Raw genomic sequence first — 115,343 nt, 5'->3', positions numbered from 1 at the left:
GCGTCCACGCTGGTGTCGTCGGCGGAGATGTACAGGCCCGGTTCGATGGTGAAGACCATGCCCGGCTCCAGCAGGCGCGAGTCGCCGGCCAGCCGATAGTCGCCGACGTCGTGCACGTCCAGGCCAAGCCAGTGCCCGGTCTTGTGCCGATAGAAGCGCTTGTAGCTGCCATCGGCGATGCGCGCCTCCAGCTTGCCCTTGAGCAGGCCCAGCCGCAGCAGGCCTTCGGTGAGGGTTTCGACCGCCGCGTCATGGCCCGCTTCGTAGGCCACGCCCGGCCGCGCCTGCGCCATCGCCGCGGCCTGCGCGGCGCCGACCAGGTCGTGCAGCGCGCGTTGCGCCGGACTGAACCTGCCATCGACCGGGAAGGTCCTGGTGATGTCGGCCGCGTAGTTGCGGTATTCGGCGCCGGCGTCGATCAACACCAGGTCGCCAGCTCTGGCCTGGCCGTTGTTGGCCACGTAATGCAGGGTAATCGCGTTGGCCCCGGCACCGACGATGCTGCCGTAGGCCGGCCACGCATCGTGGCTGCGGAACACGCATTCCAGCATCGCCTGCAGCTGGTACTCGCGCATGCCCGCACGCACGCCGCGCATCGCGATCAGGTGCGCCTCGACGCTGATGTCGGCGGCGCGCTGCATCAGCTTCAGTTCGTCCTTGGACTTGAACAGCCGCTGTTCGTGCAGCAGGTGGCCCAGCTCGAGGAATTCATGCGGCGGCTGCGCACCGGCGCGCGCGTGGGCGCGGACCTGGTTCACCCAGCCGATCAGTTTGAGATCGAACTCGGTGTCGCGGCCGAAGTGGTAGTAGACGCGCGAACGCCCTTCCAGCATCCCGGGCAGGATCTCGTCCATGTCCTCGATCGGATAGGCGTCGTCCATGCCGTAGTCATCGACCGCGCCCTGCTGGCCGGCACGCGGGCCGTCGTAGACCTCGCGCGCGGGGTCGCGGTCGCGGTTGAACAGGATCACCTCGCCGTGGCGGCGGCCGGGGATCAGCACCAGCACCGCGTCCGGTTCCGGGAACCCGCTCAGGTACCAGAAGTCTGAATCCTGCCGGTACGGATAGTGCGTGTCGTTGCTGCGCACCCGCTCGGGCGCGGCGCGCAGCACCAGGATCGCGTCGTCGCCGACCATGCGCATCAGCTGCTTGCGCCGGCGTGCGAACTCGGCGGCGCTGATCCCGGCAGCCGATTTCATCAGTTCAGACTCTTGCGATGCCTGGGCGCCAGCACGCAGTCGCCGTGCAGCAGCAGGACCGCCACGCGCACGAACTCCTCGATCTCGGCCAGCGCGTCCTCGTCTTCCTCGCTCTCGCCCAGCTCGGGGCTGGCCTGGGCCAGCTTGCCCAGGTCGGCCAGCGCTTCGGCGCCGTCGTCGGACAGCGCCGCCTCGCCCACCGCGGCCAGGCCGAAGCCGCCCAGGAACGCCCGGCACCATTCGAACAGCGCCTGCGCGCGGTCCTCCAGGCCGGAGGCCGCCTCGGGCAGCAGCAGGTCGAAGCCGAAACCGCGGTCTTCCAGCTGTGCGGCCGTGGTGGTGCGCAGTTCGTCCAGCGGGCTGTCCGGCGCGGGCGCGGCCACGGCCGGATCGGCAAGCACGCGCGCCGGCCAGGCGATGACGTTCTCGCCGCCACCTGCCAGCCAGCCGCACAGGCCGCCGTGGAGTTCAAAGGGGGTCGCGCCAAGGCCCAGGCTGCGGGCAGCCTGGTCGATGGCTTCGGGGGTCGGCAAGGTCATCGCGTGGCGGCCTGCGGACGGTCAAAAGCATCGGATTGCATGGCCGAAATTGTAGAACGAAAGTCATGTAACCGCTTGTTGTGTGACGCATCGCACGCCTACACTCCGGGCATTCCCCACGCTGTCGGACGAGGCGGAGCCGTTCCCGAAGTCATGCCGACAATCCCCCCCCTCGCCCTGCTGGGCGCCGTGCAAGCCTCCACGACCACCCGCGTGGTGTGGATGGTCATCGCCGTGCTGGTGCTGGTGGCGGTCGTCGTGATCGGCAGCCGCGCATGGTGGCTGCCCTTGCTGCGCCGGCGTCTGCCGCAGGCCGCGCCCGTCCATGAGGGCGACGACCACCTGAAGCTGGCGCTGTGGGCCTCGGGCGAGGTGTTCTGGGACTACGACCTGGTCAAGCGCCGCCTGCACCGGATGCGCGCCGACGAGCATTCCCCTTCCAGCGGCCATGCCATCGCCATGCTCACCCGCGTGGGCGAAGTGCCACTGATCCATCCGCACGACATGCCGCTGGTCACCCAGCGCCTGCGCAGCCACCTGCGCGGCGAGGCGCCGCTGTTCACCTCCGAACACCGCATGGACATGACCGGGACCGGCAGCTGGATCTGGGTGCGCGCCCGCGGCCGGGTGGTCGAATCCGACACCGCAGGCCGTGCGCTGCGCCTGGCCGGCACCGCGCGCGACATCACCGCAAGCCGCAACGCCGAGTACGAGCACCGCGTGGCCAGCGAGGTCATGCGCAGCATGAGCGAGGCGGTCGCGGTGCTGGATGCCGAATACCGCTTCATCACGGTCAATCCGTCCTTCAGCCGCATGACCGGCTATGACGGCGCCGAAGTGGCCGGCCAGCCGCTCACGCTGCTGGACAGCCGCCAGAACGCCACCGACAGCACCTCGCGTATGAGCGGCCAGCTGCAGCGCGAGGGCCGCTGGTCCGGCGAGGCCTGGAAGGTGCGCAAGGACGGCGAGGAAATCCTCTGCCGGATCGAAACCAACGTCGTGCCCGACGCCAGCGGCCAGCGCCTGATGGTGGTGCTGGTGCTCAACGACATCACCGAGCAGAAGCGCGCCGAGCAGGAACTGCGCTACCTGGCCAACTACGACACCCTGACCAGCCTGCCCAACCGCTCGCTGCTGTCCGAGCGCCTGTCGCGCGCGGTGGTGCGGGCGCGGCGCGAGAAGAGCCGGGTCGCGGTGCTGTTCATCGACCTGGACCGCTTCAAGGACATCAACGATTCGCTCGGCCACGCCACCGGCGACCGGATCCTGCGCGCCGCCGCCGCGCGCGTGCAGGAGACCGTCGGTGCGCAACACACCGTGGCGCGCCTGAGCGGCGACGAATTCACCGTGGTGCTGGAAGCCATCTCCTCGACCACCGAGGCCGAGCGCGTGGCCGAACGCGTGATCCAGGCCTTCAGCCAGCCGCTGGCGTTCGGCGAGCGGCTGGAACTGGCGGTGTCGCCCTCGATCGGCATCAGCGTCTATCCCGACCACGCCCAGGTGCCGACCGAACTGCTCAAGCACGCCGACACGGCCATGTACCAGGCCAAGTCCGCCGGCCGCCACACTTGGGCGGTGTATTCCGAGGCCATGGACGAGAAGACCCGCCACCGCGCGATCCTGGCCAGCGCCCTGCGCCGCGCCTTGGAGCGCAACGAACTGCGCGTGGTCTACCAGCCGCGCCTGTCGCTGCACGACCAGCAGGTGATCGGCACCGAAGCCCTGCTGCGCTGGGAAAGCCGCGAGCTGGGCGAGATCTCGCCGGCGCAGTTCATCCCGCTGGCCGAGGAAAGCGGCCTGATCGTGGACATCGGCATCTGGACCCTGCGCCAGGCCTGCCAGACCCTGCGCGAGTGGCACGACGCCGGTCTGGACGAGCTGAGTGTGGCGGTCAACGTGTCTTCGCTGCAGCTGCAGCGTGGCGACCTGGCCGACGTGGTCGCCCGCGTCCTGGCCGAAACCGGCGTCAATGCGTCGTGCCTGGAGCTGGAGCTGACCGAAAGCGTGCTGATGGCCAACCCCGAGCAGAGCAGCAACGAGCTGCGCGCCTGCCGGGCGCTGGGCGTGTCGATCGCCATCGACGATTTCGGCACCGGTTATTCCTCACTGGCTTACCTCAAGCGCCTGCCGCTGACCACGCTGAAGATCGACCAGGAGTTCGTGCGCGACATCAACCACGACGTCGAGGATGAGGCGATCACCAGCGCGATCATCGCCATGGCACGCTCGCTGTCGCTGAACGTGGTTGCCGAGGGCGTGGAGACCGCCGCGCAGATGGCGTTCCTGCAGCAGCGCGGCTGCGACGAGGTGCAGGGCCACTATGTCAGCCGGGCGCTGGAGCGCGCGCAGTGCCTGGATTTCATCCGCGCCTACTACCCCGGCGCGGACGTGTTCGCCGACGCCTGAACCGCAACGCCTGCGCGGCTCGACCCGCGCGCTTGACCGCCCCCGCCACGCGTGCCTATCGTGCCGGCCATGGACCCCTTGCCCTCGATCGAACAGCTCCGCGCCCTGGCTGCACGTCTGCAGGAGCTGGGCGATCGCTGCCAGCGACTGACCGATGAAAACCGCAGCCTGCGCGCGCAACAGGAGCAGCTGGCCGGCGAACGCTCGCAGCTGCTGGCCAAGAACGAACTGGCGCGCTCGCGGGTGGAAGCCATGATCACGCGCCTGCGATCCCTGGAGCAGCACACGTGAGCAGCAACGAGCCGGTCAACGTCCATATCCTGGATCGCGAATACACCATCGGCGTCGAGCCGGGCGAACGCGGCAGCCTGATGGCCGCTGCCAAACTGCTGGATACGCGCATGCGCGAAGTGCGTGGCGCACACCGCCTGGCTTCCGCAGATCGCATCGCGGTGCTGGCCGCGCTCAACCTGGCGCACGAACTGCAGCAGCTGCGCGACCAGCAGGCCGCGCAAGACAGCGAGCTCACGCGCACGCTGGGCGATCTGCATCGCCGCCTCGACGGCTGGTTGGAACCGCGCTGATTCCCCATTGTTGTAGGAGCCGATTCATCGGCGATGAAGCCTGCGAAGTTGCGTCGCATCGCCGCCGAATCGGCTCCCATAAGATCCAATGCAACGTCAATGCGCGTTCGCAAATCCGCTACCTCCATCACCGTGCACTGAACCGCGCCGACAAACGGGCTAGGCAAAAAAGGATGCGGGGCTATACTGATCGCGCATCCTCTGCTGTGTGCGACAGCGTCAAAACATTCGCCTTGTCCCTTAATGACGACTACGGGGCATCAACGGAAGCCGGGAGCGCAAGTCCGCCTTAGCAGCGGGAAGCCCGATGGCCCCCAAGGTGTCCCACTTGGACCCCGGGTTCAAGGTCGTTTCGAAGCATCGCCATTGGCGGAGGATGTCTTCAATCTTCTAGAATGCCGCGCCCTGCACCAGGACGCGGCATTCTTTTTTCCATGAGCGAAAACGACGCCCGCACCGCCCTGCGCCGCAGCCTGCGCCAGCGCCGCCGTGAATTGCCCGCCGCCCAGCGCATCGCGGGTGCCGATGCACTGGCCAAGCAGCTATTCGCCCTGCCCTTTTTTCCTGAGCGCGGCTACGTCGCCGGCTACTGGGCGATGGATGGCGAGATCGGCCTGCATGTGTTCCAGCTCAAGCTGCCACCGGGTTTGGTGTACTGCCTGCCGGTGCTGCACGGCGAGGAGCTTCGTTTCGCGCCCTGGCGCGCGGGCGATGGCCTGGTGACCAACCGCTTCGGCATTCCCGAACCCGATGTCGCGCCGTCCTCGGCGCTGGAGCCGGAACAGATGGCACTGGTGGTGATGCCGCTGGTGGGCTTCGACGACCAGGCCAACCGGCTGGGCATGGGAGGCGGCTGGTACGATCGCAGCTTCGCGTTCCGGCATGGCACTGCCGCGCCGCCGTGGCTGGTGGGCGTGGGCTTCGAGGCCCAGCGCACGCCAAGCCTGGATGTCCAACCCTGGGACGTGCGCGCCGACGCGATCTGCACCGAATCTCACACCTTGCTGGCACACCCCTGATGAGCACGCGCACCCGCTACTGGCTGATGAAGTCCGAACCCGAGGACTTCTCCATCGATGACCTGGCCCGCGTGGGCACCGAACCGTGGACCGGCGTGCGCAATTACCAGGCGCGCAACTTCATGAAGGATGGCATGCAGGTCGGCGACGGCGTGCTGTTCTATCACTCCAACACCGAAGTGCCAGGCATCTACGGCATCGCGCGCGTGGCGAGCACCCCGTATCCGGACCCGACCCAGTTCCAGAAGAAGTCCAAATACTTCGATGAGAAGGCCACGGCCGAGCAGCCGCGCTGGTTCCTGGTGGACGTGGGCTTCGAGCGCAAGCTCAAGGACGGCATTTCACTGAACACCATCCGCGAGCACGCTGACGCGCTGGGCGAGGATTTCGCCCTGATCCGCAAGGGCACGCGCCTGTCGGTGCTGCCGGTCAGCGCGGCGCAATGGAAGCTGCTGCTGTCGCTGGAACCCAAGTAACTCCTTTCGCTTTTCCATTTCATTTCCGATCGAGCACACCATGTCCGAAGCCAAGCGCCTGGCCGCAGAGAAAGCCATCGAGTTCGTTGAGGACGGCATGACCGTCGGCGTGGGCACCGGTTCGACCGTTGCCTATTTCATCGATGCGCTGGGCCGCGACCCGGGCCGGATCAAGGCCGCGGTTTCCAGCTCCGAGCAGAGCACCGCGCGCCTGCGCGCGCACGGCATCGAGGTGATGGACCTCAACCACAGCGGCAACCTGTCGCTGTATGTCGACGGCGCCGATGAGTTCGATCCGAAGAAGTGCCTGATCAAGGGCGGCGGCGCGGCACTGACGCGCGAGAAGATCATCGCCCAGGCCAGCGCCAAGTTCGTGTGCATCGTCGATCCGAGCAAGCAGGTGCCGGTGCTGGGCAAGTTCCCGCTGCCGGTGGAAGTGATCCCGATGGCGCGCAGCCTGGTCGCGCGCGAAATCCTGAGCCTGACCGGTGGCCAGCCGGTGTGGCGCGATGGCGTGATCACCGACAACGGCAACGTGATCCTGGACGTGCACAACCTGGCCATCACCGATCCGGTGGCCATGGAAACCGCGCTGAACCAGATCCCCGGCGTGGTCGCCGTGGGCCTGTTCGCGCGCCGCCCGGCCGATGTGCTGATCATCGGCGGCGATACGGTGCAGGTGCTGTAAGCACCGCGCGCCTCTGATTTCACCACTTGCAGGAAGCTCCCATGCCAGTCCGCCTCGCCGTCCTTGCCGCCCTGCTGTTGACCGGCCTCACTGCCTGCGCACGCACCCCGTGGGTGGAACTGGACGGGCACCGGTATTCGATCGAGATCGCCGACGACAACACCGAGCGCGCGCGCGGCCTGATGTTCCGCGACGAGATGGCGGACGACCACGGCATGCTGTTCATCCACCAGAACGAGGAGCCGCTCGCCTACTGGATGAAGAACACGCACATCCCGTTGGACATCCTGTATTTCGACCACGACCTCAAGCTGGTCGGCGAGCAGCGCGACGTGCCGCCGTGCACTGCGGGCAACGCCTGCCCGTCCTATCCCAGCCACGCGCCCGCCCTGTACGTGCTGGAACTCAACGCCGGCCAGGCCGCCAAGATCGGCCTGAAGAAAGGCGATGCGCTGACCGTCGATCCCAAGGTCGAGCTGAAGGCCAAGGTCGAGTAACGCAGGGCTTGATCGCCCGCGCGAATCGCTGCAGTCTTGACCCATGGGGGATCGACTGACACTGCCGGAGTGGGGTTCGTTGGCCAGCCAGGCCGATGACACCTTGCCGTTGCTGGGCACCGCGCTGCTCATCGCGCGCGATGAGTATCCGCAGCTCGATGCCGAGCTCTACGACACCCTGGTCGAGAGCCACGCGGCGCACCTCAAGCACGAGATCGAGATGATCGATTCATGGCCGCTGAAGATGGCGGCGATCAACCGGCATCTGTTCGAGGAGCTCGGCTACGCCGGCGACCACGACGAGTATTACGACCCGCGCAACAGCTACATCAACGAAGTCTTCGAGCGCCGCCTGGGCAATCCGATCTCGCTGGCGGTGGTGCAGATCGAGGTCGCGCGCCGCCTCGGCGTGCCGCTGGACGGGGTGTCGTTTCCCGGGCATTTCCTGGTGCGCCTGCCGGTGGACGACGGCATCCTGGTAATGGACCCGTTCAACGGTGGCCGCCCGCTCGGCGCCGATGAACTGCGCGAACGCGCCAAGCCCCACCTGGGCGGCGACGTGCCCGACGACAATGCACTGCTGCAGATCCTGGACCCGGCCTCGCATCGCGCGATCCTGGTGCGCGTGCTGCGCAACCTGCATGGCGTCTACGCCGAGCGCAACGAGTGGGACCGCGCCGCGCGCAGCGCCGATCGCGTGCTCAAGCTGGTGCCCGATCAGCCCGACGCCCTGCGCGACCGCGGACTGGCCTATCTGAAGATGGACTACCGCAAGGGCGCGCTCGCCGACCTGGCGCGCTACCTGCACGTGGCGCCCAAGGCCAAGGATGCCGATGCGACGCGCGAGCAGCTGATCGAACTCAGCGCCGGGCGCTCGCACACCCACTGACGCCTGCGCGGCTCAGCTGACCGGGCGCAGGTCCCCGGCCACCATCGCCATCGTGCGGCCCAGCGCGCCGCGTCCACGCTCGACCAGCAGGCGACCTTCGGCGGCCATGTGTTCGCGGCGTGGCGCGTCGGCCAGCAGGGTTTCCAGCAGGTCGCCCACCTCGTCCGCGTTCTTGCCGATCTCCAGCGCGCCGGCTTCCTTCAGGCGGCGCGAAATCTCGACGAAATTGTGCAGGTGCGGGCCGGTGACCATCGCAGTGCCGACCGCCGCGGGTTCGAGTAGGTTGTGCCCGCCGATCGCCTGCAGGCTGCCGCCAACGAAGGCGACGTCGGCGCAGGCGTAGAACGCCATCAGTTCGCCCAGCGTATCCAGCACGAAGACCTGATCGCCCGCCTGCGGCCAGCGCGCGACGCTGCGACGCCCCACCTGCCAGCCCGCGGCCTGGGCCAGCTCCGCGGCGCGACCGAACCGCTCGGGATGGCGTGGCGCCCACAGCATCAACAGGTCGGGGAAGCGCGCCAGCAGGCGGCGATGCATCGCGACCACCAGCGCCTCTTCGTCCGGATGGGTGCTGGCCGCGATCCACACCGGACGCGTGCCGACGTGTTCGCGGAACTGCGCGACCAGCGCCTCCAGCCCGCTCGGCGCACCGATGTCGAACTTGAGGTTGCCGGTGTCGACGATCGCCTCCGACGCCGCGCCCAGGTGAACGAAGCGGCGGCCATCGGCCACCGATTGCGCGCCGATGCGATGCACGCTGGCCACCACGCGCCGGATCAGCGGCGCCAGCACGCGATAGCCGCGCAGCGAGCGCGCCGACAGCCGCGCGTTGAGGATGTAGGTGCGGATGCCGCGCGCCTTGCAGCCCAGCAGCAGGTTGGGCCACAGCTCGGTTTCCATCACCAGCGCCACGCCGGGACGGAAATGCTTGAGGAAGCGACCGACCGCGCCCGGCAGGTCGTAAGGCGCGTACACGTGCAGCAGCGAATCGCCCCACAGCGCGCGCACGCGGTCCGAACCGGTTGGGGTGATGGTGGTGATCAGTAGCTTGAGATGCGGATGGTCACGGCGCAGCGCATCGACCACCGGCGCGGCCGCGTTGACCTCGCCCACCGACACCGCATGCACCCACACATCCACGTCGTGCGGCGTGCCGCTCCAGGCGGCATAGCGCTCGCCCCAGCGCTGGAAATACCCCGGAACGCGGAAACCGCGCCAGATCAGGTGGTAGACCGTGGCCGGCGTCAGCACGTAGAGCACGGCCGAATACAGGGCACGCAACCAGGTTTCAGTCAGGTCACGACGCATTGGGCGCAAGGATACGGAAAAGGCGGCCGGCACGCGCAGCGCATCGGGTTGCGCATGGACGCAGCGCGCCTGCGGCGGCACGCGCTCCCGACGATTTGCCGGCACGCCCTACAATGGCCGGCATGACTGAACGCCCCGCCGAGGCCGCCCCGCGCCAGGCCACGCCCTTCGATCCCGGCCCGCCACCACTGCAGCCTTCGACCTGGCTGACCTGGCTGGGCGTGGGCTTTGCCGCGCTGATCGCGCGCCTGCCCTGGTCGCTGCAGCAGGCGCTGGGCAAGCCGCTGGGCGTGCTGCTGAAAGTCGCGCTCGGCTCGCGCCGCAAGGTGGCCGCGCGCAACCTGGAGCTGTGCTTCCCGGAGATGCCGGCCGGTGAGCGGGCGCAACTGCTGGATGACGCGTTCACCGCGCTGGGCCTGGCCATGTTCGAATTCGCCCGCGCCTGGTGGGGCGACGTGGCGCCGATGCGCAAGGGCTTGCGCGTGGAAGGCCTGGAGCATCTGAAGGCTGCGCAGGAAGGCGGCCGCGGCGTGATCGTGATCTCCGGCCACTTCACCACGCTGGAGCTCTCCGCACGGTTGATGTGCGACTACGCACCGCTGGCCGGCATGTATCGCCCGCACGCTACCGGCGCGATGGAATGGGCGGTCAAGCGCGGCCGTCTGCGCTACGCCACGGCGATGTTCGGCCGCGAGGAACTGCGCCCCGCCCTGAAGCACCTCAAACAGGGCGGCCTGCTGTGGTTCGCGCCGGACCAGGACACGCGACGCGGCGACAGCGTGTTCGTGCCGTTCTTCGGCCGGCCGGCCTACAGCCTGACCTCGACCCACCAGCTGGCGCGGTTGTCCGGAGCGGCGGTGATCGCGTTCGCCCATGAGCGCAGGCCCGATGGCGGCTACACGCTACGCCTGTCACCGGCGTTCGCGGATTTCCCCTCGAAGGACGCCACCGCCGATACGGCCAAGGTGATGGCCGCGATCGAAGCGATGATCCGCGCGGTGCCGGCGCAGTATCTGTGGATCCATCGGCGCTTCAAGCGCCAGCCGGATGGGCGCGGCGAGCTGTACAAATAATTCCGCTGTCTGTGGGAGTTGCTTCAGCAGCGATGGAGCTTTACCGGGAAGTCTTCATCGCCGCTAAAGCGGCTCCCACACGTCCATGAAGCATCAACGCGCGTACGGCGACGCCTCGCCTTCGGGCCGGGTCTTGAAGCGCCGGTGCCACCACAGGTACTGCGCCGGATGCTGGCGGATCACCGCTTCCAGCTCGCGCATGTAGCGTGCAGCAAAGGCCACGGGGTCTTCGCCGCTGGCCTCGTCCCAGGGCGCATCGACGCGCACGCGGTAGTGCCCGTCGGGCAGGCGCTGGCACCAGTAAGGCAACAGGGCCACGTTCGCGCGCCGGGCCAGGTCAGGCGTGGTGGTCAACGTGGCCGCCGGCACGCCGAAGAACGGCACGAAGGCACTGTTGTAGGTGAAGTTCTGGTCGGCCAGATACGCGACCAGTCCGCCGCGCGACAAAGTGCGCAGCAGGCCGCGCACGTCCTTCTTGCCGATCACGCTGGCGAACGCGCGCCGGCGCCCGGCTTCCATCACCTGCTCGCCGCAGGAACCGCCGACCCGGCGCACCATGCACGACAGCGGTTCGCCCAGCGCCTCGCCCAGCAGGCGCGCGCCCAGATCAAGATGCGGGAAATGGGCAGTCAGCAGCAGCACGCCACGGCCTTGTGCGCGGGCCGCTTCGAGATGTTCAAGCCCTTCGACCTCGGCCATCCCGCGCAACAGCGAGGACGGCGCATACCAGGCGCGGGCCATTTCCAGCAAGCCAATGAGGCTGTCGCGGGTGTTGGCGCGCACCAGCGCCTCGCGCGCGCCCGTATCCAGCTCAGGAAAACACAGCGCCAGGTTGATCCGCGCGATGCGGCGGCGCCCGGTCAGCAGCGGCGTCAGCACCCAGGCCAGCGCACCGCCCAGTTGCAGCAACCGCGCCTGCGGTAGCCGCGCGATGCGGCGGCAGGCCCAGCGCAGCGGTGCGGCGAACCAGCAGCCGCGCTCAGTGCGTGGCGGCATCGTGCCGGGCCAGCAGGCTGCCCGAATAGAGGGCAGCCAGCAGCAGGGCCAGGCCGCCCCAGAAGGTCGAGTAGAACGCCAGGTGGGTGTTGAACGGGAACACCGTCACCGCCAGCGCCAGCATCGCCGGACGCGCACGATCGCGCGCGTCCATCGTGGCGTAACGCCACGCACGCCAGGCCAGCGCCGCGCCGGCCAGCCACAGCAGCAGGCCGATCACGCCGGTTTCGGCCAGGATCTCCAGCACGATCTGGTGCGCATGCAGCGCCGGGCCGTGGCCCCAGGCCGGGGCGACGGTCGGGGTGGGATCGCACTGCGGGAAGACATCGCGGAAGTTGCGCACGCCCACGCCGTTGATCGGGTGCTCGCCGATCATGCAGCCGGCGGCCTGCCAGATTCGCGCACGCCCGGACAGGGCCACGTCCACGCCGGCCTCGTCGGCGGTCATCGCCGCGGTGGTCAGCTGCACGCGCTTGGCCAGCTGCGGCGAGACCAGCGCCATGCCGACCAGCAGCACGACCGCCGCGGCGAACACGCCGGCCAGCTTCTTCCAACCCAGCAGGCGCCAGCCGGAAAACAGCAGCACCAGTGCGTAGGTGATCCAGGCCGCGCGTGCGCCGGCCAGCAGGATCACCACGCCCATCGCCGCGGCCGCCAGCAGCCAGCCGAACAGGCCGAAGCGGCGCCCGGCCGCGAACAGGCCGAACGGCGACAGGCTGGCCAGCACCAGGCCCAGCTTGAGATTGCACGGCCCCAAGAAGCCGCTGAGCCGGTCGACCGTGGCGGCTTCTTCCGCCGAGCACATGGGATGGCCGCTCATCGCCTGCTTGAGCGCATCGATGCCGAAGAACAGCGGGCTGGTGCCGGACACGACCTGGGCCAATGCATCGATCGTCCAGATCGCCACGATGATCGCCAGGCCGCCGAAGGTGATCTTGCGGCCGCGCTCGTTGGCCACGGCCGAGGCCACCAGCCACAGGAACGGCAGGTAGCGCAGGTCGGTCGCCGCCTCGCCCCAGGCGCGGCCGTGATCGATCGCGTCGAAGGCCGAGATCAGTTCCGGCGTCCAGTAGGCGAAGAACATCACGCTGGTCAGCGCCCAGGCTTCGTTGCTGAGCAGCTGGTTGCCGCCGCGGAAGCGCCGCAGGACCAACTGGAACAGCGCCGCCAGCGCGCCCAGCGCCAGCACCGCTTCGGCATAACCCGGGGCCGGCCACAGCGCCACGAACAGCAGGATCCACGCCGGCGCCCAGCGCCAGCCATCGGCGCGGGGAGCAAGGCGGTGTTCGGCGACGGGCGTGGTCATGGAGCGACGAGTTCCTGGTAGAGCGACAGCGTGGCGTCCTGCATGGCCGACAGCGTATAGGGCATCGCCGCTGGGGGCGATGGTGGCGCGGCCAGCAGCGCACGTGCCGCCGCAGCCAAGGCCTGCGCATCGAAGGGCGCGACCGCGCCGGACGGCTGCAGTTGCGCCAGCAGCTCACCGACGCCGCCGTGCGCCCAGCCCAGCACCGGGCGACCGACCGACAACGCTTCGATCACGGTACGGCCGAAGGATTCAGGCTTGCGCGAGAGCTGCAGGACCAGGTCGCTGGCCGCATAGGCTTGGGCGATCTGCGCGGTCGGCGGGGTGAACGCGACCGCGCCGGTGAGGCCCAGCTGCGCGGCCAGCGCTTCGAGTTCGGCGATGTAGGCCGCGCGGCCGGGCTCACGCGCACCGGGCAGCCACAGGCGTGCGTCCAGCCCGCCCGCACGCAGGTCGGCCAGCAGCTGCAGGCCGTCGGCGTGCCCTTTCAGGCGCGTGCCGCGGCCCGGCAGCAGCAGTAGCGGGCCGGCGCCATCGAGTTCTGGGAATTGTCCGGCCACCTGCGCGCGCATGGCGCCATCAGGCCACGGCGCGCGTGGGAATTGCGTGGGATCGATGCCGCGCGGGATCACCCGCAGGCGCGCCGGATCGGTATTGGGGTAATGCGCGAGCACGTAGCGGCGCACGGTCTCGGAGACACAAAGCACGCGCTGCCCGCGGGTCATGATCGCGCTGTAGCGGCCGGGCGAATTGAGCCCGTGCACGGTGGTGACGAAGTGCGGCCGCACCTGCGCCGGCATGCCGCGCAGCGCGCCCCAGCCCAGCCAGGCCGGCAGCCGTGAGCGCGCATGGACGATGTCCGGGCGTTCGCGTTCCAACAGGCGCCGCAGCGGCAGGAGCTGGGCCAACGTGCGCAGCGACTTGCGGCCGATGTCCAGGGTGACGTGCTGCGCGCCGACCGCTTCCAGCGACGGCACCAGCCGCCCGCCGGCGGACACGACGATGGCGCGATGGCCCGCGTGGACCAGCGCGCTGGCGATTTCCAGGGTGGAGCGTTCAACCCCGCCGGACTGCAGCGCCGGCAGCAGCTGCACCACCGTCAGGCGGCGGTGCGCAGGCGTGGGGATTTCAGTCGGCAAGGACGAAATGCGAACCGCAGTACGGGCAATCGGCCTCGCCGTTGGGCTCGTCTTCGATCGGCAGGTAGACGCGCGGATGCGAGTTCCACAGCGCCATCGACGGCAGCGGGCAGCTCAGCGGCAGGTCGGCGCGGGAAACGGTGTAGCGCTTTTCGGCGTTGGCCGGCGCGGTGGCGGTTTGGCTCATGGCGATGGGTTCTGACGCGGACCGTGAAGACTGTGGATTCTAGCAGCCGGGCCAGTGATCACATCGAATCAAAGGTGTGGGAGCCACTTCAGCGGCGAAGTGGCTTTACCAGGAAGGCCTCATCGCAGCTCAGGCGGCGCCCACAAAATCAGCTGCAGCCTTTCAGTTGACTCAGCGCGCGGCCAGCCAGGCGCGCACGGCCTGCTCCAGACGCGACAGGCCTTCGGCCAGCTCTTCGCCGGTGATGTTCAGCGCCGGCACGAAGCGCAGCACGTCCGGGCCGGCCTGCAGCAGCAGCAGGCCGTGCGCGGCGCACTGGTCCAGGATCGCGGCGGCCTGGCCGGCGTATTCCGGGCGCAGCACCGCGCCGACCATCAGGCCACGGCCACGCACTTCCGAAAACAGGCCGAATTCGGCATCCAGCCGGGCCAGCGCCGCGCGCAGGGCCACAGCCTGGTGCTCGACGTTCTCGGCGATGGCATCGGAGCCCAACTTGGCCAGCGCCACGCGCGCGACGGCGCTGGCCAGCGGATTGCCGCCGAAGGTGGTGCCATGCGCGCCGAACTGCATTACTTCGGCCACGCGCGGACCGGCCAGCATCGCGCCGATCGGCATGCCGCCGCCCAGCGACTTGGCCAGGGTCACGATGTCGGGCGTCACGCCATCTTCCCAGTGCGCGAACAGCGCGCCGGTGCGGCCCATGCCGCACTGGATTTCATCCAGCACCAGCAGCGCGTCATGCTGTTTGCACAGCGTTTCGATCGCCTTGAGATAGCCCGGCGCGGCCGGCACTACGCCGCCCTCGCCCTGCACGGGCTCGATCATCACCGCAGCGACATCGCCCTGCGCCATCGCGGCTTCAAGCTGGGCCAGATCGTTGAAATCCACGTAGCGGAAGCCGCCAGGCAACGGCTCGTAGCCTTCCTGGTACTTGGGCTGCGCAGTGGCGGTGACCGTGGCCAGGGTGCGGCCGTGGAAGCTGCCGCGGAAAGTCACGATCACGCGCTTGTCCGCGCTGCGGCCCTGCTCGCTCGCCCACTTGCGCACCAGCTTGATCGCGGCCTCGTTGGCCTCGGCGCCGGAGTTGCACAGGAAAGCACGCGTGGCGAAGCGCGAGGACTCCACCAGCTCCTGCGACAGACGCAGCGGCGGCTCGCTGTAGAAGATGTTGCTGGTGTGCCAGAGCTTGCCGGCCTGTTCGACCAGCGCGCTGACCAGGTCCGGGTCGTTGTGGCCCAGGCCGCACACGGCGATGCCGGCGGACAGATCGACGTACTCGCGCCCCTCGCTGTCCCACACGCGCACGCCCTGGCCTCGCTCCAGCACCAGTTCGCGCTGGCGATACACGCTGAGCGTGTACTGCTTGGCGGAGGCGATGAGATCGGAAGCGGCGGTCATGACGGCAAACCTTGTGTGGGAGGGAAGCCGTGCATTGTCGCGCATCGGCGCGGCCTGCGTGTGGCGTCAGTGCGGTGCAGGCGTGGAACAGCCCGGCGCATCGGGATCTGGGCGGATGTCGTCGCCGGCGCGCATCGGCAGGTCGCAGCTCACCCGTGGCGCGATCACCTGCTCCTGGCGCGGCGCGTCGCCCTTGTAGGAAAAGCGCTGCATCAGGAAGGTATCGGCCGCTGCCGCGCCATGCGCCGGGCCGAGCAGGGTCACCACATAGCGGTCGCCGAGCACGCCGTCCGGCAGCTTCACCAGCGCGCCCGGATCGGTCGCTGGCGCACCGGGCGCGGCCGGCGGCAGCGCGTAGAAGACGAAGCCGTCCGGGATCATCCGCCAGCGCGTGGACGCCCGGCGCCCGCGCAGGAAGGTCTGCACCGCGATCCGGCGCGGCGCGATGCCCGGCGCGCGGGCCAGGTCCTGGGCCAGGGTCAGCGCGCTATCGCCGTCCAGGTCGTGCACGCCCCAGAGCAGCAGCGTGCAACCGCCGGCCTGCGCGTTGGCGGCGCGCTCGGCCAATTGCGCGGACAACGCGGAAATGCGATGCCGGCCGACCAGCTCCGACGGCATCCAGGCCTGGATCTGCGTGTGCGCAGCGGCGTAATGGCCGTAGAAATCCCGCGCCGCCAGTTCACGGTAAGCCGGCGTGGACGGGCCGAATTTGTACGGCTGCATGACCGCCACCGGCGCGCCGGCGCAGCCCGGCATCTGCGCGACGAACTGTGCGGTGTTGCGCCAGGCCTCGTTGCGCTCGATGAAGCGGCCCGACAGCAGCGACAGGTTGCCGGCCACCAGAAGCACCAACAGCGCGGCCATCGCCTGGCTGCCGCGCGTGGCCAGGCGCGGACCGGCCGCGTCGTAGCACCAGGCCAGCAGCACCCACGCGAACGGCGCCGCGGTGAGCAGGTTGCGCGACGAATACGAGGGCGCAATCGCATAGCTGACCACGATCCCGCTGGCGATCACGCCCAGCAGCACACACAGCGCCAGCTGCAGCGCGGTGCGGCCGCCGTCGGGCACGCGCGACTGCAGTGCGCCGCGTCCGTGTTTCCAGCGTCGCCACACCGCCGCGAGTACCAGCAGCGTCGTCGCCGCGCCGGCACCGGCGACCACCAGATCGCGCTTGGCCATGCGCGTCTGGCCCCAGAAGAACTTCGCCCCGGTGTCGAACCAGAGGCCGCCATGCACGTCCTGCGTGGTGGCATGCAGCAGCACCCACACATAGGCCACGTTGGCGGCCAGGATCAACAGCCCGGCCAGCACCACGGCTGCGCGCACGCGCAGGTCCGGGATCACCCACAGTAGCCACGCCAACACCATGCCGGCGGTGAGCAGCACGTAGGAATGGGTCAGCCCGCCGGCCGTGCCCAGCGCGAACACCAGCAGCAGATGCCACCGCGGGAATTCACTGCGCGCGCGCCAGCGCTCGTGCAACGCCAGCGCGCTCGATAACAGGCCCGCGGAGAGCAGCATCGACAGCGTGTAGCTGCGCGCGTTCTGCGATTGCTCGAACCAGAACATCGACACCGACGAGGCCGCCAGCGCAAACCCGATCGCCGCCGGGCTGAAGCGTCGCCACAGCGCGCGCGCGGTCACCAGCAGCGCCAGCACCGCGAACACCGCGCTGGGCAGGCGCAGCCACGCTTCGCCCGTGCCGCCCAGCCGGCTCCAGCCATACAGGCCGAAGTAGTACAGCGGCGGATGCGTATCGGTGAGCGCGCGACGCCAGACTTCGGCCAGGCCGCCGTCGTGGCCGATCACATGCAGCGTGAACAGCTCATCGGTCCAGAAGTTGCTGCGGTCCAGGCCAACGAAGGCAAACCCACAGGCCAGCAGCGCGATCAGGCCATATGCATAGGCAGGCCAGCGCACGGCGCCAGCACTGCGGACCTTGGACAGGAAGGGCTGCATCGCCTTCGGCTCAGGCATCGTGGCGCGCCGGGGCAGCGGTGGATTCAACGATGGACACCGCCTCTTTAGCTTCGGCAGACGCGCCCCAGGCCGCGCGCTTGGCCAGGTGATAGTTCCACACGCCGGCCAGCAAGGCGCCACCGATGCCGGCGACGAACCACGGCGCACCGGCCCAGGCGCTGACCACGCCGAGCACTTCGCTCAGGATCGCGCCGCTCAGGCAGGCCGCGTAGAACACCACCAGCCCGCGCAGCGCGGCCACGCCATGCAAGCGGCGATCGCGGAAGGTCAGCAGGTTATTGAGCGCGAAGTTCCAGCTCATCGCCAGCCAGATCGCCAGCAGCTGCGCCAGCCAGAATGGCCGACCCGCCCAGGTGCCCAACGATAGCGCCGCCAGGTGGACACCCAGCCCGCTGATGCCCACGCCGAAGAACAGCGCCATGCGCGCCGGCACTAGGCCCTGCGTGGCCTTTTCCAGCAGCTGCGCGCCCAGCTCCAGCACCACGCGCAGATCCAGCTTGGAGCTGCCACCCGCGCGCTCGCGCAGCCGGGTCGGCACCTGCGACACGCGTGGCCGGCGTGCATCGGCGGCCAGCACGTCGATCAGGATCTTGAAGCCCAGCGCGGTCAAGCCGGGGCGCACCTGCTGGTACCACGCGCGCGTCATCAGGAAGCATCCGCTCATGGGATCGGCGACCTTCAAGCCAAGCAACAAACGCGACACCTGCGTGGTGATGCGACTGCCGAGATGGCGGATCGCACCGAGGCCGGAGGCAGACGATTCCAGGTAACGGCTGGCGATCACCACCTCGCTATCCAGCACCGCCGCGTCGTCCAGCATCCGCGCGATCAGCTGCGGATCGTGCTGGCCATCGCCGTCCATCAGCGCCAGCGTGCGTCCGCGCGCTGCATCCCAGCCGGCCACCGCGGCCGAAGCAAGCCCACGTCCGCCACGTCGGCGCAGCAGGCGTACCCACGGATGGGCGCGCGCATAGTCCTGCACCGCGCGCGCGGTGCGCTCGTCGCTGGAGTCATCGACCACGATCACCTCGTGCCGGCAGTGCAGCAGCGCCGCGTCCAGTTCGCGCAGCACGCCGCCGATGGCTTCATGCTCGTTGAGGGTGCAGATGACGACGGAGACGTCGGGAGTCGGGTCACGCTGGGGGCTGCGCGGATCGAACGCCATGGGAGGTCCTGGTGAAGGCGCGCCCTGCCCGTTCGCCAGGCAAGGCTTCGCCGTTGGCGTGCATCGCCCGATGCGCACCACGAAGGTCGAGAAAGAACCGGATGCTCCCTGCGCTCCGGAGCGGCCAGCTGCAGCGCTGGACCGTGCAGGAAGGCTAGTGCGCGCCAGTGCCGGACGTTTGAATTTGGCCTAAATTCGGCCGGAAAAACACCAAGAAATTTGTGCCGCGCGCGCCATCGACATGGCAATAGCAACACGCCGCATCGACGCCCGACATGGAAGCGAATTCATGTTGCGCAAGGCGCCGTCGCGCCGATGCGGCGCACGACATCGGCACGCGACGGTCACGCGCAGATCGCACCTGAAGTGCGTGTTTCGAAGCTCGGCGTTGGCAGCGAATCCGCTGCGTCGAGTGGATCAGTTGGCGCTGATGACGGGCGCCTTCTTCGGCGCGCAGCCCGGCTGCGTCGGTGACGGCCGGATGCCATCGTTGGCCCGCATCGGCGGATCACAGGCCAGCCTCGGAGCGGAGGTGACCGCTTCGCTGCGCAGGTGGCCGTCGTTGGACCAGGACTCGGTGGCGAAGTGATCGCGGCCGTCGTCCACCGCCCCTGAAGCCTGCAAGCCCACCACCAACCTGCGACCCAGCGTGCCGGCCGGCATCTGTACCAGCGGGCCGGGATCAGCCGCGGGCGTACCCACGGCACGCGCAGGGATCACGTAGAAGACGAAGCCATCCTCGGTCGGCCTCCAGTTCATCGAGCGACGCTTGGCGCGCAGGAAACTCTGCATCACCACCCGCCGCGGCGCGATGCCCGGTGCGCGCGCCAGATCTTCCGCCAGCAGCGGTGCGTCTTTCTTGTCCAGATCGTGCACAGCCCAGGCCAGCAGCGCGCAATGGCCGGTGCCGGCCTGTTCGGCACGCGAAGACAGCAACGCCTGCAGCGCTGGCGTGGGATGACGGCCGACGAGCTCGGACGGCATCCAGGCCTGGATCCGCATCCCGGGCGGGGCGTAATGGCCGAAAAACTGCCGCTGCGCGAAGGCGCGGAAGTCCGCCGTCGGCGGGCCGAACTTGTACGGATGCATCACCGGGATCGGCTCGCCCGCGCAGCCGGGCATGCGCGCGACGAAGTCGGCCGTGGTGCGCCACGGCTCATTGCGCTGGACCAGCCGACCGCGTTGCAGCCACAGGTTCGCCGCCACAGCGATCACCAACAGCGCGGCGAGGACATGACTGCCACGCGTGGCCAGCCGCGGGCCTGCTGCGTCGTAGAGCCAGGCCATCAGCGCGCAGATGAAGGGCAGCGCGACCAGCACGTTGCGCGCCGAATACGACGGTGCCACCACGCAGCTCACCAGCACGCCGCTGCCGATCAATCCCACCAGCACGAACAGCGACAGCTGCGCCGCCGCGCGACCGGCCTCGGGCACGCGCGCGGCCAGACTGCCGCGGCCATCGCGCCAACGACGCCACACCGCGACCAGGCACAGCGCGGTCAAGGCCCAGCCAGAAGCCCCGGCGGCCAGGTGCTTCCAGCCGATCCGCGTCTGGGTCCAGAAGAACTTGAAATCGGCGCGATACCAGGTCTTGTCCACGTCCTGCGCGGTGGCATGCAGCAGCAGCCAGGTGTAGAGCGCGACCGCAGCCAGCACCGACAGGCCGCTGGCGATTACCGCCACGCGCAGCCGCGGCACGGCCAACAGCCAGGCCATGACCATACCGGTCAGCAGGAACAGGTAGAAGTGCACGAAGCTGCCGGCCAACCCCAGGAGCCACAGCGCCGCCACGGCTTTCCACGGGAAGCGCACCGACGCCGCGGCGTGTTCGCGCAGCCACAGGGTCACGCCCAACAGCGCGGCCGAGATCAGGAGCGACAGGCCGTAACTGCGCGCGTTCTGCGCCTGCTCGAAAAAGAAGAACGACACCGCCGCCACCGCGATCGCATAGCCCAGCGCCGCGGGGCTGAAACGCCGCAACAGCACGCGCGCAGTAACCAGCAGCGCCAGCACCGCACAGACCGCGCTGGGCAGGCGCAGCCAGATCTCGGACAGGTCACCGAGCAGGCTCCAGCCGTGCAGCAGCGCGTAGTACAGCGGCGGATGCACGTCGGTCAGCGCCCGCTGCCACAGCCCGGCCAGGCCGCCGTCGCCGCCCATCACGAAGACGGTGAACAGCTCATCGGCCCAGTAGTTGCTGTTGCCCAGCCCCACGAAGGCGCAGCCGCAGGCCACCAGCGCGATCGCGGTAAACGCCCATGCGGGCCAACGCAGGGCGGGAACTTCGGGACGAATTGGCGGCATGGAGGACAAGACAACCTGAAGAAAGCGGACGGGCGGCAGCCGCGTGCCCTCCGGTGGCGGCGCGTGCCGGCGCGCATCATACGGCGCCACACGGGCAGCGCGTGGGCCGGCTTCAGCCCCGATGCAGGCCCGCGTAACGGCCACTGCGCGGCGCGCGTGATGTGACGGTCACAGATGCCCTTGCCACAATGGCCCGATGCGACTGCTCTCCAATCCCCAGCTCAACCCGGCCCGCGAGACCGGCTGGCGCAAACGCTGGTTCGACATCATCTACCGGCACGACGACGTGCCCTCGCGCAACTTCGACCTGCTGTTGGTGGTGGCGATCATCGCCAGCGTGGTGGTGATCATGGTCGACAGCGTGCAGCACATCCACCAGCGCTACGCGAACTGGTTCTACGTGGTGGAGTGGGCGTTCACCGTGGTATTCACCGCCGAATACCTGCTGCGGCTGATGGTGGTGCGCAGGCCGCTGCGCTATGCGCTGAGCATCTGGGGCGTGATCGACCTGCTCTCGATCCTGCCCAGCTACCTGTCGCTGCTGATCCCCGGCGCGCAGAGCCTGCTGGTGGTGCGCGTGCTGCGCATCCTGCGGCTGTTCCGCATCCTCAAGCTGACCCAGTACGTGGAGGAAAGCGGCGTGCTGATGGGCGCGCTGTGGCGCAGCCGACGCAAGGTGCTGGTGTTCGTCAGCACGGTGCTGACCCTGGTGGTGATCTTCGGCGCGCTGATGTATGTGGTCGAAGGCCCGGAAAACGGCTTCACCAGCATTCCGACCAGCATGTACTGGGCGATCGTCACGATGGCCACGGTCGGCTTTGGCGACATCGCGCCGCAGACCACGCTGGGCCGGGCGATCACCTCGCTGCTGATCCTGATCGGCTACAGCATCATCGCCGTGCCCACCGGCATCTACACGGCCGAACTGGCCGCCGGCCTGCGCGATGCCAGCCCGCAGCACGATCGCCGCGGCTGCCCGGAGTGCGGGCTGGAAGGCCACGAGCCGACCGCCCTGCACTGCCGCCATTGCGGCCACGCGCTGCCCGCGCCGATGCCGTGACGGCAACGGCGCGGCATTGCGCTTACCAGACGCCGGTATTGGGCATCGACGCCCACGGCTCGGCCGGCGGCAGCGCGCCGCCCTTCTGCAGTAGTTCGATCGAGATCAGGTCCGGGCTGCGGACGAAGGCCATGTGACCATCGCGTGGCGGCCGGTTGATGGTGATGCCCATCGCCTGCAGGTGCGCGCAGGTGGCGTAGATGTCGTCCACTTCGAAGGCCAGGTGGCCGAAGTTGCGGGCGCTGCCGTAGTCCTCGACGCTGCCGTCCTCGGCCGGCCAGTTGTAGGTCAGCTCGACCTCGGCCTCGGGGTTTTCCGGTGCGCCGAAATACACCAGCGTGAAGCGGCCGGCCTGGCTGTCCTTGCGGTGGGTTTCTTTCAGGCCCAGGCCTTCGGTGAAGAACTTCGAGGTCGCATCCAGGTCGTGGACGCGGATCATGGCGTGCAGGTATTTCATCGTGGCGTTGGCTCCGATCTTGAGGCGGCGTGGGGGCGCCGGGAACCGCGCATTGTAGAAGCCCGCGCGCCGCGGCTCAGTCGAGGAACAAATCCGGCAGCAGCGGCTGCGACGGATCGACCGCATAGCCGGACAGGTCGGTGATGCCGGCCGCGGCCAACACCTCGTCATCGATCAGGAACTGGCCACTGAAACCGGCCGCTTCACGCACCAGCACCGCATGCGCCGCATCGGCCATCACCTCGGGCCTGCGGCCATTGGCGGTGGACACGCCGGGGATCATGTTCAGCGCATCGGTGCCGATCAGGGTGCGCGGCCACAGGGCGTTGACCGCCACGCCCTGCGGACCGAACTCGGCCGCCAGGCCCAGCGTGACCAGGCTCATGCCCATCTTGGCCAGGGTGTAACCGGTGTGCGGCCCCCACCACTTGGGGTCCAGCGACGGCGGCGGGCACAGGGTGAGGATGTGCGGGTTGGGCGCGTTCAACAGATGCGGCAGGCAGGCCTGCGCGCACAGGAAGCTGCCGCGCGCATTGACCTGCTGCATCAGGTCGAAGCGCTTCATCGGCGTGTCCAGCGTGCCGCGCAGCCAGATTGCGCTGGCGTTGTTGACCAGGATGTCGAGGCTGCCGAAGGTCTCGATCGTCGCGGCCACCGCCGCGCGCACCTGGTCTTCTTCACGGATATCGCACTGCAGGGCCAGGCCCTTGCCGCCGGCGTCGTTCACCGCCTGCGCGGCGGTGTGGATGGTGCCGGGAAGCTTGGGATTGGGCACGGCCGACTTAGCGGCGATGGCCACGTTGGCCCCGTCGCGTGCCGCGCGCAGGGCGATGGCCAGGCCGATGCCGCGCGAGGCGCCGGTGATGAAGAGGGTCTTGCCTGACAATGAGGTCATGGACGCACACCAGGTAAGGCAGGCACGGCCAGCGCACCCGCGGGGGACTGAAGTCTAACGGGCCGGACAGGGCTGACTTCCTATAATGCGGCCGATGGATTCCTGGTTCGATGGACTGCTGGACTGGATCACCGCACATCCGGTCGCTGCCGGCGCGGTGGTGTTTCTCATTGCGCTGTCCGATTCGCTGATCATCCTCGGTGCGATCGTGCCGGCACTGCCGCTGCTGATCGGCGTGGGCGTGCTGATCGGGCTGGGCGAACTGTCCGGTCCGTACGCGGTGGTCTGCGCGGCGCTGGGCGCGTTCGTCGGCGATGGCTTGAGCTTCTGGGTGGGCCGGCGCTGGGGCCCGCAGTTGCGCGGGCATTGGCCGTTCAACAAGTACCCGCAGTTTTTGGAACGCGGCGAGCGGCTGCTCCGGCGCAACAGCGTCAAGGCGATCCTGATCGCGCGCTATGTCGGGCCGATCCGTCCGTTCGTGCCGGCCGTGGCCGGGATGCTGCACATGCCGCTGCGCCGCTACCTGCCGGTCAGCGCCATCGCCGGACTGTCGTGGGGCTTCCTGTTCCTGCTGCCGGGTTGGGCGCTGGGCCATGCCTACGACGCGGTGGCGGCGGTCGCCGGACGCCTGGCGGTGGTGGTCGCCCTGCTGCTAGTGGTGCTGGCGCTGATCTGGGCGGTGGTGTTGTACACCTACCGCTGGTTCGCCGCGCACGCCGATGCGCTGCTGGCGCGCGGCCTGGCCTGGTCGCGCGCGCATCCGGTGCTGGGCCGCTATTCGGTGGCGGTGTTCGACCCGAACCGGCGCGAGACCGTGTCGCTGGCCGTGCTGGCCGTGGTCCTGCTGCTGGTGGCCTGGGTACTGTTCGGCTTCCTGGCGCTGGTGGTCGGGCACGGCAAGCCGCTGGCGCTGGACCTGTGGCTGTTCGAGCTGATGCACAGCCTGCGCAATCCACTGGCCGACCGGCCGCTGGCGGCCATCGCCGCGATCGGCGATGCCGACGTGCTCACGCCCGCCAGCCTAGCCGTGCTGGGCTACCTGGCCTGGCGCAAGCGCTGGCTGGCCGCCGGCCACTGGCTGGCCGCGATCGCCTTCGGCCTGGCGCTGACGGCGTGGCTGGGTGCGGTGATCGATATCCCCAAGCCGCCGACGGTGGCCAGCGGGTTTGGTTTTCCCTCGATCGCGGTGACGATGACCACGATCATCTTCGGCTTCTTTGCGGTGCTGATCGCACGCGAACTGCCGGGGCGCGATCGCATGTGGCCGTACGTGGTCGCCGGCGTGGTGGTCAGCACGATCGGGTTTGCCCGCGTGTATCTGGGCGCGCACTGGCTCAGCGATGTGGTCGGCGGCGTGCTGCTGGGCGTGGTCTGGCTGCTGATCCTGGGCGTGGCCTACCGGCGCCGGACCAAGCGCTCGCTGTGGGTCAAGCCGCTGGCGTGGATCTTCTACGGCGTGTTCGCCGCGGCCGCGCTGTGGCACGGCCCGCGCGCGGTGGACGGCATGCTGAACCGCTTCGATGCCACGCCGGTGAGCGTCGCGCGACCGCTGGAAGACTGGTGGCGCGATGCTTGGCGCGTGCTGCCGGCCACGCGCAATGAATTCGACGACGAACAGCGCTGGCCGCTGGACGTACAGGTCGCCGGCCCGCTGCTGCCGCTGGTCCATCGCCTGGAATCCGACGGCTGGCGCCTGCAGCCGCAGGCCGGCTGGGAGCGCGCCCTGCAGCTGCTCAAGGCCGGCGTGCCGCCGCGCGAGCACCCGGTGCTGCCGGCCACGCTCGACACCCATGCCGAAAGCCTGCTGATGCTCAAGCCCGGCCCGCGCCCGGACCAGCAATACGCGCTGCGCCTATGGGCCACGCCGCTGATGCTGCAGCCGAACCAGACGCCGCTGTGGATCGGCGGCGCGCAGACCCTGCGCCACCAGACGCTGTTCGGCCTGGTCGGCCTGTGGCGACCGCTGCCCGATGCCGATGCCTCGCTGAGCGTGCTGACCCAGGCCGTGCAGGATCTGCCGCAAGCGAGTTCACCGCATCCGTCCACTGGACTGCCGGTCTTGCGCCTGCGCACCGATGAAGTCGGGCCGGAGCCCGTGGCGCCGCTGAAACCTTGAGCGTGGCGGCATCGCGCCGCGCCCAGGCCGGGCACGCGCGTGCGGATGAATCCGTGGCTTAGGCCATCAGCGCCAGCAGGCGATCCAGCCGCGCATGTGGATCGTCTTCCTGCAGGACAGCCAGGCGCTGGGCATCGGTGAGCGGCAGCAGTTCGGCGAGCCGCCAGCCCACCCACGCGGCGCTGTCCAGGTCGCTGCTGCGCATGTTCGGCGGCGTGGCGCCGGCCTTCTCGAAGATCTTTTCCAGCACCGTGGCCAGCAGGCCGTGCTCGGGCCGCAGCTCGTCATCGTCCTCGGGCGCGCACCAGTCCACTTCGCCCACCACCACGCCGTTGTCGCGCACCCGCGTGCGCTGCACGTGGAAGCGCCGGCCGCCACGTAGGCGCAGGTTCAACAGCCCGTCGGCGCCGGTGGAGAAATCCTCGATGGTCGCCTCGGTGCCATAGGCCGCCGGCGTGGCCGGCCTGCCGGCTTCCTCGCCCTCCAGGATCAGGCACACGCCGAAGCCGCGCCCGCTGCGGCCGCACTCGCGGATCAGGTCCAGGTAGCGGCGTTCGAACACGCGCAGGCCCAGGCCCGCACCGGGCAACAGCACGGTGTGCAGGGGGAACAGCGGCAGGCTTTCGGTGGACGGCATGGGGTCGAGTGTAAACATGGCGCGGCAGGCAGGCCTGCACGTCGCCTATACGAAAGGCTCAGTCCTGCAGCGCCGCCAGGAAGCGTCGCGGCGCGCCGTCGAAGCCGCCATTGGACATGAAGACCACCTGGTCGCCCGGCTGCACAAGCGCGCGCAAGGCCGCAATCAGCGCATCGGTATCGGGCACCGCGCGCGCATCACCGCGCACGTCGGCGATCACCTTGCCTGCATCCCAGGCCAGCTCGGGGCGATGCAGGAACACCACCGCGTCGGCGCCATCGAGCGAAGGCGCCAGCGCATCGGCATGCGCGCCCAGGCGCATCGAATTGCTGCGCGGCTCCATCGCCACCACGATGCGCGCGTCGCCCACCTTCGCGCGCAGGCCATCGAGCGTAGTGGCAATCGCCGTGGGGTGATGGGCGAAGTCGTCGTACACCGTGATGCCGTCATGCGTCCCGATCACTTCCAGCCGGCGCTTGACGCTGCGAAAACGGGCCAACGCCGGGATCACGGTGGCGACCTCCACGCCAACGGCGTTCACCGCGGCCAGTGCGGCCAGGCCGTTGAGCACGTTGTGCTTGCCGACCAGGGGCCAATGCACTTCGCCGACTTCCACGCCGTTCTTCAGCACCGCGAACGCGCTGCCGTCGGCAGCGATCAGGCGCGCGCTCCAGTCCAGCGCCGCGTCGAAACCGAAGCGTTCCACCGGGGTCCAGCAGCCCATCGCCAGCACCTCGTCCAGGCGCGCATCGTCACCGTTGACGATCAGCCGGCCGTGGCCCGGCACGGTGCGCACCAGATGGTGGAACTGGCGCTGGATCGCCGCCACGTCCGGGAAGATATCGGCGTGGTCGTATTCCAGGTTGTTGAGGATCGCCACGGTCGGGCGGTAGTGCACGAACTTGCTGCGCTTGTCGAAGAACGCGGTGTCGTATTCGTCGGCTTCCACCACGAATTCGGCACCCTGCCCCAGCCGCGCCGACACGCCGAAATCCTCGGCCACGCCACCGATCAGGAAACCCGGCGTGCGTCCGGCCGCCTCCAGCAGGTAGGTGAGGATCGTGGTCGTCGTGGTCTTGCCGTGGGTGCCGGCCACTGCCAGCGTGGTGCGGCCGGGCAGTACCGCCTCGCTCAACCACTGCGCGCCGGAGGTATAGCGGCGGCCGTCATTGAGCACCGCTTCCACCGCGGCGTTGCCGCGCGAGAGCGCATTGCCGACGATCACCGCATCGCAGTCGGGCGAGATGTTGCCCGGCAGGTAGCCCTGCGCCAGTTCGATCCCCAGCTGCTCCAGCTGCGTGGACATCGGCGGGTAGATGGCCTGGTCGCTGCCTTCGACGGTGTGGCCCAGCTCGCGGGCCAGCGCGGCCACGCCGCCCATGAAGGTGCCGGCGATGCCCAGGATATGCAGTTTGCTCATGGCTTCGATTGTCGCCGATCACGCCGCGGGGCACGACCCAGGCGCAAGGAAAAACGGCGGGGCAGGCGTTTTTCACCGCGCAGCCGCGCGAAGGGTGGCGCACAGGGAAGTGCGCCATGAAAAAAGGCGCCGTTCAAGGCGCCTTCTTTCTCGCAGCTGAAGCCTGGGTTCAGGCCTTGGCCGGCGCCAGTGCGTCGGTCAGGCGCTGGGTGACTTCGTCCAGCTCGCCCACGCCATCGACCACGGTCAGGCGGCCCTGATCCTTGTAGAAGCCGATCACCGGCGCGGTGCTGTCGGTGTAGACCTGCAGGCGCTTGCGGACCGATTCCGGATTGTCATCGGCGCGACCTTCGGCCTGGGCGCGGCCGGCGATGCGCTCGACCAGCAGCTCGCTCGGCACTTCCAGCTGCACGGCGGCGTCGAACGGCTGGCCGATGCGTTCCAGCAGCTTGCCCAGCGCGTCGGCCTGGGCCAGGTTGCGCGGGTAGCCGTCCAGGATGAAGCCGTTGGCCACATCTCCTTGCGCCAGGCGCGATTCCAGCATGCCCAGCAGGATGTCGTCGGACACCAGGTTGCCGGCATCCATCACCGCCTTGGCCTGCTTGCCCAGCTCCGTGCCGGCCGCCACTTCGCCACGCAGCAGGTCGCCGGTGGAGATGTGCGGGACCTTGAGGAAGTCCTTCAGGCGCGTGGCCTGCGTGCCCTTGCCCGAGCCGGGCGGTCCCAAAAGAACCAGTCGCATCGTGTCACTCCAAACATTTCAATGGGGAAATCGGGGGAGCGGAACCGGGCTGCCAGCCTGCGGGCGGCGCCAACACGGTTCTCGCATCGATATGGGAAGCTTACCCCATCCGGTCCAGACCCCAAGGCGAGACGATGGTGGAATCCACTCTTCTATATGCCCAGTCCGGCGGCGTCACCGCCGTCATCAATGCCACCGCTTCCGGCGTGATCACCGAAGCCCGGCGCCGCAAGATCAAGGTCCTGGCGGCCCGCAACGGCATCCTGGGCGCGCTGCGCGAGGAGCTGATCGACACCTCGAAGGAGTCGGTGGCTGCCATCGCCGCCCTGGCGCATACGCCCGGCGGCGCGTTCGGCTCCTGCCGGGTCAAGCTCAAGTCGCTGGAAGCCGATCGCGCCCGTTATGAACGCCTGCTCGACGTGCTCAAGGCGCACCACGTGCGCTGGTTCCTCTACAACGGCGGCAACGATTCGGCCGACACCGCCTGGAAGGTCTCGCAGCTGGCCCAGGCCTTCGGCTATCCGCTGACCTGCGTGGGCGTGCCCAAGACCATCGACAACGACCTGGCGGTCACTGACACCTGCCCGGGCTTCGGTTCGGCCGCCAAGTACACCGCCGTGTCGGTGCGCGAAGCCGCGCTGGACGTGGCTGCGATGGCCGAGACCTCCACCAAGGTCTTCGTTTACGAAGCCATGGGCCGCCACGCCGGCTGGCTGGCCGCCGCGGCCGGCCTGGCGGGCGCCACGCCCGATGAAGCCCCGCACATCATTCTGTTCCCCGAGCGCGCCTACGACGAAGCCGTCTTCCTGGCCCAGGTCGACAAGGTCGTGAAAAGAGTCGGCTATTGCGTGGTCGTCGCCAGCGAAGGCATCCGCAGCGCCGATGGCCGCTTCGTCGCCGATGCCGGCGGCGGCACCGATGCGTTCGGCCACGCGCAGCTGGGTGGCGTGGCCTCGTATCTGGCTGGCAAGGTCAAGGACGCACTGGGCTACAAGGTGCACTGGGCGCTGCCGGATTACCTGCAGCGTTCGGCCCGGCATATCGCCTCGAAGAACGACTGGGCCCAGGCCCAGGCCGTGGGCAAGGCCGCGGTGCAGTACGCATTGAAAGGCATGAATGCGGTGATGCCGGTGATCGTGCGCAGCGCCGATGCCCCGTATCGCTGGAAAATCGAACCGGCGCCGCTGTCCAAGGTCGCCAATCACGAGAAAACCATGCCGCCCAGCTTCATCCGCAAGGACGGCTTCGGCATCACCGCCAAGGCACGCACCTACCTGGCGCCGCTGATCAAGGGCGAGGCGCCCCTGCCCTACGGCAGCGACGGTCTGCCCAAGTACGTGACGCTGAAGAACGTGGCGATCAAGAAGAAGCTGCCGGCCTGGGAAGGCTGAGTTTCACGCCTTAGATGGCGAGGCCTGCATGCGCCTCGCCATCACCTGCACGCCTTAGCGGCAGGCCTTGCCTTCGATTTCCAGCTGCGCCGCATACGCCGGCAGCGCCGCCAGCTTGCCGGCGGCGGCCTGGGCCTTGGCGTCTTCCAGGTAGATGCGGGCGCGGTCCTGGCCGTCGAGCTTCAGCTCCTGACCGGCCGGCTTCCGCCAGACATGGACCACCGCCTGCTGGCTGCTGCAGCTGGCCGAGGGTACCTTGATGATGTCGTTGAGCTTCCAGCCCTTGGCGACGCTGGGCTGGACCTTTCCGTAGTCCATGAACACCGCCCGCGCCTGGCAGCTGGGGCTGGTCCGCACCAGTTTCATGTCGTAGGGCTTGGCCGCATCGCCGGTGAAGGTGCCCTCCAACCGGGTGCAGGCCTCGGGGATCTGGCGCAGCGTGTGCAGCACACCGTTTGCCTGGGCGGCGCCAACCGGGCGCTGAATCTCCGGCGTGTCCTGGGCCAGGGCCGCCAACGGCAGCACGGCAAGCGATAGGGCGACTGATCGGACGAGGAAGCTGGGCATCGGACGATTCCAGGAAAGGGGAAGACCGCCGGAGGCTGCCACGCAGTAGCTGAACAGGTCATCGCGCGCGCCGCCGTCGCCTGTGCGCCCTCACGCGCCACCCACGCCGATTTAACCGCGCGATGTGACCGGCATCCCGGCGAGCCTGCGTTCTTTGGAGAGACCCCGGTCGCCGGCGCCACGAATGTGAAAGCGCGGCGCGCTGCCCGGACGTCATTCCCCCAAGCGTCGCAGGAACATCGCCCATGAAGATCGTCATGCTCACCGTCCACGAGGCCACGTCCGCCCGCAAGGTGGATTTCCACTTCTGGAGCGATGTGCTGGCGCGCCGCGGCGACCAGGTCGAGTTCGTCACCATCGGCATGAGTCCGCTGACCAAGCTCAAGCGCCAGGGCCGCCAGTTCCAGGGCCCGTTCAATGCGTGGAAGGACGTCGCCCCGCGCGTGCGCAAATTCCTGTGGCGGCCGCTGTTCCATCCTATGTCGCTGGGCAAGGCCGCGCTGGACGCGCTGACCAAGCCGCTGTTCGCGCTGTATCCGCAGCTGCTGTCGCGCGACTTGCTGGACGGGATCAGCGACGCCGATGTGTTCATCGTGGAGAACGGCGCCGGCCTGTGCCTGGTGCCGACCCTGGCGCGCAAGTTCCCCAAGGCGAGCTTCGTCTACAGCGTCTGCGACCGCATTGCCACGCTCCACTACCACCCGATCATCCTGGAAGCCGAGCGCGCCGCGCTGCCGTATTTCAGCCTGGTGCGCGTGCCGGCCGAGGTGATGGTGGCCGACTATCCGACCGCGCGGAATGTGCAGTACATCCCGCACGGGCTGGACAAGCTGGCGTTCGATGCGCCGAGCGCTTCGCCCTACCCGGCGGGCACGCGCAACGTGGTCAGCGTGGGCGACATGCTGTTCGATGCCGACGCGATCACGACCATGGCCAAGGCCGAGCCGTCGGTGAACTTTCACCTGTTCGGCAAGCAGGCGCGCCTGGATGAAGTGCTGCCCAACGTGGTCACGCATGGCGAACTACCCTTCGCCACCATCACGCCCTACATCCAGCACGCCGATGCTGGCATCGCGCCGTATCGCCCCGCGCCCAATGCCGACTATTTGAGCCAGTCGAGCATGAAGATGATCCAGTACACCTACTGCAGGCTGCCGATCATCGCGCCAGATTTCGCCGCGCGCAGTGCGCACATGGCCGCCTATGTCCCGGGCTCGGAGGACAGCATCGTGGCCGCGCTGCGCAACGCGCTGTCGCACGATCGCGACAGCATCGACAACAGCCAGGTGCTGGATTGGGAAGGCGTCACCCTGCACATGCTGGCCCACGCCATCGCCACGCCCACCAGCCAGCTCGACAGCGATCTCGCGACGCCGCAGCCGGATGAAGCCTCTGTGGTGCTGGGCGACCCCAGGATCTCCGTCGCCGCCTGATTCTCCGGCCGCAAGGCCTGCGCGTGCCGACGCCACGGCACGCACCCCACGCCTGCGTTGCGCAGCCATCGCGGCAGTGCGTCATGACCCCATCCGCCGGCGGCCTACACTCAGGCCCGGCCCGCTGCGCATTGCAAGCACACGCGGCCAGACGCGGCATCGCCCAGCTCGGTCGAAGGCCGCCATCCATCAGCCTTGGGAGGGGTCATGCTGGAACATTACGGACTTGAGCTGGCACTGGTGTGCGCAGCGGTTGCCATCGTGTACGGCATCGTGTCTTCGCGCTGGGTGCTGTCGCGCCCCGCGGGCAATGCACGCATGCAGGAAATCGCCGCCGCGATCCAGGAAGGCGCACGCGCCTATCTCAACCGGCAATACCTGACCATCGCGGTCGCTGGCGCAGTGCTGTTCGTGCTGGTGGGTGTATTCCTCAACTGGCCGACGGCGATCGGATTTGCCTTGGGCGCCGTGCTGTCCGGCGCCGCCGGCTACATCGGCATGAATGTCTCGGTCCGCGCCAACGTGCGCACGGCCGAAGCCGCACGCCACGGCATCAGCGCGGCAATGGATGTCGCCTTCCGCGGCGGTGCGATCACCGGGATGCTGGTGGTTGGCCTGGGCTTGTTCGGCGTGGCCGGCTACTGGGCGTTGCTGACCCATCACATGGGCCTGAGTGGCGAGGCCGCGCTGCATGCGCTGGTCGGCCTGGCCTTCGGCTCATCGCTGATTTCGATCTTCGCGCGCCTGGGCGGCGGCATCTTCACCAAGGGCGCGGATGTCGGCGCCGACCTGGTCGGCAAGGTCGAAGCGGGCATTCCCGAAGATGATCCGCGCAACCCGGCGGTGATCGCCGATAACGTCGGCGACAACGTCGGCGACTGCGCGGGCATGGCCGCGGACCTGTTCGAAACCTATGCGGTCACGGTGATCGCCACGATGCTGCTCGGTGGCTTGATGGCCAGTGAGGCCGGACCGAACGCCATCCTCTATCCGCTGGTGCTGGGCGGCGTGTCGATCATCGCCTCGATCATCGGCGCGCTGTTCGTGCGGGTGAAGCCAGGCGGCTCGATCATGGGCGCGCTCTACAAAGGCGTGATCGTTTCGGCCGTGCTCGCGGCGATTGCCTTCTATCCGGTGACCACGGCACTCATGCGCGATGCCGCCGTCGGCGCGATGCCGCTCTACGGGTGCGCATTGATCGGCCTGGCGCTGACCGGCGTGATCGTGTGGATCACCGAGTACTACACCGGCACCCAGTACAAGCCGGTGCAGCACGTGGCTTCGGCCTCGACCACCGGCCACGGCACCAACATCATCGCCGGGCTGGGGGTGTCGATGAAATCCACCGCGATGCCGGTGATCGCCGTGTGCGCGGCGATCTGGGGCGCACATGCGCTGGGCGGCCTGTATGGCATCGCGATCGCCGCCACGGCGATGCTGTCGATGGCCGGCATGATCGTCGCGCTCGATGCCTACGGCCCGATCACCGACAACGCCGGCGGCATCGCCGAAATGGCCGAACTGCCCTCTGAGGTGCGTGCGGTGACCGACCCGCTCGATGCCGTCGGCAACACCACCAAGGCGGTGACCAAGGGCTATGCGATCGGCTCGGCCGCATTGGCGGCGCTGGTGCTGTTCGCCGACTACACGCACAACCTGGCCACCGCGCACCCGGGCTCGGTCTACACCTTCGATCTGTCCGACCATCGGGTGATCATCGGCCTGTTGATCGGCGGCCTGATTCCCTATCTGTTCGGCGCGATGGCGATGGAAGCCGTGGGCCGCGCCGCCGGCAGCGTGGTCGAGGAAGTGCGTCGCCAGTTCCGCGAAATCCCCGGGATCATGGACGGCAGCGGCAAGCCGCAGTACCACACCGCCGTGGACCTGCTGACCCGCGCCGCCATCCGCGAAATGATCGTGCCCTCGCTGTTGCCGGTGGCCGTGCCGGTGGTGGTCGGCCTGCTGCTGGGCGCGCAGGCGCTGGGTGGCCTGCTGATCGGCACGATCGTGACCGGGCTGTTCGTGGCGATCTCGATGACCACCGGCGGCGGCGCCTGGGACAACGCCAAGAAGTACATCGAGGACGGCCATTTCGGCGGCAAGGGCAGCGAGGCGCACAAGGCTGCGGTGACCGGCGACACGGTCGGCGATCCCTACAAGGACACGGCCGGCCCGGCGATCAATCCGCTGATCAAGATCATCAACATCGTCGCGCTGTTGATCATTCCCTTGCTTGGCCCCTGAGCGGGCTCCGCCCCGCCTTGCGCGCGCCAACGCCCGCGGCCTTGCCGCGGGCTCGACCGCCTCCGGCAAGCGCCTTGCCTGAACGCGAGCGCCGGCAGAAACCGCTTCCCTGAGCGGTTCCCGCCGACGTTCACTGCTGCGTCGCAACAGCCCTGCGCTAGAATGCGGCCCACTTTCGACCAAACCTCACACTGGAGCAGTACATGGGCCTTGGCAGCGTCCCCACCGGCAAGAACCCGCCGGAAGAGATCAACGTCATCATCGAAATCCCCAAGGATTCCGAGCCGGTGAAGTACGAGGTGGACAAGGAGTCCGGCGCGATTTTCGTCGACCGCATCCTGTCCACGCCCATGCGCTATCCCTGCAACTACGGCTACGTGCCGCACACCCTGTGCGGCGACGGCGACCCGGCCGACGTGCTGGTCGTGCTGCCGCTGCCGCTGGTGCCGGGCTCGGTCATCCGCTGCCGCCCGGTCGGCGTGCTGCGCATGAGCGACGAAGCCGGTAGCGACGAGAAGCTGCTGGCCGTGCCGGTGGACAAGGTGTTCAGCGGCTACTCGCACATCAATGACATCGCCCAGGTCAGCGGCCACTGGCTGGAGCGCATCGGCCACTTCTTCGAGCACTACAAGGACCTGGAGAAGGGCAAGTGGGTCAAGCTCGACGGGTGGGGCGGCGCCGACGAGGCCAAGAAGATCCTGCTCGAAGCCATCGAACGCGACGCGCAGCAGAGCCCGAAGTAAGGCTCGGCTTCACGGGTTCAAACAAGAAAGGCGCCTCCGGGCGCCTTTCTTGTTCCTCAACCGTGCAGCGACGCCTGCCAGGCGCGCGCAACCAGCTCGGGGTGCGCTTCGGCGATGCGTGCTCCGCGCTGGCGGGCCGAGGCCACGGCACTGGCGCTGAAGGGCCTGTCGCGGCGCGGCAGGACAATGCCCAGTTCCCGATCCCAGGCCAGGCCGGCAAAGCGGACCAGGCGCTCAACTTCCCCCTGCGGATCGGCCAGCAGGCGATCGAAGTCGACGCCGATCCAGCGCTCGCCCGGCAGCTCGGCCAGGTCGCCCAGCATGCAGTCGGCGATCGCGCTCCACTGCCCCGCCACGATGTCCTCCAGCGAGCGCCCGGACAGGCGCTGCCAGTCCGGGGTCAGCGCGAACGACCAAGGCAGCCCTTCCCACTGCGGCAGCGCCTGGTAGGTGATGCAGCGACCCGATTTCCAACTGTTGAGCATGCTGCCCAGCGCCTCGTGTGGCTCGCGATGCAGGTAGATGAAGCGCGCGTCCGGGTACAGCTGGGCCAGGAACGGGATCCGCAGCGCCTGCTTGCTGCCGGCCTGGATCAGGCGGACATCCGGCCCCTGCGCACGGCGGCCGTCGCGATCGCGCAGGCCCTTGGTGAAGCGCTGGCGCAGGCGCCGGGTGACTTCGCCCAGCGCGTCTTCGGCCAGCAGGCGGTTGTCGTACTGGTCGCGCTGCTTGGGCGACAGGCGACGCACGCCTTCGATCACCCGCTGCGTGTCGCCTTCGGCGGTGACCAGGTCCGGCGATTGCGCCAGCGTGCTGAGCAGCAGCTGCGCGCCGGAGCGCGGCACCCCGACGATGAAGAGTGGCTGGCGGACCTGCAGCGCGGGCGCGACCACGCCTGCGGGGCGGGGCGCGTCGAGCGCATCGCCCGCCCTGAGCAGGGTTGTTTCCAGTTCGGGCGTGGCGCGCTTGCGGCGGCTGGCCGCCTTGGCCTTGCCCACCGGCTTGCGCGCGCCTTCGCCCAGCGCGACCTCGAAGACCTGTTCGCCCAGGGTCGGCCACAAGTCCAGTCCGTTGCGCAGCGTCATGCCGTCCAGGTCCAACGCCAGGCATTCGGCACGCACCGAATCCAGCAGCGCGCGATAAGACACATCGCCGGCAGCGTCGGTGCCGTAGGCGGCCCATAGCGCCTGCCAGTGCCGCGAGAACCGCAGCAGGATGCTTTGCAGCGCAGGCAGGCGATGATCCTGGACGGCTTCGGCCAGCAGGAACATCAGGTGCTCGCGCAACTCCCAGGGCGTCATCACGGACGGCACATTGGCGGTCTCGAAACGCAGCGCGACCCGATGCGCGGTCTCCGGTTCGATGCGCTCGGGCGCCCAGGCCACGACCTTGCGCCGCCCGGGCGAGCGCGCCCGCACCAGCAGGTCCCACAGATGCGCGCCACCGACGGTATCGGCGAGCAGATGGATGCAGGTTGCTTCTGTCGAACCAATCAGCCGGTGCGGCCGCCACGTATCGATGACCCAAGCGCTGCCGGCCAACATCTGGACCGCATCACCATCCAGGTCCATGACGACGTCGTCCGCAGTCTCTACTGGGATGTGCAGGCGCATGCGTTCGCGGTGGTAGTACGCCGATTCGACCCTCGCCGCAGGCTGCACACCGGCCGGCACGCGCAGCAGCCACACGCGACCCCAGGTGGCGCCAAGCGCGGCCAGTACTTCCTGCACGTAAGGCAGAGCGTGCAGCCAGGGCGTGGCCTGCATCGTGCCCGAAGCAGCCTCCAGCGCGGGGTCGCCATGCTTGCTGACCAGGCGCAGCAACGCGCTGCCATCGGCCTGCTCCAGCCAGGCTGAAGGCGTCAGCGCTGCGACTTCCGCACGCAAGACCTCCGCGTCGAGCTGGACGGGAAGCTGGAAGAACGGCGATTGCAATTTCATGCGCAAGGACGGCAGCGGATCCGACCACGATGGTATCGCGCCGCGCCGGCGGCCATCGACGGCGCCAGTCCAAACCCGAAACCAGGTCCGAGCGCTGCCGTGGCGCGTGCGTTATGTCAGGCCGCTCGCGTCCGGAAGCGAGCGGTAAAGCAGAAGCCGACCTGCCCGCACAAGGCCCATGCGCCCACGCCTGACATTTGTGTCATGCGCCATCGCACTGCGCTAATCTTCGCGACGGGGATTGACCTGACAGGGGACAACACAATGCATGCATGGACGCGGGCCATCCTGGCCGCGCTGATGGGCAGCGCCTGCCTGGGCGCTTTGGCCGCGGAAAAGGTGCCGGTGGAGGCATTTGCCAAGTTCAGCAAACTCAGCGCGCCGCGGCTCTCGCCGGACGGCAAATACCTATCGGTGTCGATGGACCTGGACAAGGGCGCTTCGGCGCTGGCGGTCTACCGCATCGCGGACATGACGCAGACCGCGCTGCTCAAGTTCCCGCGGTTCGAAATGGCCTACCAGGTGGAATGGGTCAGCAACCAGCGCCTGGTGATCGCCAAGGGCCGCAAGGTCGGCACGCTGGAGCAGCCGCGCCCCATGGGCGAGATCATCGCCAGCAACTTCGATGGCACCAACCAGAAGTACGTCTACGGTTACGAGCAGCGCGCGCGCATGGCCTCGTTGGACCGTGGCTTCGGCTATATCGAAGGCGTGCCGGAGGTGCCCAACGGGCACTTCTACCTGCGCCAGCTCTCGTGGGAGACACGTCGCTCGATGGTCTACGACGTGGACAGCGAGAAGCTCTCCTTCCACCTGGTCGCCGACATCGACAAGCCCGACCTGGATTTCGTGCTCGACCATGCCGGCAAGGCGCGCTTTGCCATCGGCACCGACGTCGACGACAACCCACTGATTTATCGGGCGGTCGGCAACGGCTGGCAGCCGATCGCCACCTCAGGCCATGACCTGTGGAGCCCGTTCGCATTCTCGCCCGATGACACCCAGGTCTATGGCTGGCGCACCCATGACGACGGCCCGGCCCAGTTGATCCGCAGCGACGTGCAGGGCGGCAACATCCAGGTGCTGGCCAAGGATGATTTCGCCAGCGTCGGCAGCCTGCAATGGACGCATGTGCCCGGCGTGCCCTTCGCCGCCAGGACCGGGCGCGGCGCGGTGAAATTCACCTACTTCGACAGCAGTTCGCCCGACGCGCAGCTGCACCAGCAGCTGACCCAGGCCTTGCCCGGCAAGCGCGTGGAGTTCATCAACCAGAGCCAGGACGGCCAGGTCATCCTGATCGCCATCACCAGCGACAAGGATCCCGGCGCCTGGTACCTGCTCAACCGTGCCGACAACAAGCTGCGCCGCCTGCTGACCGAACGCGAGGGCATCGATCCGGCGCAGATGGGTGAGCGCCGATCGATGCGCTTCACCACCAGTGACGGCAAGCAGCTCGAAGCCCTCCTCACCCTGCCCGCCGGCATCACCGATCCACGCACGCTGCCGATGGTGCTGGTACCGCATGGCGGCCCGCACGGCGTGCAGGACGACTGGGATTTCGACACCGATGCGCAGTTCCTGGCCAGCCGCGGCTACCTGGTGCTGCAGGTCAACTATCGCGGCGGCAGCGGGCGCGGGCCTGCCTTCGAACAGGCCGGCTACCTGAAATGGGGCACGCGCATCCAGGACGACCTGCTGGACGGCGTGCGCTGGACGATCGACCAGGGCATGAGCGATCCCAAGCGGATCTGCGTCTACGGCGGCAGCTTCGGCGGCTACTCGGCCATGATGACCGTCACGCGCGCCCCGGAGCTGTTCCAGTGCGCCGTGGGCATGGCCGGCGTCTACGACCTGGACATGATGTACAGCAAGGGCGACATCAAGACGACCGAATCGGGCCGCCGCTACCTGCAACGCGTGATCGGCCGCAGCGAGAGCGAGCTGGATGCCAACTCCCCGGTCACTTTGGCCGCGAAGATCAAGGTGCCGGTGCTGCTGGCCCACGGCGAAGACGACCAGCGCGCGCCGTTTGCCCAGGCCAAGGCGATGCGCGCAGCACTGACCCAGGCCGGCAATCCGCCGCAGTGGCTGGCAGTGCCCAACGAAGGCCACGGCTTCTACGGCGAGGACAACAACATCGCCTGGTTCAAGACGCTGGAAACCTTCCTAGACGCCCACATCGGTACGCACGCGCCCTGAGTGATGCGATGTCTCGTGGCCGTCGGTGCGTCCCGCACCGGCGGCCAACCGGCCGCCCGCAAGCCGTCATCCTGTTCAGAAAATCCGCACTCGCCGGCTTCAACCGACGCACCGCGCACTTGCCTGGTGTACCAGCGCGCTGTCACATTGACGTGGTTGCCGAAGAAACAAAAATCAGCGCTTGACAGGCCCCTCGCGGGCATGGTTTTCTGCCGACCTCATGAAGCACACCCGTCCCACGCCCAAGACCCTGCAGACCGCGCCCAACGCGGCCGCCGTGCTTGTGCTCGTACTTATTCCCTCGCCAACTGCGGGACGTACGGACGTGTAAGCAACAAAGACACGCAAATCCTACGAAACCCCGCACTGCGAAGTGCGGGGTTTCGTGCTTTCAGCCCCTGAGAAAGTTTCACCACCAACCTTCGAACACCCACAGGAACGCCCGACATGACCGCTTCGACCTCCAATCTTCCCCAGCCCACCATCGCCGTCGTCGGTTACGGCAGCCAGGGTCGCGCCCATGCGATGAACCTGCGTGAGTCGGGCTTCGATGTGACGGTCGGCCTGCGTCCGGGCGGCCCGACCGAAGCCAAGGCCAAGGCCGATGGTTTCCTGGTCAAGTCGCCGGCCGAAGCGGTCAAGGACGCCGACCTGGTCGCCGTGCTGACCCCGGACATGGTCCAGAAGACCCTGTACTACGACGTGCTGGCCCCGAACATGAAGCAGGGCGCGGTATTGCTGTTCGCCCACGGCCTGAACGTGCATTTCGGCATGGTCGAGCCGCGCGAAGACCTGGACGTGGTCCTGGTCGCGCCGAAGGGCCCGGGCGCGCTGGTCCGTCGCGAATATGAAATCGGTCGCGGCGTGCCGTGCATCTACGCCGTGTACCAGGACAAGTCGGGCAAGGCCGAGCAGTTCGCCCTGTCCTACGCCGCTGGCCTGGGCGGCGCGCGCGCCAACATCATCAAGACCACCTTCAAGGAAGAGACCGAGACCGATCTGTTCGGCGAGCAGGCCGTGCTGTGCGGCGGCGCCTCGTCGCTGGTGCAGGCTGGCTTCGAAACCCTGGTGGAAGCCGGCTACCAGCCGGAAATCGCCTACTACGAAGTGCTGCACGAGCTGAAGCTGATCGTGGACCTGTTCTACGAAGGCGGCATTACCCGCATGCTGGAGTTCATCTCCGAGACCGCGCAATACGGTGACTACGTCAGCGGCCCGCGCGTGATCGACGCCTCGACCAAGGCGCGCATGAAGGACGTGCTGACCGACATCCAGGACGGCACCTTCACCAAGAACTGGGTCGCCGAATACGAAGCGGGCCTGCCGAACTACAAGAAGTTCAAGCAGGCCGACCTGGATCACCCGATCGAAGTGGTGGGCAAGCAGCTGCGCGCCAAGATGGTGTGGCTGGCCGAGAATGCACCCACATCCCAGGCCGCAGCCGCATGAACGCGACTGTCGCCACTGCACCCCGCAATGGCGCCCGCTGGATCGCCCACGCCCTGGAAACCGAGGGCGTGGAGACGATCTTCGGCTACCCGGGCGGCACCATCATGCCGTTCTACGACGCGCTGGTGGATTCAAACCTGAAGCACATCCTGGTCCGCCATGAGCAGGGTGCCGCACTGGCCGCCAACGGTTATGCGCGCGCCTCCGGCAAGGTCGGCGTGTGCGTGGCCACCTCGGGCCCGGGCGCGTCGAACCTGGTCACCGGCATCGCCGATGCGATGCTGGATTCGGTGCCCATGGTGTGCCTGACCGGCCAGGTCGCCACGCCGCTGATCGGCACCGATGCGTTCCAGGAACTGGACGTGTTCGGCATGACCATGCCGATCGTCAAGCACAGCTTCCTGGTGCGGAAGGTCGAGGAGCTGCCGCATGTGTTCGCCGAAGCGTTCCGCATCGCGCGCGAAGGTCGTCCGGGCCCGGTCCTGATCGACCTGCCCAAGGACGTGCAGGTCACCGATGCCTCGCATCTGGCCGACCACGTGCCGGCCACCGTCGATGCGGTGCCGGCGCCAGCCGATGCCGCGATCGCCGAAGCCCTGGCGGCCATTGCCGGCGCGGAGAAGCCGGTGGTCTACGGCGGCGGCGGGATCGCCCTGGGCAACGCGGTGGAGGCGTTCCGCCACTTCGTCGAAACCAGCGGTATCCCGACCGTGCTCACCTTGCGCGGCCTGGGCGCCCTGCCCGCCAACCATCCCAATTACCTGGGCATGCTGGGCATGCATGGCACCCGCGCGGCCAACATGGCGGTGCAGGACAGCGATCTGCTGATCGTGGTCGGGGCGCGGTTCGATGACCGCGCCACCGGCAAGCTGGCCGAGTTCGCCCCGTTCGCCCGCGTCATCCACCTGGATGCCGATGCGTACGAGATCTCCAAGCTGCGCACGGCCAACATCGCCATTCCCGGCGACGTGGCCAGCGGCCTGCGCGCCCTGAGCGGTGCACGCAGCAGCTGCTATGCGTGGAAGGCCAAGTGCGCATCCAACCGCGAGCGTTTCGGTTTCCGCTACGACGCACCGGGCACGGACATCTATGCCCCGGCGCTGCTGAAGCGGCTGAGCGAAGTGGCCCCGGCCGACACGATCATCACCAGCGACGTCGGCCAGCACCAGATGTGGGTCGCCCAGCACTGCAAGTTCAACCATCCGCGCAACCACCTGACCAGCGGCGCACTGGGCACGATGGGCTTCGGCCTGCCGGCGGCGATGGGCGCGCAGTTTGCGTGTCCCGATCGCACCGTGGTGCTGGTCAACGGCGATGGCGGCTTCATGATGAACGTGCAGGAGCTGACCACCATCGCCCGCTGCAAGCTGCCGGTGAAGATCGTGCTGCTGGACAACTCCGCGCTGGGCATGGTCCGCCAGTGGCAGGAGCTGTTCTTCGCCGAGCGTTACAGCGAGATCGACCTGTCTGACAACCCGGATTTCGCCGCGCTGGCGAAGGTGTTCGGCATTCCTTCGCGCCGGATCGAACTGCGCGAAGACGTCGACGACGCGCTGGCCGAACTGCTGGCCACCCCCGGTCCAGCCCTGCTGCACGTGGCGATCGACATCAAGGCCAATGTCTGGCCGCTGGTGCCGCCCAACCACGCCAACAGCTCGATGCTGGAGAGCAACCCTGCCAAGGCCGCCACGGAGCCCACGTCCCATGCAATACCGGCTTGACCTGATCGTGAAACCGGCCGAAGGCGCCCTGGTGCGCGTGATCGGCATGGTCGAACGCCGTGGCTTCGTCCTGCGCGACGTGCAGGCCACGCCGCATGCCGATGGACGCTGGCGCCTGCAGATGCAGGTGGACAGTACGCGTCCGGGCGAGACCCTGCGCCACCAGCTGGAAAAGGTGTACGACTGCGAGTCGGTCACCGTCAGCGCGGTGGCCGCGGTCGCGGCCGACGCCGGAGTGGCGGCATGAAGACCGTCGCCACTTCAATGGACCCCGCCGTACGGAGGGGTCTTCTCCCAGGCCGCCGGGGTATCCGCGGCAATGCCTGAAGTAAAACGCCTGCGCTGCAGCAGCGCGCCGATGGCGCTGGACCGCGTGCCCCGCGGCCGGCGCGCTTGGCGTGCATTGGACGAAAGGGTCATCGCCGGCCCACGGGACTTGCACGACACTGTCGCGCGCCTGCGGCCTGACGGCCCACCGCCCGGATGCAGTCGCGCGGCACCGCGACCGCACCGGCCCGCAAGCCGCCCGAGGCGGCGCACCGGCCTGCAGCATGCCCCCGAAGACGCCCCCCTTCCTCCCACCGCGCCAACGCCCCAGACAACACGCCGCCCCATCGCCGTCAGGACGGCCGAAGCCGTAGAGGAATCCATCGCATGAATACCAACGCCATTACCACCGACAACGTACGAATTTTCGACACCACCCTGCGCGACGGCGAGCAGTCTCCCGGCTGCAGCATGTCGCCGCAGCAGAAGCTGGTCATGGCCCGCGGCCTGGCCGAGCTGGGCGTGGACATCATCGAGACCGGCTTCCCGGCCAGCTCGCAGTCCGACCGCGAGGCCATGGCGCTGATCGCGCGCGAAATCCGCACGCCGACCCTGGCGGTGCTGTCGCGCTGCCTGGCCGGCGACATCGAGACCTCGCTACGCGCCCTGGAAGGCGCCGCCAAACCACGCCTGCACGTGTTCCTGTCCACCAGCCCGCTGCACCGCGAGCACAAGCTGCGCATCACCAAGGAGCAGGTGCTGGAATCGGTGGACAAGCACGTGCGCCTGGGACGCGCCAGCCTGGACGACGTGGAGTTCTCGGCCGAGGACGCCACCCGTACCGAAGAGGACTTCCTGGCTGAAGTGGTCAAGGTCGCCATTGCCGCCGGCGCCACCACGATCAACCTGCCCGACACCGTCGGCTTCACCACGCCGGAAGAAATCCGCGGCATGTTCTCGCGGATCATCTCCACTGTGCCAGGCGCCAAGGACGTGATCTTCAGCACCCACTGCCACAACGACCTGGGCCTGGCCGTGGCCAACTCGCTGGCCGCCATCGAAGGTGGCGCGCGCCAGGTGGAAGGCTCGATCAACGGCATCGGCGAACGCGCCGGCAACTGCGCCCTGGAAGAAATCGCGATGGCGCTGAAGGTGCGCAACGCGTTCTACAACCTGGGCACCAACATCGATACGCGCCGCATCGTGCCGACTTCGCAGCTGCTGCAGCGCCTGGTCGGCATGCCGGTCCAGCGCAACAAGGCCATCGTCGGCGCCAATGCGTTCGCGCATGAGTCGGGCATCCACCAGCACGGCATGCTGCGCCATCGCGGCACCTACGAAATCATGCTGCCGCAGGACGTGGGCTGGCCGGACACGCAGATGGTGCTGGGCCGCCACAGCGGTCGCGCAGCAGTCGAGGCACGCCTGCGTGCGCTGGGCTACCTGCTCGAGGAAGACGAGCTGAAGCTGGTCTTCGAGCAGTTCAAGGCCCTGTGCGAGAAGCAGCGCGTGGTCAACGACGCCGACCTGCAGACCCTGATGCAGGACGCCAGCGTCAGCGAAGGCTATCGCCTGTCCTCGATGACGATCTCCGACGTCGGCAACCGCGCCAATGCGCTGGTCGAGCTGTCCGACCCGGACGGCAACCGCGTCGCCGAAACCGCGCAGGGCAATGGCCCGGTCGATGCGCTGTTCGGCGCGCTGTCGGCCGCCACCGGCGTGCAGCTGACCCTGGACAGCTACCAGGTGCACAGCGTCGGCATCGGCACCGATGCCCGCGGCGAAGCCAGCCTCTCCGTGCGCCACGACGGCGTCGAGTACGAAGGCACCGGCACCTCCAAGGACATCATCGAAGCCAGCGCGCTGGCGTGGCTGGACGTGGCCAATCGCCTGCTGCGTCATCGCCAGGCCGCGCCCACGCCGTCCGAAGCCGCCGCCGCCTGATCCAAGCCCGTGCCATGAACACCGATATCGCCTCGGCGACCACGGTCGCCGGCCAGACCTGGAATGCCGCCCGCTACGCGCACAACGCCGGCTTCGTGCCGACGCTTGGCGCGCCGGTGGCCGAGCTGCTGGCCGCGCAGGCCGGCGAGCGCATCCTGGACCTGGGCTGCGGCGACGGCGTGCTGACCGCGCAGCTAGCGGCCAGCGGCGCGCAGGTGATCGGCGTCGATGCCTCGCCCGACCTGGTCGCCGCGGCGGTCGAACGCGGCGTCGATGCACGGGTGATGGACGGCCACGCGCTGACCTTCCACCACGCCTTCGATGCGGTCTTCAGCAACGCGGCCCTGCACTGGATGCGCCAGCCTGAGGCGGTGCTGTCCGGCGTGCAGCGCGCGTTGAAGCCGGGCGGCCGTTTCGTCGGTGAGTTCGGCGGCCACGGCAATGTCGCAGCCATCGTCACCGCGCTGCGCGCGTCGCTGTGCGCCCACGATGCGGGCGAACCGACGTTCGCCTGGTTCTTCCCCACGGCCGACGAATACGCCGCACTGCTGGCCGAGCATCGCTTCCATGTCGAGCAGATCGCGCTGATCCCGCGCCCGACCCCGCTGCCGACCGGCATCGCCGGCTGGCTGCGGACCTTCGCCGATCCATTCCTGGCCGATGTCGAGGCGCACGTGCGCCGGCGCGTGCTGGAAGACACCGAAACCCTGCTGCGCCCGGCGCTGTGCGACCAGCGCGGCCAATGGCATGCCGACTACGTGCGCCTGCGCTTCGTCGCGCGCACGTCCACTCCTTCCGATTTCAAGCAAGGCAATCCGCAATGAGCCCAGCCCCCCGCACCCCGGCCCCTCGAACACTTTTTGAGAAACTGTGGGACGCGCATGTCGTCGTGCCCGAGAGCGACACCGCGCCCGCGGTGCTCTACATCGACCTTCACCTGATCCATGAAGTGACCTCGCCGCAGGCCTTCACCGAGCTGCGTGCGCGCGGCATCGCGCCGCATCGCCCGGACCGCACCAAGGGGACGATGGATCACTCCACGCCGACCCTGCCGCGCGGCGCCGACGGCAAGCTGCCCTACTACACCGCCGCCGCGGAGAAGCAGGTCGAGACGCTGGAAGCCAACTGCGCCCAGTACGGCATCGAGCTGTTCGACATGGGCTCGGACAACCGCGGCATCGTGCACGTGATCGCGCCGGAACAAGGCTTCACCCAGCCGGGCATGACCATCGTCTGCGGCGACAGCCACACCTCCACGCATGGCGCGTTCGGCTCGCTGGCCTTCGGCATCGGCACCAGCGAAGTGGGCCACGTGCTGGCCACCCAGTGCCTGCTGCAGCGCAAGCCCAAGACCATGTCGATCACCGTCGACGGTCCGCTGGCACCGGGCGTCGGCGCCAAGGACGTGGTCCTGCACATCATCGGCCAGATCGGCGTCAACGGCGGCACCGGCCACGTACTGGAATACCGCGGCTCCACCATCGAGGCGATGGACATGGAGCAGCGCATGACCCTGTGCAACATGTCGATCGAAGCCGGCGCGCGCGCCGGCATGGTGGCGCCAGACCAGATCACCTTCGACTACGTCGCGGCGACCCCGCGCGGGCCCAAGGGCGCCGACTTCGAGGCTGCAGTCGATTACTGGAAGACTCTGCGCAGCGACGACGGCGCGCGCTTCGATGCCGAAGTCACCATTGATGCCGCCGACATCCGCCCAACCATGACCTGGGGCACGCATCCGGGCACGGCGATCGCCATCGACGCGCCGATCCCGGCCGCCAACGATGCCGCCGCGCAGAAGTCGCTGGACTACATGGGCTTCGAGGCCGGCCATGCCGTAGCGGGCACCAAGGTCGACGTGGTGTTCGTCGGTTCATGCACCAACGGCCGCCTGAGCGACATGCGCGACGTCGCCCGCGTGCTGGCCGGGCGCAAGGTCGCCGAGGGCGTACGCATGCTGGTCGTGCCCGGTTCGGAGATCGTCAAGCGCCAGGCCGAGGCCGAAGGCATCGACGTGATCGTGCGCGACGCCGGCGCGCAATGGCGCGAGTCCGGCTGCTCGATGTGCATCGCCATGAACGGCGACCTGGTCGCCCCCGGCGAGCTGGCCGTCTCCACCAGCAACCGTAATTTCGAAGGCCGCCAGGGTCCGGGTTCGCGCACGCTGCTGGCCTCGCCGCTGGGTGCGGCGTGGTCGGCGGTGCGTGGCCAGGTGGCCGATGTGCGTGAACTGTTCGACGCTGACCAGAAGGAAGTGGCGTGATGCCCAACCGCGATACCAACCAGGCCGCCGACATGGCCTTCTCCGCCACCGTCGCCAGTGCGCTGGCGCGCAGCATCCGCGATACCCCGCTGCGTCCGCTGCCGGCCCAGGCCGAAGCCTTGCTGGCCTCGGCCGAGATCGTGGTGGCCGCGCCTGCGGACGACGCCAAGGAGACCGTGTAATGGCCGGCATCCAGACCGTCACCTCGCAGGCCGTGGTGCTGCGTTCGACCAATATCGACACCGACCAGATCATCCCGGCGCGCTTTTTGTCCACGACCGAGCGCGCCGGCCTGGGCCAGTTCGCGTTCAACGACTGGCGCTGGAAGACCGAAGGCGTGCCGAACCCGGAGTTTGCCTTCAACCAGCCGCATAGCGCGGGCCGCCAGGTGCTGCTGGCCGGGCGCAACTTCGGCTGCGGCTCCTCGCGCGAACACGCGCCATGGGCGCTGACCGACCTGGGGCTGAAGGCCGTGGTCTCCAGCGAGATCGCCGACATCTTCCGCAACAACAGCCTCAAGAACGGCCTGATCCCGATCGTGCTGGCCGAAGCCGACGTGCAGACGCTGATGGAGCGGCCGGACGATCAGCTGACCATCGACGTGGCCGCGCGCGAACTGCGTACGCCCGATGGCCGCACCTACACCTTCCCGCTCGACGCCTTTGCCCAGACCTGTCTGCTGGAAGGTGTCGACGAGCTGGGCTACTTGCTGGCCCGCGCTCCCGATATCGCACGTTACGAGGCTTCCCATGCACGCTGACATCGTCGTCCTGCCCGGTGACGGCATTGGCCCGGAAGTGGCCGCTGCCGCAATCACCGTCCTGCAGGCGGTGGCCAAGCACCACGGCCACACTTTCACCTTCGCCGAGCACGACATCGGCGGCATCGCCATCGACCGCCACGGCGTACCGCTGCCCGAAGCCACCACCGTCGCCTGCCAGAACGCCGATGCCGTGCTGCTGGGCGCGGTCGGCGGGCCGAAGTGGTCCGACCCCAACGCCAAGGTGCGCCCGGAACAGGGTCTGCTTGCCATCCGCCGCGCCCTGGGCCTGTTCGCCAACCTGCGCCCGGTGCGCCCGCACAACGCCGCGCTGGACGCCTCGCCGATCAAGCCGCACCTGCTGACCGGCGTGGACATCATGGTCGTGCGCGAGCTCACCGGCGGCATCTACTTCGGCGACAAGACCCGCACGGCCGAGGCCGCCAGCGATCTGTGCAGCTATTCGGTGGCCGAGATCGAGCGCGTGATGCGCAGCGCCTTCGTGCTGGCCAAGGCCCGCCGCGGCAAGGTCACCTCGGTGGACAAGGCCAACGTGCTGGAAACCTCGCGCCTGTGGCGTGATGTGGCCACGCGCATCGGCCGCGAGGAATTCCCCGAGGTCGAGCTGGAACACCAGCTGGTCGACTCGATGGCCATGCACCTGCTGGCCAAGCCGCGCGAGTACGACGTGATCGTCACCGAGAACATGTTCGGCGACATCCTCACCGACGAGGCCTCGATGTTGGCAGGCTCGTTGGGCCTGCTGCCGTCGGCTTCGCTGGGCCAGGAAGGGAAAGTGGGGATCTACGAACCGATCCACGGCTCGGCCCCGGACATCGCCGGCAAGGGCATCGCCAATCCCTACGCGACGATCCTGTCGGCGGCCATGCTGCTGCGCCATTCGCTGGGCCTGGAAGAAGAGGCCCAGTGCATCGAACGCGCGGTCAGCGCCGCGCTGGACGCTCGCGCCTTCACCGCCGACCTGGCCGGTCCGGGCAAGGCGCTGTCCACCCAGCAAGCCACTGCGGCCGTGCTGGAACAGCTGGACACCCACTGCTTCGTCGCCGAGCTGCGCGACTGAGCCGTTAGCGGAGCGCCTGGCAGTTGCCGGCGCTCCGCTAAACCTGACGGGACAATGACAGGCAGGCCAGCTTGGCCTGCCCGAGACTGTAAATATCGAACCGCCTAGTCTAGTATTGGCGGATGGCCCCGCAAGCCCCCAGCTCCATGCCCGCCGACCCTGATTGCACCGCCCGCGTGCCGTCTGGCCCTGGTCGTCCCAAGGACTTGGCCAAACGCGCCGCGATCCTGGACGCCGCCAAGGTGCTGTTCGGCCGCGAAGGCTTTGCCGGGGTCAGCATGGACCGCATCGCCGCCGAGGCCGGCGTGTCCAAGCTGACCGTCTACAGCCATTTCGGCGACAAGGAATCGCTGTTTTCCGAGTCGATCCGCACCCTGTGCGAGGAGATGCTGCCGGATGGCTTCTTCAACGTGCAGGCCGATGGCAGCGTGCGCGGCCAGCTGCGCCAGATCGCCGAGGGCTTCTTCAAGCTGGTGGTCAGCGACGAGGCCATCAGCACCCACCGGATCATGCTCAACCCGGGCCAGGCCGATCAAAACCTGCGCCAGATCTTCTGGGCGGCCGGCCCGCAACGCACCCACGATGCGTTCTCGGCGTTTCTCAGCTCGGGCGTGGCCGAAGGCAAGCTGGACATCCCCGATGTCGGCGTCGCCGCGACCCAGTTCTTCACCCTGCTCAAGGGCGAGCTATACGCGCGAATGATGTGCGGCGTGTGCAGTGGCCCGGTCGAAGGCGAGGTGGAGCGCCATCTCGACGCGACCGTGGACATGTTCCTGCGCGCTTACGCGGTGCGCTGAACGCCATGCCATGACCACAGTCCCGATGACTTCCGGCACTGCGTCGGATCGGCCCGCGCGGCCATCCTGAACATGCCGGACGTGCCACGCACCGCTAGAATGCCCTGCTCCCGCGCCCCGACACGCCCCCTCAAAGCACGCCCATGACGATCAATTACGCCCAAGCCCGCGAGAACATGGTGGAACAGCAGATCCGTCCCTGGGACGTGCTGGACAGCCGCGTCCTCGAAACCCTGGCCACGCTGCCGCGCGAAACCTTCGTGCCGCCGGCGCACAGCGCCCTGGCCTACGCCGACCTGGAACTGCCGCTGGGCCACGGCCAGCGCATGATGAAGCCGGTGATCGAAGGCCGCACCCTGCAGGCGCTGGACGTGCAGGCGGGCGAGGATGTGCTGGAAATCGGCACCGGCAGCGGCTTCCTGACCGCCTGCCTGGCCACGATGGGCCGCGAAGTGGTCAGCCTGGAGCTGCATCCGGACCTGGCCGCCACCGCGCAGGCCAACCTGGCTGCCGCCGGCCTGTCCAGCAGCGTACGGGTCGAAGTGGCCGATGCCCTGACCTGGGCCAGCGACCGCCAGTTCGACGTGGTCTGCGTGACCGCCGCGGTCGACACCCTGCCATTGTCCTTCATGACGTGGCTGCGCCCGGGCGGTCGCCTGTTCGTGGTGCGCGGCCGCTCGCCGGTCATGGACGCGGTGCTGATCCACAACGACGCCGCCGGTCCGCGCGTGGAATCGCTGTTCGAGACCGACCTTGCGTACCTGACCGGCGCCGCGCCGGTCGCCGAATTCGTTTTTTAAGCGTCACCAAAACTTTCAAGGAACCCCCTCCGATGAGCCGTCTTCCTCTCGTTCTCGCAGTTGCGTTGGCGCTGCCCTCCGCTGCTTCGGCCGCCGATCTGATGCAGACCTATGAAATGGCCCGCAACGGCGATCCGACGCTGGCCCAGGCCGAAGCCAACCGCCTGTCGCAGAAGGAAGGCGTCGTGCAGGCGCGCGCCACCCTGCTGCCGCAGGTCAACGGCAGCGCCTCGCTGGGCCGTTCCAGCGCCAAGGTCACCCACGGCGGCGACTGGATCGAAGCCCCGCGCTCGCGCGATTACGCGGTCAACGTCAGCCAGAAGCTGGTGGACTTCAGCTCCTACGCCACGGTGCGCTCGCAGAAGGCGCTGAGCCAGTCGGCGGATTTCGACCTGGATTCGGCCAACGACTCGCTGATCACCCGCACCTCGGCGGCGTACTTCAACGTGCTGATCGCGATCGAGACGCTGGCCTCGGCCGAAGCAGCCGAAGCGGCCTTCCAGAAGCAGTTCGACTATGCGCAGAAGCGTTTGGACGTCGGCCTGGCCCCGATCACCGACGTGCATGAAGCCCGCGCCTCCTACGACAGCGCGCGCGCCACGGTCATCACCCAGCGCAACACGCTCAAGGACGCCTACGAGGCGCTGACCGAGATCACCGGCCAGCCGGTCGCCAGCCTGCGCGGCCTGCCGGACGACTTCAAGCCGCAGCTGCCCAGCGAATACAGCGCCGACGGCTGGGTCGATACCGCCATTGCCCAGAACCCGGCCCTGAAGTCGCTTCAGCTGCAGGTGCAGTCGGCCGAAGCCGGTGTTGCCGGTGCCCGCGCCGGCCACCTGCCGACCCTGAGCCTGAGCGGCGCCTACACGCGCAGCGCGGCCTGGGGCGGCGATGACACCGCCAACGCGCTCAACAGCCGTGGCCAGAACGACGGCCGCTCGATCGGCGTGACCTTGGACATCCCGATCTTCTCCGGCGGTGCGATCCAGTCGCAGGTGCGCCAGTCCATCGCCCAGCGCGATTCGGCGCAGGACGCCTACGAGCTGCAGCGCCGCTCGGTGGTGCGCAACACGCGCAACGCCTACCAGGTGCTGGAAGCGGGCATCAGCGAGATCGAGGCCCGTCGCTCGGCCGTGGTTTCGGCGCGCAGCGCGTTCGACGCCTCGCAGGTCGGCCTGGAAGTCGGCACCCGCACCGTGCTGGACGTGCTGACCAACCAGAACAACCTGGTCGCGGCACAGGAGCAGTACTCGCTGGCCAAGTACAACTTCCTGCAGAACCGCCTGCTGTTGGAAGCCGCTGCCGGCACGCTGGACGCGGCCGACCTGCAGGACGTCAACGCCCTGCTCAGCGCCGACGCCAACGCCCGCCTGAACGGCGATGACCAGAAGATCATGGGCGCGCCCAGCAAGCTCTGAGTCTTCAGCGACATCGCACAAGAAAACAGCCGCTTTCGAGCGGCTGTTTTCGTTTCGGAGAGACTTCAAACCGGCGGCAAACCTGCCGCCGGAACGCAGGACTCAGGCCTGGAGCCCGTCGGCCGAGACCAGGACCGGCGCCTGCTCGGCCATGAGATGGGCACGCGGGAACCACAAGGTCATCACCGTGCCGACACCGACCGCGCTGTCCACGTCGATGAAGCCGCCGGCCTGGCGCATCAGCGCGTACACCTGGGCCAGGCCCAGGCCGGTGCCGCGGCCTTCGGGCTTGGTCGTGAAATACGGTTCGAACAGGCGCGACATCGCCACCTGATCCATGCCGCTGCCGGTATCGGACACGGCCAGGGTGACGTAATCACCCAATGCCCGGGTCGGTGTGACCGACTGCGGTTCCACCCGGCCGGTATCGCACCGCAGGGTGATCGTGCCGGCACCGTCGCAGGCATCGCGGGCGTTGATGCACAGGTTCATCACCGCCTGGCCCACGCCATGGCGATCGGCCACGACCGGAAAGGCACCCGCCCGCTGCTCCACGACCAGCTCGATGTCCGGCGGCAGGCTCTGCTGCATCAGGTCGGCCATTTCCAGCGCGACCTCCTGCACGTCCATGTCTTCGGCATGGACCGGATGCTGGCGGGCGAAGCCCAGCAGGCGCTTGGCCACCGTGGTGGCATGGGCCAGCGCATCGCTGCCGCGTCCCAGCAGCTTGCGCTGCATTGGGGTCAGCGCATCGGGGTTGTCGGTCACCACGCTGATCGCCGCCACCGCGGTCTGCAGCATGTTGTTGAAATCGTGGGCGATGCCGGCCACCAGCTGCCCCACCGCTTCGCCCTTCTGTGCCTGCATCGCGGTGTGCTCGGCCATGGCGCGGGCCGCCTCGGCGATGTCGCGCTGTTCCAGCGCCTGCAGCTCGTGGTGGCGACGCCGCTCGCTGATGACCTGGGCCTGGGTGAGGGTCGCTTCTAGGTATTCGTTGTGCTCGCTGGCCGCGATCGCGCGGCTTTCGGCGCCCTGCAGCTGCGAGGACAGACTGACATTGAGCGTGCGCAGCGCCTGCTCGACCCGGCGGATCTCGGTGATGTCGCGCCCGACCACCACCAGGGATTCAACGCGCCCGCCAACATCGGTCAGTGGCGCGATCGAGACCGACCACTGCCGCACCACGCCGCGCAACGTGGTCAGGCTGCCAAGATATTCGCTGGACTGTCCGTCCAAGCCGCGGCGCAAGGCCTCGCGGACCACGACATGCAATGTTTCCGGCCAGAAGTCCTGCCAGGGCTGGCGCAGGACGTCATTGCGCTCGAACGCGCCCAGCATGTCCAGGCCATGACGATTGACGGAGGTGATCCGTCCAGTCGCGTCCAGCTCCAGGATGCAATCCTGCGAGAGCTCGACGATCTGGCGGTAGCGGTCGCCTGGTGGCATCTGGCTGCCATTGTAGTGACCACAGGGGCCGCGATTGAAGAGGGTCACTCCGCTTTCACGCGCTCGCTGGCACATTCGGGCTGTCTTTTGCCCCGGAAATACCATGTCCAGCGCCAGCATGCCCGTCATCCTCATCGTCGAGGACGATTCTGGTGCCCGCGAGATCGCCGCGATGATCCTCGAAGCGGAAGGCTACGCCGTGGTGGAAGCCAGTGGCGGCATGCAGGCCCTGGACCTGCTGGCCTCTAATACCGATGTGTCGCTGATCTTCAGCGATATCAACATGCCCGGCGGCATGGACGGCATCCAGCTGGCACGCCGGATCGGCGACCTCAACGCGCAGCTGCCGGTCGTGCTGACCTCCGGCCACGCACAGAACAGCTTCCGCGACTTCCCCGGCAACGCCGCCTTCCTGGCCAAGCCCTACAACCGGCAGGCCCTGCTGGGCGCGATGCGCCAGCACCTGCCCAACTAAGCACCGCGTGCGGCCAGGATGGCCGCTTCCAGGGATTGGATGCGTGCGCATGACGCCACCGCGACAAACGTCTACCCTCGCACCGAGGGAGACGATGCAATGACCACGCTGGACCAGACGCCGAGGCGCTTGTTGCCCAACATGCTGCGAGGCTTCGTCCTGGCCGTGTGTTTGATCTTTGCCGGCGTGGAGTACTGGCACGGTCTGGAAACCCGCGCCGAGGCGCGCACCCAGATCCAGCTGGATGCGTCCAATCTGGCGCGCTCGGTGGGCCAGCATGCCGAGGACTCCTTCCAGCTCGCCGACAGCACCCTGGCGGGCATCGTCGAGAGCCTGCACGACTACGGCACCGGCCCGCGCAACCTCGCGCTGCTCAATGCGTTCCTGCGCCAGGAAGCCGCGCGCTCCACCCGCATCCACGGGTTATTCGTCTACGACGCGCAGGGCAAGTGGATCGCCACTTCGCTGCCGAACGTGCCGGCCAACATGAACAACAGCGACCGCGCCTACTTCATCCATCACCGCGAGGTGGACGATGCGCTGTCGTGGATGGGACCGCCGGTGCGCAGCCGCACCGACAACACCTGGATCATCACCATCACCCGGCGCTTCAACGATGCCGAGGGCAAGTTCGGTGGCGTCGTGCTGGCCAGCATCCGCTCGGATTACTTCGCCGACTTCTATCGCGGCTACGACGTCGGCAAGCAGGGCGCGATTGCCCTGATCAACGCGCAGGGCGTGGTCTGCGCGCGCCTGCCCGACGACAACGGCAACGTCGGCCGCGATCTCAGCAAGACGCCACTGTTCGCCTCGATGCAGGGGAAAGTGAGCGGTTCGCTCACCTACGTCTCGCCGGTGGATCAGGTGCGGCGCATCAGTGGATTCCACCACGCCGAACACTTTCCCTTGATCGCGGTGGCCGCGCTGTCCGAGCACGAAGCCTTGGGCGCCTGGCAGCGCTCGGTGCGCACGCATGCGCTGCTGACGCTGGTCACGATCGGCCTGTTCGCCGGCCTGGGCGAATGGCTGCGCCGCCAGCTGCTGGAACGGCAGGTGGTGCAGGACCAGCTTGAAGCGCTGGCGCGCACCGATGGCCTGACCGGGCTGGCCAACCGCCGCGCCCTGGACGAATACCTCGCCGACAGCTGGCCGCGCGCGGTGCGCGAGAGCACGCCGCTGGGCCTGCTGCTGGTGGACATCGACCACTTCAAGGCGTTCAACGACACCTACGGCCACCAGGCCGGCGATGCCTGCCTGCGCCAGGTGGCGGCGGCGGTCAAACGCTGCGCGCGCCGGCATGGCGATCTGGCCGCGCGTTACGGCGGCGAAGAACTGGCACTGGTCCTGCCGGGCTGCGACAGCGACGCGCTGCGCGTGCTGGCCGAAGCGGTGTGCCGCAGCGTGCGCGAACTCGGCGTGCCGCACGCCGAAAGCTATACCGCGCCGGTGGTCACCATCAGCGTCGGCGCAGCCTCGGTGTGGCCCGGCCGCCTGGGGGCGGATGCGGGCCCGGCCAGCCTGGTCGAACTGGCCGACCTGGCGCTGTACGACGCCAAGGCTGGCGGCCGCAACCGGGCCGCCGTGCGGACCTGAGTCGCGCGCGTCAGCGCTCGTTGTAGGGCACGCCACCCTTGGACTTGGAATCGCGCGGCGCTTCGACAATCTGCACGACCACGCCGGCCGGATCGACGGTGAAGTGTTCGGCCACCGCATCGGTGATGGCCTTCATCAGGTTTTTCTTCTGCTGTGCGGTACGACCTTCGACCGCGAATACGACGACTTCGGGCATGACATGGATTCCTGGAGTTAGATTGGGGCGTCAGCGACGCGCGGCCGCGGACTCGCCGCGCATCACCGATTCGACTTCGGCCAGCGAAGCGATGGCATTGTCGCCCGGCGTGGTCATCGCCAGCGCGCCATGCGCGGCGCCCAGCTCGACGGACTGCTGCAGGTCCGCGCCTGACAGCACGCCGTGCAGCAGGCCGGATACGAAGGCATCGCCGCCACCCACGCGATCGAGGATATCGACCGTGTACGAAGAAGACAGGTACACCTCATCGCGCGTACACAGCGCGCCGGCCCAACCGTTGCGCGAGGCGTTGCTGGCATCGCGCAGGGTGAAGGCCACCGCCTTGAGCTGCGGGAACTGCGCCAACGCCCGCTGCGCCGCGGCACGCGCCGGCGCCAGGTCCATCGGCGTGGTGCGTGTGCCCAGGTCGGACACGTCCATGCCCAGGCAGGCGGCGAAGGAATATTCGTCGCCGATCAGCAGCGTGCATTCGGCCGCGACTGCGCAGTTGGTGCGACGCGCGGCATCGGGATCGGGATGCGCCTTCCACAGGCTGGCGCGGTAATTGAGGTCGTAGGACACCGGCACGCCGTGCGCGCGGGCCGCGCGGGCGGCGGCCACCGCGGTGCGCGCCGTGCTTTCGGACAAGGCGGCGAAGATGCCGCCGGTGTGCAGCCAGCGCGCGCCCTGCGCGCCGAACAGCATGTCCCAGTCGAAGTCCTCAGGCGCGAGTTGCGACGCGGCCGAATACGCACGATCGGACACGCCCAGCGCCGCGCGCAGGCCGAAGCCGCGCTCGGTGAAGTTCAGGCCCATGCGCGTGTTGCGGCCAATACCGTCGTAGTCGCGCCACAGGATCTGCGCGGTGTCGGTGCCGCTGGCTGCGATCAGCGATTCGGCCAGCGCGCCGATCTCGCTGCGCGGCAACGCAGTCAGCACGGTGGCGCGATGGCCGAAGGTGCTGCGCAAGCCGCGGGCGACGTTGTATTCCCCGCCGCCTTCCCAGACGCGGAACGTGCGCGCACTGCGGATGCGGTCTTCGCCCGGATCGAAGCGCAGCATCACCTCGCCCAGCGCAGCGCAGTCCCAACGGCGCCCGTCGCGCGCAGGCACGTCGAACACGCTTCCCGCCACCGTCGTGCTCATCGTGCCTTGCAGCCGAACAGCGACAGGTCGATGGCGTTGGCCATGCGCGCATAGCCTTCGTCGTTGGGATGCAGGTGATCGCGGGTGATGTGGTCGGGCAGCGATTCGGGCTTGGCCGGATCGCGCAGGATCTTGTCGAAATCGATCAGCGCATCGAAGGGACTGTTCTTGCTGCGCATCCAGGTGTTGATCGTCGTGCGCGTGCCGGCGGAGACCGGCTCGTAGCGCTCGGAGCCGCCGAACGGCGTCATCGTCGCCGCGTATGCCTTGATGCCATGCTGGTGCAGGCGCGTGGCGATCTGCCGATAGGCGACCAGCATGTCGTCGGCGTTGCGCCCCGGGATCATCTGCGGCGCGCCGCCGTGGCGGATGTCGTTGATGCCTTCGAACAGGATCACCTGGTCGGCCTGCGACACCGCGATCACGTCGCGATCCATACGGGCCAACGCGCTGTGGCTGCGACCCGGATCCATCACCTTGTTGCCGCTGATGCCCTGGTTGAGCACGACGAACTGGTCCGGGCACGCCTGCTGCAGGCGCGCGCCCAGCAACTCGGGCCACTGGCCGTGGCTGCCGCGCTCGGCGGTGGCACCTTCGGTAATCGAGTCGCCCAGCGCAACCACGATCGTCGGCTTGCTCGCGCGTTCTGCGTAGATCGCCGAGACGATGGACTGCAGGTAGGAGAGCTTCACCGCGTCATCGATCTGGGCGACCTTGCCTGCGGCCACGCGCAGCGGCGTGCGCCGCACGACGGCAATGGTGGGCTCTGGGAAATACGCGTTCAGCGTGACCTCGGCCATCGCCGGCGCGGCCAGCGGCACGGCATCGCTGAGCAAGGCCGCGCCGATCGGCACGACAATGTCGTTGCGCCCGTCAAAGGTCACCGGCAGCGGCTTGCCCTTGCCGCCGGCCAATTGCGCGGTCAGCGCGTTGACCTTCAGCGGCGCCACGCCCAGCTCGTTGCTGATGCGGAAACGCAGCGCCTTGGCCGAGGTGCCCAGGCGCATGTCCTGGCGCACGGTCTGGTCGGCGAACTGCACCGGCTTGTCCGGCGTCCCGTCCTTGCGGTCCGGCGCGGGTGAGGCGGTCCATGCCGGCACCCACACCTGCGCGCGGGCCGGCAACGCGACCAACCCGAAGGCCAGCAACAACGGAAGTGCATGAGTCCAGCGCATAAAGGCCCTCCCAGGCGACATCAGGAAAAGTAGGTGCCGCCGTTGACGTCCAGGTTGGCGCCCTGGATGAAGCTGGCCGCCGAAGAGGCCAGATACACCGCGACATCGGCCGCCTCGGCCGCATCGCCCTGGCGACGCAGCGGCGTGGCGCCGGCCACGGCGGTGCGCACTTCCGGCTTGGTGAAATCGTCATGGAAACGCGTGGCGATCATGCCGCAGCACAGCGAGTTGACGCGGATGCCCTTGGGCCCAAGTTCCTTGGCCATCGCCCGGGTGAAGGTCATCACGCCGGCCTTGGACGTGGCGTAGATCGCCGCGCCCGGACCGCCGCCGTCGCGCCCGGCCTGCGAGGCGAAGTTCACGATCGCCGCGCCCTGCGCCATGTGCGGCACGACCGCGCGCGTGGTGAGGTAGGTGGAGGTGAGATTGAGGTCCATGACCTTGTGGAAGAACGCCTCGTCGATGTCGGCCAGCGTACGACGCTCGACCATGCCGCCGGCGACATTCACCAGCACGTCGATCTTCTGGCCGAACGCCGCCTGCGTGGCCGCGACCAGGCCTTCGACGGCCTTGGCATCGCTGACGTCGGCGCGATGCACGATCGCGGTGCCGCCCGCGTCGGTGATCTGCTTGACCGTCGCCTGCGCGCTGGCGTCGTCGTTGGCGTAATTGACCACGACCTTGGCGCCGGCTGCGGCCAGCTTGATCGAAACCTCGCGACCGATATCGCGACCACCGCCGGTGACGATGGCGACCTTGTCTTTGAAATCCATGGAATGTCCTTAAGAAGTGGGGAGAGAAAAGGAACAGCAGGTCAGCCGCGTCGTGCGGGACCGTCGAGCTTCTTGATCGGGCCGGTGATCCACCACGTCGCGATCAGCGACAGCGGCACCAGTGCGGCGACCAGGATGAAAATCGGGGCGTAAGACTTGGCGGTCATCACCGGCACCAGCCACGTGGTGATCAGCGTGCCGGCCACCGCGGCCATGCCGCCGATGCCGGCCATCGAGCCAACGGACTTGCCACTGAACAGGTCGCCCGGCAGGGTCTGGATGTTGCCGATCGCGACCTGGAAGCCGAACAGCACCGCGGCAATGGTGATCACCGCCCACAGCGGATCGGTGGCCAGCACTGCGCCCAGCAGCGCCGGCGCCATCACCACGCAGCCGATCGTGATCGACCATTTGCGTGCGCGGTCCACGCTCCAGCCGCGGGCGATCAACCGGCCCGACAGCCAGCCGCCGAGCAGGCTGCCGATCGCCGCGCCCACGTACGGCACCCAGGCGAAGATGCCGATCTGCTTGATGTCGAAGCCGAAGGTTTCGGCCAGGTAGATCGGCAGCCACGACACGAACAGCCACCAGATCGGATCGAGGAAGAACCGCGACACCACGATGCCCCAGCTCTGCCGGTGCGACATCAACTCGCGCACGGTCGGCAGGTACTCCAGTGCGGGATTGGGATCGGCGTGCAGCGGCTTGTCCAGGATCAGTACGCGCTCGGCTTCGCTCACCCACGGATGCTTGTCCGGACCCGCGCGATAGATCACGAGCCACGGCAGCAGCCAGACGAAGCCGATCGCGCCGACCAAGATGAAAGTGCCGCGCCAGCCTAGCCACAGGAACAGCAGCGCGATCAGCGGTGCGGAGATGATCGCGCCCACCGATGCCCCGGCGTTGAAGATGCCTTGCGCCAGCGCGCGTTCGCGGGCGGGAAACCACTCGGCATTGGCCTTGACCGCGCCGGGCCAGGCGCCGGCCTCGCTGATGCCCAGCATGGCGCGCACGATGCTGAAGGACAGGATCGAATGGGTGACCGAATGCAGGGCGATCGAGATCGACCACACGCCGATCGACAACGCGAAGCCCATGCGCGTGCCGATGATGTCGAACAGCCGGCCGAACACGAACTGGCCCGCGGCATAGAACAGCATGAACACCGTCACCAGCAGCGCGTAGTCCTCCTTGGTCGCGCCGACGTCCTTGGCGATTTCCGGCCACATCACGGCCAGCGCGTTGCGGTCGATGTAGTTGATCACCGTGGCCACGGCGATCATGCCCACGATCATCCAGCGCACGGCCGAGCGGGTGCGGGTCATGGCGTCTTCGCCTGCTGTGCAGCGCCGCTGGCGGCGCCGGACTTGGCATCGAAGCGCGCCCAGCCGCCGCGCCAGCGATAGTCGTAGCCATTGCCGCTGACGTGATGCTCGACATCGGCCTTGTCCGGATCGTCGGCCACCGCCAGCGCCAGCGTCTTGCCACCGGCGATGGTCAGCACGATCACGTCGGCGTCGCTGCCGCGCACGCGTTCGAGCTTGTCGATGCGGCTGTTGGCGCCGCGCACGTATTCGGCGGTGCCGTTGTATTCGCCATGCGGTTCCAACACGCCGAAGAAGGTCGCGTCCTTCTGCCCGTCCATGCGCTGGATCAGCACCGGCTCGCGGCGCAGGTTGAAGTCCGGATCGTTGGCCCCGCTCTCGGCCAGGATCGCGCGGCTCGGCGCGCTGCCGGCGAAGCGATAGGTGTAGAAGCGCCCATCCAGCAGCCATTCCAGCGTGCGCTGTTCGGAGGCCGGCTGCGAGACCGCATCCACCCACAGGTGTTGGTAGCCGTTGTCCTTGCCCAGCACCGGCCGCTCGGCCAGCGCGCGTTCGGCCTTGAAGCCGACCTGCATCACGTGCCCGGCATAGTGTAGCGGCAGGTCGTAACGCGCCGGCTTGTCGCCGTGCACGCGCAACAGGTCGATCACCACCGGCTCGCTCAACTCCGGATGCGACACCAGCGCCATCGTGCGGGTGAAGCTGACGCCCGGATAGGCGCCCTCCATGCGTGCGGCGCTGACCTGGGTGTCGTCGCTGGTGGCGAACAGCAGCTGCTTGGGCGGACGCTGCTCGCCGATCTTCCAGTCGCCGTCGAAGTGGCTGGTCTCATCGACCACCAGCGTGTTGTGGGCCACGGTCTGCTTGGCCCAGCTCTTGTTCTCCGGCAGGTAGATGCCGCCCTGCTTGGCCTCGACGTTGAGGAAGCGCGCGGCGCCGTAGTCGGTGACCACGCGCTGGCCGTTGTCGTAGAAGATCCAGTTGAGCTTGTCGAAGTGGCCGTGGCCCATGCCCTGGGTGGTGTTCTTCATCACCAGGGTCTGGCCGTCGTCGCCATTCATGCGCAGGATCGCCATCGCGCCCTGGGTGCCGTCGCCGCCATCGCGCAGCAGCGTGGGATGGAAGGCGAATGGTTTCGCCTTCTTCTCCTGCAGCGCCTGCGCAACGGCCAGGCCTTCGGGACTGAGCAGCACGCGTTTCTGCTGCTGGGCGACCGCGAGCAGGCGCGCATCGCCAGTCTGCGCATAGGCGATGTCGATGCCGGCGACCAGCTCCTCGGTGTCCACGCCCTTGTCCAGGATCGCGTCGTTCAGCGGGAAGAAATAGCCGCCGTAGCTGGTCTGCACCAGCGTATCGACCGCCTTGAGCAGCACGCCGTCGCGGTACTGGAAGATCTTGCGCTGCGGCTCGTTGCGCGCGATCGCATCGGCGAACAGGATGAAGGGCGCCAGCGCATAGCGCTGGTAGTACGGGCCTTCCTCGTAATAACCATCGGGCGAGAACAGCTGGTCGATCTGCTTGAGGAAGCCGGCGTTGCCGTCCTGTTTCGTGCCCTTCAACGCCTTGTTGACCAGCGTTTCGTCGCGCAGCACGTAGCCGCTCATGCCGACGGCGGCGACCGCCCAGGTGGCATGGTTGTGGATCTTGTTGAAGTTGTCGGCCGACTCATCGGACATGAAGCGCGCCATCGCGCGGAACACGTTGTCATCGATGCTCTTGCGGTCCGCAGCGCTGAGCGTGTCGCGGATCGCGTCGTAGCCGGCGATCGCATGCACCACCCACACCGAATCATTGAGCGTCTGCCAGAACAGGCGGCCCGGGACTTCGCTGCGCCCGGCCGGATGCGGGCCCAGCGTGGGATACAGCTTGGCGTACTGCAGCAGCATGTCGCGTGCGTACTCGGCGTAGCGCATGTCGCCGGTCAGGCGATACAGCGTGCCGGCCGCTTCGATGGCCTGGTAATTGCGCTTGTGCTGCTCGTGCGTGTAGCCGCCGCCCGGATCCTTGGGCACCGGCACGTCGATGCCGCGCTTGATCTGCTTGTCCAGTTCCTTGGCGGCCTTGGCCTGCTCCTTGGCGAACAGCGGCGCGGACTTGCCCTGCGCGGTCATCGCCTTCCACTCATCCAGCGTCACCAGGACCGGCGCGGCGTCCGCAGCGTGCTGGGTGGTGGCCGCATGGGCAGCCGGCATCAGCACCGGCGCGGCGGACAGCGCCAGCGTGGCGGCCAGCAGCAGGGACAGGGAGGTGGGTCGGATCATCGTGTGGCCTCAACCGGAATATCGGACTGGATCGCCGGCGTACCGGCAAACGTGTTGCGCGTGGCCACCAGCGTGGGCGTGCCGACGGCGTGGGTGAAGCGCACGGCGGCGCTGTCATCGAAGGTATTGCCAACCAGCTGCACGTGTTGCACGCCGCGCAGGCGCAGGCTGGCATCGTCGCGCCGGCCCACCTGGCGGAACGTGGAATCACGCACGTCCAGCGCCGGGCCGAAGGTGCTCTCGTCGGTGCCGCCGCGATACAGGTCCACCACCGCGCCACCGATGCGGGTGAACTGCGAACCGACGATCTCCACGCGCTCGGCGTTGTAGGTGCCGCCATCGTCGGTTTCGGCCGCCGCCGACACGATGCGTCCGCTGACATCGCTGGCCAGCACGTGACGCAGCGCGATCAGGTCGGCCATCGTGCCCTTGCCCGCATTGATCACGTCGAAGCCGCGGTTGCCGTCCAGATGGACCAGCCGGCTGTCTTCGATCAGCACGGTGTAGTTGGCCGTGTTGGCGCCGGGCGCAATGCGGATCACGGCGTTGCCGGCTTCATCCGGTGCCTGCGCACCGTCGACGGTCAGGTGCGCCAGGCGCAGCGACGCGCCCGGCAGTAGTTCGAACAGCACCGGCCGGCTGAACTGCAGCTCGGCCGCGCCCTGCGCCGGTCCCTGCACGGTCAGCGGCTGCGACAGCGCCAGCACTTCGTTGACCGTATAGCGGCCGGCGCGCAGCTGCAGGCGCTGGCCGGGCGTGGCCGCCTGCACCGCGCGGGTCAGCGTGTCGTCGCCGGGCGCGACCGATTCGGTGCGACCGCGATCCAGCGCGGCGCGCGCCGCGTCCTTGGGATACCAGGTCACGCCGACGTCTTCGCGTGCGATCGGCGTCAGGTCGCGCGGCGCGCCGATGCCCGGCAGCGGCGTGGACGGCACCTGCAGGCCCGTGGCGGCCCGCGTCATCGCAAGGGTGTGCGCCACCACGCCGTCGGGAAACCCGGGCGATGCGATCGGGCTCTGCACGTTGCCAGCAAACGCGATGCCGCTGATGTCGCCCTGCACCACCAGCGGATTGTCCTGGCCGTTGACGATCAGGTTGTTGGCGAAGCGGCTGTCCTTCGGCGCGGCGTTGCGCTCGTCGTCCATGCCGGTGCCCAGCAGCAGCTGGCGCGACGCAATCCAGGTGTTGCGCTCGATCACCGCGTGCTCGACCTGGGCGTAGCGGTTCTTGGGCGCATCGACCGCGCCGTACATCACGCTCAGGGCGGCGGCGAAGTTCTGTCCGTCGAGTCCTTCGAAATAATTGTCGCGGATGGTCTGGCGCGCATTGATCACGCGCACGCCACCGGTGTGAGCCTTGCTGCCACCCAGGAACACGTTGCGCTCGACCAGGTTGCCGCTGCCGTGGCGCAGCACCATCGAGCCGCGCGAGTGGAAGAACACGTTGCCGCGATAGATGTTGCCGCCGGATTTGTTGGAGACGATCTCCACCTCGCCATCGCAGCCTTCGAACCAGTTGTCTTCCACCACCGTATGCGAATCGCTCAGCGAATCGTGACTGGTGCCGACGCGAAGGGTTTCGCCGCCGTTGGAGCCCAGGTTGGGGCGCGGGCCGAACCAGTTGTGGTCGATGCGATGGCGGTTGTCCAGGCCCTGTTCTTCATCGCGCACCACCACCAGCGTGGTGCCGCGGTTGGTCTTGCCCAGCAGCTGGTTGTGGTCAAAGCGGTTGTCGTGGCCATACAGCGCCACCCAATGGTCGGCCTCGCCGCGGTCGGGTTTGCTGTACCCATCGATCACCACGCCGGTCACGCGACTGTGGTTGGCCCGCTCGCTGCGCGAGATGCGGAACGACAGCGCCTCGCCGCCCGGCGCCCAGCCATCGCGGAACACCAGATTGGACACTTCCAGATGCTCGCCGGCCAGGCGCAGGTCGGACTGGCCACTGAGGATCACCTTGCCCGGCGTCTGCGCGGTCAGGCGAACGGGCTGGCCGTCCTGGCCCCTGGCCTTGAAGACCAGGCGCGCATCGCGCCAGGTGCCATCGGCCAGGACGACGGTATCGCCTGGCCGCAGGGACGCCGTCGCCTGCTGGTACTGCGCCATGTCGCGGACCAGCAGCGTGCGCGCCGGGCCCGCCGATGCGGCGGGCGCGATCGTGGCGCCCAGCCAGATCAGCAGGGCCAACACGCCAGATGCGGAGACACGCATGCCACTCCTCCCTTTGGCCGCCCCTCCCAGGGCCACCGGTGCGACAGATGGTAGCAAAGGCATCCGACCCGTCAACCAATTTGCCAGTCCAACTTTTGTCTAACTGGAAAACATAATTGGCGCATTTTATTGCTGCAGTTGCACATATTTATTCGCTTTTATTGCCAGACCAATAGACCTTAGTAGTGTTTCGAACCAATTGGTTGACATGGCGTAAAACTCGGTGAAATCTGCCGCCGGCCCGATGCACGTCGGGCATCACTCTGGGAGGAGATCACCATGCGGCACCATTTCGGAGGCCCGGCTCACGGGCGCATCCGTCCCACCGCGCTCTGCAGCGCACTGATGTATGCCCTGTTCGCGACCGCCAGTGGCTCGGCCCTGGCTCAGACCGCTGCGCCGGCCAATCCGCCGGCCGCTGCCACGGCCGACGCGCCGGCGCAAACCGCGACCACACCCGAGACCCCCTCGCAGGCCGGCGATCCGACCACCCTGGACCAGGTGCGGGTCACCGGCGTGCGTGCCTCCATCCAGTCGTCCATCGACAAGAAGCGCGACGACACGGTGATCTCCGACGTGCTTTCGGCCCAGGACATCGGCGACCTGCCGGCGCCCTCGCTGGCCGATGCCATCGAGACCCTGACCGGCGCCGCCTCCACCCGCGACAAGACCGGCGCCTCGGAAATCTCGATCCGCGGCCTGGGCGCGTTCCTGAGCAGCACCAACTTCAACGGCCGCGAGATCACCAACGGCAGCGGCGACCGCTCGGTCAACTTCAACATGTTCCCCGCCGAGCTGATCAACACGGTGGCCATCTACAAGACCCAGCGCGCGGACCTGATCGAAGGCGGCGTGGCCGGCACCATCGGCCTGGAGACGGTCAAGCCGCTGGACTACGGCAAGCGCGCCATCCAGCTCGACGCCAAGGGCACCTGGGCCGAGTACGACAACAAGTTCCGCGACAAGGACGGCATCGGCTGGCGCGGCACCGGCAGCTATATCGATCAGTTCGAATTCGAGAACGGCGGCAAGCTGGGCGTGTCGCTGGGCATCCAGGCGCTGGACGGCAGCGACCCGGAAGAAAGCATGACCAGTGGCTCGACCTGGTATGCCTGCGATGGCACCCAGATCAACTACACCGGCAACTGTGCCGAAGTGGACGGCAACCAGGTCGCGGCCGGCGCGCCGTATTACCTGGCGCCCAGCAGCCGCATCTACCGGCTCAAGCAGGAGCGCAACGATCGCCAATCCGAATTCGCGGCCGTGCAGTGGCGTCCCAACGACGTGGTCGAACTCAACGTCGATTACGAACACACCGACCGCAACTGGCATGAGAACCGCTCGGACCTGAGCCTGTCCAACACCCGCCGCTCCATCAACGACCGCGTGGTGGACGAGAACGGCGTGCTGCAGAGCTTCTCCGGCAGCACTTCGATCGATTCGACCTCGACCAAGTACGACCGCAACGAGGAATACACTGGCGGCGGCGTGAACCTGATCCTGCGTCCGTCGGCCGCGTGGGAAATCTCCACCGACCTGTCCTACTCGCACACCCTGCGCCAGGACACCCAGCGCATCACCCGCCTGCGGGCCAATCGTGCCGGCATCAACGGTGTCGTGCCCGGCATCAGCAGCGGCACCACCGGCTACGTCAACTACGACTGGGTCAAGGACGGCGACATCCCCAGCATCTACCTGGACCCGGCGTTCGATCCCAACAATGCCGATGCCTACACCGGCGCGGCGCAGGTGAGCTCGCGCGAGACCGACAACGAGCACACCATCAAGACCGCGCGCTTCGACGTGAGCTACATGCCCGAAGACGGCTTCCTGACCAAAGTCAAGGCAGGCCTGCGCGCCTCGGAAGCCGACTACACCTACTTCGACAACACCGTCACCACCGCCATCGCCTCAACGGGCGCGGGCCGTGCGCAGATCATCGCGGCCAACCAGGCCTGCCGCACCGCGTTCCCGCAGAGCGACTTCCTGGAAGACGGCGGCAGCGGCAACACCATCAGCAGCTGGGCGTACTTCGACCCGAGCTGCCTGTACGAAACCCTGACCGGCAGCAGCGACCTCAACATCGATACCAACCGGGTCGATCCGAGCAACGTCGATGTCACCGAAAAGACCAAGTCGCTGTACCTGATGGGCGAGTTCCGCAGCGAGCTGTTCGGCATTCCGTATTCGGGCAATGCCGGCGTGCGCTGGGTGAAGACCGATGTGCGCTCGGCCGGCGCCCGCACCGACCTGGTCATCACCAACAACGGCGATGGCACCATCAGGCTCGACTCCACCGGCAACTACCAGACCAGCGTGTTCAAGGCCGGCAACGACAAGCTGTTGCCCAGCATCAATGCCGCCTTCGAGGTGCACCCGGACCTGCTGCTGCGCGTGGGCGCCTACCGGGCGATGTCGCGCCCGGACATCGCCGCCCTGGGCGCCGGCCGCACCATCACCGTCGTCAACGACGAGAACTACGCCAACCTGGCCGACGCGCTCGATGGCATCACCGCCGCCGGCAACCCTGCCGCCGAGCCGCTGATGTCGTGGAATGGCGATCTGTCGCTGGAGTGGTACCCCAACGCGGACACCATCCTGGCCGGCGCGCTGTACTGGAAGCAGTTCAACGGCGGCACCCAGACCGCGCTGGTCAACGAGCCCTACAACATCAACGGCCAGAGCGTGATCGTGCCGGTGCGCCAGGAAGTGACTACCGACGAGAAGAGCACGCTGACCGGCTTCGAACTGAGCGCCTCGCACCGGTTCTCCTACCTCCCCAAACCCTTCGACGGCCTAGGCTTCAAGGTCAGCTACAACTACGCCGACGCCAACTACGAAACCCAGGACCCGCGCCTGGGCGAACAGGTCGACACCGCCACCGGCATCGTCACCCCGGCCATCGTCGAAACGGCCGGCCTGAGCGGCTTTTCCCGCCACGTGTTGTCCGGCTCGCTGTACTGGGACATCGGCAAGTTCAGCATGCAGGCCATCGGCAAGTTCCGCTCGCACTACTACCAGGACTTCACCGGCAATGCGGCGCAGCAGAACAGGTATTACGGCGACAACACGGCGGTGGATTTCCGCACCAGTTACCGCTTCAACAAGCACCTGTCGATGTCGCTGGAACTGATGAACCTGACCAACGAAGCACGGGTGGCCTACCAGCCCAGTTACGGCAACTTCCGCGAATACGTCACCTACGGGCGCCGGGCGTACCTGGGTGTACGATATCGCTTCTGAAAGTAGCGGCGCGGCCCCCGGGCTGCGCCGTTTTTTTGAGCCACGGTCGCGTCTTTGGGCATCATGTGCCCCACGCCACCGGACGCCAACGCACAGGTCCTGCACGCATGTCGGAGAATCGCCTCTACCAGTCCATCGCCACCGAGATCCTCAAGCTGATCGAGGCCGGTGAATTCCCGCCAGGCTCGCGCCTGCCGGGCGAGCGCGACCTGGCCGAACGCTTCGGGGTCAGCCGGGTCACCATCCGCGAGGCCGAGATCGCGCTGGAAGCGCAGGGCTGGATCGCCATCAAGACCGGCTCGGGCGTGTACGTGCGCGCCAAGCCGTCGGCCGCGACCGGCGCCCTGCCCGACGTCAGCGCATTCGACCTGACCGCCGCGCGGATCATGATCGAGGCCGAGGCCGCCGCCTTGGCTGCCAGCCGCATCACCGATACCGAGGTGATCGAGCTGGAAGGATTGCTGGCGGCGATGATCGACCCGGCCGCCAGCGAAGCCGAACACAACGAGCACGACCGCAAGTTCCACCTGGCGATCGCCCGCATCTGCGGCAATCCGGTGGTCGAGTACTGCATCCAGCAGATCTGGCGCATGCGCACCGAGCTGCCGCGGGTCAAGCAGGTCTATGCGCGGGTCTGCCACGACGATGGCGCTTCCAAAACCGACGAGCACACCGCGATCCTGGATGGGCTGAAGGCGCGCGACCCGGCTGCGGCACGCACGGCGATGCGCGAGCATTTCCAGCGCCTGTTCGAAGCGATGCTGGAAGCCACCGAAAGCGAGGCCCTGGCCGAAATCCGTCGCCGCACGCAGGAAGACCGCGAGCGCTTCCTGGCCACCACGCGGATCTGATCGCCCGGAGCGGACCGGCGACGGGCGCCGGTCCATGCGACGTTCGCCGCATGGTGCGCACACATCCCGGCGCTACCATCCGGTCGAGATGAGCAACGCCGCGCCACCGACGCCTTCTGCTGCCCTGCCCGTGCTGCATGGCCTGGTGTTGGCCGGTGGTCGCAGCGCGCGCATGGGTCGGGACAAGGCCGCGCTGCGCTATGGCGTGCAGCCTCAGCTGGAAGCCGCGTTCGCGCTGCTGCAACCGCTGGTCGAAGAGTGTTACGTGTCGTTGCGCGCAGACCAGCAGGACGAGCCGCTGCGTGCGCGCTTTCCGCAGCTGATGGATACGGCTCCCGGCATCGGCCCGGCTGCCGGCCTGCTGGCCGCGCATGCCCATGCCCCGCAGGCCGCCTGGCTGGTCGTGGCCTGCGACCTGCCCTGCCTCGGTACGGACACCCTCGATGCGCTGCGTGCGGCACGTGATCCGGCACATGCCGCCATCGCGTTCCGCAGCGAACACGACAGCCTGGCCGAACCGCTGTGCGCGATCTGGGAACCGATCGCCCTGCAGCGACTGCAGGCGCAGGTCGCGCAAGGCCGTTATGGACTGCGCAGCGTGTTGGCTAGCGATGACGTGCACCTGCTGCGCCTGCCGGTGGCGCATGCGCTGGACAATGCCAACACGCCCGAGGAACACGACGCGCTGCTGCTTCGCAGGAAGGCACCCGGTCATGACTGATCCCTGTCACATGCAAGGGGGTCTGTTGCGCCATGCCGACGCGCTGGCGCGGCTGCTGGCCGCGGCGCCAGCGCTATCGAGCGAACAGTGCGCGGCGCCCGAGGCGGGCGGGCGCGTGCTGGCCGAGGATCTGGTCGCCCTCGCGCCACTGCCGGGCTTCGACAACGCGGCGATGGATGGCTTCGCCCTGCACGCCGACGGACAGCCGTTGCGCGCTGGCAGCGTGATCGCCATCGCCGGTACCGTGGCAGCCGGCGATGCGCCGCCGGATCACGTGGCGCCCGCCTGGGAAATCATGACCGGGGCGCCGCTGCCACCCGGCACCGACACCATCGTCCCGGTCGAACACACCGAACGCCTCGACGCGCTGCACCTGCGGCTGCGCGAGGACGTGCGCCCGGGCCAACACCTGCGCCACCAGGGCAGCGACCTGCAGCCCGGCGAACGGCTGGCCCGCGCGGGCCAGCGCATCGACGCGACCCTGCAGATGCTGCTGGCCGCGCAGGGCATCGCACGCGTACAGGTGTGTGCGCGTCCGCGCGTGGCGATCCTGAGCACGGGCAAGGAGCTGGTCGACGATGCCGAGACCGCGCTACGCCCGGGACAACTGCGTGCCTCCAACGGACCGTACCTGGCCGCCGCCCTGGAAGATGTCGGCGCATGCGTGGTGGCGCATCACACGCTGGGCGACGATCCGGAAGCCTTCATCACGCGACTGGAGCAGGTCGCCACTGGCGCCGATCTGGTGCTCACCACGGGCGCGGTGTCGGCCGGCATCCACGACTTCATTCCGCAGGCCTTGCGCAGCGTCGGTGCGACGCCGCTGTTCCACAAGACCGCGATCCGGCCGGGCAAGCCCTTGCTGGCCGCACGGCTTCCTTCCGGCGTGCTGGTGCTGGGATTGCCAGGCAATCCGGTCGCCACGGCAGTGGGATTCCGTTTCTTCGGCGTGCCGCTGCTGCGCGCCTGGCTCGGGCTTCCGCCCGAACACCCACTGCGCGCGCGCCTGAGTGCCGCATGCCAGGGACGAGCCGGCTTCCGCCAGTTCCTCAAGGCGCGCGTCACCCATGATGACGCCGGCCAGCTGCAGGTCCAGGTGCTGACCGGGCAGGAATCGTTCCGCATCGGTGCGCTACTGGAGGCCAACGCCTGGGCGGTGATCGATGAAGACGCGGGGCTACTGCCAGCCGGCGCGGCGATCGATGTCATGCCGCGCGATGCGGGCGGAGCCTGGCGGCTCGATTGAGCGCGCGTGGCGCGCTTCAGCTCACGCCGCGCGACTGACCTGCACCGGCACCGATTTGTAGGTGGGCGTGCCCGACTGTGGATCGTGGCTGTCCAGCGGCACCAGGCAGTTGCCTTCCGGGTAATACATCGCCGCGCAGCCGCGCGGGATGTCGTAGGCCACCGCGGTGAAATTGCGCACCGTGTGGCCATCGTCGGCGATGCCGGGCATGCGCGAGGCCACATCGATTGCGTCGCCGTGTTCCAGCCCCATCGCGGTCAGATCGTCGCGATTGAGAAACACCACATCGCGCCGCCCGCGCACGCCGCGATAGCGATCGTCCAAGCCATAGATGGTGGTGTTGTATTGATCGTGCGCGCGCAGCGTGGTCATGGTCAGCAGGCCCGCCGGCGTGGGCGCGTCCTCGGCCAGCCCGGGCGCAACCAGGAAGTGCGCCTTCGCGCCCGGCCCACCCCAGTCGCGCGTCGAGGCGCCCACCGGCAGGCGGAAACCACCCGGCACGCGGATGCGCTGGTTGTAGTCCTTGAAGATCGGGAACACCGCCTCGATGCCGTCGCGGATGCGATCGTAGTCGTCGACCAGATGCTGCCAGTCCACCTTCGAGTCCGGCAGCAGCGCGATGGCCATGCGCGCGACGATCGCCGGTTCGGACAGCAGGTGCTCGGACGCCGGCGTCAGCCCGCCCTGCGAGGCATGCACCATCGACATCGAATCTTCCACCGTCACCGACTGCAGGCCACTGGCCTGTTCGTCGCGCTCGGTGCGGCCCAGGCACGGCAGCAACAGGACCTCCTTGGCAGGAATCAAATGCGAGCGATTGGGCTTGGTCGCGATGTGTACCGCCAGATCCAGCGTGCGCATCGCGGCGAAACACGCCTGCGGATCGGGCATCGCCACGGCCAGGTTGCCGCCCAGCGAGACCAGCGCCTTGGAGCGGCCATCGCGGATCGCGCGCAGCGCCTCGACCGCGTCATGGCCGTGGGTGAGCGGAAATTCGAAGCCGTAGGTGTTGCGGATTCCATCGGCCAGCGCCTGGTTCGGCTTCTCGGTGATGCCAACGGTGCGATCGCCCTGCACGTTGGAATGGCCGCGGATCGGCGCAATGCCGGCGCCTGGCTTGCCGATGTTCCCGCGCAGCAGCAGCAGGTCCGCCATCAGCTGCACGTTGTGCGTGCCGCCCTGGTGCTGGGTCATGCCCATGCCGTAACAGATGATCACGCGCTCGGCCTTGGCATAGACCTGGGCCGCGGCCTCGATATCAGCGCGCGACAGGCCGGAGACGCGCACGATGTCGTCCCAACGCGTGGCTTCAATGTCGGCGCGCAGCGCGTCCAGGCCATCGGTGTGCTGTTCGATGAAGGCGCGATCCAGCAGGCCGATGCCGCCTGCGGCGATCTCGGCCGCGTCGGTATCGAACAGCCACTTCATCATGCCTTTGAGCAGCGCCGCATCGCCGCCGACCTTGACCTGGTAATAGGTCTGCGCGATCTGGGTGGCGTGGTTGGTCAGCATCTCGGCCGGATGCTGCGGTGAGACGAAGCGCTCCAGACCGCGCTCCTTCAACGGGTTGACCGCGATGATCGGCACGCCGCGCTTGGCGATGGCGCGCAGCGTGGTGAGCATGCGCGGATGGTTGGTACCGGGGTTGTGGCCGAAGCTGAAGAGCGCATCGCAGTGATCGAAGTCTTCCAGCGTCACCGTGCCCTTGCCCACGCCGATCGACTGCGGCAGGCCGACGCTGGTGGCCTCGTGGCACATGTTGGAGCAGTCGGGGAAGTTGTTGGTGCCGTACTCGCGCACCATCAGCTGGTACAGGAACGCCGCCTCGTTCGACGCACGGCCCGAGGTATAGAACTCGGCCATGTCCGGGTGCGGCAACGCCCGCAGCGCCGTACCGATGCGCGCGAACGCGTCATCCCAACTGATTTCCACGTAGCGATCGCTGGCGTGGTCGTAGACCATCGGATGGGTCAGGCGGCCGACGTCTTCCAGCTGGTGATCGCTCCATTTCCACAGCTCGGCTAGCGTGTGCCGGGCAAAGAAGTCCGGCGTGGCACGCTTGGTGGTGGCTTCCCAGCTCACCGCCTTGGCGCCGTTCTCGCAGAATTCGAAGGACGAGGTGTCCTTGGGATCGGGCCAGGCGCAGCCAGGGCAATCGAAGCCAAGCGGCTGGTTGACCCGACGCAGCGCCGAGGTCTCGCGGCCCACGCCCATCTGGTCCTTCAACGCCTTGGCGACCGCCCGCAGCGCGCCCCAGCCGCCGGCAGGGCCGTCGTAGTCCTGCACACCGGGGATCTGGACGTCGTCGTTGCTCATGGGCGCACCTGCGCGAACTGCGGATCAGGGTCACGATGCTGCCACAGCCAGTCTCACCCGACAGTGGAGGCGCTGGCGACGCCTCAGGCCGCGCTCATCTGCATGGGCGCGGCAGCGCAATAGCGATCGATGAACTGCTGGTGGCCAGGCATGGCATCGGCGCAGTGGCTGAGGGTCTTTTCGACGCTGGCCATGAAGCCCCTGAGGTCGGCCTCGGGCACCTGGTCCACCAGCGGGTGATAGCCGCGCGGCACGATGCCCTGCCCGATCATCACCTGCACCCAGCTGATCTCCGCGAACATCTCATCGCCATTGCGGTAGAAGCGCCCGCTGTCGCGGAACAGGTCCAACGTGTCCTGCAGTTCGGCCGGGATTGCCATATCGCGGCACTGGCGCCAGAAACTGGTGTCATCGCGCTCGGTGGCGTTGTAGTGCAACACCAGGAAATCGCGGATGCGCTCGAACTCGAACGCCAGCCGATCGTTGTAACGCTGCACCAGCACCGGGCTGATGCCCTCGCGCGGGAACAGCTCCAGCAGCTTGGAAATCCCCGACTGGATCAGGTGGATGCTGGTCGATTCCAGTGGCTCCATGAAGCCGCTGGCCAGGCCAAGCGCGACCACGTTCTTGTTCCAGCAGGCCTTGCGCCGCCCGGTGGTGAAGCGCAGCGGACGCGGATCGCCCAGCGCCTTGCCATCCAGGTTGGCCAGCAGCGTGGCGGCCGCCTCGTCATCGCTGAGATGCGCGCTGGAATAAACGTAGCCGTTTCCGGTGCGGTGCTGCAGCGGGATGCGCCACTGCCAGCCGGCCTCGCGCGCGGTGGCGCGTGTGTATGGCATTGGCGGACCGACCTTCTCGCAGGGCACGGCCAGCGCGCGATCGCAGGGCAGCCAGCGGGTGTAGTCGTGGTAACCGGTGTGCAGGGTCTGTTCGATCAACAGGCCGCGGAAGCCGGAGCAGTCGATGAACAGATCGCCGGTGATCTCGATGCCATCCTGCAAGCGCACCGACAGCACGTCGCCGGATTCGGAATGCTGTTGCACAGACTCGACAATCCCTTCGACCCGACGCACGCCGCGCTGTTCCGAATAGCCACGCAGGAAGCGCGCATACAGCGCCGCATCGAAGTGATACGCGTAGGCGATGTTGGCCAGTGGCGACTGCGGCGGCACATCGCTGGCCGAGGTCATGAAGCGGCCGCGCGGCGCGGCGATGGTGTTGAGCGTGTACTGGCCGAGCGGTTTGGCCCAGCCGGCGTGGTGCGCCTTGATCCAATACTGGTGGAACGGCAGCAGGCCGAGCATGTGCCCGATCTCGGTGCCGAAGCCGTGGATGTAACTGGCGCCCTTGCGGCGCCAGTCGACGAATTCGATGCCCAGCTTGAAGGTGCCCTGGGTCTGGCGGACGAACTCGGCCTCGTTGAGGCCAAGCAGGTTGTTGAAGGCCTTGATGTGCGGAACGGTGGCTTCACCGACGCCGACGGTGCCGATCTGCTCGGACTCGATCAGGGTGACGTTGTAGGTGGGTCCCAGCACGCGCGATAGCGCGGCAGCCGCCATCCAGCCCGCGGTGCCGCCGCCGACGATGACGATGTTGCGGAGGGAGGAAACGCTCATCTGCAGCCCTTGTTCGCACGCGATTGCGCGCACCTTGCCACTGAAAGACGAACGGGGCCAGATGGCCCCGTTCGGATGGAGCACGCAGGCCTGGATCGCCGGCCTGCGTGGTGTTGCGGTGGATCAGAACTTGGCGCCGATCTCGAAGGTCACGGTACGCGGGAAGTAGTTGATGTCACCGGTCTTATTGATGGAGATGTTCGGATCGAACTGGCCGTTGCTGCCGAAGCTGTTGTACGAGTAGGCCGAGTAGTTCTTGAAGTCGAACGCGTTGAGCAGGTTCAGGCGCGCGGACATCTTGAAGTCACCAGCGATGGTGAAGTCCTTGCTGGCCTGGAAGTCCACCGTGCGATAGCCCCAGATCTTGCCGCCCACCAAGAACGCGCCGGCACCCGGTGGCGTGGCCGCCACCTGCTGGCAGGTCGCGCCGTGGCTATCGGTGTAGCCATAGCAGGCGATGGTGTTGATCGGCTCAGGCGTGGCCAGGACCAGCTTTGCGCCGAACGTCATGCCCCAGAAACCGTCAATGGAACCCGAGGCGACAAAACGGTGTGCCGCCACGGCGTCGGACTTCACGAACGGATAGTCGCCGATGGTGCCCTGGTCGAACGCGAACGGCTCGTCGATGTTGCGGTTCTGACGGGCGTTGGTGTGCGTGTACGACAGAGTCAAGCCCCAGCCCGATTCCTTGGTGTACGGCTTCTCTGCCGACAGCAGGACCTGCGTGCTGCGCGACTCCAGGCCGTTGTTGCCCATGATGGTGTTGTTGTAGCCCGGGACCGGCTGGCCCCATGGCGCGCTGCCGTTCTGGAAGTAGTCGCCGTTCGGGTAACGGTTGACCAACGTCATCGCGAAACCGTCGTAGCTCAGATTGCGCTGCAGGGTGACGTCGGTCAGCCAGTCGCCGACCTGGTTGGCCACACCGATGCTGAACTGGTCGCTGTACGGGGTCTTCAGCTTGTTGTTGAACACGAACAGCTCACCGCTGCCGCTGACGCCGGCGATGGCGTTCAACTCATTGATGTCCTGGTACTTCGGATCGTAGGCGACGCAGGTGCGATCCGGGCGATAGCAGCCATTGGTGCTGTTGGGGTAATTGCCCTGGAAGAACACGGCCACCGGCGACAGCGCCGCCTTGCTGGTTTCATACGCCAGCTGCTCGAACAGGTTGCGGTCGTAGGAACGGCCGGCACCGCCGTGGATCACGCTGCTCTCGTCGCCGAACATGTCGTACGAGAAACCGAAGCGCGGCTGCCACGCATCCTTGAAATTCTTGCGGTTGTGGCCGGTGGAAATGTAATCGTGGTAGTCCAGACCGCTGGCCGCCAGGCGGTTGCCCCAGGGATTGCCAAAATTAGCTGATGCTGGATCAGTCTCCACCGCGTTGAGTGCATCGACGAAGGCCTGCGAGGTCACGAAGTCGGTGTAGGCCGGGTTGTCCTCGTAGTCCCAGCGCACGCCGATGTTCAGCAGCAGCTTGTCGGTGACGGCCCAGTCGTCCTGCAGGTAGATGCCGTACTGCTTGGCATCGGTTTCCACCAGCGCCTTCTGGCCCGGAGTGGCGAACGGCGAGTAAAAGTCAACGCGGTACGGCGTCGTCGCGACACCGTTGGCATCAACCGCATAGCTGAACTGCGGGTTCAACGAAGCTGCATCCTGCGCGGTCAGGGTGATGGACTTGTAGTTCACACCCATCTTGATGGTGTGCTCGCCATGCCAGTCGAAGCTGGTGAAGGTCAGGTCATCCTGCACGCTCCAGCCATCCTGGCTGCGACGCTGCAGGCTGGCGCCACCGGCCGGGCCAGTCGACAGGAAGGTGTACTCGTCGATGTCGGTCGAAGGGGCCGCACGGTAATTCAGATACACGTAGTTGGCGCCCGGGCCGATGCCCATCGGCTGCGGATTGTTCTCCGAATTTTCCTTGGAGACGATCAACTCGTTGTACCAGGCGTCGGCGCTGTGCTGCCAGCGCAGGGACACACGCTTGTCCTTGTTGATCTTGTCGGTGCCATGGTCGGTGGCGTTCTGGCCGCCGACGTTGTCCACCTGGGTTTCATCGCGGTACTGGGCCGACAGCTCGACGCGATCGTTGTCGGTGACTTCCCAGTCCAGCTTGCCGAAGTACAGGTCTTCGGTGAACGGCAGGTTGGCCGCGCCGTACTGCGAGGACAGGTTGGACGGCAGGAAGCCGACGTACTGTGCGGACTGTGCGCTGGGCTGGATCGAGCGCGGCACCACGTTGTCCTTGCCTTCATAGGCAAAGAAGAAGTGCATGCGGTCCTGGATGATCGGGCCGCCGATGGCGAAGCCGTATTCCTTCACCTGCGAGTCGACCTTGCCGCTGTCTTCGTCCGGACGCTTTTCGCGCAGGTCCTGGTTGGTGAAGCGGTAGAACGCCTCGCCGTGCAGTTCGTTGGTACCGGACTTGGTCGCCGCGGTCACTGCCGCGCCACTGACCTGGCCGAACTCGGCCTTGTAGTTGGAGGTGATGACCTTGTATTCGCCGATGGCCAACTGGGGGAACGGATTGCCCTGGCTGTCGCTCTGGCCGGCGATGCCGCCCTTGGCGACATAGCTCTTCTGGCTGACGCCGTCGATGTACAGGTTGCCGGCGCTGGAGTTGGAGGCGCCGCCGCGCAGGGTGGTGTGACCCTGGGCGTCGACGTTGAACACCATGCCCGGTACGGTGTCGGCGAACTCCAGGAAGTTGCGCGTCGCCTGCGGCAGCTGCTGGATCTGACGCAGCGAGATGGTGTTGCCGACTTCAGACGTCTTGACGTCGCGGGTCAGCGGCGCGGTCACGCGAACCGAGCCCAGCGTGGTCGCATCACCTGCTGGTGCCGAGGTCGGCGATTCAAGATCCACGGTCGAGGACGAAGCCACCTGCAAGGTGACATCGCGCGTCACGCCGCCGGCTTCGACGGTGTAGGCGCCGGGCTGCAGGCCCACCACGGTGTAGTTGCCGTTCTGGCCGATGACCGCACGACGCACCGAGCCGGTGGCCTTGTTGGTCACGGTGACTTCCTGGCCGGCATCGGCCGAGGTCACGGTACCGCGCAGGATCGAGGTGGAGGTCTGCGCGAAGCTCGGCACGGACGCGGCCATGCAGCCAGCCAACGCGATGGCCAGCACGCTACGGGACGGGGTACGACGGAATGAACGCTTGCTCTTCATGACTTTGCCCTCCTTAGGGCAGTCGGAACACTGACTTGGGACGTCTCTATCGGTTGTTTGCTTGCACTGCGAAAACGAAGAAGGCGGTGGTTCAGCCCATGCGACGCTCCGGCACGGCGCTGGAATCGCGCACGACGAGTTGCGGCACCAGGGCCGAGGCATCCCCGGGCGTGGCGTCATCGCCACCCAGGCCGGGGTGTTGGAGAAGAAGCTGCAGCGCGCGGGCGCCAAGGCTGGCGATGTCCACGCGCATCGTGGTCAGGGCCGGATGGACGTAGCGCGCCATCGGCACGTCGTCGAAGCCGGCCACGGCGATGTCGTCTGGCACCTGCAGGCCGGCCTTGCGCAGGGCGAACAGGCAGCCCAGCGCCATCATGTCGTTGGCGGCGAACACCGCATCCGGGCGCTCGCCCTGGGCGAAGGCTTCGCCGGCGCGATAGCCGGAGGCCTCGTCGAAGGCGCCTTCCACCGTCCACGGCGCGGCGGCATCGGCCACGGTCGCCAGCGCATCGCGATAACCACGCAGGCGCTCGCAGGCATCGAAGTTGTCGGCCGGCCCACAGATGAAGGCGATCCGGCGATGGCCCACCTCCAGCAGGTGGCGGGTCATGGCGTAGGCGCCGCCATAGTTGTCGACGTTGAGTACGGTGGCGCGCGGGCTGCCGGCGCAGTTCATCAACACCGCCGGCACGTCCGGGGCCAGGGCCTCGTCCAGCGACTGCTCGCTGCCCAGGAACGGCGACATCACCAGCACGCCGTCGACCCGACCAGGCGTGGCACGCAGCGCGTCGCGCTGTTCGGCCAGGCTGCCGTGGCAGCTGGACACCAGCAGGTGCAGGCCGCGTTCGCGGGCGGCGTGGTCGATGCCGCGCATCAACTCGGAGAAGAACTCGCCATACAGGTCGGGCAGGACCACGCCGATGGTGTGGGTGCGACGGCTGCTCAGGGCGCGGGCGGCATGGTGCGGGCTGTAGCGCAGCTCGCTGGCCACCTTGAGGATGCGCGCCCGCACGTCTTCGGCCACGTACTGGCGGCCATTGAGCGCGCGCGACACCGTCGCCACGGACACTTCGGCCACGCGGGCGACATCCTTGATGGTGATGTTCATGCCTGTGGCGGCGTCGGCAACAAAACGGCACGGACCTGGTGCACGGACGGCATCGGCCACCCGGTCCAGATGCTGGATTGAAGCGGCGTCACGTTTTGCGACATCCGCTGATTGCATGTGTCTTTCGGCACTGGAAGCCCCCCTTCCACGGCACCCTGCCCCTTTGGCGGGCGGCAACGTATCAGGAGTTGCAAGCGCTTACATGCTGCGACGCAAGGTGCAATGTGGCGTCACGTTCTGCTACCGCCGCAGCACGGCCACCGATCGTTCAAATAACGGTTTTTAAAGGTTTTAAAGTTTTTAGGCGGATCCCGACTCGCGCAGTCACGGCGCGCGCCATGTAATCCTCGCTGCACTGCGCCATTTCGAATGCGCAACGCAAGCCCCGGCCGGACTTCCGATGTCCCGGCGCGACCTACGACAGGACCCGCGCAGGACAGCGATGTGTCTGCCATATGCAACGCACAGGATGTCGGCGTCTGGGAGACTGCAGATCGAACGCCCTGCCGCGGACGCGGCGCGCCCGCTGCTTCGAAGGATCAGCCGCGCGGGCCGCCCGGGCCACTGCGGGAATCGACCGGCTGATCGGCCAGCGTCGCGGCTTCAGCGACCGTCCTGGCCCGGAAATCATGCACGCTGTAGACCAGCAGCCCGGACAGGATGGCGAACGCCAGCCAGAACACCAGCGGCTCGCCAAAGAACACCTCCACCAGCGCCACAACGCCGGCAATGACGAAGGTGCCCATGAAGATCGACCAGATCAGGGTCACGTCGCCGGCGCCGCCCACCATGTCCGGAGGCAGCAGCATCCACGCCAGGATCGTGGCGATCGGTGGGCCGCCCAGCATCAGGACGGCCGCGTGCCAGTTCCGGTCGGCGCGGGCGCGGCGGCGTGCCAGGCGAGCTTCAGCAATGGATTCCATGCGGCGATTACGTCCAGGACTACGATTCAAAGGCCACGGGCCTGCCCCCGGTAACGGCCATCTGCACGGGTGCTTGATGGGCCGGCCGGGTGCCGGTGCGTCGTGAAACTCGACGCACGCTCCATGCCAAGCGACCGAATCGAGCATCCCATCACACGCGATGACACGATCCGACAACCGGTCGCGCCGGGTCACCCGCACGTAGGAAAGCAACGCTAGGATGGACGTCAGCGCCGCTGGGGAGCGACGCATCGAGCGCGGTGGGGACTCTGATGTCAGGCATCCAGAAAGAACTCGTGCAGGAACGTGTGTCCGGCGTGGCCCTGCGCCTGGCGTGCCATGCAAGTGACACCAACGCCGATCGCACGACCTGGGCCGCCAGCCTGCTGCTGGCCGCCACGCGCGATCTGGCTGCGCCGGAGCGCCTGGCCGTGCGCAAGGGCGTCCATGACGTCCTGCAGATGTTCGAACTGGAGCGCGCCCGCTAACGGACGCCAGGCCCGGGCATTGCACCCGGGCCGCGCTCTGCGGCAGATCAGCCGAAGACGAACTTGCCCTTCATCAGGCTGGAATGGCCCGGGAAGGAACAGAAGAAGCTGTAATCGCCGCCCTTGGTCAGCCCCTTGGTCGAGAAGGTCAGCGTGGTGCTCTGGCCACCGCCGATGAGCTTGGTGTGGGCGATCACGGCTTTGTCGTCGGCAGCGACGTAGTCGCTGGCCGCACCCGCCTTGATGCCGGCGCTGGTCACTTCGGCGACGTCAGCGGTTTTGGCGACCACCACGTTGTGACCCATGATGTTGACCGGCAGCTTGCCGGCGTGGACCAGGGTCAGCTTGACCTCGGTGCAGCTGGCGTCGACTTTCAGCTCGGTCTTGTCGAAGCGCATCGCATCGGTGCTGGAGACCTCCACCGCACAGGTCTTGGCCGAGGCGCCCTGCGCGCAGGCACCGCCTGCGATCAGCGCCAGGGTGGCCCAAAGGGTCTTGTTCTTCATTGCGGACTCCAGAAGCGGATGGGGAAACAGAAGAGGAAAACTCACGGGCACGCGTCCGCCATACAGTAAGCGCGCGCGATAAAGCCGGTCGGCGCGAGCGTGCGCTGCGCCACCGCGGTGCGTTCGCGCAGGCGCGCATCGACGACCCAGGCCAGGCCGGCGCGGACCGACACCGCGGTCGGCCCGTCCAGCTCTTCGGCCAGCGTGCGGACTTCGAAGCAGTCCGCGCCGCACGGCCGCAGCAGGCTCATCCGACCGACGCCTTCGGCCACCAGCAAGGCGCCATCGCCACTCAGGCGCATGCCATCGGGCTTTTCCAGCGGACGCGACAGGCGCTGCGGAATCAGCTTCGCGGGCGTGCCCGGGGCGGCATCGGGCAGCTGCACGCGATCCAGCGCACCGGTGCGGAAGTTGTTGACGTACAGCACGCCCTGAAGCCAAGTGATGCCGTCGAGGCCCTTGAGCGCGGCATCGTCGAGCAGCAGCTTCAGCGTCCCGGTGTTCGGATCCAGCGAGAACAGGCGGCCGGCTTCGATATCGGTGGCATAGACCACGCCATCGGGCCCGACGCTGATGTCATTGCAGCGACCGCGCCCGGGAAACAGCGTGGCCGAGACCAGCGCGCCAGTGTCCAGCGTGTAGCGATTGAGCGTGGTCTGCAGCCCGCCATCGACCCGGCGCACGATGCAGCTCCACAAGGTGTTGCGCGCCGCATCGGCCAACACGCCGTAGATCGACACGCCCTGCCCCGGCACCTTGATCCACGGCACCACGTGCTGCGGATCGATGGCGCGGAGGAGGTGATTGCCCGACAGCGCGCTGAAAACCAGCGTGCCATCCGGCGCAACCGTCATGCTCTCCGGGAACGCGCCGGGCGCATCGACCTGCTGGGTCGCCACCGGCGCCTGCGCCTGCGCCAGCGCAGGCCCGGTGCCGGCCAGCGCCAGGAGCAGCAGCCCCTGGCGCCACCTGCGCAAGTTCAAGCACCGCATGCCGATCAGAAGTTGACGTTGACCTTGGCGTAGTAATACCCGCCCAGCCAGTCCACCGGACCGTCGCGATACACCTGCCCGTAGCTGACCGAGTTGATGCGGTCCTTGTCCGGGTAGGTATCGAAGAGGTTGCTGGCGCCGATGGCCAGCTTGACCTTCTCGCTCATGTCCCAGGATACCTCGGTATCGAACTGCACCTTGGTGTGGTAGCTCTGCACCGGGTACGGCGAGGTGGTGCGCATGTAGTCGTACGGGCCGTAGATGTTGGCGCGCAACATGGCCTGCACCGGACCGAAGTCATGGCGTGCGGTCACGTTGCCCTTGAACTTGGGCGCTGAGTGTTCGAAGTTGTAGATGGTCTGGCTGTTGAACAGATTGGTGTAATTGACCTGGTCGACTTCGTACTTGTTGTAGTTGATGCCGGTGGTGAAGTCGGTGGTCTGGCCGTTGCCCCAGCTCTTGCGGTACGAGCCGACCAGGTCCACGCCGCTGACCGTGGCGTCAAAGCCGTTCTGGAAGAAGCGTACGCTGCTGATGGTGCCTGCGCCGGGGACGCCGGCGGCCTCCATCTGCGTGCGGATCGCCGGCGTCACGGTGATCAGCGAGGTCGCATAGATCATGTCGTCGATCTCGATGCGGTAAGCGTCGAGGGTCAGGTTGATGTTGTCGGCCGGCGTCAGTACCAGGCCCAGCGAGACGTTCCTGGATTTTTCCGGCTTGAGCGGATCTGCGCCGAGGAAACCGGCCACTGCGCTGGATGCGGGGAACAGCCCGGTCTCCTGCATGATGCCGTCGATGCTCACCACCGACACGCTCTGGATGTTGGCCACGCCGGTGGACGGGACACGGAAGCCCGAACCCACCGAGCCGCGCACCGCCAGCCAGTCGTTGATCGCGTAACGGGTGGCCAGCTTGAAGCTGGTGTTGCCGCCGTACTCGTCGTAATGCTCGTAGCGGCCGGCCAGATCCAGGAACCACTTTTCGGTCACGTTGCCCGAGGCTTCCAGGTAGCCGGAATAGCTGTCGGTGTGCGTGCGGCTGGTGTTCTCCGGCGAGAAGCCGGGGAAGCCGCTGGCGCCAACCGACAACAGGCGGTAGACCGGATCACTCGGGTTGGCGCAGTTCAGGCCCACGCCAGTCGGCGCACTGGCGGTCGGGGTGCCGTCGTCATTGCAGAAGCCATATGGATCGGCGACCGAATACGTGCCCTGCGCATACGAGGCCGGATCGCCCGGCAGGATCTCGAAGTATTCGCGGCGCGCTTCAGCACCGGCGTTGAGCACCAGGTCGTCGCTCATCCACGACACCGGCGTACGGAAGGTGGTGTCGGCATTGAGCGCGGCTTCCTCGTTGAGGAACCCGTAGGAGTGGAACTTGCGCGGCGAGTCCATGCCCAGCGACGGATTGACCGTGTTGGTCATGTAGTAGTCGATCTGGCTGCGGCCGTAGCGGCCGCTCAGGTCGTAGTTGAACTCGCTGTCGCCCATCGGAATCGTGTCGCGATAACCAGCGGTTGCACTGGCGTCCTTGACCCGCCCTGCAAACTGCGGTGTGAAGCCGGCCGGGAAGATGTCGCTGAAGCGCCACACGCTGCCGTCCTGCAGGCGCACCGGCGTATCGGTCACGGCCTGGCCGTGGCCCGGGTAACGATAGTTGGCGTCGGTCCAGCCCTGCGACCAGGAGTAGTTGCCAAAGGCATAGACCTGGCCGTAGTCGCCCACGTCGATGCCGGAGTTGACGAACAGGCGATACGCCTCGCTCTTGGGCTTGCCGGCGCGGTACAGCGGCTCGCTCAGGTCGACGTTGGCTGCATAGGCGGGGTTGCTGGCGGCTTCTGCATAGGGGTCGAAGGCGCTGTTGGTGTACTGCCTGGAGCGCACCACGCGATCGTTCTTGGTGATCTCGCCGGAGATGTTGATGAAGCCGTGGTCGGTCAGCGGCAGGCCGATGTTGCCGGCCACCTTGTAGTCGTCGCCGTCGCCTTCGTAGTACTGGCCCATCTGTGCTTCCAGCGAGCCGCCATGGTCGGCATCCTTCAACTGGAAGTTGACCACACCGGCGATCGCGTCCGAGCCGTACTGCGCCGCGGCGCCATCGCGCAGCACCTCGACCGACTTCAGCGCGATGGAGGGAATCACCGCCGCATCGGCGGCCTGCGAACCGCTGCCGTCCATCGCCACGCTGGCCGACTTGTGGCGGCGCTTGCCATTGACCAGCAGCAGGGTCTTGTCCGCACTCAGCCCGCGCAAGGTGATGGCACGGATGAAGGTGCCGGTGGTGGAGTTGGTCGCGCGGTTCACCGACAGCGAAGGCACCAGCGTCTTGAGCACGTCCAGCGTGTCGTTGGAACCCACCTGCTGCAGCTCGACCGGGCTGATCACATCAACCGGCACCGCTGATTCGGTCACCGTCTTGGTCAAGCCGCGCAGGCCGGTGACGGAGACCGCATCAAGCTGCTTGGTCTTGCCGTCGGCCGGGGCGCTGGCATCGGCCGGGCCTGCTGCGAGGGCGGCGCTGCTGTCACTGGCTTCCTGCGCCAGCAAGGGCAGCGGAAGGGTGATGAGACAGAGGCAGATCGATTTCGACAGCAGATTCTTCTTCACCTGGCAGTTCCCCGTAGCTGGTTGAGGCGCAAGGCGTGGGGCCTTGGCGCGGGTGTGGCATGAGTGGCTTGGCGACTGTCCAACCGGTTTCCCCTGTGAACCCGGCTGGAGACGAACGACTGCAACTTCAGATTCCGATCGCGGCGGATGGTCGGAACGTGCGGGAGGCGCAGGTGGCTTCGGGCAATGCATCGCCAGCGACGGCGCGCGGGGGCGCTCGTCGGTTTCGAAGTTGTCCTGTCCTTTTCGCTCTCGTCCCGCCGCGCGCTTCACTGGCGCGGCCGCTGCACGGATGACGGGGTCTCCCGCAGGCCACATCGCATGGCCTGCCCCACCGCCTTCCACATTGCCAGCCGGGCTGAAAGGCCCGTCCGGCGGTGTTTCCAGGCCTGTCCGACGCACGAGGCGGCGGGTGTCCGGCCTGTCACTTCTCTGCAACGCAAGGAAACCTTATCCCAGCTTGTGCAACCGGTTGTGCTTTTTTTTCCTGCCGCAGCGCCCGGTTGTGCTGATTTCCAAGGGGGCGCGGTAGGAAGTTCCGCTGCTTCTGAATGCACTTCCGGGGTGCACGATGGGGCGGATCACGCACCGTTGGGCCGCACGCGGCGGCCCGTGAATTTCTTCAACCCGCCGGTGCCTGCGCCGCCAGGCGGCTGTTGCGACGGCCGTAGGCCAGGTACACGACCACGCCGATCACGTTCCACACCAGGAACGACAGCTGGGTGGTGTGCGGCAGGCTGGTGAACAGGTAGACGCAGCCCAGCACGCCCAGCGGCGCCAGCACCCAGGCGGCGGGCATGCGGAAGATGCGCTTGGCATCGGGCGAGCGCTTGCGCAGCACCATCACGCAGCAGCCCACCGCCACGAAGGCCAGCAGCGTGCCGGCGTTGGCCAGCGCGGCGATTTCATCCAGCGGAAAGATGCCCGCCAGCAGCGCGATCAGCACCGCCGTGGCCAGCGTCACCGTCACCGGCGTGCCGGTCTTGCGATTGACCTTGGCCAGGCGCTCGGGAATCAAGCCATCGCGCGCCATGACGAAGAAGATGCGCGTCTGCCCATACAGGAAGGCCAGCAGCACCGTCGGCAGCGCGATGACGGCGGCGGCGGCGATCAGCGAGGCCGCGCCCGGATGACCGAGCACACGCAGCACATGGGCCAGCGGTTCGTTGCTGGCGGAGACGTCGGTGTAGGACAACGCGCCGATCGCGGCCAGCGCCACCAGCACGTAGATCAGCGTGCAGCCGGCCATCGACCCGATGATGCCGATGGTGAGGTCGCGCTCGGGCTTCTTGGTCTCCTCGGCCGCGGTGGAGATCGCATCGAAGCCATAGAAGGCGAAGAAGATGATCGACGCCGCGGCCATCACGCCGTGCCCGTTGCCGGCCGCATCGACGGTCTTGAAGAAGCCATTGGGCATGAACGGATGCAGCAGCGAGGCATCGAAGCGCGGCAGCGCGATCACCACGAACACCAGCAGCGCGATCATCTTGACCACCACCAGCAGCGCGTTGAGCGTGGCACTGACCTGGGTGCCCAGGATCAGCAGGCCCGCGGCGACGAAGGTGATGAAGACCGCCGGCAGGTTGACGATGCCGCCGGCATGCGGCCCGGCCACCAGCGCGTGCGGCAGGTGCACGCCGTAGCCTTCCAGGAAGCCCACCGCATAGCCCGACCAGCCCACCGCCACGGTGCTCACCACCAGCGAGTATTCCAGGATCAGGCTCCAGCCCACGACCCAGGCGATCGATTCGCCCAGCACCACGTAGCTGTAGGTGTAGGCGCTGCCCGAGGCCGGGATCATCGTCGCCAGTTCCGAATACGCCAGTGCAGTGCAGGCGCAGATCGCCCCGGCGATGGCGAAGGACAGCAGCACGCCGGGCCCGGCCAGGCCTGCACCGACGCCGATGAGCGTGTAGATGCCGGTGCCGACGATCGCACCGATGCCCAGCGCGATCAGGTGCGGCCAGCTCAGCGTGCGACGCAGTTGCGTGGCGGCGGCATCGCCAGGAGCGGAAACTTCCACGGAACGACGACGAAGCCAGCTGGACATGAGGGGCATTGCTCCTGCGGTGGTGGGGACGAAACGGGTGTTGCGTGTCGCGGGTCTCGAATCAGCCCAGCGCGGCGGCCACGGCATCGCCGCAGGCCACGGTGTTGGCGGTGCCGCCCAGGTCGCGGGTGCGGGTGGCGGCATTGGAGAGCGTGGCTTCGATCGCGGCCACCACGGCCTGCGCGGCTTCGGCTTCGCCTAGGTGGTCGAGCATCATCGCCGCGCACCAGATCTGGCCGATCGGATTGGCGATGCCCTTGCCGGCGATGTCCGGCGCCGAGCCGTGCACGGGCTCGAACACCGACGGCACGCTGCGATCCGGATTGATGTTGCCGCAAGGGGCAATCCCGATCGTGCCGGTGCAGGCCGGGCCGAGGTCCGAGAGGATGTCGCCGAACAGGTTGGACGCCACCACCGTGTCGAAGCGGTCCGGGTTCATCACGAACTGCGCGGTCAAAATATCGATGTGGTACTTGTCCGTGCGCACGTCCGGATACTGCGCGGCCATCGCTTCGACGCGCTTGTCCCAGTACGGCATGGTGATGGCGATGCCGTTGGACTTGGTGGCCGAGGTGATGTGCTTCTTCGGGCGCGTCTGCGCGAGTTCGTAGGCGTACTTGAGGATGCGATCGACGCCGGTGCGGGTCATCACCGTTTCCTGGATCACCACCTCGCGCTCGGTACCTTCGAAGGCCACGCCGCCGATGGCCGAGTACTCGCCCTCGGTGTTCTCGCGCACCACCATCATGTCGATGTCGCCGGGCTTGCGGCCGGCCAGCGGGCACGGCACGCCTGGCATCAGGCGCACCGGGCGCAGGTTGATGTAGAGGTCGTATTCGCGGCGGAACTGGATCAGCGAGCCCCACAGCGAGATGTGGTCGGGCACGGTGTCGGGCCAGCCAACCGCGCCGAACAGGATCGCGCCCGGGTTGCCGATCTGCGCCTTCCAGTCATCGGGCATCATCTTGCCGTGCTTGACGTAGTAGTCGCAGCAGGCGAAGTCGTGCCACTGCTGTTCCAGCGTGAAGCCGAAGCGCTTGGCTGCGGCCTCCAACACCTTGATGGCCTCGGGCATCACTTCGGTGCCGATGCCGTCGCCGGGGATGACTGCGATGCGGTGGGTACGTGTCGTGCTCATGACTTCAATCCTGCGAAATGGATGGCCTTGGGTTCCAGGTATTCCTCGATGCCGGCTTCGCCGCCTTCGCGGCCCAGGCCCGACAACTTGATGCCGCCGAAGGGCGCCATCTCCACCGCGACCGAGCCGGTGTTGACGCCGACCATGCCGCTTTCCAGCGCCTCGGCCACGCGCCAGGCGCGGTGCAGGTTGTCGCTGTAAAAATAGCTGGCCAAGCCGAACGGCGTGTCGTTGGCCAAGGCGATCGCCTCGGCCTCGTCGGTGAAGCGGAAGATCGGCGCCAGCGGACCGAAGGTTTCTTCGCTTGCGACCTGCATGTCGGCGGTAACGCCGGTCAGCAGCACCGGCGCGCTGTAGCGCTGCGGGTCCAGCCCGTCTGGCAGCGGCGTGCGCGCGACCAGCGTGGCACCCTTGTCGAGCGCATCCTGCAGGTGGCGCTCGACCTTGGCGCAGGCGTCGGCATTGATCAGCGGGCCGATGCCCACGCCGTCCTGCGCACCGTGGCCGATGATGAAGACATTCACCGCCTCGGCCAGGCGCGCGACGAAGGCATCGTGGATGCCGTCCTGCACCAGGATGCGGTTGGCGCACACGCAGGTCTGCCCCGCGTTGCGGTACTTGCTGGCGATCACGCCGGCCACGGCCAGGTCCAGGTCGGCATCGTCGAACACGATGAAGGGCGCATTGCCGCCCAGCTCCAGACTGACCTTCTTGATCGTGTCGGCGCACTGGCGCATCAGCAGTGCACCGACGCGCGTGGAGCCGGTGAAGGACAGCTTGCGCACGTCAGCGTGCGCGGTGAGTTCGCCACCGATCGCCGGCGCATCGCCGGCGACGATGTTCATGCAGCCATCGGGCAGGCCGGCACGCGTGGCCAATTCGGCCAGCGCCAGCGCGGTGTACGGCGTGAACTCCGACGGCTTGATCACCACCGTGCAGCCGGCGGCGAACGCCGGCGCGGCCTTGCGCGTGATCATCGCGGCCGGGAAATTCCACGGCGTGATCAGCGCGCACACGCCGACCGGTTCCTTGGCCACGAAGATGCGGCGGTCGGCCGTCGGCGCGGGAATGCTGTAGCCGCCCACGCGCTTGCCCTGCTCGGCGAACCACTTCACGAACGAGGCGGCGTAGCGGATCTCGCCGGCGGCTTCGGGCAAGGGCTTGCCCTGCTCGGCGCTGAGGATGCGCGCCAGGTCGTCGACGTGTTCGAGCATCAGGTCGTACCAGCGCTCCAGCACCTGGGCGCGATGCTCGGCCGTGGTCTTGCGCCAGGCTTTGAACGCAAGCTGCGCCGCGTCGATGGCATCGCGCGTGTCAGCCGCGCCGCAGGTCGGCAGCGTGCCCAGCAGCTGGCCATTGCCCGGATCGTGCACGCCGAAGCGCTCGCCGCTGGCGGCGCTGTCGCGCCAATGTCCACCGATGCGGACTGCGTTGATCCACAGCGACGGATCGTTCAATACCGGGGGGCTGGCCGCCATCGTTCACCTCATGCGGAGCGCAACGAACCGGCGCGGACTGCCCGGCGCAGGCCCGATGCCTGCTGCTCCGTGATGACTCCAGCCTATCGGCAGCGGGCCAGTGATTCCTGCTGCCGGGCCCGCTGGATCGGCAGCGTTCTGCCGTATTCGCGCCTGCCGCACGCGCGACAGGCCTTTGCATGCAAGGACTTGCGCAGGCTCAGCCCAGCGCGTGCGCCGCGGCAGGATCTCGCGTCGCGGCGGCCGCTGGCGCGGCGATGTAGTCGCGCCGCACCCGCTTGATCCCGCACAGCAGCGCATAGCCGCTGGTGCCGCAGGCCTGCGCGATCTGCGAGGGCGTCGGCAACGGCTGATGACCCCAGAACACCACCGCGCTGCCCACGCCGGCCTGCGGCAGGTCGGTCAGGTCCACGGTGAGCATGTCCATCGACACACGGCCGATCAGGCGCGTGGCCACGCCATCGACCACCACCGGCGTGCCGTTGGGCGCCAGCTGCGGATAGCCATCGGCATAGCCCATCGCGACCACACCGATGCGCATCGGCACGGGGGCGGTGAAGCGCGCACCGTAGCCCACCGCTTCACCGGCGGGCAGGTCGCGCACGGCGATCACTTTTGATTCCAGCTGCATCACCGGGCGCAGCACGTGCGGGATCGGTGCGTCCAGCGGGAACGGATTGGCCCCGTACAGCATCAAGCCCGGGCGCACCCAGTCGCTGCGGATGCCGGGCCAGCCCAGCAGCGCCGGCGAATTGTTGAAGCTGGTCGGGCCTGTGAAATCGCGCGTGGCCGCTTCGAACACCTGGCGCTGGGTCTCGCTGAAATCGCTGTCCAGCTCGTCGGCGCGCGCCAGGTGGCTCATCGCTACGACCGAGCCGATCTTCGGATCGCTGGAGAGCTGCTGCAGCGCGCGAGCGAAGTCGTCCGGCGATAGACCCAGGCGATGCATGCCGCTGTCCAGCTTCAGCCACACGTGCAGCGGCGCGGCCGGCGTGTAGCGCGCCAGCGCGTCGCGCTGCCACGGCGAGGCCACGGCGGTCCAGAACGCATAGCGATCGATCAGCGGCAGTTCGTCGGCATCGAGAAAGCCTTCCAGCAGCAGGATCGGCGCGCTGATGCCGGCTTCGCGCAGCTCGATGGCTTCTTCGATGCAGGCCACGCCGAAGGCATCGGCGATGCCTTCCAGCGCGCGCGCGCAGTGCACTGCGCCGTGGCCGTAGGCATCGGCCTTGATCACCGCGACGGCCTTGCCGCCGCCCAAGCGTCGCGCCAGCAGGTAGTTGTCCTGCAGCGCGCCCAGGTCGATCAGTGCGCGGGCTGGGCGCATCGCGCGGCCTCGCGGGTGGAAGCGGTGTTGCGGTAACGGAACATGTTCAAGCCTTCAGTGTCGATCGCCGGGGCCTGGCCTGCCATCAGGTCAGCCAGGTAGCGGCCCGAGCCGCACGCCATGGTCCAGCCCAGCGTGCCATGCCCGGTGTTGGTATAGAGGTTGGCCAGCGGCGTGGCGCCGACGATCGGCGTGCCGTCCGGCGTGGCCGGGCGCAGGCCGGTCCAGAACTGCGCTGCGTCCAGCGCGCCGCCCTTGGGATACAGGTCGTTGACGACCAGCTCCAGCGTCTTGCGCCGCTGCGGGTTGAGCGACAGGTCGAAGCCAGCCAGCTCGGCCATGCCGCCGACGCGGATGCGCTGGTCGAAACGGGTGATGGCGACCTTGTAGCTCTCGTCCAGGATCGTAGAGACCGGCGCCATCGCCGCATCGGTGATCGGCAGGGTCAGCGAATACCCCTTCAGCGGATACACCGGCAGGTCCAGGCCGAGCGGCGCGACCAGCTGCGGCGAATAGCTGCCCAACGCCAGCACGTAGCGGTCGGCCTTTTCGACCTTGCCATCCAAACGCACGCCGGTGACGCGGCGGCCGTCGCCTTCGATCGCTTCGATGCGGGTGTTGTAGCGGAACTCGACGCCGGCCTGGCGCGCCATCGCCTCCAGGCGCTGGGTGAACAGGTTGCAGTCGCCGGTCTGGTCGTTGGGCAGGCGCAGGGCGCCCACCAACGGCGCGCGGGCCTGGGCCAGCGCGGGTTCGTAGCGGGCAATGCCGGCCGGGTCGAGCAGTTCGAACGGCACGCCGGAATCGGCCAGCACCGCGACGTCCTTGGCCGCGCCGTCCAGCTGGGCCTGGGTGCGGAACAGCTGGATGGTGCCCAGGCGGCGGCCTTCGTAATCGATGCCGGTGGCGGCGACCAGTTCGTCCAGGCAATCGCGGCTGTATTCGGACAGGCGCACCATTCGCGCCTTGTTGCGGGCGTAGTGCTCGCTGGTGCAGTTTGCCAGCATCTGCAGCATCCAGGTGTACTGGCGCGCATCCACGCCCGGTTTGATCGCCAGCGGCGCGTGCTTCTGGAACAGCCACTTGAAGGCCTTGAGCGGCACGCCCGGCGCGGCCCAGGGCGAGGCATAGCCCGGCGAGACCTGGCCGGCGTTGGCGAAGCTGGTTTCCAGCGCCGGCCCCGGCTGGCGATCCACCACCGTCACCTCGAACCCGGCCTGGGCCAGGTACCACGCCGAGGAGATGCCGATCACTCCACTTCCCATGACCAGAACGCGCACTGTCTCACCCATGTCCAAAGGCCACCGCGGCCGTCGAAAAACCTTACTGCATCCCACCCGGCAGATTGGCCGCGTTTGCCTGCGCGCGGGGGCGAAACCTTCAGGTATCGACCGCAAACGCAGCACAGCCTGCTGCACGCCAGGCCAGCGAAATCGGCGCAAACCGCGTCGCCGCAAGCCTCTGGCCGCCAAACCCGCACCGCCTCCCGGGGAAGGACAGCAGATTCTGCCATCCGGGCCCGGACAACGCGTTACGGCCGGCCTGCACCGGCCTGCAGACCGCGCCAAACGCGCGCCGGGCGGGACGACATTGAATGACGCCGCGCGCCTGGCGCGTGCGTCCCCTCCCCGACCTTTCGAGGCTTGCCCATGTCTTCGTTTTCCCGCCTGCGCCGTCGCGCCCTGGCCGCCACGCTGGCCACCGCCGGCCTGAGCCTGAGCGCCGTCGCTTCGGCCCAGACCGCGCCGGCTGCACCGCCGGTGCCCTGCGCGGCCGATGCCAACTACCACCAGCTCGATTTCCTGATCGGCGATTGGGAAGCCTTCAAGCCCGACGGCGAAAAGCACGCCGAGACCGTGATCGCGCCGGCGCTGGATGGCTGCGTGCTGACCTTCACCTGGCAGCCGGTCAAGGCCGACGCGCAGCACGGCACCGGCTTCTTCACCTACTCGCGCCTGCGCAAGCAGCTGATGTTCCTGTATGCCGGCAACAAGGGCAGCGAGACCGCGGCGCTGCGCTCGGAAGGCAAGGACGGCGACATCGGCCTGTTCGTCGAATATCCCAGCCCGTCGGGCAAGGGCACGGCGGTGCGTCGCATGGGCCTGAAGCTGATGCCCGACGGCACCATCCACGAGACCCAGAAGGTCAGCGACAACGGCGGTGCGTTCAAGCAGACCTTCGAGGCGGTGTGGAAGAAGAAGCAGGCCGAGCTGGGCGACATGGGCGATCGCCCCTGATCGGCCTGTCGGCGATGTCAGCCTGGCGCGGCCGTGGCTGACATCGTCGACAGCAACAGCAGGATCTTCCGGCAGGCGCGGCAGAACGCGTGCGATCGCCCCCGGACGAAGGGCGATTGACGGCCGCTGCGCTGCGGACCGCGGCGACAGTGGACCCAGGCGGCCGCGTGCGGCCGCTTCCCGCCCTGACCCCAGAAGGAATGCCTGCCCATGTCCCGACGTTTCCGCCTGCACCACGGCGCCGTTGCCGCCGCCTTGATCGCCGCGGCCGGCCTGGTCCACAGCGCCAGCGCCCAGACCGCCCCGCCCGCGCCGCCGGCCTGCGCGGCCGATCCCAACTATCGCCAGCTCGATTACCTGGTCGGCCATTGGGATGCCTTCAAGACCGATGGCAGCAAGACCGCCGAGGTGATCCTGGAGCCGGCCCTGGACGGCTGCACCGTGACCTTCGCCTGGAAGCCGGTAGTGGCCACCGCGCAGACCGGCACGGGCTTCTTCACCTACTCGCGCCTGCGCAAGAGCCCGATGTTCCTGTACGCCGGCAACAAGGGCGGCGACACCGCCGCGCTCAAGGCCGAGGCCAAGCCCAACGACATCACCTTCCTCATCGAATATCCCAGCGCCTCGGGTACCGGCACCACGGTGCGCCGCTTCCGCCTGGCGTTGCAGGCCGATGGCTCGATGCTGGAAACCTCGCACATCAGCGACAACGGCGCGCCGTTCAAGCCAAGCTTCGAGGCGCACTGGAAGAAGCACCAGTAAGCTTCTTCTCGCTGCACTGAAAAGGCCGCGCCCAGCCAGGCGCGGCCTTGTTGTTTGCTTCGCCTACCGTCATTGCGGCCCAAGCGTGCAGCTTCAGAACGTCTCGTAATACCCGTAGTCGTGGCGCTCCAGCTCGCGCACCGCGCGGAACGCTTCGTCGAAGGCCGTACTCGCCAGGCCTTGCCCGGACGCATCGGAATTGGCGATCGCGATCCGGCCGAAGCGCTGCTTGGCCAGCACCGTCGGCGAGACCGAGCCCGGCCCCACGTCGTCGAACAGGCTGTTGCGCCCGGTCGCGAACCCATGCGGCCAGCGGTTGACGGTGATGCCCAGGATGTCGCGCGCCGGATCGAAGCTGGTGCCGGCCAGCGCACCGGACGCCAGCCGTCGCACCTCGCGCTCGAAGGTCTCGAACGGCGTGGCCAGCAAGCCCGCGCGCACCGCGCGGAACTGGTCATCCATCGGCATGCCCGGCGGCAAACTGGCCCCGAGCATCGTCTCGACCATGGTCTCGTTGCTGCAGATGCCCGAGTTCTTGCCGGTCATGAAGGTAGCCACGATCGGCCGCGATGGATCGACCACCGGCTGGAAGTTCCCCAGGCTGCGCCGCTGCAGCGCGAAGCGGCCGAAGAACGCGCGCGGCGTGGTGATGCTGCGCAGGCCCAGCTGGTCGAACGGCTGCCAGTTTCGCAACACCACGTTGGTGACCTGGTTCACCGCGCGCACGGCCTGGTGCAGCGCCGCCTTCTGCGCCTCGGGCAGTTCCGGGCACAGATACGGGATGACGTTGTTCATGCCGGCCATCACCACGTCCTTGGCGCGCACGTGGAACAGCTTGCCGGCGGTGATGTAGCTGACTTGCACCTCGCTGGTATCCGGGTCGAAGCGCGCATGCCGGCCCTGCCCCACGTGTTGCGCGCGCAGAACGATGCTGCTCAGGCGGATGCGCGTGGCCTGGCCGGGACGATCCAGCGTCGCGTAATCCACGCGCGCGCCTTCCACGCTGATGTAGTCGCCGGGCGGCAACGCATCGGGAATCAGCTGGCGCACGATCAGTCGCGCGATATCGGAGTTGCCGGCGGGCAGGGCGAAATCGTCGCGTGCGTGCTCCGGGCTTTCCGGCGACGCATCGGGCCGGCGCAGACCCAATCCGTCGAAGCCCGGCGCATGGCGGAAGAAGGCGAACCACGCGCTGCACATGTCGTTGCCCAGGCACCACACGCCCATCGTGTAGGGCAGCACCTCGGGCGGGAACTTCGCTACCTCCAGCAGGTAGTCGCGATAGCTGATCGACTGCAGTCGCGCAATCTTGGCGGCCTCGTCCAGGCCGGCCAGGTAATCGGTGGTGCCACCATGCAGGCGCACCAGCGCGTCCTTCAGCGGCTGCGGCAACGGTGCATCGGCAAGGAAAGCCGGCGTCGGATTCAGCGGCGTGCCACCGCGCACCAGCGCGTCGCGGCCATAGGCTTCGCTGCGGAAGAAGGTCGCCTCGCCACTGCCGTTGCCGCCGTAGATGGAGAAATCACCGGCGTTCTTGCCTGCCTGGTCCAGGCCGAGATCGCGGATCAACCCCCAGGCCTCCGGCGACCAGGTGCTGGGTGCGACCAGATATTCCGAACCGCCGTTGACGATCAGCTGCTGGCCATCGACGTCGAACTCGTTGCGCTTGGCGTGGCCGCCGAAGTCGTCGTGGTTGTCGATCAGCAGGATCCGCGCCGAGGCACCGGCACGCTTGCGATAGGCATACGCTGCGGCCAGGCCGCTCAGGCCGGCACCGACCACGACCAGGTCGTAGGTTTCGCCAGTCTCGGCGCCGGCATCGAAGGACGCGCCATCGCGCAGCGCATGCGCGGCTTCGAACGCGCCCGGATGCGCACCGCGCATGCCACTGCGCAGCGGCGGATAGTCGCTGGCGCTTGCCGCACGCGCGGCCAGCGGTGCAGTCGTTTTCGTCGCTGCCTGTGCGCTAGCGGCCAGGCCGGACGCCGCCGTGCCGACGGCCGCAGCCGCCAGCGTGCCCTGGATGAAATCGCGCCGGGTGATCGCCCGGCCCATGCCGAGTGCGCGATCGTCGTTGCTCATGCCGTGGTCCGTGTCGTGGAGTGGATCGGCGATCTGCCCGCGCGATCTCCAGATCACGTGGACAGGTCGGGGCGGCGGCATCCCAGCCGGACTAACGCACCTGGATCAGAACACTTCGTAGTAGCCGAAATCGCGCGGCTCAAGATCGCGCACGGCGCGGAACGCCTCGTCGATCGCCGTGTCGGCCAGGCCCTGGCCGGACGCGTCGGAGTTGGCAATCGCAATGCGGCCGAACTTCTGCCGCGCGATCACCGTCGGCGACACCGTGCCCGGGCCGACGTCGTCGAACAGCATGTTGCGGCCGGTCGCGAAGCCGTGCGGCCAGCGGTTGACGGTGATGCCGACGATGTCGCGCGCCGGATCGAAGTCACTGCCGGCCAGCGCGCCGGACGACAGGCGGCGCACTTCGCGCTCGAAGGTCTCGAACGGCGTGGCCAGCAGGCCCGCACGCACCGCGCGGAACTGGTCGTCCATCGGCATGCCCGGCGGCAGGTTGGCGCCCAGCAGCGTCTCGACCATGGTTTCGTTGCTGCAGATGCCCGAGTTCAAGCCCGTACCGAAGCCCACCAGCACCGGCTGCGACGGATCGGTGGACGGCTTGAGCTTGCCGAAGTAGCGCGGCGAGCCCAGGCCCATGCGGCCGTAGAACGCGCGCGGCATGGTGACGCTGCGGATCTTGAGCTGCTCGAACGCCTTCCAGTTGCGGAACGCGACGGTCGTGGTCTGGTTGGCCGCGCGCACGGCCTGGTGCAGGGCGACCTTCTGCGCGTCGGGCATTTCCGGGCACAGGTAGGGAATGATGTTGTTCATGCACGCCATCACCACGTCCTTGGCGCGCACGTGCTTGAGCTTGTCGCCGGTGATGTAGCTGACCTGCACCTCGCTGCTGTCCTTCTCGAACAGCACCTGCTTGGTGGTGGCCACGTGCTTGACCCGGGTCACGATGCTGTTGAGGCGGATGCGCGCGGCCTGGCCCGGGCGGTCCAGCGTGCTGTAGTCGGTGCGTGCGGTTTCGATCTCGGTGAACGAACCGGCCGGCAGCGCATCGGGGATCAGGTCGCGCACGATCAGGCGGGCGATGTCGGAGTTGCCGGCCGGCATCGAGAAATCCTCGGCCAGGTTTTCCTTGCTCTCCGGCGAGGTCGACGGCATCGGCATGCCCAGGCCGTCGAAGCCCGGCGCGCCGCGAAAGTAGGCGAAGTACGCCGTACACATGTCGTTGCCCAGGCACCACACGCCCATCGTGTAAGGCAGTACCTCGGGCGAGAGCTTGGCGATGTCCAGCAGGTAGTCGCGGTAGCTGATGGTCTGCAGCTTGGCCATCTTCTGCTCGGCGGTCAGGCCGGGCAGGTAATCCACCTTGCCGGTCATCAGGCGCAGCAGGTCGGCCTTGAGCGCCTCGGGAATCGGCGCGGCCGCCATGAAGGCCGCGTTGGGGCGATAGAAGCTGCCGCCGACCACCAGCTTGTCGGCGCCGTAGATTTCCTTGCGGAAGAACGTCGCTTCCTGCAGGCCGCGCGAACTGTAGATCGCGCCATCGACGCGATCGCTCGGATCGCCCTTCTCCACGCCCAGCGACTTGACCAGGCGCATGGCCTCGCGCGGCCAGGTCTTGGGCGCGACCATGTAGGCCGAGCCGCCGGTGACCATCATCTGCTTGCCGTCGACCTCGAACTCGTTGCGCTTGGCATGGCCGCCGAAGTCGTCATGGTTGTCGATGACCAGGATGCGGGCGTCCTTGCCGGCGCGCTCGCGGTAATACCAGGCCGCGGCCAGGCCGCTCAGGCCACCGCCGACCACGACCAGGTCGTAGCTTTCGCCGGTGTCCTCGCCTTCGCCGAACTTGGTGCCGTCGCGCATGGCGTGGGCCGATTCGAACGAGCCCGGATGCGCGCCGCGCATCCCGGAGCGCAGTGGCGGATAAGTGCTGGCATCGGCCGGTCGTACGAAACTGGCCGAGGTGCTCGCTGCGCTCTTTGCCAGCGCGCTGCCCGCGGTGACGGCGGCCGCACCCACGGCCGTGGCGGCCGCAACGCCCTGGATGAAGTCACGCCGCGTGATCGTGCGGCCCATACCAAGTTCGCGGTCTTCACCGTTCATCGCATTACCTGCTCGTGGGGAGTGGGGTCTGGTTTCATCCTAGGCACGGGCCGGCGGTAGTGGCTGCCGAATGACAATGCCGTGACGGGATTTGCTGCCGGATTGCCCGGCGCTTCCGTGCACTTGAAAACCCGCGCCTCCCTCCAGGCGCAACGCGGGCCCGTCCGGGCCCGCGGCGTGGCCTCACGCGATGCGCGTCAGGCCAGCGACTTCATCGAGACATCGATCTTGACGATCGGCGACTTGATGACGATGTACGAGAAATACTTGCTGATGCCGATGTTGCGATCGAGCAGCAGCTCGATCAGGCCCTGATAGTGCGCCACGTCGCGCACCACGAACTTGAGCAGGTAATCGAAGCCACCGCTGACCAGGTGGCATTCGGACAGTTCGTCGATGCTGCGCAGACCGAACTCGAACTTGTCGAAGTCCTCGCGCCGGTGGTTGACCAGCGTGACGGACGTATAGACCACCTGCACCCGGAACAGCTTAGCCAGGTTGATGCGCGCGCCATAGCCGGCGATGTAGCCGGCACGCTCCAGGCGCTTGACCCGTGCCAGGCACGGGCTGGCGGACAGGCCCACGCGATCGGCCAGGTCGGAATTGGTGACCCGGCCGTTGCGCTGCAGCTCGGCAAGGATGTTGATGTCGATGCGATCGAGCTTGGGCAGTTTGTCCATCATGGCAGTGCGGTCAGTCCTCGCCACCGCCCCGCAGCGCTTCCTGGTGAGCCTTCACCAGATCGGCCATGGAGTTGAAGCAGAAATCGGTCTTGGGCTTGTCGCCCGGGTCCATCGTCGCCCCAAAGCCTTCCTGCGCGTGGCGGCGATAGATCCAGCAGCTGGCCAGGTTGAAATCATTGGCCGGCTTGTGGTCGTGGAACAGGCTTTCGGCCGTGTGCAACACGTCCTTGGCGGTCATGCCGATGTCGTCCAGGGTTTCGAGCATGTACTCGAAGTTGCGCGGCGAAGGCTTGTACGAGCCGATGTCCTCTGCGGTGTAGATCGCATCGAATTCCACCTGCAGCTTCTCGTTGGAGAAGCTGAAGGAGCGGTTGTCGATGTTGGAGAGGATCACGAGCTTGTAGTACTTCTTCAGGTACTGGAGCGCGCCGGGGGAGTCCGGGAACGCCGGCCAGTTACGCACCGACCGACCGTAGTTTTCGCATTCATCCACCGAAACCGCAACGCCCCATTCTTCGGCCAGGCGCTTGTAGACCACCGGCAGCAGGTCGCAATAGCGCTTGGCCGGGGTGTAACGCTGCAGGGTGGACTCGTGCTTGGCGTGGGCCTGCAGGATCTGGTCGCGGGTCAGCTCCACGCCGGCCTTGGCGGCCTTGGCGGTGAGCTCGGACAGCCCTTCGATCATCCCCGACTCCCAATCGATCAACGTGCCGTAGCAGTCGAAGGTCAGGACCTTGTAATCAGTCAACAGCATGGCGGATCTCCTCAATGGCAAGCACGTCGTCCAGGGTCTTGGTGAAGCGCTGGACGATCAAATCGATATCGCTCTCGGTCACGATCAGCGGCGGGGCGAAGCCGGCCACGCCATCGGCGAAGGCACGGAACACCAGCCCATTGTCGTAGCCGATGCGGGCCAGGTGGTCGGCGAATTTCAGTTCGGCCGCCGGCTTGGTCTTGTTGGCCTTGCTGGTGACCAGCTCCACGCCGGCCAGCAGGCCGCGGCCGCGCACGTCGCCCACCAGCGGATGGCGGGACAGCTCGGCCAGGCGCGCCTGGAAATAGGCGCCGACCTTGGCGCCGTGGGCGACCAGGCCTTCATCGGTGTAGATGCGCAGGGCTTCCAGGCCGACCGCCGCGCTGACCGGGTGGCCGGAGTACGTCAAGCCATGGCCGATAGCCGCACCGGCCGGCGCGTTGTCGGCGATGGCGCGGTAGAAGCGGTCGGATAGCAGCACCGCGCCCATCGGGCTGTAGCCCGCGGTCAGGCCCTTGGCCAGGGTCATCAGGTCCGGGGCGACGTCTTCCTGCTCGCAGGCGAACAGCGTGCCGGTGCGGCCGAAGCCGGTGATGACCTCGTCGGCCACGAACAGGATGCCGAGCTCCGTGCACAGCGCGCGCATGGCCTTGAGCCAGCCGCGCGGCGGGGTGATCACGCCGCCCGAGCCCTGGATCGGCTCGCAGAAGAAGGCGGCCACGTTGTCCACGCCCAGCTCGGCGACCTTGTCGCGCAGCTGCTTCACCGACAGCGCGATCAGCGCCGCGTCATCGGCGGCCTCGCTGCGGTAGGCGTACGGCGCCGGGATGTGGTGCTGGGTCGGCGTGGGCACGTCGAAGTTGGCGTGGAAGGCCGGCAGGCCCGACAGGCCCGAGGACATGGCGCTGGAGCCGTGGTAGCCCTTGTCCAGCGCGATCATGTGCTTCTTCTGCGGCTGGCCCTGCACGTTGTAGAAGTAGCGGATCAAGCGGATCGCGGTATCCACCGCGTCCGAGCCGCCCATGGTGAAGAACACATGGTCCAGGTCGCCCGGGGCCAGCTCGCACAGGCGCGCGGCCAGTTCGATCGCCGGGGCGCTGGTGTAGTGGAAGTAGCCGGTGGCATACGGCAGCTTTTCCAGCTGCGCGGTGGCCGCGGCAATCATGCTCTTGCGGCCGTAGCCGACGTTGACGCACCACAGGCCGGCGAACGCATCCAGGAGCTCGTGGCCCTGGTGGTCGCGGATGTAGATGCCGTCGGCAGAATCGACGATGGTCGCGCCGCGCTGCTCGTGCGCCGACCAGGAGGTGACCGGATGGATCAGGTGGGCGCGGTCCAGTTCGACCAGACGGTCCCGTGCGACCAGGGAGCTTTTCACTGCGTGTCCTTGAGGCAACTGCGGTGTCACAAACACTAGCGATGGGCCTCGCGAGATCACGCGGGAAGTTTCGGGGTCAAAACACGCTTTGCGCCGAATTGCCCCCCGCGCCCGGCAGATTGTGCTTCGCTACGGCAGGTCTTGCTTCGCTGGCGGCCCATGGCGGGTTTTCGCCAGATTCCAAGCCTGGCGTAGCCGGTGGAACGCCGCGGCTGACGACCGCCTGGCGCGGCCTGCTATAAAGCGGCGACGTTTGCCACCGCCAGCCCGCCATGCACAGCCTCAACTTCCGCTACCTGTACGAGTCGCACCGCCTGGGGTCCATGCGCGCGGCGGCCGACAAGCTGGGCGTGGCGGTGTCCTCGATCAGCCGCCAAATCGCGCAGCTGGAAGCCGAGGCCGGCGTGACCATGATCGAGCACGGCCGTCGCAACATCATCCTGACCGAGGCCGGCGAGCTGGGCATCAAGTTCTACCAGGAGCAGCTGGCCCACGGCGAGCTGTTCGAATCGCAGCTGGCCGACCTCAAGTCGCTGCGCTCGGGCCGGGTCAAGCTGGCCCTGGGCGAGGGCTTCATCGGCAAGGGCCTGACCGAGGTGGTCTCGGCCTTCACCAAGCGCCATGCCGGTATCACCCTGAGCGTGCACATGGTGGTGTCTTCCAACGAGGTCACCCGCATGGTGGCCGAGGACGAAGCCCACCTGGGCCTGATCTACGGGCCGACCGACGACCCGCGCATCCGCATCCAGCACGCCGTGCCGCAGCCGCTGTGCGTGGTGATGAAGCACAACCACCCGCTGGCCAGCCGCGACAGCGTCAAGCTGGCCGACCTGGCCAGCTACAACCTGTGCCTGCCCGAGGCCTCCAACCGCACCCGCCAGCTGCTGCGCCAGGGCGAGGCCGCCGAACAGATCACGCTGGAACCGTGCGTGACCTCCAACTCGATCAACATGATCCGCGACCTGCTGCATTCGGGGCAGTTCATCACCCTGTTCTCGGTGCTGGCCGCGTCCAAGGAGCTGGCCAAGGGCCAGTTCGTCGCGCTGCCGCTCGATAACCCGGCCTTCAGCGAACAGACGCCGGTGTCGCTGATCCGCCGCCTGGGCCGGCGCCTGCCGCCGGGCCCAGCCCAGCTGATGACCATGCTGGAAAGCTACCTGCGCGGCCTGCCGCAGCTGGACAAGGGCCGCATTGCCCGCTGAGCGCAGGTACCCGCGTGCAACGTTGCAGCCGCGGCAACCAACTCAACCCCTAATGCGAACCTGATTCACGGATGCTCCTGTTGCCCGATCACCCCACGAAACCGGCGCCGTCGCCCCTGTCCCAGGGCCGCTGACCGGCAGGTTTCGCTTCAATGGAGCAACGCAAATCCGTGGCTGCAGAACACAACGACAGCTTTGAACTCTACGACCTCAAGGTCGAAGCCGTGGCCCCACCGGGGGTCAAGGTCTACAGCGGCGCGCAGCCGGGCGACTACTTCGAGCTGAAGGGCGAAATGCTCTACCTGCCGCCGGGCCAGGGGTTCTCCATCTATTCGCTCTCGGCGGTGCTGCCGCTACTGGCGGCCAAGCAGCGCGAGACCGCGCCGCTGGACTGGATGACCTCGGACGAAGAGATCGCCAATCCCGATCCCCACTGCCCGGTGCGCCTGAAGATCACCCGCACCGGCAAGCGCACCTTCAAGCGTGCCGACACCACCGCCGTGGCCCTGCCGCCGGCCACGCTGACCGGCGTGCCGCGCGCGACGCTGGCGCCGGGCTATGAGATCTCGCGCCTGATCAAGGGCGGCTGGCACCTGTCCGGCGACCACGGCGCGATCGACCGCGACCAGGCGCTGCGCGACATGGCGACCTTCGTCGAGGCCGGCATCACTACCTTCGACTGCGCCGACATCTACACCGGCGTGGAGGAAATGATCGGCGACTTCCGCGCCGCATACCCCGCGCTGGCCAAGTCGGTGCGCGTGCACACCAAGTTCGTGCCGGACCTGGCCGCGCTGGACCGCGTCGACCCGGCGCTGGTGGAAGCCAGCATCGACCGCTCGCTGCGCCGCCTCAAGCAGGACTCGCTGGACCTGGTGCAGTTCCACTGGTGGAACTTCGACGTGCCCGGCTACGTGGACGCCGCGCTGCAGCTCAAGCGCCTGCAGCAGGCCGGCAAGATCCAGCACATCGGCGTGACCAACTTCGACGTGCCGCGCCTGAAGGAGCTGCTGGACGCCGGCGTGCAGGTGCTCAGCCACCAGGTGCAGTACTCGGTGCTGGACCATCGCCCCGAGCACGGCATGGACGCGTTCTGCCAGGCCAACGACATCGCCTTCCTGTGCTACGGCACGGTGGCCGGCGGCTTCCTGTCCGAGCGCTGGCTGGGCAAGCCCGAACCCACCGAGACCTTCGCCAACCGCTCGCTGGTCAAGTACAAGCTGATCATCGAGGACTTCGGCGGCTGGGACCTGTACCAGGCACTGCTGCGCGCGCTGGCCAAGGTCGGCGCCAAGCACGGTTGCGACATCGCCACCATTGCCAGTGCCACCGTGCTGACCCGCCATAACGTCGCCGCGGCGATCGTCGGCGCCACCAGCGCCGCGCACCTGGAAGCCCACCGCAAGGTCGGCACAGTGGTGCTGGATGCGGACGACCTGGCGACAATCCACGCCGTCACCGCGCGCCGCACCGGCCCCCTGGGCGATGTGTATGGCCTGGAACGCGATATCGAAGGCCGCCACGGCCGCATCATGAAATACGACCTGCACAAGTGATCCGATGAGCCTCGCTGCCCCCGCCCCGCGTACCTGGTCGTCCAACCTGCTGTTCCTGATCGCCGCCATCGGCACCGAGGCCGGCATCGCCAACGTCTGGAAGTTCAGCTACCTGGCCGGGAGCAACGGCGGCGGCCTGTTCGTCGCGCTCTACTTCATCGCGTTGGTGGTGCTGGCCATCCCGGCGCTGATGGCCGAGATGCTGCTGGGCCGCATCGGCGGGCGCAGCGTGGTCGGCAACATGCAGGTTTTGGTGGACCGCTATCGGATCGGCAAGGCGTGGAAGTCGTTCGGCTACCTCGCACTGACCAGCATCTTCCTGATCCTGAGCTTCTACTTCGTGGTCTGCGGCTGGATGCTGTACTACTTCGTGCTGTCCATCACCCGCGGCTTCTCCGGCGTCACCGCCGAGAGTGCCACGCAGATGCAGGCCACGATGATGGACAGCCCCGTCGCCATGCTGGCGTGCTCGGGCTTCTTCGTCGCCACCACGGCGTTCGTGATCAGCTTCGGCGTCAACAAGGGCATCGAGCGCGTGGCCGGCATCCTGACCCCGCTGCGCTTTCTGATTCTGATCGGCCTGCTGTGCTTTGCGGTGATCTACGGCAGTGCCGGCCAGGCCGCACGGTTTCTGTTCGTGCCGGATTTCTCGCTGATCAGCTGGAACATCGTGATCGCCGCCGTCGGCCAGGCGTTCTTCTCGCTGGGCATCGGCGTGGGCGTGATGATGACCATGGGCGCCTACATGAAGCCGGAGTATTCGATCTCCAAGGCCGTGGTCACCGTCGCCGTGGCGCAGGGCCTGGTGGCGCTGCTGGCCGGCATGTCGATCTTCCCGCTGGTGTTCCAGTTCAACCTGGCGCCGGCGCAGGGTCCCGGCCTGATCTTCGTCACCCTGCCCGTGGCGTTCTCGCAGATGCCCGGTGGCGCGGTGTTCGGCGCGCTGTTGTTCATGCTGCTGTCCTTCGCCGCGTTGACCGCGACGATCGTGATGCAGGAATCGATCGTCGCCTGGCTGGAAGAACGCACCGGCAAGTCGCGCCGCGCCCTGGCCTGGGGCTCGGGCCTGGCGATCTGGCTGACCGGCTTCATCACCGTGTTCTCCTTCAACCGCTGGAAGGACGTGCACCCGCTGACCTGGCTGGGCTTTACCTCGACCAAGACCCCGTTCGACCTGCTCGACTACCTGACCTCCAACCTCCTCATGCCGCTCGGCGGGCTGATGGTCGCGCTGGTGGCCGGCTGGGCGCTGACCCGCGAAGTCGTCGCGAAGGAACTGCGCATGTCGCACCCGGCGATGTTCACCGCCTGGCGCTTCGCCGTGCGCTACGTGGTGCCGGTCGGCCTGGTGATCATCTTCATCTCGATCCAGGGCTGAGCTGTAGCGTCATCGGCCGCACGGGCCGGTGACGGCGATGCACGTCAAACCGCGTCGGCCAGCCCCGGCAGCCAGTGCGGCAGGGACCGGCCTGCGGAGACCTTGAGCAGGCGTGCCCAGACGCGCGCGAACATTTCGCGCATGTCTTCATGGGTGAGCTGGCGCTCCAGGCCTGCGGTCGCCTGTCCGTACAGGGCGAGCGCCTGGTCGAGCGTGGCTTGCGGGTGCTTGATGTAGAGCCCGTACACGGTCTCGATCAGCGGCCAGCATTCGTCGATGGTGTCGCCCTTGCGCGCGCACGGCAGCTTCTGGAAATGATGCATCCAGTGCTGGTGCTCGGTTTCCAGGTCGAGCCAGGGCGGCACCTGCCTGGGCAGATCCAATGCAATGGTCATGCGGGCATCCGATCCGTCGGGAAGGCCCGATCCTGCATGCACGCCCGCTGCAGGGAATGTGAAAGTCCCGGCGCGCATGGTGCACGCCGGGAGCGCGATCACAGCCTGTCCCTCATCGGCGCCTCAGAAGCGGAAGCGCACGCCCAGCGAGTACACGGTTTCCAGATACTTGATCTGGCGCGCGTAGGCATCGCCCTGCACGTTGTAGGTGCGCGAGTTGGTGATCGGATCGCCCAGGATGTTGGAGACGTCGAAGGCGAAGGTCACCGCCGGGATCGGCGTGTAATTGAGCGACATGTCCAGGGTGCCGCGGTCATCCTGCACCAGCGGGAAGAACGGCCCGTTGGCGCCCAGCGCCGCGTCGTACACCTGCGAGTATTCCTGCACCCACTTCGAGCGCCAGTTGTAGGCCAGGCGCGCGGAGAACTCGGGCTTTTCGTACAGCAGCACCAGGTTGTACGAATTCTTGGACACACCCGGGATGCGCGGCTCGCCCGGGATCGATGAGGCCACCGTCGGTCCCTGCTCGGCGCCACCATCGATATAGGTGTAGTTGGCCTGCACGCCGAACGCGCGCGCCCACTCCGGCAATGCGTCGAAATCCAGGAAGCTGGTGAAGGCGAACTCGGCGCCCTGCAACTTGCCTTCGCCACCGTTCTCCGGCTGGGTCAGGCGCAGCGTGCCGTACTCAGCGTCGGCCTGATCAGTGGTGACGTTGGCGATGAAGCCCTTCACGTCGCGACGGAAGAACGCCAGCGTCGCCGAGCCCGTCGGCGAGAAGTAATACTCGAACGACAGGTCGTAGTTTTCCGACTCCAGCGGCGACAGGTTGGGATTGCCGCTGGACGCTGTGCGGAAGCAGTTCACGCTGTCCGGATCGGTATTGCACGCGCCCTGCGGCGAATTGACGATCGTCGACGGATTGAGCTGGTCGAAATTGGGGCGTGTGCGGGTCTTGGTGGCCGCCGCACGGATCTGGAAGGTATCGGTGACGCGGAAGCGGATGCTCGCGTTGGGCAGGTAGTCGGTGTAGCGGGTGGAGCTGCTGATCGGCGAGTAGGTCGCGGTGGCGTCGTCGCGCGAGGTGCCATCGACCTGGGTCTTGGTGCGCACCACGCGCATGCCGACCGCGCCGTCGATCGGGATCGCGGTATCGAAGGCGTACTTGACCTGCGCGTAGCCGGTGGAAGCCTTCTCGTTGGCGTTGAAGGTGTTGAGCGGGTTGAACGCCGGCAGGCCGTAGTCGTCGAAGTCGTGGTTGTCCGGGCCCAGCAGCGAGTCGGTCAGCTGGCGCAGCGCATAGACATTGTCGCGGATGCTGTCGCGCGTCGGCGCGACCCAGCGCGTCGGCGGCGCGTGGCTGTCGCCTTCGAAACCGCCACCGGTGGTGGACAGCGTGACCGGCAGGTCGAGGTAGCTCAGGCCCGCGCCTTCGACGTAGCCGTAGCGGTCGCCGCTTTTGCGCTCGGCGTCGCGGTCGGTGTAGCGCAGGCCGGCCTGGTAGGCGGTGATCACGCCGCTTTCCGGGGTGAATTCGAAGTCGGTCCGCGCCTGGAAGTCCTTGCCCGAGGCTTCGTAATTGCGGTCGTAGAGGCCGCGGAAGATGAAGTTGTTCGGATCGGTCAGGTCGAAATTCTGGAAGCTGTAGCTGCCGCCGCCATCGCTGCCGGGGACGGCGTAGTTCACATCCACCACCGGCGCAGAGGCGAAGGCGTAGTCGATGTTGGCCTGCTTGAGCTTGAACTTGGAATTGGTCGCGGCCAGGTCGGTCGACCAGCGCACGCCGCCCTCGTGGTACACCGCGCCCAGGCCGATCTGGTAGGTGTTGGTACTGGCGTTGGTGGAGGCCTGGTAACCCTCGGGGCGCAGGCCGCCGCTGGCAGTCAGGCTCTGCGCCTGCGGCCCGGACTCGCCCGGCGCGGTGACCACGTTGGAGAACTGCGTGTCGCCGGTGTAGAGCGGCACGAACATGTAGCTGTCGTCGTCGTGGCTGCGGAAGCCCTGGTAAAGGAAGTCCGCGTTGATCTCCCAGCTTTCGTTCGGCTTCCACTGGAAGGCGCTGTTGACCGACGGCCGCGTGCGCATGCCCTGGCCGTAGAACGTGCCGATGCCGTCGGGATAACGAAAGCCGGGTTCGTCGGTCTGGTTGGGCTGGGCCACGCCCATCACCAACGAGTTCTCGCGGGTGGAATCGAGAAAGCGCAGGCGGTTCCACGCGGCGTTGATGAGGAAGCCCATCTCGCCGACATCGGTATCCCAGCGATCGCTGAAGAGGAAGTTGCCGTTGAGATCACCCTTGTCGGCCTGGTCGAAGTAGGCGTAGTTCATCGAGCCGGACAGCTCGCGCCCTTCGAAGTCGAACGGCCGGCGCGAGCGCACGTCAATCAACCCGGCGATGCCACCTTCCACCAGCTCGGCGGTGCTGGACTTGTACACGTCCAGGCCCGCCACGCCGCCGGCCGGAAAGTCCTGCAGCGCCACGCTGCGGTTCTCGGCGGTGAACAGTTCGCGCCCGTTGTAGGTGGTGGTGAGGTTGGGCAGGCCACGCACCTGCACATCGGCCGCTTCACCGGCCGCACGCGTCACCTGCACGCCGGTCACGCGCGCCAGCGAGGCCGAGGCAGTGACATCGGGCAGCTTGCCCAGGTCTTCGGCCACGACCGAATCGATGATCTGGGTCGCGTCGCGCTTGATCGACTGGGCGCTCTGCAGGCTGGCACGCAGGCCGACCACCTTCACCGCATCGAGGTCCTTGGCGTTGCCGGGCTCGGCAGGCGTCTGTGGCGAGGCCACGGGCGTCGCGTCCTGCGCGGGGGCATCCAGCGCTTGCGCGGTGGTGGTCGGCGTGGCCTGGACGGTAGCGTCCTGGGCGAAGGCAGGGGCGCCCATCAGCACCGCGGTGATCGCGGTGGCCAACAGGGTGACGGGACGTCGGGTGCGGATCGAGTTCATGCCGGTGACTCCGGAGTAGGCCTTCATTGGCCGCGTGAGAGGGCGTGGGGGCCTTCTTGCGCTTCGGGTGGGATCAGCGCGCGGCCGCAGCTGCCGCGGCGCCGTCGGCGCCGGCCATGCGGCGGAACAGCTCCGCTTCGCGCAGGCGATACGGCGTGCCGTCGGGCTTGATCAGGTCGTGGAACCACACCACCGGTTCCTTCATCGTGTACGGACGCTCCCAGCTGTCCCACGGGAAGCGGGTCTGGATCGCGCCGTCGACCAGGCCCCAATTGACCATGCCGATGTTTTCGCGACGGCCGATCGGCAGGATCGTATCGACGGCCGAACCGCTGCCACGCGCCATCCATTCGGTGCAGATCAGCGGACGGCCATACGGGCGCAGCTGCGCCACGCGCGCCTCGAACGATTCGGGCTGCTCGTAGTTGTGGAAGCTGATGATGTCCGAGTGTTCCAGCTGCGCTTTCTGGATCGCGTTGAGCTTGCTCGAGCCTGGCGACCAGTCATCACCGATCCACACGCCGCTGGTCAACGGCTGGATCGGCGCCTTGCTGCGCGCCCAGCCGAAGGCCTTGGGCAGCAGCTCGGCGATGCGGTCCTGTTCCTGCGGCAGCTGCTTGTCCATGTAGTTGCCGCCGCCGGGGTTGTCCGGCTCGTTCCAGATGTCCCAGGCCAGCACGCGCTTGTCCTTGGCGAACGCGCCGACCACGCCTTCGACATAGCTGCGGAAACCGGCGTCATTGGCCGGATCGACCAGCTCATGGCGACCCGGGCTCTGCACCCAGCCGGAGTTGTGCACGCCGGGGATCGGGCGATGCTGCGCGCCCAGCACCGGGTCCGGATCCCAGCAGCTGTCGAACAGCACCAGGATCGGCTTGATGCCGTGCTTCTCGGCGATGGTCAGGAACTGGTCCAGGCGCTTGGTGAAGCCCTTGGCATCCTGCTTCCACAGCAGGTCGTGCAGGTAGACGCGCATGGTGTTCATGCCGAACTGCTCGTGCGCCCAGCCCAGCTCGCGATCGATGCGCGCCGGGTCGAAGGTCGCCGCCTGGAACATCTCCAGCTGGTTGATCGCGTTGGCCGGGATGTAGTTGCTGCCCACCAGCCACGGCTGCGCCTTGTACCAGGCCTCGGCTTTTTCCGGACTCCAGCGGTCCGATGCACCGGCGATGGCCGCGGAGCGGGCCGCCGCATCCGGCGCCTGCGCGTGAGCCACGAACGTGGCGGGGAGACAGAGGCAGACAAGGACAGCGACGGCGGACAGGCGAGGCATGGTGTGCTCCGTTGGGTGATCGGTTGGATGGGAATGACGCGAAGACAGGGCCGCGGCCACGCGCGGACTTCGCACAGGCAGCGAGCACCCGGTGCGGGAATCGGATTCAAGAAAAGACGTCGCAGCGACGCCGGGTATCGCCAACGCCATGACGCGCGCATTGCGCGCACGCACCGGCATGAACACGTCTGCACGCATCGCTTGCGTAATCGGGTGGAAGCCGGCGCGCAGCGCACGGCTCACCTGCATGGACACGCCCACGAGGGACGCGAAACGACCTGCCGCATGGCGCATATCCCCTCCCAGAGTGTGCGCAGCTATCGACGTGATGCGTGCCGGACCCTATAGTCCGGCGCTGGCGCATATTATCCGACAATATGATTTTTACAACGGAAAAAGTCATTCACTGTCATCTCCGTCAGCTCGCAGGCGGGCTCGTGCTGCTGCTCGCCGGTTGTGCAGCACAACAAACCGCGCCCACGACATGGACCAGTCCGGTCCTCGATACCGAGTTCGCCGATCCCTTCGTCCTGCCGATCGACGACGGCACGCTCGTGGCCTATGCGACCAACCACACCGCCGACGATGGCACCCGGATGCACCTGCCCGTATCGACCTCACGCGATGGCCAGTACTGGACGACGCCGGTCGACGCCATGCCGGCTGCGCCGCCGTGGGCACGTGCCGAGCGACCAGATCTGTGGGCCCCGGAAGTGCTGCAGGTTGGCGACCACTACATCGCCTACTTCAGCGCGCGCCACGCCACGCGCAGGCGCCCGGATGGCTTGACGCTGTGTCTCGGCGCGGCCATCTCCAAGACGCCCACTGGCCCCTTCGTGCCGCAGCCCGCGCCGCTGACCTGCGGCGGCGAACACGGCGTGATCGATGTCAGCCCGTTCCGCGATGTCGATGCCTCCGGCCAGGAGCAGCTGTGGCTGATCTACAAGACCGACGGCAACTGCTGCGGCGTGCCGACGACCTTCGTCGCCCAGCACCTGCGTGCGGATGGCTTGGCACTCATCGACGCGCCGCAAACGATGGCCGGCGCGGTCAACGACCAGCCGTGGGAAGGCCATGTGGTCGAAGCACCGCAACTGCTGCGCCACGACGGCCAGCTCTATCTGTTCTTCGCCGGCAACGATTACGGCAACGGCGCGTACGCGACCGGCTATGCGCGCTGCGACAGCCCGGCCGGACCGTGCCGCGATGCATTGGAAAATCCGATCCTGCGCAGCACCGATGGGCCGCCACCGTTGATCGGGCCGGGTCACCAGCATGTGTTCCAGTTCCAGGGCCGCAGCTGGATCGCCTATCACGGCTGGCGCGCGGCCACGGCGACGCATCCACGCTACCGTGCGATGTACGTGCAGCCGCTGGACTGGCGCGACGGCCGGCCTGTGCCGACGCGCTGATCGACGCCTTTGCTTGAACCCTCTAGAGATTCCACGCACATGAATCACGCAAGCCACGATCCCCTGATCGGCATCAACTGGGGCAGTTCCAACTTCCGCGCGTATCGCATCGGCGCCGACGGCGCGGTCGAAGACACGCTGGAAGCCGCCGCCGGCGTGGCCACGCTCAAGCGCGACGGCATGATCGACATGGCCGCGCGCCTGCAGGCGCGTTGGCCCGACGCACGCCGCGTGATCGCCGCCGGCATGATCGGCTCCAACATCGGCTGGGCCGACGCCGGCTACGCGCAGGCGCCTGCGGGCCTGGATGACATCGCCGCACAGCTGGTGCCGGCACGGATCGGCGTGCTGGATCTGCACATCGTCCCCGGCGTCACCTGCGTGCGCACCGCCGACGGCGCACCCGACGTGATGCGCGGCGAGGAAACCGAGCTGTTCGGCCTGCTCGCCAGCGGCCAGCTCGAGGCTGCGCCGGTCATCGCCCTGCCCGGCACGCACACCAAATGGGTGGCGATGGACGACGGCCGCATCGGCCAGTTCATGACCGCGATGTCCGGCGAGATGCACGACCGCATGACTTCGGCCGGCGTCCTCGCGTCCGTCGTTGCAGGTGCCAGCGAGGATGGCCCGGCGTTCCGCGAGGGCGTGCGCGTGGCGACCACGCAATCGCTGGGACTGGGCACGCTGCTGTTCGGCGTGCGGGCGCGTGTGATTCGCGGCGTATTGCCGTTGGAACAAGCCAACGGCTATTTGCGTGGCCTGCTGATCGGGGCGGAGATCGCCGATGCGTTGGCACTGTTCCCCGCGTTGAAAGGCAGCACGGTGCCGCTGGTCGGCGCCGGTCCGGTGTGCGCGCTGTATCGCGCTGCGCTGGAGGAATTGGGCATCGGCGCACGCTTCGTCGCCTCGGCCGATGCGGTGGTGCGCGGCTTCATCGAACTCGCTGCGCGTCAGCGCGTTGCAAAGGCCTGACAGACCGCTGACACGCAGGTCAGACTCCTGCTGCAGTGCAGCGTTTCAATTGTATGATTATATGGTTTAGTAGCCTCACGCTGTGGGGAGACTGGACAGATGTCGATGCGAAACAAGACGACCGGCCTGTGCGCGGGCCTGGTGGCCATGGGCCTGGTGGCCTCGGCCGGCGCGCAGGAACGCGCGGTGGTGGGCAACCTGCCCGATGGCACCAAGATCGAGACAATCACGCTGCACGATGCCAGCGGCATGCAGGCACGCATCCTGACGCTGGGCGCCGCGCTCAACGCGTTGGACGTACCCGACCGCAACGGCAAGCTGGGCGACGTGGTCCTGGGCGACCGCACGCTGCAGGCCACGCTGGCCAAGCCGCAGTACTTCGGAACGATCGTCGGCCGCTTCGCCAACCGCGTGGCCAAGGGCAAGTTCACCCTGGATAAGAAGTCGTATACGGTCCCGACCAATGACGGCCCCAACAGCCTGCACGGTGGCACCAAGGGCTTCGACAAGGTGGTCTGGGAAGTGGTCGAGGCCAAGCCCGATCGCGTCAAGCTGCGCTATGTCAGCCCCGATGGCGACCAGGGTTACCCCGGCAAGCTCACCGTCACCGCCAGCTACGCGCTGGAAGGCAATGGCAGCCTAGCCATCGAATACCGCGCCACCACCGACAAGCCGACCATCGTCAACCTGAGCAACCACACCTACTGGAATCTCTCCGGTGAGGGCATGGGCACGGCGATGGATCACGAACTGATGATCGCCGCCGATGCCTACACGCCGGTGGATGCCACGCTGATCCCGACCGGAAAGATCGTGCCGGTAGCCGGCACGGTGTTCGACTTCCGCAAGCCCAAGCCGATCGGCCAGGACCTGCGCAACGCCGTGGCCGAACCACAGCTGATGCTGGGCCTGGGCTACGACCACAACTGGGTGGTGAGCCGCACCGCCTCCAAGCAGCCGCGTGAGATGGCGCGCGTGCACGATCCGCGCTCGGGCCGGGTGATGTCGCTGTCCTCGACCCAGCCGGGCTTGCAGTTCTATTCCGGCAATTTCCTGGACGGCAAGACGGTCGGCAAGAGCGGCCACCTGTATCGCCAGGGCGATGCCTTCGTGCTGGAACCGCAGCTGTTTCCCGATACGCCCAACCAGCCCACGTTCGGCCCGGCCGCGGCGCGCCTGGCGCCCAGTCAGGAGTACGTGAACCGGATGGTCTACCGCTTCACCACGGACAAGGGCGCCAGCGCGGGCCGCTGACGCGGCGCCCTCCGCTCCCGTTTCACCTGCCTGCTGCAGCGCGATGGCCCCCGGCCATCGCCAACGCCGAAGGCATGCCTGGATCTGTACCTGCAACACCTCGGAGACACCGCCCCGGCCGCATCGCCATGCCGCCTGTCGCAGGCCTCGCAACACGCACACCGCTGTCCCGCAACCCGACTGCCGCCACCGCCGCCACCGGCCTTGCGCGGTCCTTCTGAAGCCTTCGTCCGGAGACGATGTCATGTATCAACGGCCTGCACGTACGCTGTTGTCTGTGTCCATCCTGTCGGCCCTGCTGCTGCCCACACTGGCGCATGCACAGGACGCCACCCAAACCCCCACGACCGCCACCGATGCCCCCGCATCGGCCCAGAGCACGGCCACCGACCTGGACGCGGTCAAGGTCACCGCGCTGCGCCAGTCGCTGGAAACCGCGCAGAACATCAAGCAGAGCGCGGACATGATCGTCGACTCGATCGTGGCCGAGGACATCGGCAAGCTGCCGGATAACTCCGTCGCCGACGCCCTGCAGCGCGTCACCGGCGTGCAGATTGCACAGGGCAGCCAGGGCGAAACCACCGGCGTGGTGATCCGCGGCCTGCCCAACGTCATCAGCACGCTCAACGGGCGCGAGATCTTCAGCGGCTCCGGGCGCGGCTACGGCTTCCAGAACCTGCCGGCCACCGCGGTCAAGACGCTGAGCGTCTACAAGACCAGCGAAGCTTCGCTGCCGCTGGGCGGCATCGCCGGCCTGGTCGACATCCAGCTGCGCCGCCCGTTCGATTTCGAAGGGCCGCAGGTCGCTGCGACCTATGACATGACCCACAGCGACCTGGGCGGCAAGCACGATCCCAAGGGCAGCCTGCTGCTGAGCGACACCTGGGATACCGATGCCGGCAAGTTCGGCGCGCTGGTCAACTTCGGCTACCAGCGCAAGGAATACCGCTACGACGCAGTCTGGGCCGATAACCCGCGCGTGCTCACCGACGGCACCACCAATGCCGATGGCACCACCAATCCGATCCGCACCGACGACGGCAACCTGATCTCGGCACCGAACGGCTTCGGCACCGCCTACAACGACGGCAACCGCCGCCGCGGCGCCTTCAACTATGCGTTGCAGTGGAAGCCCAACGACAACACCGAGGTCTACCTCGAAGGCCTGTACGACTACGTGCGCGACAGCTACGGCCAGGCGTACTACTTCAGCTTCCCGACCAGCGTGATCGCGCCCAGCTCCATTGGCGTGTCGGACAACTGCTACGCCAACCAGCTCACGCCGGGCCAGGATCCGCAGTACAGCGGCCAGACCATCTGCGATGCCAACAGCGGCACCTGGACCGGCAACAGCTACGCGGCCACCAGCATGCAGGCGCACAAGCAGCGCGGCCAGGACATCCAGAACGCGCTGGGCATCAAGTGGGACGGCGACCAGCTGCACCTGTCCAGCGAACTTTCGCGCACCTCCGGCTACTACCGCGACCGCAACTTCATCATCGATACCTACCTGCAGGGCCCCAACACCACCGTGTGGGAAGGCAACGCCGGCAGCCACACCAACTGGTACCTGGACGGCAATCCGGCGCTGAGCGCGGACAACTTCTACCTGGCCGGCCTGTTCCAGACCTGGAGCTACACCTACGGCGAAGAGAACGCCTGGCACGGTGACGGCCACTTCGACTTCAACGATGGCCCGATCGCCTCGATCCAGTTCGGCCTGCGCTATGCCGACCGTGATGCGCTGGCCCGCGGCAGCACCCAGATTTCCACGCCGCCGCCGGGTGGCCAGGGTTCCACCGCCGTGCCCAATCCCGACAACCAGATCAGCACGCGCTATCCGGCGGGCGACTTCATGTGCACCATGCCCAGCAACGCGGCCATGAAGCAGGACTGGCTGACGCCCTGCTACGGCTACCTGATCCAGAACGCCGACGCGCTGCGCCAGCTGTACGGCCTGCCGACCGGCGTGGCCTCGGAAGATCCGGGCCGCTTCTTCGACATCGGGGAAAAGAAGCTGGCCGGCTACCTGCAGACCAAGTACGACATCGCGCTGGGCGACAACGTCCGCGTCGATGGCCTGGTCGGCGTGCGTGCGGAAAAGGTGCGCCGCAACCTGGACGCCTTCACCTTCGATGCCAGCACCTCCACCTACAGCCCGTTGAGCGAGCAGACCAGCGACGTCAACGTGCTGCCCAACGCCAGCGCGATCTTCCACTTCGGCTCGGACTGGCAGCTGCGCCTGTCGGCGGCCAAGACGCTGAGCTACCCGGATTTCGGCGCGCTCAATCCTTCGCTGTCGCTCAACCCGGCCACCATCAACCGTCGCGGCCAGGCCTCCAGCGGCAACCCCAACCTGACCCCGATCGAATCGAAGAACTACGACGCCTCGCTGGAGTGGTACTTCTCGCCGGTGGGTTCGGCCAGCGTGGGCGTGTTCCGTCGTGATATCGACGGCTACATCCAGACCTACATCACCGACACCACCATCGCCGGCGATGCCTACCAGCTGTCGATCCCGCTCAGCGCCGGTAGCGGCTACCTGCAGGGCGTGGAAGCGGCCTGGCAGCAGACCTTCGACTTCCTGCCTGGTGCATGGAGTGGCCTGGGCGCGCAGTTCAACTACACCTACATCGAAGGCGAAACCCAGTCCCCGGCCTCGGTCGGCGGCCCGATGGTGACCCGTCCGCTGCAGAACGTCTCCAAGAACAATTACAACGCGGTGCTGTTCTACGAGAACTTCGGCATCTCGGCGCGACTGGCCTACGGCTATCGCAGCCGCTATATCGACGCCTTCACCCAGGACACGGTGTCGGGCAACGAGGACTACGTGGTGCCGGCCAACTCGCTGGACTTCTCGATCAGCTACGACCTGGGCGCACACACCACGCTGGTCATGTCGGCCACCAACCTGCTGGGCAACGACTTCCACCAGTACTGGGGTGACGGCACGACCCGTCCGCGCGACATCCGCTTCCAGGACAAGACCTTCGGCCTGGGCGTGCGGTTCAAGCTGTGACCAAGGCCCGGCCCTTCCTTGCCGCCGTGCTGGCCCCGACGCTGCTCTGCGTCGGGG

At 67.6% G+C, this 115,343-nt stretch carries 92 protein-coding genes and 1 other RNA gene (2 of these 93 only partly in view); 46 read left to right on the top strand and 47 right to left on the bottom strand.

Features of this window, described 5'->3' with window-relative positions; translation table 11 throughout:
- Positions 1-1,199, bottom strand: partial view of an aminopeptidase P N-terminal domain-containing protein gene (locus BMZ17_RS10650; RefSeq protein ID WP_093138558.1) — the 5' portion only. The gene continues 130 nt to the left of window position 1, outside the view; only the first 1,199 of its 1,329 coding nucleotides appear in the window; its start codon is at positions 1,197-1,199; the stop codon falls past the left edge of the window.
- Positions 1,199-1,738, bottom strand: a complete 540-nt coding sequence (locus tag BMZ17_RS10645) for a UPF0149 family protein (protein WP_093138557.1) — start codon at positions 1,736-1,738, stop codon at positions 1,199-1,201. Before BMZ17_RS10645 ends, BMZ17_RS10650 begins: the two co-directional genes overlap by 1 nt.
- Before the next feature lie 153 nt (positions 1,739-1,891).
- On the opposite strand from BMZ17_RS10645, the gene BMZ17_RS10640 reads away from it, so the two are divergent.
- From BMZ17_RS10640 to BMZ17_RS10600, 9 genes are all read left to right on the top strand, one after another.
- Entirely contained in the window at positions 1,892-4,144 is a 2,253-nt protein-coding gene (locus BMZ17_RS10640; protein ID WP_093138556.1) for a putative bifunctional diguanylate cyclase/phosphodiesterase, read from the top strand.
- Positions 4,145-4,213: 69 nt separating this feature from the next.
- Positions 4,214-4,435 (top strand): TIGR02449 family protein, encoded by a 222-nt coding sequence (locus BMZ17_RS10635; protein WP_093138555.1) that lies wholly within the window; start codon positions 4,214-4,216, stop codon positions 4,433-4,435.
- The gene (locus BMZ17_RS10630; protein ID WP_093138554.1) at positions 4,432-4,728 is read left to right on the top strand and encodes a cell division protein ZapA; all 297 of its coding nucleotides are present in this window, start codon (positions 4,432-4,434) and stop codon (positions 4,726-4,728) included. Before BMZ17_RS10635 ends, BMZ17_RS10630 begins: the two co-directional genes overlap by 4 nt.
- Positions 4,729-4,923: 195 nt before the next feature.
- A non-coding RNA gene (gene ssrS / locus BMZ17_RS10625) (6S RNA) lies at positions 4,924-5,108 on the top strand.
- 54 nt (positions 5,109-5,162) lie between these two features.
- On the top strand, positions 5,163-5,747 hold the full coding sequence (locus BMZ17_RS10620; protein WP_093138553.1) for a 5-formyltetrahydrofolate cyclo-ligase: 585 nt from the start codon (positions 5,163-5,165) through the stop codon (positions 5,745-5,747).
- Positions 5,747-6,223: an EVE domain-containing protein gene (locus BMZ17_RS10615; RefSeq protein WP_093138552.1), complete on the top strand. Its 477-nt coding sequence runs from the start codon at positions 5,747-5,749 to the stop codon at positions 6,221-6,223. Before BMZ17_RS10620 ends, BMZ17_RS10615 begins: the two co-directional genes overlap by 1 nt.
- Positions 6,224-6,263: 40 nt before the next feature.
- On the top strand, positions 6,264-6,911 hold the full coding sequence (gene rpiA, locus BMZ17_RS10610; protein WP_093138551.1) for a ribose-5-phosphate isomerase RpiA: 648 nt from the start codon (positions 6,264-6,266) through the stop codon (positions 6,909-6,911).
- Between the two features lie 41 nt (positions 6,912-6,952).
- Complete coding sequence (locus BMZ17_RS10605) at positions 6,953-7,408, top strand: DUF192 domain-containing protein (protein ID WP_093138550.1); 456 nt, start codon at positions 6,953-6,955, stop codon at positions 7,406-7,408.
- A gap of 43 nt (positions 7,409-7,451) precedes the next feature.
- Positions 7,452-8,297: a SirB1 family protein gene (locus BMZ17_RS10600; protein ID WP_093138549.1), complete on the top strand. Its 846-nt coding sequence runs from the start codon at positions 7,452-7,454 to the stop codon at positions 8,295-8,297.
- A 12-nt stretch (positions 8,298-8,309) separates the two neighbouring features.
- Here BMZ17_RS10600 and waaA read toward each other — a convergent pair whose 3' ends face one another.
- Positions 8,310-9,605: a lipid IV(A) 3-deoxy-D-manno-octulosonic acid transferase gene (waaA, locus tag BMZ17_RS10595; protein ID WP_093139616.1), complete on the bottom strand. Its 1,296-nt coding sequence runs from the start codon at positions 9,603-9,605 to the stop codon at positions 8,310-8,312.
- Between the two features lie 122 nt (positions 9,606-9,727).
- Between waaA and lpxL the strand changes: the two genes are divergently transcribed.
- Positions 9,728-10,678 (top strand): LpxL/LpxP family Kdo(2)-lipid IV(A) lauroyl/palmitoleoyl acyltransferase, encoded by a 951-nt coding sequence (gene lpxL, locus BMZ17_RS10590; protein ID WP_093139614.1) that lies wholly within the window; start codon positions 9,728-9,730, stop codon positions 10,676-10,678.
- 93 nt (positions 10,679-10,771) lie between these two features.
- Here lpxL and BMZ17_RS10585 read toward each other — a convergent pair whose 3' ends face one another.
- From BMZ17_RS10585 to BMZ17_RS10550, 8 genes are all read right to left on the bottom strand, one after another.
- Positions 10,772-11,674 carry a lysophospholipid acyltransferase family protein gene (locus BMZ17_RS10585; protein ID WP_093138548.1) on the bottom strand — a complete coding sequence of 301 codons (903 nt, stop codon included), beginning with the start codon at positions 11,672-11,674 and terminating at the stop codon, positions 10,772-10,774.
- On the bottom strand, positions 11,658-12,980 hold the full coding sequence (locus tag BMZ17_RS10580; protein WP_093138547.1) for an O-antigen ligase family protein: 1,323 nt from the start codon (positions 12,978-12,980) through the stop codon (positions 11,658-11,660). Before BMZ17_RS10580 ends, BMZ17_RS10585 begins: the two co-directional genes overlap by 17 nt.
- Positions 12,977-14,119 (bottom strand): glycosyltransferase, encoded by a 1,143-nt coding sequence (locus tag BMZ17_RS10575; protein ID WP_254775274.1) that lies wholly within the window; start codon positions 14,117-14,119, stop codon positions 12,977-12,979. Before BMZ17_RS10575 ends, BMZ17_RS10580 begins: the two co-directional genes overlap by 4 nt.
- Positions 14,109-14,306, bottom strand: coding sequence for a zinc-finger domain-containing protein (locus tag BMZ17_RS10570; RefSeq protein WP_093138546.1), 198 nt, complete (start codon positions 14,304-14,306; stop codon positions 14,109-14,111). Before BMZ17_RS10570 ends, BMZ17_RS10575 begins: the two co-directional genes overlap by 11 nt.
- A gap of 171 nt (positions 14,307-14,477) precedes the next feature.
- On the bottom strand, positions 14,478-15,704 hold the full coding sequence (locus BMZ17_RS10565) for an acetylornithine transaminase (RefSeq protein ID WP_093138545.1): 1,227 nt from the start codon (positions 15,702-15,704) through the stop codon (positions 14,478-14,480).
- A gap of 66 nt (positions 15,705-15,770) precedes the next feature.
- Entirely contained in the window at positions 15,771-17,681 is a 1,911-nt protein-coding gene (locus BMZ17_RS10560; protein ID WP_093138544.1) for a glycosyltransferase family 39 protein, read from the bottom strand.
- Positions 17,674-18,849, bottom strand: coding sequence for a glycosyltransferase (locus BMZ17_RS10555; protein ID WP_093138543.1), 1,176 nt, complete (start codon positions 18,847-18,849; stop codon positions 17,674-17,676). Before BMZ17_RS10555 ends, BMZ17_RS10560 begins: the two co-directional genes overlap by 8 nt.
- A 417-nt stretch (positions 18,850-19,266) precedes the next feature.
- Positions 19,267-21,153, bottom strand: coding sequence for a glycosyltransferase family 39 protein (locus BMZ17_RS10550; RefSeq protein ID WP_093138542.1), 1,887 nt, complete (start codon positions 21,151-21,153; stop codon positions 19,267-19,269).
- Between the two features lie 196 nt (positions 21,154-21,349).
- Between BMZ17_RS10550 and BMZ17_RS10545 the strand changes: the two genes are divergently transcribed.
- Positions 21,350-22,213 (top strand): ion transporter, encoded by an 864-nt coding sequence (locus BMZ17_RS10545; protein WP_093138541.1) that lies wholly within the window; start codon positions 21,350-21,352, stop codon positions 22,211-22,213.
- A 22-nt stretch (positions 22,214-22,235) separates the two neighbouring features.
- Here the strand turns inward: BMZ17_RS10545 and BMZ17_RS10540 are convergent, their stop codons facing one another.
- Positions 22,236-22,670, bottom strand: a complete 435-nt coding sequence (locus BMZ17_RS10540; RefSeq protein WP_093138540.1) for a VOC family protein — start codon at positions 22,668-22,670, stop codon at positions 22,236-22,238.
- A gap of 76 nt (positions 22,671-22,746) precedes the next feature.
- Positions 22,747-23,565 (bottom strand): SDR family oxidoreductase, encoded by an 819-nt coding sequence (locus BMZ17_RS10535; RefSeq protein WP_093138539.1) that lies wholly within the window; start codon positions 23,563-23,565, stop codon positions 22,747-22,749.
- Between the two features lie 94 nt (positions 23,566-23,659).
- Between BMZ17_RS10535 and BMZ17_RS10530 the strand changes: the two genes are divergently transcribed.
- Positions 23,660-25,681 carry a bifunctional DedA family/phosphatase PAP2 family protein gene (locus BMZ17_RS10530; protein WP_093138538.1) on the top strand — a complete coding sequence of 674 codons (2,022 nt, stop codon included), beginning with the start codon at positions 23,660-23,662 and terminating at the stop codon, positions 25,679-25,681.
- Between the two features lie 58 nt (positions 25,682-25,739).
- Here the strand turns inward: BMZ17_RS10530 and BMZ17_RS10525 are convergent, their stop codons facing one another.
- The 3 genes from BMZ17_RS10525 to BMZ17_RS10515 all read right to left on the bottom strand — a co-directional run bounded on the left by BMZ17_RS10525 (position 25,740) and on the right by BMZ17_RS10515 (position 28,480).
- Positions 25,740-26,318, bottom strand: coding sequence for an LON peptidase substrate-binding domain-containing protein (locus tag BMZ17_RS10525; protein ID WP_093138537.1), 579 nt, complete (start codon positions 26,316-26,318; stop codon positions 25,740-25,742).
- Positions 26,319-26,376: 58 nt separating this feature from the next.
- Positions 26,377-27,738: a UDP-N-acetylmuramate:L-alanyl-gamma-D-glutamyl-meso-diaminopimelate ligase gene (gene mpl, locus BMZ17_RS10520; protein WP_093138536.1), complete on the bottom strand. Its 1,362-nt coding sequence runs from the start codon at positions 27,736-27,738 to the stop codon at positions 26,377-26,379.
- Between the two features lie 169 nt (positions 27,739-27,907).
- Complete coding sequence (locus BMZ17_RS10515; protein ID WP_093138535.1) at positions 27,908-28,480, bottom strand: adenylate kinase; 573 nt, start codon at positions 28,478-28,480, stop codon at positions 27,908-27,910.
- Positions 28,481-28,614: 134 nt separating this feature from the next.
- Between BMZ17_RS10515 and BMZ17_RS10510 the strand changes: the two genes are divergently transcribed.
- Positions 28,615-29,871, top strand: coding sequence for a 6-phosphofructokinase (locus tag BMZ17_RS10510; protein ID WP_093138534.1), 1,257 nt, complete (start codon positions 28,615-28,617; stop codon positions 29,869-29,871).
- 54 nt (positions 29,872-29,925) lie between these two features.
- Here BMZ17_RS10510 and BMZ17_RS10505 read toward each other — a convergent pair whose 3' ends face one another.
- A complete protein-coding gene (locus tag BMZ17_RS10505) occupies positions 29,926-30,438 on the bottom strand; it encodes a hypothetical protein (RefSeq protein WP_093138533.1) in 513 nt (170 codons plus the stop codon).
- A gap of 245 nt (positions 30,439-30,683) precedes the next feature.
- Here BMZ17_RS10505 and BMZ17_RS10500 point away from each other — a divergent pair, with 245 nt between their 5' ends.
- The 3 genes from BMZ17_RS10500 (at position 30,684) to ppa (ending at position 34,858) form a co-directional block, all read left to right on the top strand.
- On the top strand, positions 30,684-31,871 hold the full coding sequence (locus tag BMZ17_RS10500) for a GumK N-terminal domain-containing glycosyltransferase (RefSeq protein ID WP_093138532.1): 1,188 nt from the start codon (positions 30,684-30,686) through the stop codon (positions 31,869-31,871).
- A gap of 207 nt (positions 31,872-32,078) precedes the next feature.
- Positions 32,079-34,115, top strand: a complete 2,037-nt coding sequence (locus BMZ17_RS10495) for a sodium-translocating pyrophosphatase (protein ID WP_093138531.1) — start codon at positions 32,079-32,081, stop codon at positions 34,113-34,115.
- Positions 34,116-34,318: 203 nt separating this feature from the next.
- Positions 34,319-34,858: an inorganic diphosphatase gene (gene ppa, locus BMZ17_RS10490; RefSeq protein WP_093138530.1), complete on the top strand. Its 540-nt coding sequence runs from the start codon at positions 34,319-34,321 to the stop codon at positions 34,856-34,858.
- Between the two features lie 56 nt (positions 34,859-34,914).
- On the opposite strand, the gene BMZ17_RS10485 is transcribed toward ppa, so the two are convergent.
- Entirely contained in the window at positions 34,915-36,798 is a 1,884-nt protein-coding gene (locus tag BMZ17_RS10485; RefSeq protein WP_093138529.1) for a sulfotransferase family protein, read from the bottom strand.
- A gap of 264 nt (positions 36,799-37,062) precedes the next feature.
- Between BMZ17_RS10485 and BMZ17_RS10480 the strand changes: the two genes are divergently transcribed.
- The 13 genes from BMZ17_RS10480 to BMZ17_RS10420 all read left to right on the top strand — a co-directional run bounded on the left by BMZ17_RS10480 (position 37,063) and on the right by BMZ17_RS10420 (position 51,497).
- Positions 37,063-38,997 (top strand): alpha/beta hydrolase family protein, encoded by a 1,935-nt coding sequence (locus tag BMZ17_RS10480; protein ID WP_093138528.1) that lies wholly within the window; start codon positions 37,063-37,065, stop codon positions 38,995-38,997.
- Between the two features lie 447 nt (positions 38,998-39,444).
- Positions 39,445-40,446 carry a ketol-acid reductoisomerase gene (ilvC, locus tag BMZ17_RS10475; RefSeq protein WP_093138527.1) on the top strand — a complete coding sequence of 334 codons (1,002 nt, stop codon included), beginning with the start codon at positions 39,445-39,447 and terminating at the stop codon, positions 40,444-40,446.
- Positions 40,443-42,167 carry an acetolactate synthase 2 catalytic subunit gene (ilvG, locus tag BMZ17_RS10470; RefSeq protein ID WP_093138526.1) on the top strand — a complete coding sequence of 575 codons (1,725 nt, stop codon included), beginning with the start codon at positions 40,443-40,445 and terminating at the stop codon, positions 42,165-42,167. The genes ilvC and ilvG overlap by 4 nt, the downstream gene beginning before the upstream one ends.
- Positions 42,151-42,414 carry an ACT domain-containing protein gene (locus BMZ17_RS10465; RefSeq protein ID WP_093138525.1) on the top strand — a complete coding sequence of 88 codons (264 nt, stop codon included), beginning with the start codon at positions 42,151-42,153 and terminating at the stop codon, positions 42,412-42,414. The genes ilvG and BMZ17_RS10465 overlap by 17 nt, the downstream gene beginning before the upstream one ends.
- Before the next feature lie 407 nt (positions 42,415-42,821).
- Positions 42,822-44,378 carry a 2-isopropylmalate synthase gene (locus tag BMZ17_RS10460; RefSeq protein WP_093138524.1) on the top strand — a complete coding sequence of 519 codons (1,557 nt, stop codon included), beginning with the start codon at positions 42,822-42,824 and terminating at the stop codon, positions 44,376-44,378.
- Between the two features lie 14 nt (positions 44,379-44,392).
- Positions 44,393-45,202 (top strand): class I SAM-dependent methyltransferase, encoded by an 810-nt coding sequence (locus BMZ17_RS10455; protein WP_093138523.1) that lies wholly within the window; start codon positions 44,393-44,395, stop codon positions 45,200-45,202.
- A complete protein-coding gene (gene leuC, locus BMZ17_RS10450) occupies positions 45,199-46,641 on the top strand; it encodes a 3-isopropylmalate dehydratase large subunit (RefSeq protein ID WP_093138522.1) in 1,443 nt (480 codons plus the stop codon). Before BMZ17_RS10455 ends, leuC begins: the two co-directional genes overlap by 4 nt.
- Positions 46,641-46,823, top strand: a complete 183-nt coding sequence (locus tag BMZ17_RS10445; protein ID WP_093138521.1) for a hypothetical protein — start codon at positions 46,641-46,643, stop codon at positions 46,821-46,823. The genes leuC and BMZ17_RS10445 overlap by 1 nt, the downstream gene beginning before the upstream one ends.
- Entirely contained in the window at positions 46,823-47,401 is a 579-nt protein-coding gene (gene leuD, locus BMZ17_RS10440) for a 3-isopropylmalate dehydratase small subunit (RefSeq protein ID WP_093138520.1), read from the top strand. The genes BMZ17_RS10445 and leuD overlap by 1 nt, the downstream gene beginning before the upstream one ends.
- Positions 47,391-48,482 (top strand): 3-isopropylmalate dehydrogenase, encoded by a 1,092-nt coding sequence (gene leuB / locus BMZ17_RS10435; RefSeq protein WP_093138519.1) that lies wholly within the window; start codon positions 47,391-47,393, stop codon positions 48,480-48,482. The genes leuD and leuB overlap by 11 nt, the downstream gene beginning before the upstream one ends.
- 146 nt (positions 48,483-48,628) lie before the next feature.
- Positions 48,629-49,279 carry a TetR/AcrR family transcriptional regulator gene (locus BMZ17_RS10430; protein ID WP_254775273.1) on the top strand — a complete coding sequence of 217 codons (651 nt, stop codon included), beginning with the start codon at positions 48,629-48,631 and terminating at the stop codon, positions 49,277-49,279.
- 143 nt (positions 49,280-49,422) lie between these two features.
- Positions 49,423-50,079, top strand: coding sequence for a protein-L-isoaspartate O-methyltransferase family protein (locus BMZ17_RS10425; RefSeq protein ID WP_093138517.1), 657 nt, complete (start codon positions 49,423-49,425; stop codon positions 50,077-50,079).
- Between the two features lie 32 nt (positions 50,080-50,111).
- On the top strand, positions 50,112-51,497 hold the full coding sequence (locus tag BMZ17_RS10420) for a TolC family outer membrane protein (RefSeq protein ID WP_093138516.1): 1,386 nt from the start codon (positions 50,112-50,114) through the stop codon (positions 51,495-51,497).
- A gap of 102 nt (positions 51,498-51,599) precedes the next feature.
- On the opposite strand, the gene BMZ17_RS10415 is transcribed toward BMZ17_RS10420, so the two are convergent.
- Entirely contained in the window at positions 51,600-52,943 is a 1,344-nt protein-coding gene (locus BMZ17_RS10415; RefSeq protein ID WP_175485553.1) for a two-component system sensor histidine kinase NtrB, read from the bottom strand.
- Positions 52,944-53,046: 103 nt separating this feature from the next.
- Between BMZ17_RS10415 and BMZ17_RS10410 the strand changes: the two genes are divergently transcribed.
- The gene (locus tag BMZ17_RS10410; protein ID WP_093139608.1) at positions 53,047-53,418 is read left to right on the top strand and encodes a response regulator; all 372 of its coding nucleotides are present in this window, start codon (positions 53,047-53,049) and stop codon (positions 53,416-53,418) included.
- 99 nt (positions 53,419-53,517) lie between these two features.
- On the top strand, positions 53,518-55,011 hold the full coding sequence (locus BMZ17_RS10405) for a GGDEF domain-containing protein (protein WP_175485552.1): 1,494 nt from the start codon (positions 53,518-53,520) through the stop codon (positions 55,009-55,011).
- Between the two features lie 10 nt (positions 55,012-55,021).
- On the opposite strand, the gene BMZ17_RS10400 is transcribed toward BMZ17_RS10405, so the two are convergent.
- From BMZ17_RS10400 to BMZ17_RS10370, 7 genes are read right to left on the bottom strand one after another with little or no spacing between them, the layout of a single operon-like run.
- Positions 55,022-55,207, bottom strand: a complete 186-nt coding sequence (locus tag BMZ17_RS10400) for a tautomerase family protein (RefSeq protein ID WP_093138513.1) — start codon at positions 55,205-55,207, stop codon at positions 55,022-55,024.
- Between the two features lie 30 nt (positions 55,208-55,237).
- A complete protein-coding gene (locus tag BMZ17_RS10395; RefSeq protein WP_093138512.1) occupies positions 55,238-56,353 on the bottom strand; it encodes a sugar kinase in 1,116 nt (371 codons plus the stop codon).
- Positions 56,350-57,528, bottom strand: a complete 1,179-nt coding sequence (locus BMZ17_RS10390; protein ID WP_093138511.1) for a GDSL-type esterase/lipase family protein — start codon at positions 57,526-57,528, stop codon at positions 56,350-56,352. The genes BMZ17_RS10395 and BMZ17_RS10390 overlap by 4 nt, the downstream gene beginning before the upstream one ends.
- Before the next feature lie 20 nt (positions 57,529-57,548).
- Positions 57,549-58,301, bottom strand: coding sequence for an SDR family NAD(P)-dependent oxidoreductase (locus tag BMZ17_RS10385; protein ID WP_093138510.1), 753 nt, complete (start codon positions 58,299-58,301; stop codon positions 57,549-57,551).
- Between the two features lie 41 nt (positions 58,302-58,342).
- The gene (locus BMZ17_RS10380) at positions 58,343-59,626 is read right to left on the bottom strand and encodes an MFS transporter (protein WP_093138509.1); all 1,284 of its coding nucleotides are present in this window, start codon (positions 59,624-59,626) and stop codon (positions 58,343-58,345) included.
- Positions 59,623-61,887 carry an alginate lyase family protein gene (locus BMZ17_RS10375; RefSeq protein ID WP_093138508.1) on the bottom strand — a complete coding sequence of 755 codons (2,265 nt, stop codon included), beginning with the start codon at positions 61,885-61,887 and terminating at the stop codon, positions 59,623-59,625. Before BMZ17_RS10375 ends, BMZ17_RS10380 begins: the two co-directional genes overlap by 4 nt.
- The gene (locus BMZ17_RS10370) at positions 61,884-64,097 is read right to left on the bottom strand and encodes a polysaccharide lyase 6 family protein (RefSeq protein WP_093138507.1); all 2,214 of its coding nucleotides are present in this window, start codon (positions 64,095-64,097) and stop codon (positions 61,884-61,886) included. The genes BMZ17_RS10375 and BMZ17_RS10370 overlap by 4 nt, the downstream gene beginning before the upstream one ends.
- Positions 64,098-64,442: 345 nt before the next feature.
- On the opposite strand from BMZ17_RS10370, the gene BMZ17_RS10365 reads away from it, so the two are divergent.
- The 4 genes from BMZ17_RS10365 (at position 64,443) to glp (ending at position 70,158) form a co-directional block, all read left to right on the top strand.
- Positions 64,443-67,340 carry a TonB-dependent receptor gene (locus BMZ17_RS10365; protein ID WP_093138506.1) on the top strand — a complete coding sequence of 966 codons (2,898 nt, stop codon included), beginning with the start codon at positions 64,443-64,445 and terminating at the stop codon, positions 67,338-67,340.
- Positions 67,341-67,447: 107 nt separating this feature from the next.
- A complete protein-coding gene (locus tag BMZ17_RS10360) occupies positions 67,448-68,191 on the top strand; it encodes a FadR/GntR family transcriptional regulator (protein ID WP_093138505.1) in 744 nt (247 codons plus the stop codon).
- 88 nt (positions 68,192-68,279) lie between these two features.
- Positions 68,280-68,912 (top strand): NTP transferase domain-containing protein, encoded by a 633-nt coding sequence (locus BMZ17_RS10355; protein WP_093138504.1) that lies wholly within the window; start codon positions 68,280-68,282, stop codon positions 68,910-68,912.
- Positions 68,905-70,158 (top strand): molybdopterin molybdotransferase MoeA, encoded by a 1,254-nt coding sequence (gene glp, locus BMZ17_RS10350; RefSeq protein WP_254775271.1) that lies wholly within the window; start codon positions 68,905-68,907, stop codon positions 70,156-70,158. The genes BMZ17_RS10355 and glp overlap by 8 nt, the downstream gene beginning before the upstream one ends.
- Before the next feature lie 21 nt (positions 70,159-70,179).
- Here the strand turns inward: glp and BMZ17_RS10345 are convergent, their stop codons facing one another.
- From BMZ17_RS10345 to BMZ17_RS10325, 5 genes are all read right to left on the bottom strand, one after another.
- Positions 70,180-72,474, bottom strand: coding sequence for an FdhF/YdeP family oxidoreductase (locus BMZ17_RS10345; RefSeq protein WP_093138503.1), 2,295 nt, complete (start codon positions 72,472-72,474; stop codon positions 70,180-70,182).
- A gap of 83 nt (positions 72,475-72,557) precedes the next feature.
- On the bottom strand, positions 72,558-74,090 hold the full coding sequence (locus tag BMZ17_RS10340) for a tryptophan halogenase family protein (RefSeq protein ID WP_093138502.1): 1,533 nt from the start codon (positions 74,088-74,090) through the stop codon (positions 72,558-72,560).
- A gap of 123 nt (positions 74,091-74,213) precedes the next feature.
- Complete coding sequence (locus BMZ17_RS10335; protein WP_093138501.1) at positions 74,214-77,264, bottom strand: TonB-dependent receptor; 3,051 nt, start codon at positions 77,262-77,264, stop codon at positions 74,214-74,216.
- A gap of 91 nt (positions 77,265-77,355) precedes the next feature.
- The gene (locus BMZ17_RS10330; RefSeq protein WP_093138500.1) at positions 77,356-78,372 is read right to left on the bottom strand and encodes a LacI family DNA-binding transcriptional regulator; all 1,017 of its coding nucleotides are present in this window, start codon (positions 78,370-78,372) and stop codon (positions 77,356-77,358) included.
- Between the two features lie 539 nt (positions 78,373-78,911).
- On the bottom strand, positions 78,912-79,295 hold the full coding sequence (locus BMZ17_RS10325; RefSeq protein ID WP_093138499.1) for a hypothetical protein: 384 nt from the start codon (positions 79,293-79,295) through the stop codon (positions 78,912-78,914).
- Between the two features lie 272 nt (positions 79,296-79,567).
- On the opposite strand from BMZ17_RS10325, the gene BMZ17_RS10320 reads away from it, so the two are divergent.
- The gene (locus tag BMZ17_RS10320) at positions 79,568-79,783 is read left to right on the top strand and encodes a hypothetical protein (protein ID WP_093138498.1); all 216 of its coding nucleotides are present in this window, start codon (positions 79,568-79,570) and stop codon (positions 79,781-79,783) included.
- 47 nt (positions 79,784-79,830) lie between these two features.
- On the opposite strand, the gene azu is transcribed toward BMZ17_RS10320, so the two are convergent.
- The 8 genes from azu to BMZ17_RS10280 all read right to left on the bottom strand — a co-directional run bounded on the left by azu (position 79,831) and on the right by BMZ17_RS10280 (position 91,157).
- Positions 79,831-80,289: an azurin gene (gene azu / locus BMZ17_RS10315; RefSeq protein WP_093138497.1), complete on the bottom strand. Its 459-nt coding sequence runs from the start codon at positions 80,287-80,289 to the stop codon at positions 79,831-79,833.
- 41 nt (positions 80,290-80,330) lie between these two features.
- Positions 80,331-81,272 (bottom strand): NHL repeat-containing protein, encoded by a 942-nt coding sequence (locus BMZ17_RS10310; protein WP_093138496.1) that lies wholly within the window; start codon positions 81,270-81,272, stop codon positions 80,331-80,333.
- 14 nt (positions 81,273-81,286) lie between these two features.
- Positions 81,287-83,884, bottom strand: coding sequence for a TonB-dependent receptor plug domain-containing protein (locus BMZ17_RS10305; protein ID WP_175485551.1), 2,598 nt, complete (start codon positions 83,882-83,884; stop codon positions 81,287-81,289).
- Positions 83,885-84,506: 622 nt separating this feature from the next.
- A complete protein-coding gene (locus tag BMZ17_RS10300) occupies positions 84,507-85,934 on the bottom strand; it encodes an amino acid permease (RefSeq protein WP_093138494.1) in 1,428 nt (475 codons plus the stop codon).
- 61 nt (positions 85,935-85,995) lie between these two features.
- A complete protein-coding gene (locus BMZ17_RS10295; RefSeq protein WP_093138493.1) occupies positions 85,996-87,072 on the bottom strand; it encodes a tartrate dehydrogenase in 1,077 nt (358 codons plus the stop codon).
- A complete protein-coding gene (locus tag BMZ17_RS10290; protein WP_093138492.1) occupies positions 87,069-88,550 on the bottom strand; it encodes an NAD-dependent succinate-semialdehyde dehydrogenase in 1,482 nt (493 codons plus the stop codon). Before BMZ17_RS10290 ends, BMZ17_RS10295 begins: the two co-directional genes overlap by 4 nt.
- Before the next feature lie 199 nt (positions 88,551-88,749).
- Positions 88,750-89,877 carry an alanine racemase gene (alr, locus tag BMZ17_RS10285; protein WP_093138491.1) on the bottom strand — a complete coding sequence of 376 codons (1,128 nt, stop codon included), beginning with the start codon at positions 89,875-89,877 and terminating at the stop codon, positions 88,750-88,752.
- A complete protein-coding gene (locus BMZ17_RS10280) occupies positions 89,856-91,157 on the bottom strand; it encodes a D-amino acid dehydrogenase (protein WP_093139603.1) in 1,302 nt (433 codons plus the stop codon). The genes alr and BMZ17_RS10280 overlap by 22 nt, the downstream gene beginning before the upstream one ends.
- A gap of 369 nt (positions 91,158-91,526) precedes the next feature.
- On the opposite strand from BMZ17_RS10280, the gene BMZ17_RS10275 reads away from it, so the two are divergent.
- Positions 91,527-92,114 carry a hypothetical protein gene (locus BMZ17_RS10275; RefSeq protein ID WP_093138490.1) on the top strand — a complete coding sequence of 196 codons (588 nt, stop codon included), beginning with the start codon at positions 91,527-91,529 and terminating at the stop codon, positions 92,112-92,114.
- 210 nt (positions 92,115-92,324) lie between these two features.
- Positions 92,325-92,876: a hypothetical protein gene (locus tag BMZ17_RS10270; protein ID WP_093138489.1), complete on the top strand. Its 552-nt coding sequence runs from the start codon at positions 92,325-92,327 to the stop codon at positions 92,874-92,876.
- A gap of 93 nt (positions 92,877-92,969) precedes the next feature.
- Here the strand turns inward: BMZ17_RS10270 and BMZ17_RS10265 are convergent, their stop codons facing one another.
- The 5 genes from BMZ17_RS10265 to BMZ17_RS10245 form a co-directional block, all read right to left on the bottom strand.
- The gene (locus tag BMZ17_RS10265) at positions 92,970-94,958 is read right to left on the bottom strand and encodes an NAD(P)-binding protein (protein WP_175485550.1); all 1,989 of its coding nucleotides are present in this window, start codon (positions 94,956-94,958) and stop codon (positions 92,970-92,972) included.
- A 105-nt stretch (positions 94,959-95,063) separates the two neighbouring features.
- Positions 95,064-97,058 (bottom strand): NAD(P)-binding protein, encoded by a 1,995-nt coding sequence (locus tag BMZ17_RS10260; protein ID WP_093138487.1) that lies wholly within the window; start codon positions 97,056-97,058, stop codon positions 95,064-95,066.
- A gap of 197 nt (positions 97,059-97,255) precedes the next feature.
- Positions 97,256-97,738, bottom strand: a complete 483-nt coding sequence (locus BMZ17_RS10255; protein WP_093139601.1) for an Lrp/AsnC family transcriptional regulator — start codon at positions 97,736-97,738, stop codon at positions 97,256-97,258.
- 13 nt (positions 97,739-97,751) lie between these two features.
- On the bottom strand, positions 97,752-98,495 hold the full coding sequence (locus tag BMZ17_RS10250; RefSeq protein ID WP_093138486.1) for a haloacid dehalogenase type II: 744 nt from the start codon (positions 98,493-98,495) through the stop codon (positions 97,752-97,754).
- Positions 98,482-99,873: an aminotransferase class III-fold pyridoxal phosphate-dependent enzyme gene (locus tag BMZ17_RS10245; protein ID WP_254775269.1), complete on the bottom strand. Its 1,392-nt coding sequence runs from the start codon at positions 99,871-99,873 to the stop codon at positions 98,482-98,484. Before BMZ17_RS10245 ends, BMZ17_RS10250 begins: the two co-directional genes overlap by 14 nt.
- 272 nt (positions 99,874-100,145) lie before the next feature.
- Here BMZ17_RS10245 and BMZ17_RS10240 point away from each other — a divergent pair, with 272 nt between their 5' ends.
- From BMZ17_RS10240 to BMZ17_RS10230, 3 genes are all read left to right on the top strand, one after another.
- Positions 100,146-101,075 (top strand): LysR family transcriptional regulator, encoded by a 930-nt coding sequence (locus BMZ17_RS10240; protein WP_093138485.1) that lies wholly within the window; start codon positions 100,146-100,148, stop codon positions 101,073-101,075.
- Positions 101,076-101,227: 152 nt separating this feature from the next.
- On the top strand, positions 101,228-102,631 hold the full coding sequence (locus BMZ17_RS10235) for an aldo/keto reductase (RefSeq protein WP_217645785.1): 1,404 nt from the start codon (positions 101,228-101,230) through the stop codon (positions 102,629-102,631).
- 4 nt (positions 102,632-102,635) lie between these two features.
- On the top strand, positions 102,636-104,009 hold the full coding sequence (locus BMZ17_RS10230; RefSeq protein ID WP_093138484.1) for a sodium-dependent transporter: 1,374 nt from the start codon (positions 102,636-102,638) through the stop codon (positions 104,007-104,009).
- Between the two features lie 44 nt (positions 104,010-104,053).
- Here the strand turns inward: BMZ17_RS10230 and BMZ17_RS10225 are convergent, their stop codons facing one another.
- From BMZ17_RS10225 to BMZ17_RS10215, 3 genes are all read right to left on the bottom strand, one after another.
- A complete protein-coding gene (locus tag BMZ17_RS10225; protein ID WP_093138483.1) occupies positions 104,054-104,404 on the bottom strand; it encodes a hypothetical protein in 351 nt (116 codons plus the stop codon).
- 123 nt (positions 104,405-104,527) lie between these two features.
- Positions 104,528-107,356, bottom strand: coding sequence for a TonB-dependent receptor (locus tag BMZ17_RS10220; protein ID WP_139202890.1), 2,829 nt, complete (start codon positions 107,354-107,356; stop codon positions 104,528-104,530).
- Positions 107,357-107,429: 73 nt separating this feature from the next.
- The gene (locus BMZ17_RS10215; protein WP_139202889.1) at positions 107,430-108,629 is read right to left on the bottom strand and encodes a cellulase family glycosylhydrolase; all 1,200 of its coding nucleotides are present in this window, start codon (positions 108,627-108,629) and stop codon (positions 107,430-107,432) included.
- Positions 108,630-109,066: 437 nt separating this feature from the next.
- On the opposite strand from BMZ17_RS10215, the gene BMZ17_RS10210 reads away from it, so the two are divergent.
- The 5 genes from BMZ17_RS10210 to BMZ17_RS10190 all read left to right on the top strand — a co-directional run.
- Positions 109,067-110,041, top strand: a complete 975-nt coding sequence (locus BMZ17_RS10210; RefSeq protein WP_175485549.1) for a glycoside hydrolase family 43 protein — start codon at positions 109,067-109,069, stop codon at positions 110,039-110,041.
- A 39-nt stretch (positions 110,042-110,080) separates the two neighbouring features.
- Positions 110,081-111,013, top strand: coding sequence for a 2-dehydro-3-deoxygalactonokinase (locus BMZ17_RS10205; RefSeq protein WP_093138479.1), 933 nt, complete (start codon positions 110,081-110,083; stop codon positions 111,011-111,013).
- A gap of 105 nt (positions 111,014-111,118) precedes the next feature.
- Positions 111,119-112,267 carry an aldose epimerase family protein gene (locus BMZ17_RS10200; RefSeq protein WP_093139592.1) on the top strand — a complete coding sequence of 383 codons (1,149 nt, stop codon included), beginning with the start codon at positions 111,119-111,121 and terminating at the stop codon, positions 112,265-112,267.
- Between the two features lie 277 nt (positions 112,268-112,544).
- A complete protein-coding gene (locus BMZ17_RS10195; RefSeq protein WP_254775316.1) occupies positions 112,545-115,286 on the top strand; it encodes a TonB-dependent receptor in 2,742 nt (913 codons plus the stop codon).
- Positions 115,283-115,343, top strand: the 5' end (the start) of a protein-coding gene (locus tag BMZ17_RS10190; RefSeq protein WP_254775268.1) for an exo-alpha-sialidase. 1,517 nt of this gene lie beyond the right edge of the window; 61 of the gene's 1,578 nt are visible here — the first part of the coding sequence; its start codon is at positions 115,283-115,285; its stop codon lies beyond the right edge, outside the window. Before BMZ17_RS10195 ends, BMZ17_RS10190 begins: the two co-directional genes overlap by 4 nt.

This window comes from Pseudoxanthomonas sp. GM95, assembly GCF_900109775.1.
In the GTDB taxonomy this organism is placed as follows: domain Bacteria; phylum Pseudomonadota; class Gammaproteobacteria; order Xanthomonadales; family Xanthomonadaceae; genus Pseudoxanthomonas_A.
Note: the sequence above shows the minus strand (reverse complement) of the source record. Positions and strands in the feature narration are given on the sequence as shown.

What these genes read in the sequence shown, in the direction of transcription:
- BMZ17_RS10510 (WP_093138534.1), top strand. Translation starts at nt 28,615, where the DNA reads ATGGTGGAATCCACTCTTCTATATGCCCAGTCCGGCGGCGTCACCGCC.
- BMZ17_RS10635 (WP_093138555.1), top strand. Translation starts at nt 4,214, where the DNA reads ATGGACCCCTTGCCCTCGATCGAACAGCTCCGCGCCCTGGCTGCACGT.
- lpxL (WP_093139614.1), top strand. Translation starts at nt 9,728, where the DNA reads ATGACTGAACGCCCCGCCGAGGCCGCCCCGCGCCAGGCCACGCCCTTC.
- BMZ17_RS10235 (WP_217645785.1), top strand. Translation starts at nt 101,228, where the DNA reads ATGGAGCAACGCAAATCCGTGGCTGCAGAACACAACGACAGCTTTGAA.
- BMZ17_RS10555 (WP_093138543.1), bottom strand. Translation starts at nt 18,849, where the DNA reads ATGGCGTTCGATCCGCGCAGCCCCCAGCGTGACCCGACTCCCGACGTC.
- BMZ17_RS10365 (WP_093138506.1), top strand. Translation starts at nt 64,443, where the DNA reads ATGTATGCCCTGTTCGCGACCGCCAGTGGCTCGGCCCTGGCTCAGACC.
- BMZ17_RS10325 (WP_093138499.1), bottom strand. Translation starts at nt 79,295, where the DNA reads ATGGAATCCATTGCTGAAGCTCGCCTGGCACGCCGCCGCGCCCGCGCC.
- BMZ17_RS10230 (WP_093138484.1), top strand. Translation starts at nt 102,636, where the DNA reads ATGAGCCTCGCTGCCCCCGCCCCGCGTACCTGGTCGTCCAACCTGCTG.
- BMZ17_RS10505 (WP_093138533.1), bottom strand. Translation starts at nt 30,438, where the DNA reads ATGCCCAGCTTCCTCGTCCGATCAGTCGCCCTATCGCTTGCCGTGCTG.
- BMZ17_RS10340 (WP_093138502.1), bottom strand. Translation starts at nt 74,090, where the DNA reads ATGAGCGTTTCCTCCCTCCGCAACATCGTCATCGTCGGCGGCGGCACC.
- BMZ17_RS10200 (WP_093139592.1), top strand. Translation starts at nt 111,119, where the DNA reads ATGCGAAACAAGACGACCGGCCTGTGCGCGGGCCTGGTGGCCATGGGC.
- BMZ17_RS10645 (WP_093138557.1), bottom strand. Translation starts at nt 1,738, where the DNA reads ATGACCTTGCCGACCCCCGAAGCCATCGACCAGGCTGCCCGCAGCCTG.
- BMZ17_RS10405 (WP_175485552.1), top strand. Translation starts at nt 53,518, where the DNA reads ATGACCACGCTGGACCAGACGCCGAGGCGCTTGTTGCCCAACATGCTG.
- alr (WP_093138491.1), bottom strand. Translation starts at nt 89,877, where the DNA reads ATGCGCCCAGCCCGCGCACTGATCGACCTGGGCGCGCTGCAGGACAAC.
- BMZ17_RS10430 (WP_254775273.1), top strand. Translation starts at nt 48,629, where the DNA reads ATGCCCGCCGACCCTGATTGCACCGCCCGCGTGCCGTCTGGCCCTGGT.
- BMZ17_RS10525 (WP_093138537.1), bottom strand. Translation starts at nt 26,318, where the DNA reads ATGCCGTCCACCGAAAGCCTGCCGCTGTTCCCCCTGCACACCGTGCTG.
- BMZ17_RS10550 (WP_093138542.1), bottom strand. Translation starts at nt 21,153, where the DNA reads ATGCCGCCAATTCGTCCCGAAGTTCCCGCCCTGCGTTGGCCCGCATGG.
- waaA (WP_093139616.1), bottom strand. Translation starts at nt 9,605, where the DNA reads ATGCGTCGTGACCTGACTGAAACCTGGTTGCGTGCCCTGTATTCGGCC.
- BMZ17_RS10360 (WP_093138505.1), top strand. Translation starts at nt 67,448, where the DNA reads ATGTCGGAGAATCGCCTCTACCAGTCCATCGCCACCGAGATCCTCAAG.
- BMZ17_RS10600 (WP_093138549.1), top strand. Translation starts at nt 7,452, where the DNA reads ATGGGGGATCGACTGACACTGCCGGAGTGGGGTTCGTTGGCCAGCCAG.
- BMZ17_RS10465 (WP_093138525.1), top strand. Translation starts at nt 42,151, where the DNA reads ATGCAATACCGGCTTGACCTGATCGTGAAACCGGCCGAAGGCGCCCTG.
- BMZ17_RS10615 (WP_093138552.1), top strand. Translation starts at nt 5,747, where the DNA reads ATGAGCACGCGCACCCGCTACTGGCTGATGAAGTCCGAACCCGAGGAC.
- leuC (WP_093138522.1), top strand. Translation starts at nt 45,199, where the DNA reads ATGAGCCCAGCCCCCCGCACCCCGGCCCCTCGAACACTTTTTGAGAAA.
- BMZ17_RS10225 (WP_093138483.1), bottom strand. Translation starts at nt 104,404, where the DNA reads ATGACCATTGCATTGGATCTGCCCAGGCAGGTGCCGCCCTGGCTCGAC.
- BMZ17_RS10445 (WP_093138521.1), top strand. Translation starts at nt 46,641, where the DNA reads ATGCCCAACCGCGATACCAACCAGGCCGCCGACATGGCCTTCTCCGCC.
- ppa (WP_093138530.1), top strand. Translation starts at nt 34,319, where the DNA reads ATGGGCCTTGGCAGCGTCCCCACCGGCAAGAACCCGCCGGAAGAGATC.
- rpiA (WP_093138551.1), top strand. Translation starts at nt 6,264, where the DNA reads ATGTCCGAAGCCAAGCGCCTGGCCGCAGAGAAAGCCATCGAGTTCGTT.
- BMZ17_RS10355 (WP_093138504.1), top strand. Translation starts at nt 68,280, where the DNA reads ATGAGCAACGCCGCGCCACCGACGCCTTCTGCTGCCCTGCCCGTGCTG.
- BMZ17_RS10375 (WP_093138508.1), bottom strand. Translation starts at nt 61,887, where the DNA reads ATGATCCGACCCACCTCCCTGTCCCTGCTGCTGGCCGCCACGCTGGCG.
- BMZ17_RS10335 (WP_093138501.1), bottom strand. Translation starts at nt 77,264, where the DNA reads ATGAAGAGCAAGCGTTCATTCCGTCGTACCCCGTCCCGTAGCGTGCTG.
- BMZ17_RS10515 (WP_093138535.1), bottom strand. Translation starts at nt 28,480, where the DNA reads ATGCGACTGGTTCTTTTGGGACCGCCCGGCTCGGGCAAGGGCACGCAG.
- BMZ17_RS10290 (WP_093138492.1), bottom strand. Translation starts at nt 88,550, where the DNA reads ATGGCGGCCAGCCCCCCGGTATTGAACGATCCGTCGCTGTGGATCAAC.
- BMZ17_RS10480 (WP_093138528.1), top strand. Translation starts at nt 37,063, where the DNA reads ATGCATGCATGGACGCGGGCCATCCTGGCCGCGCTGATGGGCAGCGCC.
- BMZ17_RS10495 (WP_093138531.1), top strand. Translation starts at nt 32,079, where the DNA reads ATGCTGGAACATTACGGACTTGAGCTGGCACTGGTGTGCGCAGCGGTT.
- BMZ17_RS10540 (WP_093138540.1), bottom strand. Translation starts at nt 22,670, where the DNA reads ATGAAATACCTGCACGCCATGATCCGCGTCCACGACCTGGATGCGACC.
- BMZ17_RS10640 (WP_093138556.1), top strand. Translation starts at nt 1,892, where the DNA reads ATGCCGACAATCCCCCCCCTCGCCCTGCTGGGCGCCGTGCAAGCCTCC.
- glp (WP_254775271.1), top strand. Translation starts at nt 68,905, where the DNA reads ATGACTGATCCCTGTCACATGCAAGGGGGTCTGTTGCGCCATGCCGAC.
- BMZ17_RS10460 (WP_093138524.1), top strand. Translation starts at nt 42,822, where the DNA reads ATGAATACCAACGCCATTACCACCGACAACGTACGAATTTTCGACACC.
- BMZ17_RS10565 (WP_093138545.1), bottom strand. Translation starts at nt 15,704, where the DNA reads ATGACCGCCGCTTCCGATCTCATCGCCTCCGCCAAGCAGTACACGCTC.
- BMZ17_RS10455 (WP_093138523.1), top strand. Translation starts at nt 44,393, where the DNA reads ATGAACACCGATATCGCCTCGGCGACCACGGTCGCCGGCCAGACCTGG.
- BMZ17_RS10530 (WP_093138538.1), top strand. Translation starts at nt 23,660, where the DNA reads ATGGATTCCTGGTTCGATGGACTGCTGGACTGGATCACCGCACATCCG.
- BMZ17_RS10250 (WP_093138486.1), bottom strand. Translation starts at nt 98,495, where the DNA reads ATGCTGTTGACTGATTACAAGGTCCTGACCTTCGACTGCTACGGCACG.
- leuB (WP_093138519.1), top strand. Translation starts at nt 47,391, where the DNA reads ATGCACGCTGACATCGTCGTCCTGCCCGGTGACGGCATTGGCCCGGAA.
- BMZ17_RS10560 (WP_093138544.1), bottom strand. Translation starts at nt 17,681, where the DNA reads ATGCCTGAGCCGAAGGCGATGCAGCCCTTCCTGTCCAAGGTCCGCAGT.
- BMZ17_RS10255 (WP_093139601.1), bottom strand. Translation starts at nt 97,738, where the DNA reads ATGGACAAACTGCCCAAGCTCGATCGCATCGACATCAACATCCTTGCC.
- BMZ17_RS10395 (WP_093138512.1), bottom strand. Translation starts at nt 56,353, where the DNA reads ATGAGCACGACGGTGGCGGGAAGCGTGTTCGACGTGCCTGCGCGCGAC.
- BMZ17_RS10415 (WP_175485553.1), bottom strand. Translation starts at nt 52,943, where the DNA reads ATGCCACCAGGCGACCGCTACCGCCAGATCGTCGAGCTCTCGCAGGAT.
- BMZ17_RS10400 (WP_093138513.1), bottom strand. Translation starts at nt 55,207, where the DNA reads ATGCCCGAAGTCGTCGTATTCGCGGTCGAAGGTCGTACCGCACAGCAG.
- BMZ17_RS10385 (WP_093138510.1), bottom strand. Translation starts at nt 58,301, where the DNA reads ATGGATTTCAAAGACAAGGTCGCCATCGTCACCGGCGGTGGTCGCGAT.
- BMZ17_RS10500 (WP_093138532.1), top strand. Translation starts at nt 30,684, where the DNA reads ATGAAGATCGTCATGCTCACCGTCCACGAGGCCACGTCCGCCCGCAAG.
- BMZ17_RS10345 (WP_093138503.1), bottom strand. Translation starts at nt 72,474, where the DNA reads ATGAGCAACGACGACGTCCAGATCCCCGGTGTGCAGGACTACGACGGC.
- BMZ17_RS10265 (WP_175485550.1), bottom strand. Translation starts at nt 94,958, where the DNA reads ATGAGCAACGACGATCGCGCACTCGGCATGGGCCGGGCGATCACCCGG.
- BMZ17_RS10300 (WP_093138494.1), bottom strand. Translation starts at nt 85,934, where the DNA reads ATGTCCAGCTGGCTTCGTCGTCGTTCCGTGGAAGTTTCCGCTCCTGGC.
- BMZ17_RS10420 (WP_093138516.1), top strand. Translation starts at nt 50,112, where the DNA reads ATGAGCCGTCTTCCTCTCGTTCTCGCAGTTGCGTTGGCGCTGCCCTCC.
- BMZ17_RS10370 (WP_093138507.1), bottom strand. Translation starts at nt 64,097, where the DNA reads ATGCGTGTCTCCGCATCTGGCGTGTTGGCCCTGCTGATCTGGCTGGGC.
- BMZ17_RS10275 (WP_093138490.1), top strand. Translation starts at nt 91,527, where the DNA reads ATGTCTTCGTTTTCCCGCCTGCGCCGTCGCGCCCTGGCCGCCACGCTG.
- BMZ17_RS10330 (WP_093138500.1), bottom strand. Translation starts at nt 78,372, where the DNA reads ATGAACATCACCATCAAGGATGTCGCCCGCGTGGCCGAAGTGTCCGTG.
- mpl (WP_093138536.1), bottom strand. Translation starts at nt 27,738, where the DNA reads ATGAGCAAACTGCATATCCTGGGCATCGCCGGCACCTTCATGGGCGGC.
- BMZ17_RS10295 (WP_093138493.1), bottom strand. Translation starts at nt 87,072, where the DNA reads ATGAGCACGACACGTACCCACCGCATCGCAGTCATCCCCGGCGACGGC.
- BMZ17_RS10220 (WP_139202890.1), bottom strand. Translation starts at nt 107,356, where the DNA reads ATGAACTCGATCCGCACCCGACGTCCCGTCACCCTGTTGGCCACCGCG.
- BMZ17_RS10425 (WP_093138517.1), top strand. Translation starts at nt 49,423, where the DNA reads ATGACGATCAATTACGCCCAAGCCCGCGAGAACATGGTGGAACAGCAG.
- BMZ17_RS10580 (WP_093138547.1), bottom strand. Translation starts at nt 12,980, where the DNA reads ATGACCACGCCCGTCGCCGAACACCGCCTTGCTCCCCGCGCCGATGGC.
- BMZ17_RS10545 (WP_093138541.1), top strand. Translation starts at nt 21,350, where the DNA reads ATGCGACTGCTCTCCAATCCCCAGCTCAACCCGGCCCGCGAGACCGGC.
- BMZ17_RS10240 (WP_093138485.1), top strand. Translation starts at nt 100,146, where the DNA reads ATGCACAGCCTCAACTTCCGCTACCTGTACGAGTCGCACCGCCTGGGG.
- BMZ17_RS10585 (WP_093138548.1), bottom strand. Translation starts at nt 11,674, where the DNA reads ATGCCGCCACGCACTGAGCGCGGCTGCTGGTTCGCCGCACCGCTGCGC.
- BMZ17_RS10380 (WP_093138509.1), bottom strand. Translation starts at nt 59,626, where the DNA reads ATGACCCGCACCCGCTCGGCCGTGCGCTGGATGATCGTGGGCATGATC.
- BMZ17_RS10570 (WP_093138546.1), bottom strand. Translation starts at nt 14,306, where the DNA reads ATGAGCCAAACCGCCACCGCGCCGGCCAACGCCGAAAAGCGCTACACC.
- BMZ17_RS10410 (WP_093139608.1), top strand. Translation starts at nt 53,047, where the DNA reads ATGTCCAGCGCCAGCATGCCCGTCATCCTCATCGTCGAGGACGATTCT.
- BMZ17_RS10390 (WP_093138511.1), bottom strand. Translation starts at nt 57,528, where the DNA reads ATGCGCTGGACTCATGCACTTCCGTTGTTGCTGGCCTTCGGGTTGGTC.
- BMZ17_RS10320 (WP_093138498.1), top strand. Translation starts at nt 79,568, where the DNA reads ATGTCAGGCATCCAGAAAGAACTCGTGCAGGAACGTGTGTCCGGCGTG.
- ilvC (WP_093138527.1), top strand. Translation starts at nt 39,445, where the DNA reads ATGACCGCTTCGACCTCCAATCTTCCCCAGCCCACCATCGCCGTCGTC.
- BMZ17_RS10620 (WP_093138553.1), top strand. Translation starts at nt 5,163, where the DNA reads ATGAGCGAAAACGACGCCCGCACCGCCCTGCGCCGCAGCCTGCGCCAG.
- leuD (WP_093138520.1), top strand. Translation starts at nt 46,823, where the DNA reads ATGGCCGGCATCCAGACCGTCACCTCGCAGGCCGTGGTGCTGCGTTCG.
- BMZ17_RS10270 (WP_093138489.1), top strand. Translation starts at nt 92,325, where the DNA reads ATGTCCCGACGTTTCCGCCTGCACCACGGCGCCGTTGCCGCCGCCTTG.
- BMZ17_RS10535 (WP_093138539.1), bottom strand. Translation starts at nt 23,565, where the DNA reads ATGACCTCATTGTCAGGCAAGACCCTCTTCATCACCGGCGCCTCGCGC.
- BMZ17_RS10485 (WP_093138529.1), bottom strand. Translation starts at nt 36,798, where the DNA reads ATGAAATTGCAATCGCCGTTCTTCCAGCTTCCCGTCCAGCTCGACGCG.
- BMZ17_RS10260 (WP_093138487.1), bottom strand. Translation starts at nt 97,058, where the DNA reads ATGAACGGTGAAGACCGCGAACTTGGTATGGGCCGCACGATCACGCGG.
- azu (WP_093138497.1), bottom strand. Translation starts at nt 80,289, where the DNA reads ATGAAGAACAAGACCCTTTGGGCCACCCTGGCGCTGATCGCAGGCGGT.
- ilvG (WP_093138526.1), top strand. Translation starts at nt 40,443, where the DNA reads ATGAACGCGACTGTCGCCACTGCACCCCGCAATGGCGCCCGCTGGATC.
- BMZ17_RS10605 (WP_093138550.1), top strand. Translation starts at nt 6,953, where the DNA reads ATGCCAGTCCGCCTCGCCGTCCTTGCCGCCCTGCTGTTGACCGGCCTC.
- BMZ17_RS10215 (WP_139202889.1), bottom strand. Translation starts at nt 108,629, where the DNA reads ATGCCTCGCCTGTCCGCCGTCGCTGTCCTTGTCTGCCTCTGTCTCCCC.
- BMZ17_RS10205 (WP_093138479.1), top strand. Translation starts at nt 110,081, where the DNA reads ATGAATCACGCAAGCCACGATCCCCTGATCGGCATCAACTGGGGCAGT.